General features: G+C 39.7%; 89 protein-coding genes (1 of these 89 running past the window's edge). 33 read left to right on the plus strand and 56 right to left on the minus strand.

What is annotated here, in order from left to right; translation table 11 throughout:
• A protein-coding gene (gene mtaB, locus UMU13_RS01280) for a tRNA (N(6)-L-threonylcarbamoyladenosine(37)-C(2))-methylthiotransferase MtaB (RefSeq protein WP_328216526.1) crosses the window boundary here: on the minus strand, positions 1-715 show its 5' portion. It extends 569 nt beyond the left edge of the window; 715 of the gene's 1,284 nt are visible here — the first part of the coding sequence; the start codon lies at positions 713-715; its stop codon lies beyond the left edge, outside the window.
• Positions 716-929: 214 nt separating this feature from the next.
• On the opposite strand from mtaB, the gene glnD reads away from it, so the two are divergent.
• Positions 930-3,521 (plus strand): [protein-PII] uridylyltransferase, encoded by a 2,592-nt coding sequence (glnD, locus tag UMU13_RS01285; protein WP_328216528.1) that lies wholly within the window; start codon positions 930-932, stop codon positions 3,519-3,521.
• 1 nt (position 3,522) lies between these two features.
• On the opposite strand, the gene secF is transcribed toward glnD, so the two are convergent.
• Genes secF through UMU13_RS01335 form a run of 10 tightly spaced genes read right to left on the minus strand, consistent with a single transcriptional unit; the run spans position 3,523 to position 13,041 of the window.
• Positions 3,523-4,440 (minus strand): protein translocase subunit SecF, encoded by a 918-nt coding sequence (gene secF / locus UMU13_RS01290; protein ID WP_328216529.1) that lies wholly within the window; start codon positions 4,438-4,440, stop codon positions 3,523-3,525.
• 11 nt (positions 4,441-4,451) lie between these two features.
• Positions 4,452-5,996, minus strand: a complete 1,545-nt coding sequence (gene secD, locus UMU13_RS01295) for a protein translocase subunit SecD (protein ID WP_328216530.1) — start codon at positions 5,994-5,996, stop codon at positions 4,452-4,454.
• 2 nt (positions 5,997-5,998) lie between these two features.
• The gene (gene yajC / locus UMU13_RS01300; RefSeq protein ID WP_328216532.1) at positions 5,999-6,328 is read right to left on the minus strand and encodes a preprotein translocase subunit YajC; all 330 of its coding nucleotides are present in this window, start codon (positions 6,326-6,328) and stop codon (positions 5,999-6,001) included.
• Entirely contained in the window at positions 6,321-7,442 is a 1,122-nt protein-coding gene (tgt, locus tag UMU13_RS01305; protein ID WP_328216534.1) for a tRNA guanosine(34) transglycosylase Tgt, read from the minus strand. Before tgt ends, yajC begins: the two co-directional genes overlap by 8 nt.
• Before the next feature lie 19 nt (positions 7,443-7,461).
• On the minus strand, positions 7,462-8,508 hold the full coding sequence (gene queA, locus UMU13_RS01310; protein ID WP_328216674.1) for a tRNA preQ1(34) S-adenosylmethionine ribosyltransferase-isomerase QueA: 1,047 nt from the start codon (positions 8,506-8,508) through the stop codon (positions 7,462-7,464).
• Positions 8,462-9,880 carry a threonine synthase gene (gene thrC, locus UMU13_RS01315; protein ID WP_328216535.1) on the minus strand — a complete coding sequence of 473 codons (1,419 nt, stop codon included), beginning with the start codon at positions 9,878-9,880 and terminating at the stop codon, positions 8,462-8,464. Before thrC ends, queA begins: the two co-directional genes overlap by 47 nt.
• Positions 9,881-9,897: 17 nt before the next feature.
• Complete coding sequence (gene ndk, locus UMU13_RS01320) at positions 9,898-10,311, minus strand: nucleoside-diphosphate kinase (protein WP_442902122.1); 414 nt, start codon at positions 10,309-10,311, stop codon at positions 9,898-9,900.
• Between the two features lie 40 nt (positions 10,312-10,351).
• Positions 10,352-10,696: a cupin domain-containing protein gene (locus UMU13_RS01325; protein ID WP_328216538.1), complete on the minus strand. Its 345-nt coding sequence runs from the start codon at positions 10,694-10,696 to the stop codon at positions 10,352-10,354.
• Positions 10,697-10,706: 10 nt separating this feature from the next.
• Complete coding sequence (locus UMU13_RS01330) at positions 10,707-11,942, minus strand: cation:proton antiporter (protein WP_328216541.1); 1,236 nt, start codon at positions 11,940-11,942, stop codon at positions 10,707-10,709.
• Positions 11,923-13,041 (minus strand): hypothetical protein, encoded by a 1,119-nt coding sequence (locus UMU13_RS01335; RefSeq protein WP_328216542.1) that lies wholly within the window; start codon positions 13,039-13,041, stop codon positions 11,923-11,925. Before UMU13_RS01335 ends, UMU13_RS01330 begins: the two co-directional genes overlap by 20 nt.
• Before the next feature lie 71 nt (positions 13,042-13,112).
• On the opposite strand from UMU13_RS01335, the gene UMU13_RS01340 reads away from it, so the two are divergent.
• The 8 genes from UMU13_RS01340 to UMU13_RS01375 all read left to right on the plus strand — a co-directional run bounded on the left by UMU13_RS01340 (position 13,113) and on the right by UMU13_RS01375 (position 21,610).
• A complete protein-coding gene (locus UMU13_RS01340) occupies positions 13,113-13,292 on the plus strand; it encodes a hypothetical protein (RefSeq protein ID WP_328216543.1) in 180 nt (59 codons plus the stop codon).
• The gene (ispF, locus tag UMU13_RS01345; RefSeq protein WP_328216544.1) at positions 13,270-13,761 is read left to right on the plus strand and encodes a 2-C-methyl-D-erythritol 2,4-cyclodiphosphate synthase; all 492 of its coding nucleotides are present in this window, start codon (positions 13,270-13,272) and stop codon (positions 13,759-13,761) included. The genes UMU13_RS01340 and ispF overlap by 23 nt, the downstream gene beginning before the upstream one ends.
• Positions 13,762-13,860: 99 nt before the next feature.
• Positions 13,861-15,927 (plus strand): glycine--tRNA ligase subunit beta, encoded by a 2,067-nt coding sequence (gene glyS / locus UMU13_RS01350; RefSeq protein WP_328216547.1) that lies wholly within the window; start codon positions 13,861-13,863, stop codon positions 15,925-15,927.
• A gap of 21 nt (positions 15,928-15,948) precedes the next feature.
• Positions 15,949-18,570 (plus strand): pyruvate, phosphate dikinase, encoded by a 2,622-nt coding sequence (ppdK, locus tag UMU13_RS01355; protein WP_328216549.1) that lies wholly within the window; start codon positions 15,949-15,951, stop codon positions 18,568-18,570.
• 55 nt (positions 18,571-18,625) lie between these two features.
• Positions 18,626-19,228 carry a hypothetical protein gene (locus tag UMU13_RS01360; RefSeq protein ID WP_328216550.1) on the plus strand — a complete coding sequence of 201 codons (603 nt, stop codon included), beginning with the start codon at positions 18,626-18,628 and terminating at the stop codon, positions 19,226-19,228.
• Positions 19,229-19,254: 26 nt separating this feature from the next.
• Positions 19,255-19,764: a hypothetical protein gene (locus tag UMU13_RS01365; RefSeq protein WP_273266015.1), complete on the plus strand. Its 510-nt coding sequence runs from the start codon at positions 19,255-19,257 to the stop codon at positions 19,762-19,764.
• Between the two features lie 40 nt (positions 19,765-19,804).
• Positions 19,805-21,238, plus strand: a complete 1,434-nt coding sequence (locus UMU13_RS01370; protein WP_328216554.1) for a sensor histidine kinase — start codon at positions 19,805-19,807, stop codon at positions 21,236-21,238.
• Between the two features lie 9 nt (positions 21,239-21,247).
• Positions 21,248-21,610, plus strand: a complete 363-nt coding sequence (locus tag UMU13_RS01375) for a response regulator (RefSeq protein WP_013885301.1) — start codon at positions 21,248-21,250, stop codon at positions 21,608-21,610.
• Between the two features lie 10 nt (positions 21,611-21,620).
• On the opposite strand, the gene UMU13_RS01380 is transcribed toward UMU13_RS01375, so the two are convergent.
• The gene (locus UMU13_RS01380; protein WP_328216556.1) at positions 21,621-22,229 is read right to left on the minus strand and encodes a protein-L-isoaspartate(D-aspartate) O-methyltransferase; all 609 of its coding nucleotides are present in this window, start codon (positions 22,227-22,229) and stop codon (positions 21,621-21,623) included.
• Positions 22,226-23,104 carry an acetylglutamate kinase gene (argB, locus tag UMU13_RS01385; RefSeq protein WP_328216558.1) on the minus strand — a complete coding sequence of 293 codons (879 nt, stop codon included), beginning with the start codon at positions 23,102-23,104 and terminating at the stop codon, positions 22,226-22,228. Before argB ends, UMU13_RS01380 begins: the two co-directional genes overlap by 4 nt.
• 302 nt (positions 23,105-23,406) lie before the next feature.
• Here argB and UMU13_RS01390 point away from each other — a divergent pair, with 302 nt between their 5' ends.
• Entirely contained in the window at positions 23,407-25,194 is a 1,788-nt protein-coding gene (locus UMU13_RS01390; RefSeq protein WP_328216560.1) for a hypothetical protein, read from the plus strand.
• A 95-nt stretch (positions 25,195-25,289) separates the two neighbouring features.
• Here the strand turns inward: UMU13_RS01390 and UMU13_RS01395 are convergent, their stop codons facing one another.
• From UMU13_RS01395 to UMU13_RS01545, 31 genes are all read right to left on the minus strand, one after another.
• On the minus strand, positions 25,290-25,757 hold the full coding sequence (locus tag UMU13_RS01395) for a universal stress protein (RefSeq protein WP_328216562.1): 468 nt from the start codon (positions 25,755-25,757) through the stop codon (positions 25,290-25,292).
• A gap of 37 nt (positions 25,758-25,794) precedes the next feature.
• Positions 25,795-26,262 (minus strand): universal stress protein, encoded by a 468-nt coding sequence (locus UMU13_RS01400; protein ID WP_328216563.1) that lies wholly within the window; start codon positions 26,260-26,262, stop codon positions 25,795-25,797.
• 27 nt (positions 26,263-26,289) lie between these two features.
• Positions 26,290-26,646 carry a response regulator transcription factor gene (locus UMU13_RS01405; protein WP_328216565.1) on the minus strand — a complete coding sequence of 119 codons (357 nt, stop codon included), beginning with the start codon at positions 26,644-26,646 and terminating at the stop codon, positions 26,290-26,292.
• A 3-nt stretch (positions 26,647-26,649) separates the two neighbouring features.
• Positions 26,650-27,495 carry a TatD family hydrolase gene (locus UMU13_RS01410; RefSeq protein WP_328216566.1) on the minus strand — a complete coding sequence of 282 codons (846 nt, stop codon included), beginning with the start codon at positions 27,493-27,495 and terminating at the stop codon, positions 26,650-26,652.
• An 8-nt stretch (positions 27,496-27,503) separates the two neighbouring features.
• Positions 27,504-29,426, minus strand: a complete 1,923-nt coding sequence (gene metG / locus UMU13_RS01415; protein WP_328216568.1) for a methionine--tRNA ligase — start codon at positions 29,424-29,426, stop codon at positions 27,504-27,506.
• Positions 29,423-30,139, minus strand: coding sequence for a PSP1 domain-containing protein (locus tag UMU13_RS01420; protein WP_328216571.1), 717 nt, complete (start codon positions 30,137-30,139; stop codon positions 29,423-29,425). The genes metG and UMU13_RS01420 overlap by 4 nt, the downstream gene beginning before the upstream one ends.
• Positions 30,126-30,998, minus strand: coding sequence for a DNA polymerase III subunit (locus UMU13_RS01425; protein WP_328216574.1), 873 nt, complete (start codon positions 30,996-30,998; stop codon positions 30,126-30,128). The genes UMU13_RS01420 and UMU13_RS01425 overlap by 14 nt, the downstream gene beginning before the upstream one ends.
• Positions 30,999-31,019: 21 nt before the next feature.
• Positions 31,020-31,685, minus strand: a complete 666-nt coding sequence (gene tmk, locus UMU13_RS01430) for a dTMP kinase (protein WP_328216576.1) — start codon at positions 31,683-31,685, stop codon at positions 31,020-31,022.
• On the minus strand, positions 31,672-32,601 hold the full coding sequence (locus tag UMU13_RS01435; protein WP_328216578.1) for a molybdenum cofactor synthesis domain-containing protein: 930 nt from the start codon (positions 32,599-32,601) through the stop codon (positions 31,672-31,674). The genes tmk and UMU13_RS01435 overlap by 14 nt, the downstream gene beginning before the upstream one ends.
• 82 nt (positions 32,602-32,683) lie before the next feature.
• Positions 32,684-33,295 (minus strand): phosphoribosylglycinamide formyltransferase, encoded by a 612-nt coding sequence (gene purN / locus UMU13_RS01440; RefSeq protein WP_328216579.1) that lies wholly within the window; start codon positions 33,293-33,295, stop codon positions 32,684-32,686.
• The gene (purM, locus tag UMU13_RS01445) at positions 33,292-34,326 is read right to left on the minus strand and encodes a phosphoribosylformylglycinamidine cyclo-ligase (protein ID WP_328216580.1); all 1,035 of its coding nucleotides are present in this window, start codon (positions 34,324-34,326) and stop codon (positions 33,292-33,294) included. Before purM ends, purN begins: the two co-directional genes overlap by 4 nt.
• A gap of 1 nt (position 34,327) precedes the next feature.
• On the minus strand, positions 34,328-35,686 hold the full coding sequence (locus UMU13_RS01450) for a response regulator (protein ID WP_328216582.1): 1,359 nt from the start codon (positions 35,684-35,686) through the stop codon (positions 34,328-34,330).
• Entirely contained in the window at positions 35,661-36,041 is a 381-nt protein-coding gene (locus UMU13_RS01455) for a chemotaxis protein CheW (RefSeq protein ID WP_013885318.1), read from the minus strand. Before UMU13_RS01455 ends, UMU13_RS01450 begins: the two co-directional genes overlap by 26 nt.
• Positions 36,022-38,418 (minus strand): hybrid sensor histidine kinase/response regulator, encoded by a 2,397-nt coding sequence (locus UMU13_RS01460; protein WP_328216587.1) that lies wholly within the window; start codon positions 38,416-38,418, stop codon positions 36,022-36,024. Before UMU13_RS01460 ends, UMU13_RS01455 begins: the two co-directional genes overlap by 20 nt.
• A 2-nt stretch (positions 38,419-38,420) precedes the next feature.
• Positions 38,421-40,592: a methyl-accepting chemotaxis protein gene (locus tag UMU13_RS01465; RefSeq protein WP_328216590.1), complete on the minus strand. Its 2,172-nt coding sequence runs from the start codon at positions 40,590-40,592 to the stop codon at positions 38,421-38,423.
• 13 nt (positions 40,593-40,605) lie between these two features.
• A complete protein-coding gene (locus tag UMU13_RS01470; RefSeq protein ID WP_328216592.1) occupies positions 40,606-41,082 on the minus strand; it encodes a chemotaxis protein CheW in 477 nt (158 codons plus the stop codon).
• A complete protein-coding gene (locus UMU13_RS01475) occupies positions 41,076-41,441 on the minus strand; it encodes a response regulator transcription factor (protein WP_013885322.1) in 366 nt (121 codons plus the stop codon). Before UMU13_RS01475 ends, UMU13_RS01470 begins: the two co-directional genes overlap by 7 nt.
• Positions 41,442-41,453: 12 nt before the next feature.
• Positions 41,454-42,707: a response regulator gene (locus tag UMU13_RS01480; RefSeq protein ID WP_328216595.1), complete on the minus strand. Its 1,254-nt coding sequence runs from the start codon at positions 42,705-42,707 to the stop codon at positions 41,454-41,456.
• Between the two features lie 95 nt (positions 42,708-42,802).
• Complete coding sequence (gene coaD, locus UMU13_RS01485) at positions 42,803-43,276, minus strand: pantetheine-phosphate adenylyltransferase (protein WP_328216598.1); 474 nt, start codon at positions 43,274-43,276, stop codon at positions 42,803-42,805.
• Positions 43,273-43,809 carry a 16S rRNA (guanine(966)-N(2))-methyltransferase RsmD gene (gene rsmD, locus UMU13_RS01490; RefSeq protein WP_328216600.1) on the minus strand — a complete coding sequence of 179 codons (537 nt, stop codon included), beginning with the start codon at positions 43,807-43,809 and terminating at the stop codon, positions 43,273-43,275. The genes coaD and rsmD overlap by 4 nt, the downstream gene beginning before the upstream one ends.
• Positions 43,730-44,749, minus strand: coding sequence for a radical SAM protein (locus UMU13_RS01495; protein ID WP_328216601.1), 1,020 nt, complete (start codon positions 44,747-44,749; stop codon positions 43,730-43,732). The genes rsmD and UMU13_RS01495 overlap by 80 nt, the downstream gene beginning before the upstream one ends.
• Positions 44,742-45,428: a ribonuclease III gene (gene rnc / locus UMU13_RS01500; protein WP_328216603.1), complete on the minus strand. Its 687-nt coding sequence runs from the start codon at positions 45,426-45,428 to the stop codon at positions 44,742-44,744. The genes UMU13_RS01495 and rnc overlap by 8 nt, the downstream gene beginning before the upstream one ends.
• Before the next feature lie 2 nt (positions 45,429-45,430).
• Positions 45,431-46,666, minus strand: a complete 1,236-nt coding sequence (fabF, locus tag UMU13_RS01505) for a beta-ketoacyl-ACP synthase II (RefSeq protein ID WP_328216606.1) — start codon at positions 46,664-46,666, stop codon at positions 45,431-45,433.
• A gap of 52 nt (positions 46,667-46,718) precedes the next feature.
• Positions 46,719-46,955 carry an acyl carrier protein gene (acpP, locus tag UMU13_RS01510; protein ID WP_013885329.1) on the minus strand — a complete coding sequence of 79 codons (237 nt, stop codon included), beginning with the start codon at positions 46,953-46,955 and terminating at the stop codon, positions 46,719-46,721.
• 36 nt (positions 46,956-46,991) lie between these two features.
• On the minus strand, positions 46,992-47,735 hold the full coding sequence (gene fabG / locus UMU13_RS01515; RefSeq protein ID WP_328216610.1) for a 3-oxoacyl-[acyl-carrier-protein] reductase: 744 nt from the start codon (positions 47,733-47,735) through the stop codon (positions 46,992-46,994).
• Positions 47,728-48,663 carry an ACP S-malonyltransferase gene (gene fabD, locus UMU13_RS01520; protein ID WP_328216612.1) on the minus strand — a complete coding sequence of 312 codons (936 nt, stop codon included), beginning with the start codon at positions 48,661-48,663 and terminating at the stop codon, positions 47,728-47,730. Before fabD ends, fabG begins: the two co-directional genes overlap by 8 nt.
• A gap of 20 nt (positions 48,664-48,683) precedes the next feature.
• Positions 48,684-49,661, minus strand: a complete 978-nt coding sequence (locus UMU13_RS01525) for a beta-ketoacyl-ACP synthase III (protein WP_328216614.1) — start codon at positions 49,659-49,661, stop codon at positions 48,684-48,686.
• A 40-nt stretch (positions 49,662-49,701) separates the two neighbouring features.
• Positions 49,702-50,778 carry a phosphate acyltransferase PlsX gene (gene plsX, locus UMU13_RS01530; protein ID WP_013885333.1) on the minus strand — a complete coding sequence of 359 codons (1,077 nt, stop codon included), beginning with the start codon at positions 50,776-50,778 and terminating at the stop codon, positions 49,702-49,704.
• 6 nt (positions 50,779-50,784) lie between these two features.
• Entirely contained in the window at positions 50,785-50,967 is a 183-nt protein-coding gene (rpmF, locus tag UMU13_RS01535) for a 50S ribosomal protein L32 (RefSeq protein ID WP_013885334.1), read from the minus strand.
• Between the two features lie 2 nt (positions 50,968-50,969).
• Positions 50,970-51,488: a YceD family protein gene (locus UMU13_RS01540; RefSeq protein ID WP_328216616.1), complete on the minus strand. Its 519-nt coding sequence runs from the start codon at positions 51,486-51,488 to the stop codon at positions 50,970-50,972.
• Between the two features lie 215 nt (positions 51,489-51,703).
• Complete coding sequence (locus UMU13_RS01545) at positions 51,704-53,008, minus strand: pyridoxal phosphate-dependent aminotransferase (protein WP_273264635.1); 1,305 nt, start codon at positions 53,006-53,008, stop codon at positions 51,704-51,706.
• Positions 53,009-53,213: 205 nt separating this feature from the next.
• On the opposite strand from UMU13_RS01545, the gene UMU13_RS01550 reads away from it, so the two are divergent.
• From UMU13_RS01550 to mce, 10 genes are all read left to right on the plus strand, one after another.
• Positions 53,214-53,666 carry an SRPBCC family protein gene (locus tag UMU13_RS01550; protein WP_328216618.1) on the plus strand — a complete coding sequence of 151 codons (453 nt, stop codon included), beginning with the start codon at positions 53,214-53,216 and terminating at the stop codon, positions 53,664-53,666.
• A gap of 27 nt (positions 53,667-53,693) precedes the next feature.
• Positions 53,694-55,100 carry a bifunctional UDP-N-acetylglucosamine diphosphorylase/glucosamine-1-phosphate N-acetyltransferase GlmU gene (glmU, locus tag UMU13_RS01555; RefSeq protein ID WP_328216619.1) on the plus strand — a complete coding sequence of 469 codons (1,407 nt, stop codon included), beginning with the start codon at positions 53,694-53,696 and terminating at the stop codon, positions 55,098-55,100.
• A gap of 2 nt (positions 55,101-55,102) precedes the next feature.
• Positions 55,103-56,932, plus strand: coding sequence for a glutamine--fructose-6-phosphate transaminase (isomerizing) (gene glmS, locus UMU13_RS01560; RefSeq protein ID WP_328216620.1), 1,830 nt, complete (start codon positions 55,103-55,105; stop codon positions 56,930-56,932).
• A 2-nt stretch (positions 56,933-56,934) separates the two neighbouring features.
• A complete protein-coding gene (locus tag UMU13_RS01565) occupies positions 56,935-58,677 on the plus strand; it encodes a chloride channel protein (protein WP_328216622.1) in 1,743 nt (580 codons plus the stop codon).
• Positions 58,678-58,965: 288 nt separating this feature from the next.
• Entirely contained in the window at positions 58,966-61,023 is a 2,058-nt protein-coding gene (locus UMU13_RS01570; protein WP_328216623.1) for an ATP-dependent helicase, read from the plus strand.
• 75 nt (positions 61,024-61,098) lie between these two features.
• A complete protein-coding gene (gene gatC, locus UMU13_RS01575; protein ID WP_328216624.1) occupies positions 61,099-61,395 on the plus strand; it encodes an Asp-tRNA(Asn)/Glu-tRNA(Gln) amidotransferase subunit GatC in 297 nt (98 codons plus the stop codon).
• Positions 61,396-61,416: 21 nt separating this feature from the next.
• A complete protein-coding gene (gene gatA / locus UMU13_RS01580; RefSeq protein WP_328216626.1) occupies positions 61,417-62,877 on the plus strand; it encodes an Asp-tRNA(Asn)/Glu-tRNA(Gln) amidotransferase subunit GatA in 1,461 nt (486 codons plus the stop codon).
• A gap of 29 nt (positions 62,878-62,906) precedes the next feature.
• On the plus strand, positions 62,907-63,314 hold the full coding sequence (locus UMU13_RS01585) for a gamma-glutamylcyclotransferase family protein (protein WP_328216627.1): 408 nt from the start codon (positions 62,907-62,909) through the stop codon (positions 63,312-63,314).
• A gap of 11 nt (positions 63,315-63,325) precedes the next feature.
• The gene (gene gatB / locus UMU13_RS01590; RefSeq protein ID WP_328216628.1) at positions 63,326-64,762 is read left to right on the plus strand and encodes an Asp-tRNA(Asn)/Glu-tRNA(Gln) amidotransferase subunit GatB; all 1,437 of its coding nucleotides are present in this window, start codon (positions 63,326-63,328) and stop codon (positions 64,760-64,762) included.
• Positions 64,763-64,771: 9 nt separating this feature from the next.
• Positions 64,772-65,173, plus strand: a complete 402-nt coding sequence (gene mce, locus UMU13_RS01595; RefSeq protein WP_328216629.1) for a methylmalonyl-CoA epimerase — start codon at positions 64,772-64,774, stop codon at positions 65,171-65,173.
• 955 nt (positions 65,174-66,128) lie between these two features.
• On the opposite strand, the gene UMU13_RS01600 is transcribed toward mce, so the two are convergent.
• The gene (locus tag UMU13_RS01600; protein ID WP_328216631.1) at positions 66,129-67,337 is read right to left on the minus strand and encodes a rhodanese-like domain-containing protein; all 1,209 of its coding nucleotides are present in this window, start codon (positions 67,335-67,337) and stop codon (positions 66,129-66,131) included.
• Positions 67,338-67,852: 515 nt separating this feature from the next.
• On the opposite strand from UMU13_RS01600, the gene UMU13_RS01605 reads away from it, so the two are divergent.
• Together UMU13_RS01605 and UMU13_RS01610 are read left to right on the plus strand one after the other, a co-directional pair.
• Positions 67,853-68,692 carry a substrate-binding domain-containing protein gene (locus tag UMU13_RS01605; RefSeq protein ID WP_328216633.1) on the plus strand — a complete coding sequence of 280 codons (840 nt, stop codon included), beginning with the start codon at positions 67,853-67,855 and terminating at the stop codon, positions 68,690-68,692.
• The gene (locus UMU13_RS01610; protein WP_328216634.1) at positions 68,682-70,046 is read left to right on the plus strand and encodes a sensor histidine kinase; all 1,365 of its coding nucleotides are present in this window, start codon (positions 68,682-68,684) and stop codon (positions 70,044-70,046) included. Before UMU13_RS01605 ends, UMU13_RS01610 begins: the two co-directional genes overlap by 11 nt.
• On the opposite strand, the gene UMU13_RS01615 is transcribed toward UMU13_RS01610, so the two are convergent.
• From UMU13_RS01615 to UMU13_RS01650, 8 genes are all read right to left on the minus strand, one after another.
• Positions 70,027-71,418, minus strand: coding sequence for a sigma-54-dependent transcriptional regulator (locus tag UMU13_RS01615; RefSeq protein ID WP_328216636.1), 1,392 nt, complete (start codon positions 71,416-71,418; stop codon positions 70,027-70,029). The genes UMU13_RS01610 and UMU13_RS01615 overlap by 20 nt on opposite strands.
• Positions 71,419-71,428: 10 nt before the next feature.
• A complete protein-coding gene (locus UMU13_RS01620; protein WP_328216638.1) occupies positions 71,429-72,067 on the minus strand; it encodes a TorD/DmsD family molecular chaperone in 639 nt (212 codons plus the stop codon).
• A 65-nt stretch (positions 72,068-72,132) separates the two neighbouring features.
• On the minus strand, positions 72,133-72,894 hold the full coding sequence (locus UMU13_RS01625; RefSeq protein WP_328216639.1) for a 4Fe-4S dicluster domain-containing protein: 762 nt from the start codon (positions 72,892-72,894) through the stop codon (positions 72,133-72,135).
• Positions 72,895-72,918: 24 nt separating this feature from the next.
• On the minus strand, positions 72,919-75,450 hold the full coding sequence (locus tag UMU13_RS01630; RefSeq protein WP_328216641.1) for a molybdopterin-dependent oxidoreductase: 2,532 nt from the start codon (positions 75,448-75,450) through the stop codon (positions 72,919-72,921).
• A 351-nt stretch (positions 75,451-75,801) separates the two neighbouring features.
• Positions 75,802-76,047 carry a thioredoxin family protein gene (locus UMU13_RS01635; RefSeq protein WP_328216642.1) on the minus strand — a complete coding sequence of 82 codons (246 nt, stop codon included), beginning with the start codon at positions 76,045-76,047 and terminating at the stop codon, positions 75,802-75,804.
• A 70-nt stretch (positions 76,048-76,117) separates the two neighbouring features.
• Positions 76,118-77,284 carry a permease gene (locus tag UMU13_RS01640; protein WP_328216643.1) on the minus strand — a complete coding sequence of 389 codons (1,167 nt, stop codon included), beginning with the start codon at positions 77,282-77,284 and terminating at the stop codon, positions 76,118-76,120.
• Positions 77,285-77,696: 412 nt separating this feature from the next.
• Positions 77,697-78,800, minus strand: a complete 1,104-nt coding sequence (arsB, locus tag UMU13_RS01645; RefSeq protein ID WP_328216644.1) for an ACR3 family arsenite efflux transporter — start codon at positions 78,798-78,800, stop codon at positions 77,697-77,699.
• A 12-nt stretch (positions 78,801-78,812) separates the two neighbouring features.
• Positions 78,813-79,232, minus strand: a complete 420-nt coding sequence (locus UMU13_RS01650) for an arsenate reductase ArsC (RefSeq protein WP_328216646.1) — start codon at positions 79,230-79,232, stop codon at positions 78,813-78,815.
• Between the two features lie 472 nt (positions 79,233-79,704).
• On the opposite strand from UMU13_RS01650, the gene UMU13_RS01655 reads away from it, so the two are divergent.
• Complete coding sequence (locus UMU13_RS01655) at positions 79,705-80,310, plus strand: molybdopterin-dependent oxidoreductase (RefSeq protein ID WP_328216647.1); 606 nt, start codon at positions 79,705-79,707, stop codon at positions 80,308-80,310.
• A 171-nt stretch (positions 80,311-80,481) separates the two neighbouring features.
• On the opposite strand, the gene UMU13_RS01660 is transcribed toward UMU13_RS01655, so the two are convergent.
• From UMU13_RS01660 to UMU13_RS01670, 3 genes are all read right to left on the minus strand, one after another.
• Entirely contained in the window at positions 80,482-81,012 is a 531-nt protein-coding gene (locus UMU13_RS01660; protein WP_328216649.1) for a GNAT family N-acetyltransferase, read from the minus strand.
• Between the two features lie 69 nt (positions 81,013-81,081).
• Positions 81,082-81,540 (minus strand): pyridoxamine 5'-phosphate oxidase family protein, encoded by a 459-nt coding sequence (locus UMU13_RS01665; protein WP_328216650.1) that lies wholly within the window; start codon positions 81,538-81,540, stop codon positions 81,082-81,084.
• A 17-nt stretch (positions 81,541-81,557) separates the two neighbouring features.
• On the minus strand, positions 81,558-82,976 hold the full coding sequence (locus tag UMU13_RS01670; protein ID WP_328216651.1) for an aminotransferase-like domain-containing protein: 1,419 nt from the start codon (positions 82,974-82,976) through the stop codon (positions 81,558-81,560).
• Positions 82,977-83,062: 86 nt separating this feature from the next.
• On the opposite strand from UMU13_RS01670, the gene UMU13_RS01675 reads away from it, so the two are divergent.
• From UMU13_RS01675 to UMU13_RS01720, 10 genes are all read left to right on the plus strand, one after another.
• A complete protein-coding gene (locus tag UMU13_RS01675) occupies positions 83,063-84,259 on the plus strand; it encodes a YbfB/YjiJ family MFS transporter (RefSeq protein WP_328216652.1) in 1,197 nt (398 codons plus the stop codon).
• Positions 84,256-85,008, plus strand: coding sequence for an enoyl-CoA hydratase/isomerase family protein (locus UMU13_RS01680; protein ID WP_328216654.1), 753 nt, complete (start codon positions 84,256-84,258; stop codon positions 85,006-85,008). The genes UMU13_RS01675 and UMU13_RS01680 overlap by 4 nt, the downstream gene beginning before the upstream one ends.
• On the plus strand, positions 85,001-86,248 hold the full coding sequence (locus UMU13_RS01685) for an aminotransferase-like domain-containing protein (RefSeq protein WP_328216655.1): 1,248 nt from the start codon (positions 85,001-85,003) through the stop codon (positions 86,246-86,248). The genes UMU13_RS01680 and UMU13_RS01685 overlap by 8 nt, the downstream gene beginning before the upstream one ends.
• The gene (locus UMU13_RS01690; protein ID WP_328216658.1) at positions 86,199-86,717 is read left to right on the plus strand and encodes a DinB family protein; all 519 of its coding nucleotides are present in this window, start codon (positions 86,199-86,201) and stop codon (positions 86,715-86,717) included. Before UMU13_RS01685 ends, UMU13_RS01690 begins: the two co-directional genes overlap by 50 nt.
• Positions 86,718-86,948: 231 nt before the next feature.
• Positions 86,949-87,863: a DMT family transporter gene (locus tag UMU13_RS01695; RefSeq protein WP_442902123.1), complete on the plus strand. Its 915-nt coding sequence runs from the start codon at positions 86,949-86,951 to the stop codon at positions 87,861-87,863.
• Positions 87,864-88,519: 656 nt separating this feature from the next.
• Entirely contained in the window at positions 88,520-90,307 is a 1,788-nt protein-coding gene (locus UMU13_RS01700) for a PAS domain S-box protein (protein WP_328216664.1), read from the plus strand.
• A 48-nt stretch (positions 90,308-90,355) separates the two neighbouring features.
• Positions 90,356-91,336, plus strand: coding sequence for a sensor histidine kinase (locus tag UMU13_RS01705; protein WP_328216666.1), 981 nt, complete (start codon positions 90,356-90,358; stop codon positions 91,334-91,336).
• 797 nt (positions 91,337-92,133) lie between these two features.
• On the plus strand, positions 92,134-92,343 hold the full coding sequence (locus tag UMU13_RS11775) for a type IV pilin protein (RefSeq protein WP_442902119.1): 210 nt from the start codon (positions 92,134-92,136) through the stop codon (positions 92,341-92,343).
• Between the two features lie 14 nt (positions 92,344-92,357).
• On the plus strand, positions 92,358-92,702 hold the full coding sequence (locus UMU13_RS01715) for a hypothetical protein (RefSeq protein WP_328216668.1): 345 nt from the start codon (positions 92,358-92,360) through the stop codon (positions 92,700-92,702).
• Between the two features lie 258 nt (positions 92,703-92,960).
• Positions 92,961-93,813: O-antigen ligase family protein (locus tag UMU13_RS01720; RefSeq protein WP_328216670.1), on the plus strand; the 853-nt coding region annotated here is incomplete at its 3' end.

The raw sequence follows: 93,813 nt of genomic DNA on the forward strand, positions 1-93,813 counted from the left end.
TGAGTTTATCGTCAATTTCAGTCACCTCGATTGATGATAGCCGGATACGAAAGTCTCCCTGCAGCTGAACCAGCTCTTCAACCAGTTCAGAAAAACTGACATGTGCATCTTTTCCGTAATTGCCTATGTGAATTCCCACAAGCACTACTTCTCTGTAGCCCTCTTTTAGTTTTTCTTCGAATTCGGCTTTTATACTCTTAGGATCTCTGCTTTTTAAGTTTCCTCTGGCAAAAGGGATTATACAGTATGAACAATAAGAGTCACACCCATCCTGTATTTTTATAAATGCTCTGGTTTTGCCGGCTGAGCCTGCTGTACCTTTATTTTTAATTATCGTGTTTTTAGCATTTTCCCCACTGCCTTCGTTACCGATATATTGAAAAAGATCTTCCTTATGTTTATTGGGAACTATTATGTCTGAATCTTCGAGATTGTTTTCAATCTCCGGCAGGCAGCCGGTGGTGACAATGGTAACATCAGGTTGATTCTTCTTAATTTTACGAATTAAGCTGTGGAATTTTTTATCTGCTTTATCGGTTACGGTGCATGAGTTGATAACAACTATATCGGTGTGTTTTAGATCCTCTGATACGGTATACCCTGAATTTAAAGCTTCTTCCTTCAGGTTGTCTATTTCTACTTGATTTACTTTACATCCGAATGTATAAAAGAAAATTCTTTTTGTCATTTTATCGTATTGAACTTTTGTATTCATTGACTATCTTATCTATTATCCCCTGTAGGTTCCACATAAAGAATGGAAAGAGCGCCTTTAAAAGGCGCTTTTTTCTTTTACACCGCAATATATATTAATGTATAAAAAAGTGAAGGTTTTTTTAAAAGGAAACTAAACCGTAACAGTTCATTCCTTTATTGAAAAATTTGGAATAAAAAGATAAAGAAGGTAATTGAGTTCATTTAGGAGAAATATGAAGACTAAGACGATAAATCAGCTGAAGAAGGAATATTGGGACGAATGGAATAAAATCAGGAAAAGCAGGCATAACTACACCAGCTCGTTCGAACTTTTAAACAGTCTTACTGTTATAGCTGACAGGATTGTCAGGGAAATTGCCGATTATTCCGGAGCTCCCAGCCAAAATGTATGCATTGTTGCTCTGGGCGGTTATGCACGTTGTGAGATGGCCCCATATTCGGATATAGATCTCTTAATTCTCCATAAAGGGGAATTAACACCATCGCAGGAGGAATTTCTGCAGACATTTGCCACATCAATGTGGGACCTCAAACTGCTGCCGGGGATACAGATTAAAGAATTAAATGAAATACAGCAGTCAGCGCTGGACGATGAGATAGTAAAAACTTCCTTTATGGATAACAGGCTTGTCATGGGGGATAATAACCTTTACGAAGACTTTAAAAATATACTGAAATTGAAGGTTATCGGCCGGGGAAAAAAAGAATTTTTGATTCTGAAAATCTCTGAAGTAAGGCGCCGCTCAAAAAAATACAGAGATTCCATCTACAGACTTGAGCCCAATATTAAAGAAGGCGGCGGCGGGATTAGAGATTTGAATACAATATACTGGATTACAAAAACGTTATACGGTTCCTCAGATTTGGACTATCTCATAAAACAACGGATAATATCGGTCAAAGATTATGAAAAACTGAGAAAATGTGCCGACTTTCTTTTCAGGGTGAGGTGTGAGCTTCACTATTTCCACGGACGGAAATATGATGTTTTGAACCTTGAATCCCAAAAGGCCGTGGCAAGTGAACTGGGATACAGTGACAGTGCAAATGTACTGGCAGTGGAGCAGTTTCTCAAAGATTATTATATTGCAGCACGTACGATTGCCGATATATCTGAAACCATTTTGGAATCAACAATATCAAAAATTACCCCTAAACATCCGAATGCCGTTACCAAACCGGTCTCTCTTGGGTACGGATTTTATAAGTATAACAGATATCTGAGTGTTGACAGTTCCGAAATATTTAAAAAAGATCCTTTAAAGCTGCTCAAAATTTTTAAAATTGCCACGGAAAAAGGATTGAGATTGTCCGATGCCGCCATGCATCTAATTCGCGAAAATCTGTATTTGATTGATGAAGCATATGTGAAAAAATACGGGAGGTATTTCCTGTATATTATAAGTAATTTTCCCAAGTCAGCCAAAACCGTTAATAAACTGATAAAAACAGGCGTGTTTTTTCAGTTTATTCCGGAATTTAAACACATTGTGTGCAAAGCGCAGTTTGATATGTATCATTATTATACAGTCGATGAGCATACAGTTATCGCTTTAAGGCATATTGATGATCTGGCAAGTACTCTGCCGTTCAGGTATCATGTTTACCAGGAAGTCTTTAAATCTCTGGAAAGGAGGGATCTGCTTGCTCTTGTCATCCTATTGCACGATATCGGTAAGGGGCAGGGTAAAAACCATTCGGAGCTTGGAGCCAAAATGGCTGTTGGTATTTGCAAAAGACTCGGCCTGAATATGGATGAATCGGATGTTGTATCCTCCTTGGTAAGACATCATTTGCTGATGAGTCATATTTCTCAGCGCAGAGACCTTCATGATATTGAAGTCATAAATCATTTTATCAGCTATTTTGATGATGAAGAGGATATAAAACTGCTGTATCTGCTTACTTACGCCGATATGAATGCAGTGGGCGGGCAGGTTTTTAGCGAATGGAAAAACATGCTTCTAACCGAATTGTATGAAAAATCCATTAAAGCTCTTTCAGCAGAGAGTCTCACGGCAGAATTTGATGCAGTTGTTGCCAGGAAGAAGAGAAAAATCTCCGAGCGTTATGAAAACAGAGATTTTGTCAATTATGCCCTGAATTCCATGGATGATGAATATGTTTATTCCAATAAATTGAAACATATTTACCGGCATCTTGGCATGATTTTACAGCTCAGTACGGTTAATAATGTTTTGGTGGTATCTGAAAAAAGGGACGACTTGAAGTGTGTGGAGTTTACTGTATGCACATATGATTTTATCGGTCTGCTAAGAAAGCTTGCCGGTGTATTTTCCCTGTATGATATGAATATTCTGGGAGCCCAGATTTATACCTTTGACAATAATATAGCTATCGATACCATTCAGGTTTCAAATATCAAAGAGCACACCGGAATCATTGATGAAAAATCCAGTAAAATTCAGGAAACGATTAAAAAGGTCATTAACCATGAGCTGGAGATAGAAAAGCTGCTTGAGGAGAAAACAGAGAGTTTTCTTTCAGGCGGTAAAAAGAGTGTAACAAAGCAGGCTGATAAGATTGTTTTCGACAATGATATATCAACCCTTTATACAGTTGTGGACGTTTATACGGAGGATAAAGTGGGGTTGCTGTATAATTTGCTTACCGTTTTTGAAAAGATGCATATTAACGTGGTAAAAGCCAAGATTTCAACGGATGTGGACAGAGTTGTGGATTCCTTTTACATTATAGACAAAAATAAAAACAAGGTAACAAGTGATTCGGAGATCAGCAGAATAAAAACCAGGTTAATGAAAATATTAAAAGAAACCGGGTAATTTACCCGGTTTCTTTATTTTGGCCTTTATATTCTTTATAGAAGAAAACCAGAGAGCTGGCAACACCTATAGATGAATAAGTTCCTATTATAATGCCTATGAGCAGTGCAAATGCAAATCCGTGAATAACCTCTCCTCCGAAAAGATAAAGGGACAGGACGGCCAGAAGGGTTGTAAATGAAGTCAACAATGTTCTGCTCAGTGTCTGGTTAATACTTTTGTTCATAAGTTCTTTTAAGGAGACCTTTTTCCCGCCGGAGGCTTTTATAGTTTCCCTGATTCTGTCAAAAACAACAATTGTGTCGTTAAGGGAATACCCCACAATAGTTAATACAGCGGCAATTATAGGCAGGTTTATCTCCATGCCAGCCAGGCTGAATATACCGAGAGTAATGAGCACATCGTGAAAAAGTGCTATAACGGCGGCCAGGGAATATGTGAACTCAAATCTGAGTGAAATGTAGATAAGAATTCCAATAAGAGCGTATAAAACAGCCATGGTTGCTTTATTTTTAAGCTGTGCTCCCACCTGCGGTCCAACCTGCTCAACCCGGACTATTTTGAAACTTCCTTTTTCAAATGTCTGGGTAAGTGAATTTTGGATACTATCCGAAACCTTCTGAAGATCTTTGCTGGTTTTTTCAACCCTGATCAAAACTTCTTTTTCATTGCCGAAGTTCTGAATAACTACTTCACCTATATCCAGTTTCTCCATTGAAGTTCTTATTTTTGTGAGATCCGGTGCATTGTCAAACCTTGCCTGCACCAGTGTCCCTCCGGCGAAGTCTATACCGTAATTAAATCCTTTTACAAAAATTATTCCAAGACTTGCTATTACGACAACTGCAGATATCAGCAGGAATTTCTTTGAAAAGGATAAAAAATCTATTTTTGTGTTATGCTTAATTACTTCAAACATTTACCACTCCTCTATATACTGATGCTTTTATTGGATTTGCCGGCGTAAACAGTGAGAAAAACTGTTCGTGTAACAAAAATTGCAGTGAAAAGTGACGCCAGAATACCAATGGAAAGTGTAACGGCAAAACCTTTAATGGGGCCTGTCCCGAATTGAAACAGTACTATTGCCGCAATAAAGGTTGTTATATTGGCGTCCATGATTGTGGACATGGCTTTTTCATAACCCGCTTCAAGGGCATTTAGAGGGGTTCTTCCAAAACGCAGCTCTTCCCTTACCCTTTCAAATATCAGCACGTTAGCATCCACCGACATACCAACAATAAGTATCAGACCCGCAATACCCGGCAGTGTCAGAGTGGCACCGAGAAAGTTCATAAATCCCAAAATCAGAATAAAATTTATCAACAGTGCCGCATCGGCCACAAGACCGGAAAGTCTGTAATAAAACAGAACAAAAACAGCAACAAGTATGATGCCTATTAGAGCCGATTTAAACCCTTTGTTAATTGAGATTTTACCAAGAGAAGGCCCCACTGTTCTGTTTTCAAGAATATTAACCGGAGCCGGCAGGCTTCCTGCTCTGAGAACAATAGCCAAATCGGTGGCTTCTTCCATGGTAAAATCACCTGAAATCTGAGCTTCTCCTCCCGGAATACGCTCTCTTATCACCGGAGCCGAATAAACGTTTTTATCAAGAACAATTGCAAATCGTTCTCCTATATTTTGTGCCGTGATTTGATCAAAAAGTTTACTGCCTGCGGAATCAAATTTTATCCAAACATACGGCTGGTTAAACTGGTTTGATATCCTTACTTCAGCATCAACAAGATATTCACCAGTGAGCATAGCATCTTTTTTTACAACGTAGGGTATTTTTTCCACAACCTTACCTGCATCATTCTGAACCTTCTGATAAAGAACCATGTCTCCGAAAGGTATGTTGCCCTGTCTGATATCTTCCTGAGAAACATCTTCATCCACCAGATGAAATTTTAGTTGAGCAGTTTTTCCGATTAAATCGATGGCTCTGTCAGGATTTGTAATGCCCGGAAGCTGCACAATTATATTTTTTTCCCCCTGTCTTTGTATCAGAGGTTCACTGACTCCCAACTCGTCCACCCTGTTTCTAATAACCTGGGCGGCCTGTTCCACGGCATAATCTTTTATCTGCGCCACTTCTTTTGGTTTTAAACCAACACTTATAATCTTTTTCTCTTCGCCGAGCCCTACTTCCTGTAATATCGGATAACTTTGTTGGAGTACCTGCCTCACATCATCAACAGATTTGGCGTTTTCAAGTGCTATATTAATTTTATTGTCAGCACCCTGCTGGATGTAGGTATACTTTATATTTTTAGAGCGCAGCTCTTTACGGAGCTGATTTGTAAGCGTGTCAAGTTTTGCTTCAACGGCTGCGTTGGTTTCCACACCGAGAAGCAGGTGCATTCCCCCCTGCAAATCAAGTCCGAGGTTAATCCGGCTCAGAGGAAAAGTGTAAAAAAGTGCAATTGCGAGAACTATAATTATCGTCGCCCAGCGAGCCTTGTATTTCATATTTACTTCTCCTCCTTGCCCCCGTTGTCCTGATCTGCTTTTGTTGCAACGGCGGTTCTGGATAGGGTTATTTTTACTCCGTTGGCAATTTCCACGAGGAAGGTCTTGTCATCAAGCACCTTGTCGATTTTTCCGTATATTCCGCCTGAAGTTACAATTTCATCCCCGGCCTGCAGGGCTGCAATCATTTCCTGGTGCTTTTTCTGCCTTTTCTGCTGAGGTCTGATCAGTAAAAAATAAAAGATAACAAAAATCAGTATCAAAGGTAAAAAGGCTCCTATAGGATTACCTCCTGCAGGCTGCCCTGCGGCATAAGCTATTGATTCAAACATTGTCTCCTCCTGTTTTCATTTTATTTATCATTTCTGACTTAAATTTAGCGAAACACCCTCTTTTTATAGCATTTCTTGCACCTTTTACAAGAGAAAGATAAAAATTTATATTATGGATAGTATTCAGGCGCAAAGCAAGGATTTCCCCTGCCTTGTACAGATGCCTGAGATAACCTTTTGAAAAATTTCTGCATGTGTAGCAGCTGCATTCGTTATCCAGCGGTTCATCAGAGTATATCCACTGGGCGCGTTTTATATGTAATTTACCACTGCTTGTGAACAGCATTCCGTTTCTGGCGTTTCTTGTGGGCATCACGCAGTCGAACATGTCAATCCCAAATTCAATACCGTTTAAAATATCTTCCGGTGTGCCAACACCCATCAGGTATCTTGGTGCGTTTTCGGGCATAAAATCTGTAGTGTAATCAGTGATCTCATACATATTATCTGTGGCCTCACCTACACTCAATCCGCCTATTGCGTATCCTTTAAAACCTATATTTACAATATTTTCCGCACTTTTTTTGCGTAAATCCCTGTATGTGCCCCCCTGTATAATACCGAAAAGGTTCTGATGTGATTGCAGCGGCACCTTTTTGCATCTTTCCGCCCATTTTGTTGTTAGGTCAACAGATTTTTCAAAATAACTTCTTTCCAGATTATTGTTCACGCATTCATCAAAAGCCATAACAATGTCAGAGCCTATGCTTTTCTGAATTTCCATAGATTTTTCAGGTGACATAAAAAATTTACTGCCGTCCAGGTGTGATTTAAAATAGACCCCTTCCTCAGAGATGTCTCTCAACTCCGAAAGACTGAAAACCTGAAAACCGCCGCTGTCTGTCAGGATATTCCTATCCCATGATATAAAATTGTGAATACCGTTGAAATGCTCCAGTACGTCTGTTCCTGGACGGAGATAGAGGTGATATGTATTTCCTAAAATAATTTCAGCACCGCAGTCCTTAAGTTCATCAGGAGTCAGTGTCTTTACAGAGCCTACAGTTCCCACCGGCATAAAAACAGGGGTTTCAATTGTGCCTGAGTGTGTCTTTATTTTTGCAGCCCGGGCTTTACAGGAGCTATCTTCAGCTTCTATTGTAAAATCAAACAAAAAATTACTCCTGTTTTTATTATTTTATAAACATTGCATCGCCGTAACTGAAAAATCTGTAATTTTCATTGACGGCATGTTTGTAAACGGTCTTCATCTCATCCAAACCGCACAAAGCGCACATTAGTATAAACAAGGTGGATTTAGGAAGATGAAAATTTGTTATCATTCTGTCTACGATATTAAACGAATATCCGGGTTTAATAAAAATGTTCGTGCTAAGTTCGCCATGTTTTACCAGCTGTCCGTTTTTTGAAGCGGACTCCAAAGCCCTTAATGTTGTAGTCCCCACTGCAATGAGATTTTTACCTTCGTTCTTTAAATAGTTGATTCTTTTATAAGTATTTTCCGGGATGTGGAAATACTCTTCATGCATCTGATGATCTTCAATATTTTGTGTCTTAATCGGTCTGAAAGTCCCGATCCCCACGTTGAGTGTTATCTCAAGAACCTCAACACCTTTCTGTTTTATTTTCTGCAACAGATCAGTTGTGAAATGCAGACCGGCGGTTGGTGCAGCAACAGAGCCCGGGTTGGAGGAGTATACTGTCTGGTACCTCTTTTCATCCATTTTTTCGTCCTCCCTTTTAACATAGGGAGGAAGAGGCACATGACCTTTACATTTCATTATCCGGTATATATTGTCGGAAAAAAGGATTCGGCTTCTGCCGGATGTGTCTGTATCAAGGACTTCAGCAGTGAAGTCACCCAGAAAGATTATATCACCTGTTTTAATATTCCCTTTGGTAATCCCTTCACACTCTGTGGGCGATATAACATTTAGTACAAGAATCTCAGTTTTACCGCCTGTTTTTTTTCTTCCCAGCAGCCTTGCCTTCAGTACTTTTGTATTATTGATAACCAGAAAATCGTTTTCGGTTATTTCGGATAAAATATCTTTAAAAATACGGTCTCTTATTCCCCCGCTTTTTCTCTCATAAATCAGAAGGCGGGATTCATCCCTCTTGTCCGAAGGATACTGTGCAATGTTTTTTTCGGGCAGATGAAAATCGAATTTATCAACCGGCGTTTTTATCGCCTTCCTCCAGAATGTTTTTAATAAAATATTTTACTTCATCAGTGTTATTATTAAGAACATATGATTGTTTTTCAAGGTCGTTGAGCTTACAGATGCCTTCTGGTCGTTCGGGGTATTTACCTATTGCTTTGTAAACGGCTTCGGGAAACTTTGCCGGATGAGCAGTAGCAAGACAGACGTAAATACAGTTATCTATGGCCATAAAATTCTCGGCAGCTTTTACTCCGCACGCTGTATGAGGATCAAGTATATATTGTGTGCTATTATAGAAATTTCTAATGGTGCTTAGGGTTTCTTCGTTGGAAGACTCCTGGGACAGGAAAACGTTGCGGATTTTATTAACCTCTTCTTCTGTAAAATGTATTCTTCTTTCATCATTCAGTTCTTTCATTTTTTTATTCAGGGTTTCGGAGTCTTCTTTGTAAAGGTAATATAAATACCTTTCAAGATTACTGGAAAGTTGTATATCCATAGACGGGCTGTACGTCTGTACAACATCTTTGACGCTGTAATCGCCGTGACTGATCATCCTGTGAAGTATGTTGTTTTCATTTGTTGCCAGTACCAGCTTATCGATTGGAAGACCCATCCGGCGGGCGTAAAAACCTGCAAGAATATTTCCAAAATTACCTGTGGGGACAGCGAAACGTAAATTATTGCCACCGTTTGGTTTTTCATCACAAATGCGAAAATATATATAAAAGTAGTAGACTATTTGAGCCAGTATACGCGCCCAGTTAATTGAATTAACGGCACCCAGATTGTATTTGGATTTAAACTCAAGGTCGGAAAAAAGATTTTTTACAATAGCCTGGCAGTCATCAAAAGAGCCCTTTACAGCGATGTTAAAAACGTTTTCACTTTTTACTGTGGTCATCTGAAGTTCCTGCACAGGACTAACTTTTCCGCTGGGATGAAGAATAAAAATATTTATATTGTCTTTGCCTTTAACTCCGTAAATCGCAGCACTGCCCGTATCTCCGCTTGTGGCACCCAGGATATTCATTTTTTCGCTGCGCTCTTTTAAGATATGCTCAAAAAGATTTCCCAGAAACTGCAGAGCAATATCTTTGAAAGCATATGTGGGGCCGTGAAAAAGTTCCGCCACATATATCCCGTCTTTGTGAACCACCGGTACAATTTCTCCGGAATCAAAATTGGTATAGCTTTCTTTAACGATTTCCCAGAGAGTTTTCTCTTCTATATCGTCAGCAAAGAGTTTGAATATTTCAAAAGCGAGGCTCTCGTAACTCTTACATGCACAACTGTGCAGATACCCGATGTCAGCTGCAGGTAAATTTTCAGGAACAAGGAGACCGCCGTCTTCAGCGAGCCCCATCATAACAGCATCTTTAAATGAAATTCCTTCTACACCTCCGCGGGTGCTTTTGTATTTCATTTTATATCCTCAGTAAATTATACACACTCGATATCTGCAAAGAAAAACCGTGTCTCTATGTCAGCGGTTTCAGGTGCATCTGAACCGTGAACGGCATTGTTGTCGATGTTTTTGCCAAAATCTTTTCTCAATGTGTTTTCTTCCGCGTCTTCCGGGTTTGTTGCTCCCATAAGTTCTCTCCATTCAGCAATGGCATTGTCTTTTTCCAATATCATAACAACTGCAGGCCCGCTGCTCATAAATGTTGTAAGTGCTTCAAAAAAAGGTTTTTCTTTGTGAACAGCATAAAAGGATTCGGCTGTTTTTTTATCCATTTTAATCTTTTTCATTGCACTGATTTTAAAGCCCTTTTTTTCAATTCTGCTGATTATTTCTCCTGTGTAACCTTTGGACACGGCGTCCGGCTTGATTATTGCAAATGTTTTTTCCATCATAACCTCCGTTATATTTTTCAAAACCTTCCCTTTACCACTATTCCACTATAATTGCAAGGAAAGTTAGGCCTGCTGCAGATTTGTTTTCTATGGAATGTTCTTCTCCTCTTCTGGTAATAAGCATATCGCCTGGATTCAGAAGTTCTTCCGTGCCGTTGTCATTAATAACGGCAACACCGTCCAGCATCAAATAAATTTCGGCATTGTTTTCATGTTTATGTCTGCCTATTTGAGAATCGGGCTGAAGATCAACTATGAAAAAATCCTTTATTTTACCGTTCAGCTCTGCCGCTTCCCTGTAGGCAAATCTCAGAGCGCTGCCCCTGCCGTTATGCGGATTTTTCATCTCTTCGGAGTCGATATCCTGTACCCTTTTTATCATTTTTGCCTCCTTATTTTATTTCACCTGCTTTTTGCAATGAAAACCTGAAAAGAACAGGCCCCATTATCTGATTTATTCCCACTACTGCTAAAATCAGGGTCTGAAAGATATCCCCAAAAGGAAATATTGAAGCAATGATTTTGGCAAAACCTATACTTACTCCAGCCTGACCGAGAAATCCCATAAAGGACAGTTGTTTTATTTTAAAGTCTTCCTTTATAAAGCTCCCGCTTATATAACACGATACATACAATATGACAATTCTCAAAATAACTATGAAAACGGCCAGCCCGAACATGCTCATCAGTGCTCTTAAGTCAATTACCATACCGGCTGAAAAGAAAAATATAAGCAGTATAATATTGAAATTTTTATCGATGGATTCAGTCACAATGGAACCGAAGCGTGTAAAATTGTTGAGGAAAATACCTGCAGTAATAAAAACCATGAGGTTGCTGAGGTGCATTTCCCGGCATATCCATGTGATAATTATTATTGTAAGGAAAAGAAATACACCGAGGTTTATTTTGACAAATCTCATATACACAAAGACCGCAAAGCCTGCAGCAATACCTGAGGCTGCCGAAATAAATTCTTCGGTTAATACCTTTGTTATGGAGGCCTCTTCCCCCTGACTGCCCAGCAAAGAGAGGAGTATGGAAAAGCATACGATAATGGTGAAATCCTTTAGGATTGCTGTTGAAAGAACATAGTCTGTCAGCTTCCCTTTGGAGCCGGTTTCCTTAATCACAGCAACAGTGGTTGCAGGGGAAACGGCATTTAATATCAGTGCCAGAAACAGGATAAAGGAAATGTTGGTGAACAGGCTGAAATGAAAGAATTTACCCATAATATAAAAAATTAACAAAGCTGCTAAAAATCCTATAACGAACTGCATCAGGGAAAAAGAGAGTATTTTGGAAAATTTGATGCCCCCCTTTCTAAAGTCGATATCGCTTCCTGCCACAAAGGCTATTGTACTCAGTGCAATCGAGTCGATAATACGCAAATCCGCCACCTCTTTGAGACTGAAAAAGCTGACTGCGTATGGTCCGGTAATTATACCGATAATGAGATAGGTGGAAATCCTGGGAAGCCCGGCTTTTGAAAGGATCTCTCCGGCTATAAATGACACAAGAAGAGCTATGCCCAATCTGAGAGGGAAGGCCTGAAGTGAGTTTTCAAGCAAATAAAGGGCAAGAAAGCATACAACTATAAAAGTAACGTTATAAATGTTTTGTTTCATAGACCAATATCCGGTAGTTAGTTATTTCGGTTAAAAGATATAAAACAAGGTATACAGTGACAATTTCCAGCGGAATCAGAGAAAGTCCGCTAAAGAAGGTGTCGAAAAGTAGGAAACCGGGAAGCACCCCTATTGACATTATAGATTGTATTTCCCTGTTTCTGCCGTGAAGCCGGGTGAATAAGTTTGAAAAGGCAAAATGTCTGATAACCAAAAGTGAAAAAAAGATTAAGACAGCTGTTATAAAGTGTTTTATTCCGGGATAAGGCTGGCTCATAAAAAAAAATCCCAGAATCATATAAATGAAAAGATAGAAAAACCTTTCAAATGACTGGTATATGTTTGAAAAAATATCTCCAAAAGGTGAATTTGCAGCTATAATTCCGCTGATGAATCCCATTGATATCGGGGACACATCAAAATATACACTTAAGCCTGCAAGGATGAATAGAAATATCATACTGATTGTATTGATAATTTTTCGCGTTTGCTGGGATTCATAGCTGATAATTCCCACAGTAAAAATGACCAGCCAGAAAAGAGAGAGAAACTGTTGCGGGGAGTCTGAGCCCTGAATGAAAAAATAAAGAGAGTAATGGATAAGGGCAATGGCAGGGTATATTGAAAGTACAAGCATTGAGTTAAACAGCTTGGACGGCCCTACCCGGAATAATCTGCCAAAAAGGGTAAGTGAATAAGGCATACCTGTATTTAAGATTATTGCATATAGATACGGAGTATTATAGTCTAAAAAATAAAAAATTATAAAAATTGACAGAAAAGAAAAGGTGTAGGTTGCCATAATATATCGCCAGAAGGCGCCGGGCACTTTCAGCAGCACCTTGTATTTAAACTGAGTCCCTATAAGCATACCCATAAAGCATAAAGCTATCGAAATGAATGTCATTGTGGTATTCTGAACGGAGGTTTTAAAATAATGCGTATTAATAAGATAGATGAGCATACCGATAATAATATACTCAATTTCAAGGTTGAGTACGAAGCTTAAAAAACTGGGTTTTTTTGTTTTTGCCGAAAAAACAGCAGCTCCTATAAACACTATCAGCAAAAAAATTATTGATATAACAAACTCGTTCATGTAAGAACTTGTATTATATTTTTATGTTTTAAACAAACATTTTTAGACTTTACAGTCTCGGACGGTGACATATGACGCAGAAAAAGAAGGTGACTTGTGCTGTGTGTGCCTGGAGAGCCACCTGTAACAAGAAGTACAGCATTACAGATCCTTCAAGATGTTTAGATTTCTCCTTGGATGTGACGCTTGATATTCCAAACGAAGATGAGCCGGAGGAAAAGGAAAAAGGTGACAAACAGGATAAAGATTAAAACCGGAATTGGTTTCGATGCCCACCGTTTTTCAAATGACAGACCGCTTGTTTTGGGCGGGATTGAAATCCCTTATTCAAAAGGTCTGGCAGGCCACAGCGATGCTGATGTCTTGATACATGCTATAATCGATTCTCTTGCCGGTGCTGCACTGGGAGTTGATATCGGTACACTTTTCCCTGATACTGATGAATCATATAAAGGGATTAATTCAGGAGTCCTTTTAAAAAAAGTCGTTTCTTTAATAAAAAAAGAAGGTTTTGAAATATGCAACGTTGATGCCGAAATTATTCTTGAAGAACCCCGTCTTAGAAATTATATCAACGAAATGAGAAGAAAGTTGGCTGGGATTTTGGGTATCGATTTAGAGGACGTTACCATAAAAGCTACAACAACTGAAAAAATGGGCTTCTGTGGAAGAAAAGAGGGTATAGCGGCACTTGTTGTATGTTTACTGACAAGAAATTAGAATATAATACACATTTCAGGCGGCATCAGACCGGGAAATTTATCTTGAAAATGACAATAGCAAAATATATAAAAGTTCAAATGTTTAACTGGGGGTAACATGTCTTATTATCTTTTGGAAATTGGGACGGAGGAGCTTCCGGCCTCTTTTATCAATCCTGCAGCTGAATCTCTTAAGGAAAGTTTCTCCAACCTCTTGACAAATAAAGGAATTGGTTTCGGCGGCATTCAGACTGGAGGGACACCGAGAAGGCTGTACCTTTATATAGACAATCTGAATGAAAAACAGGATGATAAAGAGGAAGAAATTATGGGACCTCCGGCAAATATTGCTTTTGATGAAAATGGCGGACTCACCAAAGCCGGCAAAGGCTTTGCCAAATCCAAATCTCTCGATGAAAAATATTTAAAAAGGGTAAAAACCGATAAAGGAGAATATCTGGCAGGAAAAAGGTTTTTTAAAGGTGTCAGAACGGATGAATTTTTACAGGACAATGTGGCTTCACTTATCAAGTCCATCCCTTTTCAAAAGTCTATGCGCTGGTCGGATAAAAATCTTAAATTCGCCCGTCCCGTGCACTGGGTTATTTCTGTTTATAACGGAAATATTCTTGACATTGAGCTGGACGGAATAAAATGCTCGGATATCACATATGGGCACAGGTTTATGAGTGAAGGGGGAGTCAGGGTAAAGGACTTTGACTCTTACTGTAAAAAACTGCTTGAAAACAACGTGGTTTATGATTTTAACAGCCGAAAGAAACTTATTGAAGACCAATTAAAGAGGATTCAGGAAGAAAATAACGACTTAATCGTTCAGATTGATGAGGAGCTTCTGGATTCAGTGGCTAACCTGGTTGAAAAACCCTTTGCAGTACTGGGAAGTTTCTCGGAAGATTTCCTAAAGCTTCCGGATGAGGTTTTAATTACATCAATGAAGAATCACCAGAAATATTTTTATGCGACAGATAAGAACGGTAAAATGAGTAATTATTTTATAGGTGTTTCCAATACAAAGCCCAAAGATGATACGATACGTTACGGCTATGAAAAAGTTTTAAAGGCCAGATTGTCTGATGCAGTATTCTTTTTCGAAAATGATAAGAAAGTATTGCTGGAAACCAGGGTGGAACAGCTGAGAGATGTTGTATATCAGGAAAAGCTGGGGACTTCTTATGAAAAAATGGAGCGTTTCTATAAAATTGCCTCTTACCTCAGCGGACAGCTGGCTTCTGACAGAATTGAGAATACTCAGAGGGTTGCCTATTTGTGTAAAGGTGATCTGATGACGGAGATGATTTACGAATTTCCTGAGCTGCAGGGGATAATGGGCAGAGAGTATGCCAGAGTTCAGGGGGAAAGCGATGTAATATGCAAAGGGATTTACGAGCATTACCTCCCTCGTTTTGCAGGGGATGATTTGCCTGAAACCAAAGAAGGCTGTTTTGTTTCCATTGCTGATAAAATTGATACTATATGCGGCTGTTTTGCGATAGGTCTGATACCAACGGGCAACAACGACCCCTATGCTCTGAGAAGAAATGCAATAGGTATTCTTAACATAATCAGAAACAAAAATTTTCGACTCAGCCTTAAACGTCTTATCGATTATTCTCTGGAGGTTTTATCGGAAAAAATCTCTTTTGACTCTAAAGAAGTATCTGAACAAATATATGATTTTATTTTATTAAGATTAAAAAATATTCTGCATGAGGAAGGAATCCCGGGAGATGTTTTTGATGCAGTGAAAGGGTATGATGATGTAGTATGTCTGCAGAGTGCCGCTGAGGCAATTGCCAGAGTAAAAGACGGAGAAGACTTTGAAGTGATAGCAACCAGTTATAAGCGCATTAGCAATATACTGAAAAAAGCCGGCTGGCAAAGAAAGGATTATGATATATCCCTTTTTCAATCAGATTTTGAATCAAAACTGGATGCGGCTATAAAAGAGAAAGAAGGCAGAATAAATGTATTGATAAATAATGAGGAATATAAATCTGCTATGGACGAGCTTCTGGGCTTGCGCCTGGTTGTGGATAATTTCTTTGACAATGTGATGGTTATGGACAAAGATGAGAAGATAAAGAATAACAGACTTTCTTTACTCAACAGTTTAAAATCTGTTTTTGATATTGCTGCAGATTTGTCCAAGGTTAAAAACGCTTAAATTAATATAAGGGGGCATTATATGGCTGAAAAATACGTTTATTTTTTCGGTGACGGAAAGGCCGAGGGAAGCGGAGATATGAAGGATCTCCTGGGCGGAAAAGGAGCCGGTCTGGCCGAAATGACAAATCTCGGCGTACCTGTACCGCCGGGATTTACCATAACAACCGAGGCCTGTGTTGAATACCAGAAGCTGGGTGATTATCCGGAAGGAATGTGGGAAGAATCACTTAAGGCTTTGGAAAAGCTTGAAAAGAGTATTAATAAGAAATTCGGAGGCAAGGAAAATCCTCTTTTGGTTTCAGTACGTTCCGGTGCCAGGGTTTCTATGCCGGGGATGATGGATACGGTTTTGAACCTCGGCCTGAACGATGAGACTGTGGAAGGTCTTGCTTCTGTTTCGGGCAGTAAGCGCTTTGCCTACGATTCTTACAGACGCTTTATACAGATGTTTTCTGATGTGGTGCTGGGGATAGAGCATAACCGGTTTGAGGAAGTTATCAAACAGGTAAAAAAAGCCAGGAATGTGGAAATCGATACTCAGCTGGATGAAAATGATATGTTCGAACTTGTGGAAAAGTTCAAGAAGCTTGTATCAGAAGAGCTTGGAAGATCATTTCCACAGGATGTATTTGAACAGCTTAAGCTGTCTGTAAACGCTGTCTTCGATTCATGGAATAATCAGAGGGCAAAAACTTACCGCCGTTTAAACAAAATACCGGATGAATGGGGAACAGCTGTTAACGTTGTGGCTATGGTGTTCGGTAATATGGGAAATGACTGCGGAACCGGTGTGGCTTTTACAAGAAATCCCTCCACAGGGGAGAAAGAGTTTTTCGGTGAGTTTCTTATCAATGCCCAGGGGGAAGATGTTGTGGCTGGTATAAGAACGCCGGAGCCTATTTCTCAGCTTAAGGATGAGATGCCGGAAGTATTTGCTCAGCTTGAAGAGGTTTACAGAAAGCTGGAGAACCATTACAAGGATATGCAGGATATTGAATTTACCGTTGAAAAAAATCAGCTGTACATGCTCCAGACGAGAAACGGCAAAAGAACGGCTAAAGCTGCAGTGAAGATTGCTTATGATATGTACGAAGAGGGATTGATAGATAAAAAGACTGCGGTGATGAGGGTTGCCCCTGCGCAGGTGGATCAGCTTTTGCACCCCATGATAGATCCGGAGGAGAAGTATAAGGCTGTTGCAAAAGGACTGCCGGCTTCACCAGGTGCCGCTGTAGGCAAAGTTGTTTTTACTGCGGATGATGCAGAAAAGATGGCTTCAAAGGGTGAAAAAGTTATCCTTGTCAGGAATGAGACATCGCCGGAAGATATAGGGGGAATGGATGCTGCTGAAGGCATTCTCACAGCTACCGGAGGTATGACAAGCCATGCTGCGGTGGTTGCCAGAGGAATGGGCAAGTGTTGCGTTGCCGGATGCGGAGCCTTGAAAATAGACGAAAAATCCAAAAAAATGGTTGTGGATAACGAAACAGTCCGTGAAAATGATATAATAACAATCAATGGCACAACGGGTGAAGTGATACTGGAAAAGGTTAAGCTGATTGAACCCGAATTATCCGGAGAGTTTGCAAAGATACTCGAGTGGGCCGATGAATTCAGAGAATTGGGTGTCAGAACTAACGCTGATACACCCAAAGATTCAGCAACTGCCAGGAAATTCGGCGCCGAAGGTATCGGCCTTTGCAGAACTGAACACATGTTTTTTGAAGGAAACCGGATTGATGCAGTAAGAGAGATGATTCTGGCAGATGACGAAGAAGGAAGGAAAAAAGCCCTTTATAAGATAAAACCTTATCAAAAGGAAGATTTCATAGGCATTTTCAAAGCTATGGAAGGTCTTCCCGTGACAATAAGGCTGCTGGATCCCCCGCTCCATGAGTTTATCCCGCATACCGATGAGGATATGGAGAAAGTTGCAAAATCTGCAGGGGTTCCTGCGGATAAACTTAAAGCCAAAGCCGAAGAGCTTAAAGAGTTTAACCCCATGCTTGGTCACCGTGGATGCAGGCTGGGAATAACATATCCGGAAATTTATGAAATGCAGGTATATGCTATTATTGAGGCGGCCTGTGAAGTGAAAAAGGAAGGCGTGGATGTTTTGCCTGAGATTATGATTCCGTTGGTGGGGCATAGTAAAGAGCTTGAAATTTTAAGAAATATCACCGAGAAAGTGGCTGATGAGGTTATAAACAGCTATAATGTGGACCTTAAATATCTTGTGGGCACCATGATTGAGCTGCCGAGAGCTGCACTTACAGCTGAAGAGATTGCCGAGTATGCAGATTTCTTTTCTTTCGGTACCAATGATCTTACTCAAACGACTTTCGGTCTTAGCAGGGATGATTCCGGCAGGTTTTTGCCGGAATATATCGATAAAAAGATTTACAGGGAGGACCCTTTTATCTCTATCGACCAGTCCGGTGTGGGGGAACTTGTTAAGATAGGTGTTGAGAAGGGCAGATCCGGAAAGAAAGACCTGAAAACGGGAATATGCGGAGAACACGGCGGTGATCCTGATTCAATATATTTCTGCCAGAAAGTGGGGCTGAATTATGTGAGCTGTTCCCCTTTCAGGGTGCCTGTTGCACGGCTTGCGGCTGCTCATGCTGTTCTTTCGGAATAAATGATATGAATGCCCGGAGACTTAACTGTTTCCGGGCTTCTTAACAGGGGTATACATGGGACTTGTTAACGGGTCACTGACGTTTTTTCGGTTATTTTACAATGAAAAGGTTGAATATTCCCTTACCGATGCAACAGAGTTGCTTAAAGAATATTCTTTTGACAGGTTTTACGACAGCAGTAAACCATTAAATTACGGTTTTGTTCCTCTGGGATACCCGGAGGTTTCAGATTTTGAGAGTGCGGAACTGCTTTTTGATAATACGTTTATTTTTACCGTGAGAATCGATGAGAAAAAAATCAGCAAAAAATTCTTTGATATAAAATTTGAAGAGATGAAGAATGATTTTTTGAAACAGAACAATAAAGAATATCTGTCGAAATCTGACAAAGACTTTATTAAAAACGCTCTGACTAACAAAATGCATTCTCAGGCCTATCCCGCCACAACATTGGTGGAGGTAATCTGGGAAATGGATAATAAAGAAATTTTTATATCAAGTCTTACAAATAAGACGTTTGAGTCGGTTGTTCATCTGTTCCGAGCAGCGTTTGAAGTAAACTTATTCAGGGACTCACTGATGGAAACGGTTAAGAGAAAAATTAGTGAGCCGTATAAAATTGATGATTTAAAAAATGTAGCACCAACGGGCTTTTAATTTTACTATTTTCAAAGGGGGGACTTTTGCCGCTTTTTGCAGATGCGTCTAAAAGAGACATTTCTTTTCTGGAATCTGAATTTCTCACTTATCTGCTGGCAAGGTTTTTTATAAGTGATAACAGTGTGGATATCGGAGAGAGAAGTTACTATTTTGTACCTGTTAAAAATATTGTTTTAAGCAGTGCTTCATCAGGTGAGAAAATATCGATAGAGACGGATAAGTTTGATGCCTGTAAGGAGCTTTATATCGCTCTTAAGTCGTCCAAATCCGTTACACTTCTTCAAATGGAGCTTAAAAATGAAAATATCAATCTGGAAATTTGTCTGAAAACCGACCCTGTAAGAATTACAAAGGTAAAAGCACCCAAGAGTCTGGCTGAAGAGCAGATGGACAAAATTGTTGAAAGAAAACTGTATGTAAGCACGGTGTTTGCTTTTTTTGACCAGATGGTGTGTGATTTTGTCAATCTGCGGATTGAGCGTGAATGGTATGACTTTGTGGAAAAATTCAGAAATTTTTTGAAATCTGTGTAATTATCTTTTTCCCTTTTAATAAGCCGTGGTATAATAAAATATGGAATTACCCAGATTGATTGAAAATATTTTTGAGTTGCGTCTAAGCTATCTGTCAGTAACATATGATCAATTTAAAGTGTTTGAATATTCCGGCAAAACTTCTCCCAACCAGTCTGTGATTTTGGAGGATGATAACTTTCATTCCAGAATGGACTTTTATAAAGACCAGGATATTTCTCATAATGATAAGGAAAACATAAAAGATCTTATTTTGGCCTTTCAGCGGGGCTCCTCCCTTGACTGTCTGTCTGAGATGTTTAACTGTACCGAACTGCTTTATTCTGTTCTGAAGCATGACCCGATAGATAAAATAATTTATAATATGATCGAAGGGCTACTTAAACCCGGTAATTTTCAAAAGGCGGGTGTTTTTTTCCTCAATGAGTCTTTAATGAAGCTTAAAGGGGCTATGTACGGCAGTAAAAGTGGTGAAATCAGTGTTGATAATTTTAATTTCAGAAGAATTTCCATTCCGCTTTACAAAAGGGACCATTTTACCGATGTGATATTTTTTGAAAAAATAGACACTGTAAATGTTGATATTTTTGAATCCAGGAGGCTACTGGAGTATTTTGACGGAGATGTCGCCTGCTGCGGTATTTATTCATCAAGAGGCCCTGTGGGGGCCATACTGGCTCAGTCGGACAATTATAATTCCCACAGAATGAACCATCTGACTCTTTACGGCAAAATATGCTCTGTTGCACTTGAGTTATCCAAGACATTGAAACGGCTTGAATTTGCAGTGCAGGATATCGACTATTTTAAAAACAATTTATACGCATCGGATAATTTTGCCCAGATTGGAAGGCTTGCGGCAACGGTCGCCCATGAACTGAAAAATCCGCTTGTCGCCATAGGAGGTTTCAGTAAACGTCTTGAGAGAATAGTTGAGGAACCTAAAGCCCAAACCTACCTGGGAATCATATATTCCGAAGTTGAAAGGTTGGAGAAGATTGTCTCTGATATTTTAAGCTATTCCCGTGAAATGGACCTTAATAAAGAAAGACACTCACTGCCGGACATCATTTTTGAGTTGACTCAGCTGCTTGATCATCAGTTACGTCTTAACGGGGTGGAAGTAAAAGTGGAAATTCCCGATGATATGAAAATATATGTGGATGCAAAAAGGATGAAGCAGGTACTGTTAAATTTATTCAATAATTCGCTTGATGCCATGCAGGAGGGTGGTATACTTAAAATAAAAGCATATGAAGACGGCTCTGCCGGCATTGTGGAAATAAGTGATACCGGCGGTGGAATTCCCGATGAAATTATGAAAAGAGTCTATGAGCCTTTTTATACGACCAAAGATAAGGGAACCGGTCTTGGTTTACCTTTGTGCAAAAGGATTATATTTTCACACGGGGGGGATCTAAAGCTGCTGAACCGGGACGGCGGAGTACATGTAACCATAAAATTACCGAATTAGGGGGGAAACTTGAAAAACAGAGTTCTTGTTGTGGATGATGAACAGGGAGTCAGAGAATTTTATAAGGATTTTTTGCTGGATCATGGTTTCGAGGTTTTAACCGCAGCTAATGCAAGGGAGGGGTTGAGGATCGCAGATGAAAATGAGCTTGATATCGTTATTATGGATATCGACATGCCAGGTTTAAGCGGGCTTGATGCCCTTAAAGAGCTCAGAGAGATTGACGATAAGATTCCTGTGTTACTGCTTACCGCTTATGAAAGGTATAAAAGGAATTTTGCATCCCTATATGCGGATGAATACATTGTAAAGGATAAAAAACCTGATTTTGTGTTGAGAAAAATCAACGAGAGGCTGAAATTCAGCGCTTAACCTGATTTAGTCAGAGGATATATTCTACAAAACTGCATTCCTTGTTTTCCTCTTTCTCTATCCCCTCAGGGGTCTTTTTAAACAGTGTGATTTTATCTTTTATAGGTGCCACGATTCTGCCGCCAACTTTTAACTGTCTGAAGTAATCCTCACCAATATTTTGGGCACCGCAGGTAAAAATAATTTTGTCAAAAGGAGCCTCATCAGGCCATCCGGCTGAATTAGATGTTAATTTAAAAAATACATTTTTAATGAAAAGACGTCGTATCCTTTCGGAAGCTTTTGCATAAAGACGGGGGATTCGCTCAACTGTGTAAACAGCTGATACAAGGCGTGACAGTACAGCCGCCTGAAAGCCGGAGCCTGTTCCAATCTCGAGTATTTTATCAGATGGTTCAGGAGCAAGCAGATATGTCATTAGTGCCACGGTTGACGGTTTTGAAATGGTCTGTCCAAAACCTATTGGCTGTGCATTGTCATCATAAGCAAACCTTGCAAGAGCATCGTCCATAAACCGGCTTCTCGGTATTATTCTGAATGCATTTATAATATGGGGGTCATTGTTACAGTGCGGAGCGATAGTGTTTTTTATAAAACTTTCAGGTACCTTGCATCTCATAAAGTTATCTGTGTCCCTATTCCAGAGTCTGTGAAAATCTCCAGCAGCACCGAGTGCAGTATCCTGCCGTCAACGATGTGAGCTTTGTTTACACCTGCCTCCAATGCCGTCACTGCAGCATCCGTTTTGGGTATCATTCCTCCCTTGATGATCTTATCATTTTTCAATCCGGGAACGTCATTCGCTTTAATCGAGGAGATAAGGTTCCCGTCATTATCCAGAACGCCACGCACATCAGTAAGCATAATGAGTTTCTCAGCTTTTACTGCAGCCGCCACAGACCCTGCGACAAGATCTGCGTTTATATTGTATGCTTCATAATCATCGCCTATCCCAACGGGGGCAATTATTGGGATAAAATCTTTCGAAACAGCCTGTATAACATCAGCGTCCACACCTTTTACCCTTCCGACGTGCCCTATATCCATTATTTCCGGTGCCTGCAGAATAGTTGAATCATTCTCCACCATCAACTTTTCTGCTGTAAGGAGGTGACCGTCTTTACCTGAAAGACCTATTGCACTTCCACCGTTTTTGTTTATGAGGTTTACAATATCTTTGTTTACCTTTCCGGCCAGCACCATTTCAACAACACTCATTGTTTCTTTATCCGTTACACGCATTCCCGAAACAAATTTAGTCTTTATACCCATCTTCCCCAGCATTTCAGCAATTTGGGGGCCTCCACCATGGACGATAATAGGATTTATCCCAACATATTTAAGCAGTACAATATCCTTTGCAAAATTATTTTTCAGTTCCGTTTCCACCATTGCACTGCCGCCGTATTTTACAACTATAGTTTTGCCGTAAAATTTTCGTATGTAGGGTAAAGATTCAACCAGTGTTGAAGCTTTTTCAATAAGTTCCTGCATTTAGTTCCCCCGGAAAGAGATAGATTCCGGATATTAACCGGATATTTTATAATATATTGTGCAACAGTCAAAGTCAATTCAGGATTGAATTGGTGAGATTGGGAGGTAGAGGCAAAGGTAGAGGTAGAGGCAAAGGAAAAGGTTGAGGTTAAAAAGATTGGACAGGTTAAGTGCTTAAGTGGTCATTCAACATTGAGCATTGAACCCATTACGGATCACAGTTTTTAAAATTTATAAATTTTCATGTGATGCCAACTGATGCCTGTTTGCCAAGCCGAAAGACATGTGTTATAAGTTTCAATATGGATGATAAAATAAGCAGCGAGATTTATGAAAAACTGGAACCGTTGGGGATTAAGTTTGGTGAACCGGATGAAAATGACCGGGAATTTTCTGCCAGATTTCATTTTGACGGAAATTGCGGCTTTTACCATATATCGGATGAGAAATGTGAGTTTTTAATCCTTAAAGGTATTTTTAAAGATAATGTCAGGCTGTTAAAGGGTAAAATCGGGATTCAGCCAAAAAAAATGTCTAAAATTGCAGACAGGTTGTCAAATATTGAAAAAAATCTGGATTTCGCACCGCTTGTTAATTTTTTTATAGATGATGATATTTATATAAGTCATATCAGCAGGGATTTGCATTCAGAGAGCGGGGATAAACAGAAATTTGACCCCCGAAAAATTCCGGCCGGCCTGTCGGAAGTGGAGTTTTCACTTCAACACAGCGATTTTGCAAGAGAAAAAAATCTTTATTTCAAAGGAATGCTTTCGGAACTTTTTCCCGAAACACTTTCTCCACTGAGCAGATCCATCCTGAACGAACTACCGGATATACTGAACCCTATTTTTGTTCATGCCGGCTTTAAAACATATTCTCCTTCAGTGAAACTTATCGCAGGTAAGCTATATACCAACCTGTCCAACTTACAGCTTGCTTTTAATACTATGGAAACAGGTGATGATTTTCTGAAAATGAACTTTGCTCCATCTCTTTATATGAAAAACCCCAAAAATAAATTCAAGAATCTCAATCTGGATTTGCTGGATATAAAAATAGACGAGATAGAGACTTACAGCCGGGAGCTTAGGGACAGTATCCAGTCAGTGAGTTTTGAAAACCTGTATAACGGCACTCTCTGTGAGCACTTGGCTCTTTTTGCCATGCTCGGTCAGATGATATTTTTCAGGTTGAGCAGCATTTTTATCAAGATTCTGAAACGGGTGAAAAATATACAGCGGGCTGCGGAATTAATTTATAAAACCAGAAATTCGAACCTGTTTGAAAAATTAAGCGGCAGAAGTATTCCGAAATATCTTGATGCTTTTGCTCCATATGCAGAATTTCCTCAAGGAATTGCTTATGGAAAGAAGTCAATAGAGGAATTGACTGCTGGGATGGGTTTCTTAAAAAAGGCTTTTCATGGTGAAAATCTAAGTCAAAGTATTAAAGCTGCTCATAGGTTTCTTGATAAACGGGACGAACTTATAATGACAGCTATAGATTATTTCAAAGCTGTTGATAATGTTCTTCGTGTAGCCGGTAACGAGCTTGTGGACAAAAGGCAGATAGCAAAACCGGATCAGCTGTATTGGCTGGAGTTAAATGAAATAAAAAATATAAAGAAAGGCGACTACTACGGCAACATACCTTTTTCCCTGTACTTCAAACGTGTACAGCATGAGCGTTACAAAGCTCAGTTCTGCCCTAATCTTATCTATGAAAAAGATATCAACAGAATTCCCGATATTTTTAACGGTTTAATTTCCAAATATAATAATAATATTGAAGTTTCCTGCCGTACACTTAATCCGGTTAAGGAAAAAACTTTTGTTTATAATGGAGAGGATATTTCTGATAGCGGAGGACTTGCAGTGTTTAGCAGAATTTCAATTGCAGACATTCCGAAGTTAAAAGATACAGACTGGATAATTTGCGACTATGCCCCGTTGTTTTCTCTGCTTTTTGAATATGCCTGTATCACTGATAAAAGTCTTTACACAGGATTAAACGGAAGTGAAGTATTCCTGAGGGGAAAAAAGGCCACTTTAAGTGGGGACCGGCTGATTATTGAAAAATCGGATTGATTTTTTCCATTTGATAAAAATACGGAGTATCATTTAAGCTGTAAATTTTCAGATATTTATTCGGCTCTACGGGAGATCTTTTCAAACAAATAAATTTACGGCATAATAAACTTTTTATCCTCAAGCCTTACGGTGAAAACGGGGCACGGAGCTTTACGGACAACGTTTTCTGCTGTTGATCCAAACAATACATGTTCTATGCCTGTTCTGCCGTGGGTTCCGATAACAATCATATCAGCCTCAAAGTTTCTGGCCTCATTTATGATTTCCAGAAAGGGAGCACCTTTTAGCAGCTTTGAAAAAAAATTTATTTCCGAAAGTTTGGGATACTTATCAAGAAAACTCTGAAGCTGTTCTTTCGCCCCTTTTTCAAGGTCGGTGCTCAGATTTCTGAAAGCGCCGTGAAGCATATGGGAGGAGACAAGTGCGGAATCATCGAAAAGAATATGCACTATTTCCAGTTCTGCATCAAATGCCTCTGCAAAGTTGACAGCATAATTCATGGCATATTCAGAAGTCTCTGAAAAGTCTGTCGGGAAAAGAATTCTATTTATAAAATCCATAGTTTCTCCTCAAAGTTTTTGTCTCTCTCATAATATATCAAGGCATCCTGAACTGCTGATCTTTATGTCTTACCGTAAATACCGGGCATGGAGCTTTACGGACAACTTTTTCTGCTGTTGAACCGAAAAGTACATGCTCAAGACCTGTTCTGCCGTGAGTCCCGATAATGATAACATCGGCGTCTGTGTCTCTGGCTTCGTTAATGATCTCCAGAAAAGGAGTTCCTTTTAAAATTTTTGTAGTATGCTTGGTTTCCGAAAGTTCAGGAAACTTGTTTATAAATTCGTCAAACTGCTTTCTGGCTGCTTCTTCCAACTCTTTATCGAGGTTCTGGAAGGTTACCTGCGGCAAATAGAAAGCTACAACCTGGGATTCATCAAAAAGCACATGCAGAATTTCCAATTCTGCATCAAAACGCTTTGCAAACTCCAGGGCGTACTTCATTGCACATTCTGATGTTGATGAAAAATCTGTTGGAAAAAGAATTTTTTTTATAAACCCCATACTGTCCTCCCTTCATTCTGTTATGACTTATTTTGTTAATTCGTTAACTAAATGAATGAGCTCATCTATATCAAACGGTTTTTCCATAATCTCAACAGCTCCCAGCTCAAAAGCTGCAAGCATATTTTCTATATTTCCGTATGCAGTGACTACAATTACCGGTGTTTCATTATCAGTCATTCTTAATCTGTTTATAAACTGCATACCGTCCATTTCCGGCATCATCAAATCTGTTATAATAATATTATAACTCTTATTCTTTAGTCTATCAAATGCAATTTTGCCGTTTTGGGCAATATCCACCTCATGACCCTCGTTACCGAGGATAGAGCTTATACCTTCAGCGGTTATTTTGTCGTCTTCAATAATCAATATGTAGGGCATGGGCTATAATGTATAAAGTTTTTTTATATTATTTTCCAAAGTGAGCAGCAGGTTTCTGTAGTCGATATCTTTTACTTTACACACTGTGTATGCTGTAAAGATAACATTTGCCGGAACATTCTGCTTCCCCCTGAAAGGCATTGGAGAAAGATATGGGCAGTCAGTTTCCACGAGAAGTCTGTCCAGGGGTATATATTTTAGAGCCTCTCTCAATTCATCGGCTTTTTTATAAGTTAAATTGCCTGCAAAAGATATAAAAAGACCGGCATCCAGAGCCCATTTCATAAGGTCTTTATCTCCGTTGAAGCAGTGAACAATCCCGCCGTGGTTTTTCCTGCCGACTATCGGATTTGCAACATCAATCAAATCCTTTGTGGCTTCTCTGTTGTGTATTATAAACGGCAGTTTTTCTGAAACGGATATGTCCAGAAAAATTGCAAAAACGTCCTTTTGGATATCTTTCGGAGAATGATTTCTGAAATAGTCCAGCCCAATCTCCCCAACAGCCACCACCTTTTCTTGTTTGAATGTGTTTATAAAGAAATCGATGTCTGAGTGATTGAATTCGGATGCATCGTGGGGGTGTATACCCGCAGAAGCAAAAATATTTTCATATTTATCAGCTAATTTTACAGCTTTTGATGAATCCTTTTTATTGATTCCTATGGTTATAAAACGTTCTACACCTACGTTTGCAGCCTCAGTAAGGTGATGTTCTATGTCTGTGACCAGCTCAGGGAAATGCAGGTGTGCATGTGTATCTGTTAAAAATACACCTTCTTCTGCACATTTTTTTACAATGCTCAGAAAAGAACTTAGCTCATCGCCGCTTCTTTTTTTAATAAACATTGTGCCCTTTATTTAACAGGACTGCCGGCTTTTACATTTTCATCAATCTCAATCAGAAAATGCCTGTCATCACCCGAAGCAGCCAGAACCATGCCCTCTGAATCGACTCCCATTAATTTGGCAGGCTTCAGATTTGCCACAACAGCAACTTTTTTGCCGATCAGATTTTCAGGTGCGTATGTTTTGGCAATACCTGCAACGATCTGCCTGTTTTCACTGCCAAGATCCACCTGAAGTTTTAAAAGTTTGTCTGATTTTTTGATTTTTTCAGCGGCGTATATCTGACCGACTTTGATTTTCATTTTGGAAAACGTTTCAAAGTCAATCAGCTCTTCAGTTTTCTGCTCCTCTTTCTCCTTATCCTGAAGGTTTTTCACATCTGCCAGTATTTCTTTCTCATCCAGTCTCGGGTACAACTGTTTTATTTCTCCTAATTTTATGCCCGATTCAAGAGTTCTTGCTTTCTTAAGCTCTTCAAAGTCGGTTTTGTAGATGTCTTTCTCCGTATTAAGCTGCTTTCTCATGTTAACGGATGTTTCCGGTATAAACGGATACAGCATGAGAGAAAGAGCTCTGAGGCCGTCCAGCACACAATAAAGGACTGAGCCTAAACGCCCCTTTTTGTCTTCATCTTTTGCCAGAAACCACGGAGTGGTTGTGTCCACATATCTGTTGAGAAATCCTACCAGCTCCCAGATACTTGAAAGTGCCTTGTTGAAAGCCAGCTCCGAAATCTGTGCATCAATCTTTTCAAAAGTTTCTTTTATTGTATCCGCCAGTTCTTCATCCAAGCTTTCGGGATCCGTATATTCCGGTATTATACCGCCAAAATATCGGTTTACCATCCCCAGTGTTCTGTTCAACAGGTTGCCCAAATCATTTGCCAAATCACTGTTTATCCTATGAATCAGGGCTTTAAATGAAAAGTCGCCGTCCAAACCGAACGGTACTTCTCTAAGGAGAAAATATCTGATTGGATCCACTCCGAATTTATCGGCCAGCCAATAAGGGTCTATTGCATTTCCAAGTGATTTGGACATCTTTTGACCCTCTACAGTCCACCACCCGTGGGCAAACACACTTTTCGGAAGATCAACCCCGATACTTAAGAGCATAGTCGGCCAGTAAACTGTATGAAAACGGAGGATATCTTTGCCAACGATATGATAATCTCCGGGCCAGTATTTATCAAACATTTCACTTCTGTCAGGATATCCGAGAGCTGAAATATAGTTTGTCAGTGCATCTATCCATACGTAGATAACATGTTTTTCATCTCCGGGTACTGGGACACCCCATTTGAATGAAACCCGGCTGACGGATAAATCCTTCAGACCTTCTTTTATGAATGATATAATTTCATTACGCCTTGAGACCGGTTTAATGAAATCGGGATTTTTTTCTATATGCTCCAGCAATTTGTCCTGATATTTCGACATTCTGAAGAAGTAGCTTGGCTCCTTTAGCTTTGTTGTTGGTCTGCGGCAGGAGGGACAGCAGTTTCCGTCAAGCAGCTGTGTTTCTGTCCAGTAGGTTTCACAGGGGGTACAGTACCATCCTTCATATTCACCAAGGTAAATATCGCCGTTTTCTTTCATTTTTGTAAAAACGGCCTGTACCGTTTTCTGGTGATATTCTTCGGTGGTTCTGATAAAGTGATCGTTGGATATATTCAGTTTTTCCCAGAGATTTTTAAACCGTGTTACCACATTATCTGCCAGTTCCTTGGGTGAAAGATTTTTATCCGATGCGGCATGTTCAATCTTTTGACCGTGCTCATCCGTTCCTGTCAGAAAAAATACATCATAACCGGCCAGACGTTTGTACCTGGCGATTGTATCTGCAGCTACTGTTGTATAGGCGTGACCGATATGAGGAACATCATTTACATAATAGATGGGTGTACTGACGTAAAAAGTTTTTTGGTTCATATTTTCCCTCCGGTATCTTCATCTACAATATCTGTTAATTCAACAAAATCTTCCGATTCGGCCTCAATCTCTTCATACAAGTCTTTTTCATACATAAGGCAGCACATAAGCCTGCCGCATACTCCGGAAATTTTACCCGGATTGAGGATAAGATTCTGATCTTTTGCCATTTTTATAGAAATATTGTCAAATTTCCGAAGAAAAGTAGAGCAGCAAAATTCTTTACCACAAATCCCGAAACCTCCAAGGATTTTTGTGGCATCCCTTACTCCCACCTGTCTGAGTTCAATACGGGTTTTAAATTCTCTGGCAAGATCTCTCACCAGCTGTCTGAAGTCAATCCGCCCTTCAGCGGTAAAGTAAAAGGTGAGCCTCGTTCTATCCAGTGTATATTCAGATTTTAATAATTTCATCTGCAGTCCGTGTGAGTTTATCATCTCTTTGCAGATTTCAAAGGTTTTCTGTTCTTCTTTCCGGTTCTCTTCCAGCCTGTTTAAATCTTCCTCAGCAGCTTTTCTGAGTATTTTTTTCATCCCCTGCTCATCGGCCACGCTCATTTCACGAGGGGGTATGATAACCGATGCTATATCCTCACCTTTCTCTGTTTCAATTACAGCAAAATCGCCCCGTTTCAGATCCACACTGTTACTGAGGAAATCATATATTTTTCCGGCTCTTTTAAAAGCCACTCCTGTTGCCTTAACGTTTTTCACTTAAAACCTCTTCTGCCTTAGTTAATAGGTACATCTTTGCCATTTCAGTGTTAATATTGTATTCCAGTCGTTTGATAACCAGTAAAAGCTCATTCATAAAGTTGAGCAAAGTATCGTCATATGTTGTTTTATAGCTTTCCAGTATACTTATGTAAAGGTTAAAAACATAGTTTTTGATTTCATCTCTGTTTTTAAGCTTCATCAGAGAAGTTAGTGTATTTTCAAAGGTCATATCCCGAAAAGTCTCCATTGATTCTGCATTCTGTTCCATCAGATAAACAGCCGTTTCCACCGAACCTGACGCCACCTGCGATATACTGTTTGCTTTTGCGGCTTCATACCCCTTTTGGGTCAAAATATAAGCTAATTCTTCACTTTTAAGACGGCCGAATTTTACTTCTATACACCTTGATTTTATTGTGGGCAGTAATGATGCCTCTTTATGAGTCACAAGGATGAATACAGTTGTAGGGGAAGGTTCTTCAAGTGTTTTGAGAAAACTGTTGGCTGCATCGCGTGTCATAAGATGAGCATTGTTTATGATAAAGAACTTATATTTTCCGAAATACGGAGAAATATGTGCATCGGCAGCAAAATCGCGCACCCGGTCAATCTTTATCGTATCATCGTCTACAACTCTGATGTCCGGATTATTTCCCTGTCTGGCAAGTGTGCACGAGCTGCATTCACAGTCTTCAAATGCTTTTTCCTCTAAACATAGTGCTGAGCGGGCGAGTTCTTCAGCGAAAAGCTTCTTGCCTATTCCGTTTTTACCGCTGAAAATGTAAGAGTTGAGCAGACTTTTGTTTTTGATAATATTTGTAAATATATCCTTTTCTCTCGAATGTCCTGTAATCAAAACCGCACCTTTTGTTTAGTTTTAAAGTATTTTATAGACCTGGCGCATAATATCTTTACTTACATCGTTAAATGATCTGTTTCCGTCTATTGTTACTGTATTTTTGTGGTTGTCTGCATACCAAAGGAAACCTTCGCGCACACGCTCAAAAAATTCCACGGGCATTTGCTCAAACTTGCCCTCCTGGTGCATACGAAAATCCCTTTCCAGCCTTTTCCTGGCTCTTGCAACGGCTGTGTCAATATCAACATCAATTATAATACTCAGATCAGGCATTCTGTTAATTGTACGGGCGGTTAAGTATTCCAGTATCCCGCCGTCCAATCTTCTGCCGAAAATCTGGTAAGCGTATGTGGACATAAGAAACCTGTCACAAATTACAATATTTTCTCTCTCAGTTTCAGGTATTACAACTTTGTCCTGGTGTTCTCTTCGGTCTGCACAATATACCAAAAGCTCCGTTATCGGGTCCAGATCGTATTCACTCGATATAAGTAAATCTCTGAATATTTTGCCGGCTTTTGTACCTCCGGGCTCTTTTGTGAGTATAATTTCTCTCTGTTCATCACTATCCGGTTTTTTAAGAGCTTTTTCCTTCAAATCTGCAGCCAGTTTCCGGGCTTGACTGGATTTGCCGCATCCGTCTATACCGTCAATTGTAATAAAAAGTCCTTTACGATTCTGCACAGTCGGTTTTATCCCCCTGTAGTTTGGATATTGCGTGTTCTATCGTGCTGATTAATACATTAAAATTTTCAACAGCTCCTTTTGGGCTGCCGGGGAGATTAATTATAAGGGAATTTTTTCTGCATCCGCATACAGCTCTTGAAATCAAAGCATGCGGGGTTTTTTTAAAACTTTCCATGCGCATGGCTTCTTCAAAGCCCGGCAGGCGTTTTTCTATAACTTCGAGAGTGGCTTCCGGGGCTATGTCTCTTGGTGAAAGGCCGGTGGAGCCGTTTGTTAATATAAGGTCAAATTCCTGTGTGTTGCAGAAGTCTTCCAGATGGCTTTTCAACTGACTTTCTTCATCGGCTATCAGAGTTTTGCGAATAAAAGACGTTTCAAAATTCTGCCTCAATAAATGTTCAAGTGCCGGCGCGGTTTCATCAATGCGTTCACCTTTGCTACCCTTGTCGCTTAATGTGATAATACCCACAGATAAGCCTTTTTTTGGCAAAACGGATATTTGATCATTTACCTGTAGAGTCCCTGAGGACAAAACTTCCGCAAATATACCTTCTCTCGGCATAATGCAGTCTCCGGCCTGAAAGTAAATGGCGCATCTGTTATGACAGATTTTTCCTTTTTGTGAGATGACGAATCTTACCTTTCCGGATTCCAATATGCTTCCAACAGGCAGCTTGCATAAATCGATACCTTCCGTTGTTATATTTTCAGCAAAATCGCCGCTTTTTACGTCAAGGCCGAGGTTTTTCATTTTTTCTATACTTTCAACCGCCAGAAAACTGACCTGTCTGTGCCACCCTCCGGCATGTACATCACCCTGTATCCCATGATTTTTTAGTATTTCCACAGAATCAACATTTTCTTTTCTTACACCTTTTTCGCTGCTTACAGACAAACTGTATATTTTTCCCATTTTAAGCCTCATCATAATTTTATGGCATTCATTCTTTTTTGTTTCGGGAGTATATTTAAGTTAGAAAATAATGGGCTGAATGTCAACTGTAGTCGATACTGACTTTTCTGTTATGTAAAGTCAGTCGGTTTTCAACAAAGAGCCGGACTGCTTCCGGATAAATTTTATGCTCTTCTTTCAAAATTCTTTCCGAGAGATCGTTTACGGTATCGTTTTTCTTTATTTCAACAGCTTTTTGGAGAATTATGGGGCCGTGATCCAATTCTTTGTCCACAAAATGAACAGTGCAGCCGGAAATCTTAACCCCGTAGTCCAATGCCTGTTTTTGTGCGTTTAGTCCGGGGAAAGAGGGCAAAAGGGAAGGGTGGATATTCATAATCCTGTTTTTAAATGTATCTACAAATTTTGCCGAAAGGAGCTTCATGTAACCGGCCAGGCATACCAGATCTGTTTTCCTGGATTTCAGGATATCGATAATTTCTGTATCATAGGCCGTTCTACTGCCATATTCTGAAGGATTTACAAAATAAGAGTTTAAACCCCTGTCTTTGGCAAACTGCAAACCGGGGGCCTCAGCTTTATTACTGACAACGGTCGTTATCCTTGCATCTGTTATATAACCGGCTTCAATTGAGCTGTATATAGCCTTGAAATTGCTGCCCCGGCCGCTCAAAAGAACTGCAATATTTTTCAAAAGTCCACTCCGCTGATCCGGACTTCTTTGTTAGCCGTGATTCTTCCTATTTCATATGCGCTTATTAGATTCTTTTTCAGAAATTGTTTGAAACTCTCATAATCAGCATAATCAACTACCATAACCATGCCTATACCCATATTAAAAACCCTGTACAGCTCTCTCTCTTCACCGCTGTATAGATTTTTGATAAATTCATAACACTGCATCTGAGGTATTTTATCTCTGTATATGTCGGCCCCTGTTCCCGGTGGAAGAATTCTCGGGATGTTTTCGTAGAATCCGCCGCCGGTTATATGGGCCATTCCTTTGATATTTATTCCGGAATTTAACATTTCCATCACATCTTTTACATATATTTTAGTGGGTTCAAGGAGCATTTCACCGACACTTGTTCCCTTTACAAATTCATCCTCAAATGTATATCCTGACTCTTTTAGCAATTTTCTTAAAAGGGAAAAGCCGTTGCTGTGGAATCCGGTTGAAGGCAGTCCGAAGACTATATCTGATTCTTTTATACCTGATCCGTCAATAATTTTTTCTTTATCCACAATTCCCACAGCAAAGCCTGCAAGATCAAAATCTTTATCACTGTACATGCCGGGCATTTCAGCCGTTTCTCCGCCGAGAAGAGCTACATCTGCCTCTCTGCAGCCTGCGGCGATACCTTTAACAACTTCAGACATATTTTCTATGTTCAGCTTTGAGGTGGCCAAATAGTCCAAAAAAAACAGGGGCTTGGCCCCCGGTACTATCAAATCATTAACACACATCGCCACAAGGTCTATACCGACAGTATCGAACTTCCCCGTTTCAATTGCAACTTTCAGCTTTGTTCCGACTCCATCTGTGCTGGAACATAGCAAAGGATTTTTAATTTTACCAACTGTTTCGGCTATATCGTAAAATCCAGCAAAGCCACCTATATTGCCGGGGACATTTGCATTTAAAGTGCTTTTTACGAAAGGTTTTATTTTATTTACAAAATCGTTTCCGGCGTCAATATCCACTCCGGAAGATTTATAATCCATATTACTGATTTTCCTGCCCGCCTTTTTTCAACCGTTCAATCTCTTCCAGAATAAGCTTTTCAGATAGATCGGGAACAACCTCCCATATTACCTTTTCAAGATTTTCCCTTAACGACTCTTTTATCACATCCTTTAGAAAATCTTCTCCAAGAGCCTCTTTTACTGCATCTTTTATCACTGCTTTATCCAAATCACCTTTGTAATCGTCCATGACACTCTTCAAAGCATCAATAAATGCTTCTTTGTTAAAGTCAGCATACCTCTTTTCGGTTGATTCCGCCGTTTCTTTTATTTGCTCTGGACTGCTTTCCGGTTCATAGGTTTCTTCCTCCGGTGATAACTCTTCAGGCTGTAATAAAGGTTCCTCCTGAATCTCTTCCTCTTCGGTTTCCGAGGTTTCCTCAACAATATCATCCAGTGCTGAGCTTAATTCTTCTTCTTTTTCAATTTCTCCACTCATTTCTATTGAAGATGTCTCTTCTGTGGGCTCCTGATCTGCTTCCTCATTTTCCAGATCATCGAAAATATCCTCAAAGGATTCCTCACCCAGCCCTTCACCGAACTCTTCCTTCTGTTCTTCATCCGGCTGTTCTGCTTTGGCATCTTCATTTATTTCCATAGAAGATGTTTCTTCTTTGGATTCCTGCTCTTCTTCTTTTTCCAGGTCATCGAAGATATCCTCAAAGGATTCATCTTTTACTTCTTTATCAAACTCTGGCTTAGGCTCTTCCGTTTGCTCTTCTGTTTGTATATCTTCGAAGATGTCCTTTTTTTCATCTTCCGTTTCCAAAAAGGACTCTTCCTCCGGTTGGCCTGTCTCGAATTCTGTATCGAAGGTTTCGGTTAAATCTTCCTCTTCTTTTTGTTCCTCTGTACTGGAATTTGCAAATGATTCCGCAGTAACGGAGAGTTCTTCTTTCTGTTCCTCTGTTTCAGTATCAGAGTATTCTTTTTTATCTTCGGTTTCAGGCTTTTCTTCCTGCTCTTCTGGCTGGGAAGGCTCTTGGGCGTATTCGTTGAGTTTTTCCTCAAGAGAGCTTGAGTTAAAAGGCTTTACAAGAAATCCGTCAGCACCTAAACGCTCGACTTCGGCTTCCCCAATCTTGTCGAAAGCGCCCACCAATAGTAATATTTTAGCCTCAGGCGTTGCATTTTTGATTTTAGCGATAAAGTCTGATGTTTTTACATTTTCCAGTTTATTGTCAAGGAGAATTATATCGGGGTGAAAGTCTCTCAGCTTGCTTTCTGCATCTTCAGCTGAAAAAACCTTGCTCACTTCGAACTGTGTACTGTCTATGGAAAGATCGATAACCCTGTGGATCGTTATGCTGTCGTCAATTAGTAATATTTTGCTGTTCATGGTCAACCCCTATAATTTTTTCTACATCTATCAAATAGCAGGTTTCATTGTTCTCAGATTTTACAGCTCCTAATATGGGTTTTACCATAAATAATTCTTTTTCAAAAGGAATTATTTTATCAGCATTTTCAATTGATTCGACCTTTTCCACATGCAGGGCAACAATATTCTCTTCATGCTCTACAAAGATTATATCACCATTTTCCGTTTTTTCATCAAAGAAAAGCGAACCAAAATTAACTACCCTGAAATCATCAAGTTCGCCCTTTATTTCCTTATAACGGGATATGTGCAAAACATTTTTTATATCAACAAGAAATTTATAATCTTTGTCTCTAAACGTTAGCCCTTTCAATCATTACTCCCTTGACTTTATTCATAATGGATTGTTCGCGTATAGGTTTTATTATAAACTCATTAGCACCGAGCTCCATTGCTTTCATCCTGTGTTTTTCTGTTGCCCGTGATGTTAATACGAAAATATGTGTCAGGTTATCCCCCTTAATTGTCCTTATATGCTCTATAAGCTCATAACCGTTCATAGAAGGCATTTCTAAATCTGTAATTACCAAATCGTAACGTTTGGTTTCGAGCTTTCTCAGCGCATCCACACCGTCCACGGCTTCGTCAACATAGTATTCGTCAGAAAGCAGCTTCTTCAGATATTTTCTAACACTGATTGAGTCATCAACAACGAGGATGCTGTTGGAGATATAATTGATTCCTTTTGTTTTTTTCTCAGATCCTGTGTCCCTTTTATAGGTAATGGTACCGCTTTTTGCTTCCATAAGTTTTATTGTATCGATGATAAATCTTACTTCACCCTGGGGACCTATATTTGCCCCTGCAAAGTAAGACAGGCCGCTGAGAAATCTGCCCATTTTTTTCGTAACGGCGGTTTCCCTGCCAATGAGCTCATCAACGGTTAATACATAACTTTTTCGGGGGCCGTCCACAAGTATTCCGATGTTTCCCTCTTTGAAACTTGCCTGCGATGTCTGCTTAATAAGTGTCCCCAGATCATGAATTTCATAGATGTCACCGCGTACTTCATAGAAAAAGTGGTTTCCTATTTTCCTGATTTCATCCGGATGAATCTCAAACGTTTCATGAACACCTATGATAGGGATTGAAAACAACTGTTTATTTTCCCTCAGAACAAGATAATCCGCTATTAAAAGTGTAATAGGGACGTTTAGTATAAATGTGGTGCCTTTACCTTTTTCACTGTTTACATAGATCGAACCGCCCAGGGATTCAATTTTCTTCTTTACGGCATCAAGCCCCACACCTCTGCCTGATACATCACCGGCACCTGCTTTTGTGGAGAAGCCGGGGTGGAATATTAAATCCATTACTTTATCGGCTCTCATATTATCTGCATCATATCTGGCCAGAATCCCCAATTCAACAGCTTTGTCTTTCAGCTTCGCCGGGTCTATACCTTCACCGTCGTCTGATATTTCAAAGACAATTATGTTACTTTCTCTGCTTGCACTCAGGTTAATGATGCCTTCTTCGTTTTTTCCGTATTTTTTCCTTGTTTTCCTGTCTTCAATACCGTGGGATACAGCATTGCGGATAATATGGATAATTACCTCATTTAGTGCGTCAATTAGGGATTTGTCAAGCTCAATACTTTCACCTGATAAGTTAATATTCACCAGCTTGTTTTCAGAGATTGAAGCTGTTCTTACCGTTCTGAGTGCTATATTAAAAAGCCTGTCCACGGGGACCATTCTGATATCTGTAAGATTTCTCTGGAGAGAATCCGTAATTTTTCCGATATAATCTGTTTCCTCCGTAAAGTAAGTGAAATTAGTGAGAATATCGTTGATGATTGTTACAATATCATTACCGATTTCAGCAAGTCTTCTGGAAAAAATGTTAAAGTCATCATATCTGTCAAACTCTGTTTCACTGAAATCGGCAAATGTTGAGTCTTCAACAGGCATTTCCCGGAGATTTTCCATAGAGTATGCATATTTTTCCTCAAACTCTTTGATGATATTCATAAGCCTGTTTTTGGTATACTCAAGGTCTACACCGAGATTCTTAAGAGCATGCACCCTGTCTGTCTGTCTGTTTTTGTTGGTAATCAGTTCTCCGACAAGATTCAGCAGGTTATCCAGTCTCTCCAGGCGAATCCGAATAAATTCATCGGAGTATGAGGTGTCTAAGGTTTTGTTGTACTTTTCATCAGCATTTTCGAGTATCGCTTTTCTGGTTGCCGATTCCACCCTTTGGGTTTTTTCCTCTGCCAGCTCGGTTTGTTCTGAGGTTTCGTACGCCTCTTCCCCGGCCGAACTTTCATCTGTTTGTTCCTTAGACTCTTGCTGTTTTTGTTCGGACGTTATGTTTTCTTCCAGTATTTTTTCAAAATCTTCCGTTTCCTGTTCGTTGAGATCCCTTTTGTTTTTGTTAATAAGACCATTAAATTTTTCAACAAAATCCAGGAGAAAAGTTACAAGTTTTTCCTCCGGAGTAATGTTTCCCTTTCTTAACTGATCCAGGGTATCTTCCAATGAGTGTGCAATATGAGCAACGTTCTTGAAGCCAACCATTGCTGCCGAGCCCTTTATCGTATGGGCACTTCTGAAAAGTTCATCGATTACAGACCAGTTCCCCGGATCCCGTTCGAGTACGAGGAGGCCATTTTGTATGGCCTCAAAGTGCTCAGCACTCTCCATCAGAAAGAAGTCTACCAGTTCTTTTTTATTTATTTTCGCCATAATTACACTTTAAATTTATTAACAGCCTCTTTGAACATATCCGCAAGCTGAGACAGTGTCGAGACTGTCATATTGGTCTTTTTAACGTCTTCAGCTGTTGTTTCGGAAATTTCTCTGACTTTTTCTATCCCTGCGGCAACTTCTTCAGCTTCATTGTACTGTTTTTCAATATCTGTATAGATGCTGTTGATTGAGTTTTTGGCATTATCCAAAGATTCATTAATTGTTTTCAGGGACTCCCCGGTATTTTCAGCCATATCCGAACTCTTTTCAACATTTACTGTACTTTCTTCAACGAGCTTAACCGTGTCGGCTGTTTCAGTCTGTATCCCTTTAATCAGATCGGCAATCTCTTTTGTAGCTGTATTACTTCTTTCGGCGAGTTTTCTGATTTCATCGGCAACAACAGCAAAACCGTGTCCGTATTCTCCAGCTCTTGCCGCCTCAATGGCTGCGTTAAGAGCCAAAAGGTTTGTCTGGTTTGAAATATCGCTAATCACATCGGTGATTTCACCGATTTCCATTGATCTTTCCCCGAGAGTTTTCACCTTTTTACTGGCCAGCTGTGAGTATCTTCTAACGCTGAACATGGACTCAATCGTTTCATCAATAACCGACTTACCTTCTCTGGCCATATTTGCTGCATTTTCTGTGACATTAACGGTATCCTGAGCTTTGTCGGCAATTTCTTTACTCAGTGCTCTGAATAGCTGCATCTTTTCATCAATGGACTCAAGTTCATTAATCTGAGTTGTTGCACCCTCACTGGTCTTTTCCGCCGACTGCAGAAGTTCCTCAGTAGCATCGACAATCGAATCACCGGCATTTTTAATGTCCTCAATGAGTTCTTTCATGCTACCGGTCATCATATTAAAGGCATCCGCAACAGAACCGAGTTCATCCGCAGTAACTTCAGCCTCTACTGTTAAGTCACCCTCGGCCGCATCCGAAACTGTATCCATCAGTCCGACAATCTGCCTCTGGACTCTCTGCCTGTCTTCTTCTGTCTGTATATATTCGGTCGTTCTGTCAAGCATTTCGTTGAAACCATGGACAAGTCCTCCCAGCTGGTCCTTTCTTTCGGCTCCTGTTTGCACCCTCACTTCATAATTGCCGTCTCTGACCTGCTGCATAGCTCCGGAGAGAGCAAAAACAGGAGAAAACAGTTTACGAAAACCGATATATGCAATAATGGTTAAAATCAGAGCGATCAAAGCGGTTGCGCCGATTGAATATGCACGCGCCTGATGAAGATTCTGGAACATATATTGTTTGTTTTTCAAAAATCCCACTACCATTCCGAAATTTCTGTAATAAACGGTTTTAAAAGACGCGAGATAGACATTTCCATTATAATTGATTTCCCTTTCAAGAGCTTTATTTTCCGGCAGTTTTTCACTGATTTTACTGTAAAGCTTGTCAAGATTATTGGTTTCTGAAGGTATGATTTCCGAATTGTTTGCCATAGGTGACATCAAAAGGTTGCCGTCGATGTCGTAAACTACTGTGAACCCGCGGTTTTCAAGGCTGCTTTCACCTTCATGGCAGTTGGAGCAGTCCTCCCTGACCGGCTCGTGAAACTTGTGTTTTGTGAATTCTCTGTTGGCGTATGAAAGCAGATAATTTCCGCTTGCCAGGATTGCAATATTACCAACCTTTTCTCCGTTATACGTTAAAGGCGTGTAGTAGACAACATAAGGCAGATTCTGTGTTAGATAGGGTTCAAAAAATATTTCACCTGGCTCAAGGGTTTCAAAGGGCATAATAACCATTTTGAAGTTAGGCATCTGCTCGGTAAATTTTTTATAACCCGTCAATATGTTGCCGTCCTCATCAAGAACGGCTGCACCTTCAATAACCTCGGATTCAGCAACAAGTTCTTCGACAAAGCGGGAGCTTTGGGTCATATCCCCTTCTCCGGCGGCCTCTTCTCCTAAAAAAGGAACAAGTGAAATTGTGTTGAGCCTTCTCTCAACACTTTCATCGTGCTCATGAAGGGCATCACCAAAGTTGCCGATCCGGGTGGTGATATCGTCATAGATGTTGTTAATGATGCTTGTTTTTGACTGGTTATAAACAATCACCGCTGAAAGGGTGGCTGCAATAAAAATAACCAGGATAAATACAACCAGAATTTTTAATTCAAGGGTTTTTTTAGTGGATTTTTCTGCCATAGGGTTCTCCTTGTTAGCTCGTTCTGAAATTAATAAATACTTTATTTATATCCAATATACCGTATAATTCATCATCTATATTAATAAAACCGGAAAAAAGACCTTCTGCCTCTTTATCGGCATAATCCTGTTCCCTGACGTTTATCATGCGAGCTGCTTCATCAGCCAAAAGGCCTATATATTCATTCTCAGTTTCCGTAATAACATATCTGCTTAAACCTGTTCTTCTTACAGTGTCAATTCCGAACTCCACTCTTATGTCGATTATAGGTACTATTTCGCTTCTCAGGTTTACCACACCCAGTACATGGTCCCCGGTACCGGGGACATTTTCAATTGTTTTGTCCAGGTCAATAATTTCCTTGATTTCGTTAACGTCAATCAAAAACGAATAGTCACTCAGTCTACATAACAGATATCTGGCAACAACCCGCTCTTCAGGATCTTCTATTTCTCCTTTTACTTTTTTAAGAAGTTGATCCTTTAGCAATTTAGCAGATCCTTAACAGTTTTTACCATTTCATCCATTTCAAAGGGTTTGACCAAATATTCGTCTGCCCCCTGCTTTTTCCCCCAGAATTTATCACTATCCTGACCTTTGGATGTAACAATGACAACCGGAATATCTTTCATACTTTCGTCTTTCTTAACCTGTCTGCATACCTGGTATCCGTTTTTACCGGGCATAATTATGTCCAGAATTATGCAGTCAAACCTATCCTTTTTAATTGCATCCAAAGCAGCATCCCCGTCCTCTACTTCGGTAACATCAAAACCGGCGCTTTTCAGAGCACTTGACATCATTTCGCGCTCTGTTGAACTGTCATCCGCTAATAATACTTTTAACATTTTACACACCCCTTATATTTTTATAAAACCTGTCAATATTAACGTGCCAAGTGAATTTTTGGCCATTTGTGTATTGTTTCCAAAAAACTTTAATATTTGTCCTACATTTCTTTTGCCATCGCAGAGAGAAAGAATTTTTCGTTCAAGTTCGCTGAAGTTGCCCTCCGTTTGCCCAGCTGCCTGAGGAATAAGGTTGTCATCATAAACGATTTTGTTAATTTCAGCCTTTTCCTCCAAATAATCACTAAAGCCGGATTTGAGATTATCCATGCTTATGCAAACACTGTCCACTATGTCTCTACTATCAATGTTTTCGTCCACAAAATACCTTGACTCTTCCAGGTTGAGGGCAGTGTTGATCATGTTGTAGGTATAGTATTCAAAAGTACTCTGTATTTGAGCATCGCTTATATCCATTGCTTTAAGCTGATCGTATATTTCAGCAAATGTATCGGTTTTGAAAAGCGACACACCGGTAACATGCTGGAAGATTTCAGATATCTGCTCAACCCCAAACTTGCTGCTTTTAGCAAAAAATAATTTTCCCTCATTGAAGCTGAAGCTGAATGTTTTTTCGAAATTAAAGATATTCAGCACTCCCGCTCCACTTTTCATAATGTTTGTTAAATCGTCCAGTTCCGGGGATTCCCCCTTTATTTCCGCTTCCTGATATCCTGTCTCTAACTGAATCATTTTTTGAATTATTTTTCTCAAATGAGGCTGGACTGACTTGATAATTTTCGACTCCAAACCAGTTGCCTCCTCTTCTAAAACGGAGGATTCGGATTCTGTTTCGGCACTTTCTTCCGGTACACTTTTGACCTCTGCCGGTGTTTCCGAAACAAGAGGTTCCTCAGGAGTCTTTGTTTCCTCCTCCGGGATATTTGCAGCCTGCTCTTCTTTTGCACCGAGCATTTCTTCCATTTTCTCCACTATTTCATCAGGCTGAAAGGGTTTGGGGATATAGTCAATGTTAGCAAATTTGGCGATAAATTTTTCTCCTACATCTTCTGCTTTGGAAGTTATTAGCAAAATAGGAATGTCCAGGTTCAGCTCGTTTCTGACTATTTTGCAAAACTGAAAGCCATTGACTTTAGGCATGATAAAGTCCAGAAGTATAATGTCAGGTTTGTAATTTTTGACAAATTCCAGGCCCTCTTCTCCGTTGTCGGAGAGTATCAGGTCGTATTCATCATCATCAAATATCATTTTAAAAAGTCTGTGCATAGTTTCGCTATCATCGATAGCTAAAATTCTGGTTGGCATGTCCGCCCTCTTGTCGTAATTTTGTTATATTTAAATAAAAAATTGTTGTATATTCACAACAATTATAGCATAGATATAAATATTTCAAATAAAAATCAATTAAATTTTTCTGCAATGAGCCTTTCGACAGAATCAGGAACGAATTTTTTAACGTCGCCTCCCAATCTTGCTATCTCGCGAATCATGCTTGAGCTCAGGAAGATATAACTCATATTGGGCATGAGGAAAACCGTTTCGCATTCTTCGTTGAGCTGTCTGTTCATCAGGGCAAGCTGAAGTTCGTACTCAAAATCAGAGACAGCTCTTAACCCCCTTAAAAGGACGTTTATTTTTTTCTTCTGCATGAAGTTGGAGAGCAGACAGCTGAACGGCTCAACGTTTACATTAGGCAGGTGTTTTGTAGCACTTATGGTGGAATCAACGCGCTCGTCAAGAGTGAAAAGTGGATTTTTACCGGGATTTTCTGCTATTGCCACAAGAAGATGGTTAAACATTTTTGCGCCGCGCTCAATAATATCGAGATGACCGTTGGTTAGAGGATCAAAAGTACCCGGGTAGATAGCGGTCATTGTTCTCCTCTGAATATACGAATCATCGTGTCTCCATATCTTCGCTCATCCGTTAATTTCATACCTGTCCCGGAGTAATCAATATCGTTGTTTATATGTTCTTCATAAATCAGAATGCCATTTTTTTCAAGTATTTCGTTATTTTTTATTAACGTCAGGATTTCTCTGGGGGAGTAAAAACCATAGGGGGGGTCTATAAAAACAATATTATACTTTCTTTTTTCGCAGCTTTTAAGGAATCTTCTGAAATCTTTCTTTATAATTCTGAAGTTTTTTATATCGATATCTGAAGTGTTTTTTTTGACTGATGAAACATTTATGTCCACAAAGTCAACCCATCCTGCACCCCTGCTTAACGCTTCCACACCGAATATTCCGGAACCGGCAAACAAATCCAGAACAAAAGCAGACTGGATTTTGTCCTGAATTATAGAAAACAAGGCTAATCTTATTTTATCGGTGGTTGGCCTTATCCTGGAGGATTTCGGCAAAGTGACTTGTCTGCCCTTTAAAAAGCCTGAAGTTACCCTCAATGAATTGCTCCCGGATGAATTTATAAACCTGGTGCATATCAAACAGATTGTTTCCATCAGCTATTTTATACAATGAAAGTTTTTTCACAAGAGATTTATATCCTGCCGCCCTGCTGCTGTCTTTTGATGAGACGAGGTTGTTGCCGCTTTCACTAAAATAGAGCATAAGAGCAAGGGTTATTATAAGATCTCCGAAAGCCGGATGAAAAGGGCCTGCTGCGATATCCGAATAGTCAAGGTTTTCAGTGGGTATACCGATTCTCAGTATTTCGGTTCCGTTGGTTATGCACGCTGCAGTACAGTACAGACAAATCTGTAACGCTTCACTGAGTGTCAGAGGAGTGTATTCACCGACTTTGTAATATTTTTCCAGAGGTGTGTTTTTAAAGATAACGGTGGGATAGAGTCTAAAGCCGCGGGGTTTAAGTGAAAGCAAAACTTCAAATCCTTCTAAAAATTCATCTGCTGAATCGCTGTACATTCCGGGCATCACCTGGGCTACTGTGTAAAAGTTTTCACAAGACATCCTTAAAGATTTGAGAGCCTTGTTTGCATCATATGGTCTTAAATTTTCAGAGAGTGCTTTATCATTCAATGTCTGGATACCCAGCTCCACTTCTGTAACGCAGTTTGCCTTTAATTCATCAATAATATCTTTGTTTATACAGTCAGGGCGGGTTGATACCCTTATTTCGTCAAATCCGTATTCCCGGCTTATTCTGTACATCGTTTGCCGTAATTCTTCCCGGAGACAGGTAAAGCTTCCGCCGAAAAAGGCAATTTTATTAAAACTGCCTGAAGAAGTAACGGTTTTTATTTGAGAAACTACGGAGTGAGTAATCTCTGATTGACTGAACCCGGTTAAACTGTTTTGATCACAATAAAGGCATCTGTTAGTACATCCTGCAAATGGGATGAATACAGGGCAAATCTTACTCATTAACAAGTTTTTTTAAGGCTGCACCGGCGGCGTTCTGTTCGGCTCTTTTTTTGCTTTTTCCCTTTCCGTATCCGAGAATTGCACCCTCTGCAGCAACGGCAATGGTGAAGACTTTGTCATGTTCCGGGCCTTCTTCACTTATCACTTCATATTCAGGCAGGCACTCGAACTTCTTTTGTGTCAGCTTCTGCAGTTCCGTTTTATTATCCACAAAAGATCTGTTGCTTATGGTATCGTCTATTTTGTTTACCATAAGCTCCAGTACAACTTTTTTTGCCTGTTCGTACCCTCCGTCCAGATAAATAGCCGCAACCAGAGATTCAAAAATATCACACAGGAGTGAAGGTTTCTCCTGTCCTCCGCTTTGGGCTTCGCCTTTGCCAAGTTTTACGTAGCTGCCCAAATTCAATGCAGCGGCAATTTTGGAGAGAAAATCCTCGCTGACAAAATAACCCCGGTACATAGAAAGAATGCCTTCATCAAAAGTTTTATACTCTTTTAACAGGTATTCGGAGACGATTAACTGTAATACGGCATCACCCAGGAACTCCAAACGCTCGTAATTTCTGTTCAGGTTCTGCTCATTTGAATAAGATCTGTGAGTTACAGCTTCAAACAAAAGACCACTGTTTGAAAAATTGTAATTGATTTTATCCTGTAGTTTACTAAGCGTACTCATTGTTAATATTTTTTGAGAATAAGTGTAGCATTGGTTCCGCCGAAACCAAGTGAATTTGATAGTGCATACTTTATGTCTTTATTCACGGCCTTTTGGGGGATATATTCAAGGTCGCATTTTTCATCCGGATTTTCCAGATTTGCAGTGGGAGGAAGTACACCGTTTTTCAAGGCCAAAGCTGAATAGATAGCCTCGACACTCCCCGCAGCGCCCAAAAGGTGGCCGGTCATTGATTTGGTGGAGCTGATTAGAAGCTTTTTTGCATGTTCTCCGAAAGCATTTTTTATAGCTCTGGTTTCGATTACATCGTTATAGGGGGTGGCAGTACCGTGAGCATTTATATAGTCTATATCTTCCGGAGATATTCCTGCGTTTTTCAGAGCCATTAATATACAGCGCCTTGCTCCGTCACCACTCTCATCCGGAGCTGTTATGTGATAGGCATCGCTGGTCAGTCCATAACCGACAACTTCAGCCAAAATATTTGCACCTCTGCTTAAAGCGTGTTCAAGTTCCTCCAATATAATAACACCCGAGCCTTCACCCATTACAAAACCGTCTCTGTCTCTGTCAAAAGGTCTGCTTGCCGCAGTCGGGTTGTCATTTCTCCTGGACAGTGCCTTCATATTGGAAAATCCACCCACTGCAAGTGGGGTAATGGCACTTTCAGAGCCGCCTGCAAACATAATATCCGCATCGCTACGCTTAATTATCTGATAGGCATCCCCAATGGCGTGAGCACCTGTGGCGCATGCAGTCACAACACTGCTGTTAGGGCCTTTCAGACCATATTTTATTGAGGTCATACCGCTTGCCATATTTATAATTGCCGAAGGTATAAAAAAAGGCGAGATTCTTTTAGGTCCCTTTGTTCTGAAGGTTTCATGAGTATCTTCAATAGTTTTAAATCCGCCGATGCCGGAGCCGATAATTGTTCCCGCACGTTCACTGTCAATACGGTTAACATCTAAACCGGAAGTTTGAACAGCCAGTTCTGCGGCAGCCAAAGATAATACTATAAATCTGTCGAATTTTCGGCAGTCCTTTTTGTCAACAAAATCTTCAGGATTAAAATTTTTTACCTCACCTGCTATTTTAACAGGAAAATCGGAAGTATCAAAATGTGTAATTTCACCGATGCCGCTTTTGCCTGAAGTTATATTTTTCCAGTTTTCTTCTATCCCAATACCAACAGGCGTTACAAGGCCTGCTCCGGTAATGACTACTCTTCTTTGCACAAAAACCTCCGTAAAAAAGGATGGAAGAAGGTTTTCCTTCTTCCTTTATTCCTTACTGTACATGTTTTTTGATATGCTCTACAGCATCCTGAACAGTTTTGATTTTTTCTGCTTCTTCATCAGGTATTTCTAAATCGAATTCCTCTTCAAATGCCATAATAAGTTCCACTGTGTCCAGTGAATCAGCTCCGAGGTCGTCAATAAATGAAGCTTCCGGTTTAACCTCTTCTTCATCAATGTTCAACTGTTCCGCAATAATCTCTTTTACTTTTGCATCTACATCAGCCATTTTGTCCTCCTAGATTTATTAGCTCTATAATTGCTTTTATCCTAAATACATTCCGCCGTTTACATGCAGAACCTGACCGGTTATATAGTCGGAATCCGAAGAAGCGAGGAATCTGACTGTACCGTTAATATCTTCCGGCTTTCCGAATTCTGCAAGCGGGATTTTGCTTTTCATATCCTGCTTTACATCATCTGTCAAGCTTTCAGTCATTTCTGTTTCTATAAAACCGGGTGCCACTGCGTTTACGCGAATACCTCTTGATGCCAGCTCCAAACTCAGTGATTTTGTGAGCCCCACCAGTCCGCTTTTGCTTGATACGTAATTAGCCTGCCCTACATTGCCTGTATAGGCTACGACACTGCTAATATTGATGATTTTGCCATAACGTTTTTTCATCATTGACTTTGCAGCCGCCCTGGAGCATAAGAACGCTCCTTTAAGATTAGTGGCAATGACATCATCAAATTCAGAAGTTTTCATCCTGATGAAAAGATTGTCTTTTGTTATTCCGGCGTTGTTAATCAAAATATCCACTTTGCCGAAATTATTTTCTATTTGTTTGAACATTTCTTTAACATCATCTTCTTTTGAGATGTCTGCTCCTGCGGTCATGCAGACTCCGCCCGAAGATGCGATAGATTCAGCAACTTTGTCAGCCTGTTCTTTGCTGGAGGAATAATTTATGCATACCCTGGCGCCGTGTGCCGCAAAATCTTCTGCTAAAGATTTTCCTATACCTTTGGATGAGCCGGTTACAAGGACAACTTTGTCTTTAAACATTTAAATCCTCCAATTTGCCAAGATCTTCAATGCCGGATATATTTACGCAGTTTATTTTTCTGTCTATTTTTTTCATTAAACCTGTAAGAACACTCCCTGCACCCACTTCAATAAAATTTTCCGTTCCGTCTGCAACCATATTTAAGACAAGATCTTCCCATAAAACAGGGCTGGCAATCTGTTTAACAAAGTTTTCACGGACGGTTTCCGCTTTCTTTTCTTTTTTTGCATCGACATTACTGTAAACGGGAATGTTTAAGTCGTTTATGGTTACATCTTTTAAATAGTTTTGCATATTTTCCGCCGCAGGTTTCATGAGGCTGCAATGGAAAGGTGCGCTTACGGGCAGCTTTACCGCTCTTTTTATACCGTACTCCCTGTACCTTTCAAGCGCCTTTTCAACAGCCTGGATATTACCGGCCAGGACTGTTTGTGCCGGAGAATTGAAGTTGGCAGGTTCAAGCACTGATTGGGTTTCTTTGGAAATATCTCCGCACATCCTCAGGATGTCTTCTCTTTTTGCCCCCATGACTGCCAGCATGCCTCCGGCTCCAACAGGGACGGCTTCCTGCATGAATTTACCGCGGTTATGAACAGCTTTGACAGCATCTTCGAAAGTCATTCCACCGGCAGTAACCACGGCAGTGTATTCGCCGAGGGAATGTCCGGCATAGCCAGTTATATCATGTATTTGTTCTTTTATTATTTCAAAAATTGCCAAGCTGGTTGTAAGCAGTGCAGGTTGAGCATTGTATGTTAATGTCAGTGTTTCCTCGGGACCGGTAAAAATGATATCGGTTAAAGAAAGGCCCAGAGCCGAGTCGGCTTTTTCAAAAACATCTTTAGCAGATTTATAATTGATGTAAAAATCTTTGCCCATTCCCACAAACTGGGATCCCTGACCGGGAAAAATTACACCTGTACTCATAGTAACCTATACCTCCGAAATTAAAGGGTAAAAGACATGGAGCCCCATGTCAGGCCGCCGCCGAAAGCCGCACTTACGATATTGTCCCCTTGTTTGATTCTGCCGTCTTTTACTGCAAGGTCCAAAGATGTGGGTATTGTTGCAGCGGAGGTGTTGCCGAATTTATTTAAAGTCACGATAACCCTTTCACTGCTCAGACCGATACGTTTTGCAGCTGCATCTATTATGCGGATATTTGCCTGATGAGGGATGAACCAGTCCACATCTTCAGATGAGAAGCCGCTCTTTTTTACTGCAGTAGCGGTAGCTTCCGCCATTGCCGTGACTGCAATTTTAAAAACTTCATTGCCTTTCATTTTAATCAGTTCTGATTCCAAATTGAGTTTGTCTCTTTGTGAAAAAAAATTGGATCCGAGTGCCGGCAATTTCAATAAATCAGCGTGCTTTCCGTTTGCATACATATTTATTGTTCTGATTCCGGGGTTATCAGACCTGGACATTACAACCGCGCCTGCTCCGTCGCCGAAAAGTATGCAGGTATTTCTGTCTTTCCAATCCACAAAAGATGAAAGTTTTTCAGCCCCAACAACAAGTATGTTGTCAGCCATGCGGTTTTTGATTAATGAATCGGCCACGCCTGCAGCATATATGAAGCCGGTACATGCTGCACTCACATCAAATGCAAATCCTTTCTTTATGCCGAGCATGTGCTGAAGTCTGCATGCTCCGGACGGCATCACCGTATCAGGAGTAAATGTTGCCATAATTATGCCGTCGATATCGGCGGCATTTATATTAGCGCTTTTTAATGCCTCTTTGGCTGCTTTTGCAGCCATTTCGCAGCATGTTTCATTCTCGGCAATTCTCCGCTCCTGGATTCCCGTACGCGTGACTATCCAGTCGCTTGATGTATCCACCATCTTTTCAAGGTCTTCGTTTGTTAAAATTTTATCGGGGAAAAAAGAGCCCGTACCGGATATGCATGAATAACTGTTCATGATTCACCTTTTTTTATATGTCTTATTTTTTTGCGGGGTGTTAATCTTCGGGTTTAATTTTGCGTATTCTTTCTTTGATATTGTTCCAAAATGAGTCCGATTTGTCAACTTTTAAAAGTTCGTAAGCTTCACTTATATTTTCCTGGATATCTCTGTTTACGTTTTTGGAAGCCAGTTCATAAGCGGTTTTAATCCCGTTTTTTATTGCATTGGAATTTGAGCTTCCGTGACCTATTATTACAACCCCGTTCACACCAAGCAATGGAGCGCCCCCGTATTCCGTATAATCAGAGCGTTTTTTTATTCTGGTAAATGCCCTTTTTGCTATGAGTGCTCCGATTCTTGATATTACTGTCCGTTTCAATTCCTCTTTCAAAAGCTTTGAAATATACCATGCTGCAGACTCGCTGGCTTTAAGGGCGATGTTACCGGCAAATCCGTCGGCAACAATGACATCTGCCGTTCCCTTGTAAATGTCTTTGCCTTCAACATTACCTTTAAAGTCAATGACTCTGCAGCTTTTTAAAAGATGAAAAACGGTTTTTGTAAGCTCATTGCCTTTCATCTCCTCTTCACCGATACTCAGCAGCCCCACCTGGGGTTTTTCTACGTTCATAACTATCTTTGCATAAGCCGAGCCCATTATGGCGAACTGTAAATAGTGCAGCGGTTTGCAGTCAACATTTGCACCTACATCCAGAAGAATGGAAGGATTTTTGGCTGTAGGCAGAACAGCGCCGATTGCGGGTCTGTCAACCCCTTCCAAAGTTCTGAGAATCAGCTTTGAAGCTCCCATTATGGCACCGGTGTTTCCTGCGCTGAAGAATGCTGATGCCTCACCATTTTTAACCATCTTCAGCCCGATATGAACGGAAGATTGCTTTTTTCTTCTGACTGCATTGGACGGGATATCTTCCATTGAAATGGTTTCGTCCGCATGAACGACAAAGATATTTTTATACTGCTGTTTGTAATCTTTGGGAAGCTCCTGTTCAACCAGACGTTTGTCGCCGACCAGTATAATGTCGGCATTGTAAAGTCGAGCGGCTTCAAGAGAGCCTTTTACCACTTCATGGGGAGCAAAATCGCCCCCCATTGCATCAACAACTATCCTCATAGCAGTCTAAAGTTCTTCTGCTTCGATTACCTGTTTTTTATCGTAATAACCGCAGGCAGGACATACATTGTGCGGCAGCTTAAGCTCTCCGCAGTTGTCACATTTTACACTTTGTCTTGTTTTTGCAGAGTGATGGCTTCTTCTTGAGCCTACTTTTGATTTTGACGTTTTACCCTTAGGTACACCCATTTTTACACCTCGTTTCTGTTTTTATTTTCCAGCAGTTTTTTTAAATCCGCCCATCTGTCATCTGTTTCCTGTTTACAGGAGCAGGTCTCCTCATTAAGATTGGTTCCGCAGATCGGACAGAGACCTTTACAATCTTGGCTGCACAGTCTTTTTACAGGTCTCAGCAAGACCGCTTCCTGCGAAATGATTTCTTCCATATCTATGTAGTCTTCCCTTACAAAATACAGACCCATATCTTCATCTTTAAGTTCAATCTCTTCTGCTTCTGCCTCAGCGCTGCTTTCTTTGACAATTTCTATGAGTATTTTTTCATCTATATCTTCTTTAAATTTTTTAAGGCACCTGTCGCAGCTGTCTTCGATGGTGATATTTAGATTGCCTGTTAATATAAAATTCTCATTAACAGCATATATTGTACCGTTGAAGCTGTTGATATTAAAAACGCTTTCACTCGTCTCAAAATTGTCTGAAAAATTAATTTCCAAACCTTCTTCGGGGATTTTTTCAAAGTAAATACGCATTATTTATCCTGTACATCTCCATTCATTGATAAATAGAAACAACCGTAAAACGGTTGTTAATTTTCCGGCAATATTTTATCACATATCAGCCGATACCATCGAAAAGTGCCAGATAATATAGAGAATGGGGAACGCCTTGTCAACTACCAAAAATTTTAACAGGGGTTGTATTTAACAGCTGCCGAAGATTTTTGGCTATTTGTTTATCATAGCTGCTATTTGCTGGATTCTATGTAGTTTACAATATTTTCAGCTAAATGTTTTACCGTCCATTCAAATCTTTCAACATCTTTCTCAAGCAGTGTCATACGGAAACCGGGCAGAGAGGTGAAAAATGATGTCATCGGTACTACACATATACCTGAAGAAGCAAGAAGATAATATGCGAATCGTTTGTCCATTTCGATATTGCCGCCGGTGAGTTTTTCTACATAACTTTTTATTTCCGGTATATTTATGGGCAGTGTCTGTTTGTTGTTCAACACGGCTTCATTAAATACAATTGACATGTAAAAAGCACCGTTTGTTCTGCTGGTAACTATATAAGGCACGTCTTTAAGGATATTGTATGCAATGTTTGAAAGTTTTTCATAATGTCTAACCCTGTCTTTCAGGTATTTGTCGTATTCAGGGTGCTCCAGAAGCTTGGGGATTGCCATTTGGGGGAATGTGGTGGAGCAGACTTCGGACATTTTCTGCTGCAGAATTGCGTCGACATATCTGCAGAATTTTTCATCTTTGTCAATATTATAAACTTCCATCCAGCCGCATCTGGCACCCGGCCACGGATATTCCTTGGAAATACCCTTCATGCTTATTCCCGGAACATCTCCTATAATATCAGATAGCTGAACAGTTTTATGTCCGTTGTATGTTATGTTGTGATATATTTCATCAAATATTAAAAACAGGTCGTATTCTTTTGCTATTCTGACTATCTCTTTTAATGTCTCTTCCGAATAAACGAAACCTGTCGGATTGTCAGGATTGATTACCAGTATTCCGACAATTGAGTTATGGCTTTTTACTTTTCTCTCAAGTTCGTTTATATCGGGTTTCCAGTTATTGTAAGGGTTAAGTCTGTATGTATTCGGAGGAAACGAAGCATGCAGAACTTCCGCCATGAAATGGGTGGAATAGGTTGGTTCCGGCATTATAATCCTTGCATCCACCCTTATGGAACTGTATGCCCTTGCAATTGCGTCGCCAAGACCGTTAAAGAAGATAATATCTTCAGGTGTTATCTTTATCTTTCCCCTTTTGTTCACCTTTTCGGCCAGGTATTCCCTTGTGCTTAGCACTCCTTTTGTCGGGGAGTAGGCGAAACTCAAATCGTCTTCCATAATTTCGGAAAGGATGCTTTTCATCCATTCAGGAATTTTTTCCCCTTTTACCACCGGATCACCGATATTCTCCCAAATTACATCCACGCCTCTTTTCTTCAGCTCATTTGCGACATTCACTATATTTCTTATTTCATAAGTGAGCCCGCTGCCGCTTTTTGCTATATCAAAACGCATTTTCCTCTCCGTCAAATTGTGTTGGTAATTGAATCTCAAACCATATTACAATTTTGTGTTAATTTCTATATATAATTTGCTTATAATAGCCTGTGGATGTGTTTTTTAACATATTTGTGTGTTAAATCAAGGAAATTGTTAAATATATTTATCTTTACCGGGTTGTTTGCTATAAGGTTTGTATGAATAATTAGACGGGGCATATGTGGCACTTTATCGGTTAAAGCGGATTCAGTATCTTAATTCAGATATTAAAACATGCTGGAATTTTTTCTCCGATCCGGGCAAACTTGCGGAAATTACACCGGCATGGCTTGGCTTCCGTGTTGTTTCTGATCTTCCGGGAAATATGTTTCCCGGCCTGATTATAGAGTATAAAATTACTCCCTTTGCTTTTTTTGAAACGTCCTGGGTTACTGAAATTACACACGTTTCAGAGCCTTTCTTCTTTGTTGATGAGCAGAGGCTGGGTCCTTATAAATTCTGGCATCACAAGCATTTTTTCGAAGAAAGCGGAGACGGTGTTATTATGACCGACGAGGTTCATTACAGTATGCCTTTTGGTATCATAGGTGATATTTTGAACAGGTTTGTTGTAAGGAAAAGACTTGAAAATATTTTTAATTACCGGTTTGAGACTCTTAAAAAGTTATTTTGAATAAAATACCTCTATCCTTGATTTATAATGCTTAATGTTTTAATAAATGATAAATTTGCAATGGGGGAAAAGATGAACGTTAAAGCTCTTGTTTTGGCTGCAGGAAAAGGGACAAGGATGAAATCAAAGAAACCGAAAGTTCTTTTTGATGTTGCAGGCAAACCTATGATAGATTATGTGATGGAAGCTGCTTCTGCGGTTTGCTCAGACGGGACTGTCGTTGTTCTGGGAGAGGCGGCTGAGGATATTCAGTCTCATCTGCAGGGTTATAATTCAGAGTTTGTTTTTCAAAAAGAGCAGAAAGGAACGGCGGATGCTGTTTTGGCTGCGAAGGACACCCTTAAAAATTATAACGGTAAGATTCTTATCCTCTGCGGGGATATGCCGTTGGTGAGCAGGGAGAGTTTAAAAGCTTTTATTGAAAGTTCGGATTCTCCTGTAAATTTTATGAGTGTAAAAAAGAAAAATCCCGAAGGTTACGGAAGAGTAGTCAGAGGAGCAGACGGATCTGTAATCAGAATAGTTGAAGAAAAGGATGCAAACTTAAATGAAAAGAAGTTGAAGGAAATTAATACAGGTATATATCTCGCCGAGTCAAAGGAACTCTTCAGGAGACTGGAATATATTAACAATAATAACGCACAGGAGGAATACTACCTGACCGATATTGTCAAAGATGGTGCCGGTATTTTTGTTGCTGAAGCAGAAGAGGAATTTCTCGGGATAAACGACAGAGCTGCGCTGGCAGAAGCTTCAAAATTAATCTGGCGTAAGCGTGCTTGTGAATATATGAAAAACGGCGTCAGTATAATAGATCCGGACAGCTTTTACTGCGATAATTCGGTTGAGATTGAAAACGATGTTACGATACATCCAAATGTAACCCTAAAAGGTGAAACCAAAATTGGAGAAGGCAGTGTTGTTTATCCGGGATGCAGGATAGCCGACAGTGTGGTGGAAGATTATTGTGAAATAAAAGATAATTGTGTTATAACAGAATCTTTTGTGGGCAGAGAATCTTCAGTGGGGCCTATGGCACATTTGAGACCGGGAAGCAAACTGTACGGGAAAAATAAAATCGGCAATTTTGTGGAAGTGAAAAAAACGGAAATACATGAAAACTCAAAAGCCAGCCACCTGACTTATCTGGGTGATGCATATATAGGGAAAGATGTGAATATTGGATGCGGCACAATTACATGTAATTATGACGGTATCAGTAAACATAAAACTATTATTAACGACGGTGTTTTTGTGGGAAGTGATGTTCAGTTTGTTGCCCCTGTGGAAATAGGTAAAAATGCTTTGATTGCAGCGGGCTCGACTGTTACAAAAGATGTCCCTGATGAATCACTCGCCATTTCCCGGAGTGAGCAGGTTAATAAAGAAGGCTGGGTGAGAAAACGCAAACAAATTTATTCAAGGGAGAAATAGATATGTGCGGTATTGTGGCTTATATAGGTGAAAAGAATGCTTACGATATCCTTTTGGAAGGGCTTGAGAGGCTTGAGTACAGAGGTTATGACTCCGCCGGGCTGGCGCTGCTTGATAAATCCGAAAATATCATAAAAACGGTAAGAAGTGTTGGTAAACTGAAGAATCTTAGAGAAAAAACCAGCAGCACTGATTTTAACAGCAAAGCAGGTATCGGTCACACCCGGTGGGCAACGCACGGGAAACCGACATCCTACAACGCCCATCCCCATGTTTCCAAAGGCCTTGCTTTGGTTCACAACGGTATTATTGAAAATTACCTTCAGCTGAAAAAAGAGCTGACTGATAAGGGGTATGTTTTTCAGTCTGAAACGGACTCGGAAGTTATCGCTCACCTGATACACAGTTATCTGAACGGCGATATTCTTGAGGCGGTAAGGAAAGCTACAAACAAGCTGAACGGAGCATTCTCCGTTGCAGTGATATCAGAAGATAACCCGGACAGGATTATAGCAGCCAGAAATGACAGCCCTCTTGTTTTGGGGGCAGGAGAGGGTGAGAATTTTGCAGCAAGTGATATTCCCGCTGTTTTGAGTCACACGAGGAATTTTATTTTTATGGAAGATGGTGATATTGCAGTTTTGCGGAAAGACTCCATAGAGATTTATGATAAAAATCACAAAAAAGTTGAAAGGGATAAAAAATATATTGACTGGAATCCGGTCATGGCTGAAAAAGCCGGATTCAGGCATTTTATGCAGAAAGAGATTTATGAGCAGCCCAGGGCAGTTACAGATACTCTGAGGGGTAAGTATTCTCTTGAAGAGTCGTTAATCAGACTGCCTGAACTGGATGAGATAAGCGGAGCACTGAAGAATGCAAGCAGAATTCACATTGTCGCCTGCGGAACAAGCTGGCACGCGGGTCTTGTGGGCAAATTCCTTCTTGAAAAATTTGCCGGTGTACCTGTGGAGGTGGATATAGCATCCGAGTACAGATACAGGGATACAATTCTGGATGAAAATGTGATTTTCCTTGCCATTACCCAGTCCGGAGAAACAGCCGATACACTGGCAGCCATGAGGATGGCAAAGAAAAAAGGGTGCAGTACTTTGGCTATTTGCAATGTTCTGGGCTCTTCAGTATCCAGGGAAGCAGACGGCGTGATATATACCCATGCCGGACCTGAGATCGGTGTTGCCTCAACAAAAGCGTTTACAACACAGATAACCTGCCTGTATATGCTTGGCATTTATTTAGGTCAGATCAGAAATACGATGAGCGATAAATCAAGAAGTGAATATATACACAGCCTTCTCGGTGTCCCCGAGCAAATGGAGTATGTGTTGAATAAAGATAGTGAAATTGAAAATATTGCAAAGGATTTTAAAGATTATAAAGATTTTCTTTTTTTAGGAAGGCACCTTAATTATCCTGTTGCACTCGAAGGGGCTCTTAAACTTAAAGAAATATCATACATACATGCAGAGGGCTATCCTGCCGGCGAAATGAAGCACGGTCCTATTGCACTTATAGATGAAAATATGCCTGTTTTTACTTTGGCAACCAAATCCCGGGTGTATGATAAGATTGTTTCTAATATCGAAGAGGTAAAGGCTCGTGACGGTATCGTTATTGCAACTGTTACGGAAAATGATACCCATCTTGCGGACAAATGTGACGCTGTTATCAGTATTCCCGGAACATCCGAAGAGGTCAGTGTCTTTTTAAATACAGTTGTTACACAATTCTTCGCCTATCATTGTGCCCGCTTACTGGGTAATGATGTTGATCAGCCGAGAAATTTGGCAAAAAGCGTGACAGTGGAGTGATAATGATACAAAAAGCCAAAGGGTGGTTGAACAGCTTTTTTGGCGAACACGAAGATATGTATATGGCCGGTGTTGCTGTACTTATCGGTGTAGCTGCCGGTTACGGTAACATTATTTTCAGGTATTTAATAGGTATTGTTCAGGATTTTTTCTACGGGACAAAAGAGGAGTTTCTTTTAGAAACGCTCATTCACACCCCTATATATAAGATTGTTCTTATTCCGGCTGTGGGCGGATTGATAGTTGGTATGGCCGGCCTAATTTTTAAATCTGCAAAGGGGCACGGTGTGCCGGATGTTATAAAGGCAATAGCCCTCAATTTAAAAATCAGTCCTTTTGTAGCTGTTGTGAAAAGTTTCACTTCTGCGATTACACTTGGCACCGGAGGTTCCGCAGGAAGAGAGGGACCCATTATACATATAGGTTCGGCACTGGGCTCCGGTGTGGGAAAAATATTCGGTTTTTCCACCAGAAGGATGAAAACGGCTGTTGCTTGCGGAGCGGCAGGCGGACTGGCGGCAACCTTTAATGCACCTATCGGCGGGGCGATGTTTGCAGCGGAAGTGTTGCTTGGCGAATTCGGTATCAGAACATTCAGTCCGATTATCATTTCTTCCGTTATTGCAACTGTCGTTTCAAGGGGACACCTGGGCAATGTGGTAACTTTTGAAGCGCCGGAATATCATCTGAGACATTTTATGGAGCTGCCCCTTTATATGGTGTTGGGTTTTGCCTGTGCCGTAGTCGGTGTTTTTTTTATACGTTTTTTTTACAAAACCGAAGAAACCTTTGACAATCTGAGCATACCTTCTTTTCTAAAGCCTGCTTTGGGCGGGCTGCTGCTCGGCATACTGGCCATATACTCACGTGAAATTATGGGTGTCGGTTACGACACAATAAACCAAATTCTTGCTTCGAATCAGGTGGGACTTTTTCTCTTAGTTATTGTGTTTCTTAAAATCCTTGCAACATCTCTGACTCTGGGATCCGGTGGATCCGGTGGTTTGTTTGTCCCTGCACTTTTTATAGGAACTGCAACAGGCGGAGCTTTGGGGGGGATTTTTAATGCTGCCTTTCCCGGTATTACGTCTTCCAGCGGTGCCTATGCTTTGGTGGCAATGAGCGCTATGCTCGGTGCAACCATAAAAGCCCCTTTAACTGCTATACTTATAATTTTTGAGATTACCCAGAGTTATGAAATCATTTTGCCGTTAATGTTTGCAACGATTATTGCAAATGTTGCTGCCAACTGGCTGGAGAAAGAATCTATTTTTTCCTGGATTCTTGCCAAGGAAGGTATCAATATCAGAAAGGGCACTGAAGAAAGAGTACTATCCGAAATAAGAGTTGAAGATGTAATGCTCAGGGATATTGTTACTTTTAAAGAAAGCTCCAATTTCAAAGAGATCACCGAGGGTATAAAGAAAGCCGATCATATTTATTATCCGGTGTTAAACGATAAAGGATATCTGACAGGCATTATGTCGTTAGATAATATAAAAAATGTGATGTTTGAAAAGGGGCTGGAGGAAATTGTTGTGGCAGGTGAGATTTGCACAAAAGATGACCTGATATACGTTTACCCTGAGGACAGTCTTGCCACAGCTCTAAAAAAGCTGGGAATTAAAGATCTGGGGGCACTGCCCGTTGTGGAAAATATAAACGGCAATTTTAAGGTAGAAGGATTGCTGAGAAGAAGTGATATAATTTTAGCCTATAATAAAGCTCTTGCAACGAGTGTTTAATGAGATTCGCAGAAATTAATAATTCAAGTTTCGCACTTAGGTCGGTCATTGCGAAACCCTGTGGAAACAGGGTTGTGGCAATCTCAAAATAATAAAAAAAGAGAGATTGCTTCGTCGTTAGCACTCCTCGCAAAGACTTACAATAGGTGCAAGTGCGAAACTTGAATTAATAATATATAAAAGGGGAGATCCCTCGACTCCACTTCGTTTCGCTCGGGATGACAATGTTGCGATAAAGCGATATATTGTGTCATTTCGGACGAAGTGAGAAATCTCTAAGGGAGATATATGCCTCACTCAAATGATAGACTGAATAAAGAACAAAAGGCTGCCGTTGAATATACGGGCTCACCCCTGCTTGTGATAGCCGGAGCCGGAACGGGGAAAACAAAGGTAATTGTCCATAAGATTGCTTATCTGATTGATAATATCGGTGTTAACCCGAACAATATCCTGTCGGTTACTTTTACCAATAAAGCAGCCTGGGAAATGAAATCCCGTCTTAAAAACCTTGTGGGAGAAAGAGCTGAAGGAGTGTGGATGGGCACATTCCATTCCATATGTTTGAGAATTCTGCGCCGGGAGACGCATAAAACTGAGTTTAAAAAAGGCTTTGGAGTTATTGATCAGGATGACAGGCTTTCAGCCCTCAGAAGTATTGTGAAAGAACTGAATATCGACAGTAAAAAATATCCCCCGAAACAGTATCTCTGGCTGATAAGCAGTTTTAAAAACACTATTGAATATGTGGAGGATAAAGAGCCGGAAGAATTCATCCACAGATTTCCTGATGTTTTTAAAGCCTACCAGCAGTATCTTTCTTTTGCAAATCTTGTGGATTTTGATGACATGCTTGCTCTTGTTATCAGGATTTTTCAGGAAAATTATGAAGTGCTCGAACTTTACAGAAATATTTTCCGGTATATCATGGTGGATGAATATCAGGATACAAACTATATACAGTTTTTCTTTTTAAAGCTGCTTTCAGGTGAATATGGCAATATTTGTGTGGTGGGGGACGATGATCAGTCCATTTACGGATGGCGCGGTGCAGAAATAAGAAATATCCTCGATTTCGAAAAACATTTCTCTGATGTTAAAACAATAAAGCTTACCGAAAATTACAGGAGTTCACCCAATATCCTGTTTACAGCCAATACACTTATTGCAAACAATAATTACAGAAAAGGCAAGAATCTTTCCCCGGTGATCCATAAGATGGGAAATATCATGGTTAAAGAATGTCATGATGAGCAGGATGAATCAAATTTTGTTATTAATGAGATTGAGCTTATGCTGGATCAGGGAATATCTCCTGCCGAAATAGCTGTTCTTTACAGAACAAATGCTCAGTCGAGGGCTTTTGAGGTGGAGCTTAACAGAAGGGGGATACCTTATAAAGTTATCGGGGGTATCAGTTTTTACTCCAGAAGGGAGATAAAAGATATTCTGGCATATTTAAAGCTTTCGGACAATCCATATGATATAGATGCTCTGAAGCGTTCTGCCAAAAATCCGCCCAAGGGAATAGGCAACGTAGTTATTCAGAGAATTATCGATTATGCAACCGGCAACGGTTCGGATCTTATATCAGCAGCAAAAGAAATTGCCTCTGTTTCAAAGGGGAAGACCGCCGCCAGTTTAAAATTTTATACCAATATCCTTGATGAGATGCAGCTGTTTGAAAATATAGCGGACAAGATTAAGGTTATTTTGAACGAAAGCTCCTATGGGAATTATCTGAAACAGTTTGAAGAACAGAATGATGCAAACAAACGCATAAACAATATCGATGAGCTTATTAATGCAGCTGCAATTTTTGATGAAAGTTATGACGAACCGGACTTGTCTGAGTTTCTTGCCACAACAACACTGACAACTTCCACAGATGAAAGTGCCGGTGATTCCGTAAGTCTCATGACCCTTCATTCGGCAAAAGGGCTGGAATTTGAATCAGTATTTCTGACGGGCCTTGAAGAGGGTTTGTTTCCCTTGTTCCGCTCCATGGATAATGAGTGGGAGCTGGAAGAGGAAAGGCGGCTCTGCTATGTGGGGATTACCAGAGCCAAAAGCAATCTTGTTTTCACTCATACCAACACCCGTATGGTCTACGGTAAAAGACAGTTTTGCAGACCTTCGATGTTTTTGGATGAGCTGAAGTCTGACATCAGTTCTCCGGGAGATTACGGAAAAAAGCTAAAAGCCAATACAAGAGTATTCCACAGCAAATACGGTGAAGGGGTTGTCCTTAATGTTAAAGGAGCGGGGGACAAGGTAAAGGCGGATGTTTTTTTCCAGAGTTCAGGGCTTAAAAAAATGCTTGCTGAAAGTCTGGAAATATTTTAGGAACTTATTGGTTTACACCCTGTAAATTTTGCGTAAAATAGATTTTCCTGATGATCAATAAAGCGGAGGATGAGGATGTCAAAAGTTATTGATAAAAAAGATGTGCTGCATATTGCGGATCTTGCCAGACTGCAATTTTCCGAAGAGGAAGCTGAGCGCTTTACCAATGAGCTCAACAATATTCTCGATTATATACATAAGCTGGACGAGCTGGATACTTCCAATGTTGAGCCCACTTCGCATGCCCTTGATATCTCGAACGTTTTCAGGGAAGATGAGCAAAAAGAGCAGCTTAACAATGAGCAGGCGCTCAAGAATGCTCCGGATAAAGAGCAGGGACACTTCAAGGTACCCAGAGTTATTGAAAATTAATAAAATCTACAGGAGTTGTTGATGAATCTACTGAATGCAGATCTGAAGACATTGAGGTCTTATCTGGAGGACGGAAGAATTTCTGCAAAGGAACTTGTACAGTTTTATCTTGATAGAATTAATAAATATGATGACAAGCTTAAATCTTTTGTTTCCATAAATGAGGATGCACTGTCCGAAGCGGAAAAAATTGACGTGAAAAGACGTAACGGTGAGAAACTGCCGCCGATGGCGGGAATTCCGATAGCTTTGAAAGACAATATGGTGACTAAGGGGCTGAGAACCACCTGTTCGTCGCATATCCTGGAAAATTTTGATCCCGTTTACGACGGAACTGTTGCAAAGCAGCTGAAAGAAAAAGGTTTTATTATACTCGGGAAACTTAATATGGATGAATTTGCCATGGGCTCATCCTGTGAAGCCTCCTATTTTGGCAAAACAAAAAATCCATGGGATATTGATAGGGTCCCCGGCGGCTCGAGCGGTGGTGCCGCAGCTGCAGTGAGCGCTCGTTTGGTTCCCGCTTCCCTGGGAAGTGATACGGGGGGCTCGATAAGACAGCCGGCTTCTTTTTGCGGTATTGCCGGATTTAAACCGACATATGGCAGAGTCTCAAGATTCGGCCTGGTTGCTTTTGCTTCAAGTCTTGATCAGATAGGTCCGATGACATGGAATGTTCAGGACAGTGTGGAACTGATGAAAATTATCGGAAAACATGACCATCACGATTCCACCTCGGCTTCCAAAAATTCGTTCGAACCTTATGATAAAAAACTTGATAATTTGAAAGGGATAAAAATCGGCGTCCCCGAGGAATATTTCAAAGAGGGGCTGAGTCCGGAAGTTGAAGCATCTGTAAAAGACGCCATAAAACATCTTGAATCCCTTGGTGCGGAAATTATCAACATACGTATGCCCCATACAGATTACGCAGTGGCTGTTTATTATATACTTGCCACGGCCGAGGCTTCGAGTAACCTGGCCCGTTATGACGGTGTCAGATACGGATACAGAGCTGAGGCTGAAAATTTGTCTGAAATGTATGTGAAAACCCGTTCAGAAGGATTCGGTGACGAGGTTAAAAGGCGGATAATGCTCGGTACATATGTGTTAAGTGCCGGCTACTATGATGCTTATTATTTGAAGGCTCAGAGAGTCAGAACACTTATCAAAAATGATTTCCTTGATGCTTTTGCAAAAGTTGATGCAATAGTTGCGCCTACTTCCCCGACAACTGCTTTCAAAATTGGCGAAAAGGTGGAGGATCCTTTGAGTATGTATTTGAGTGATATTTTTACCCTTTCACTGAACCTTTTCGGCGGATGCGGCATTTCAGTACCATGCGGTTTTGACAGCAATAATCTTCCCATAGGTCTGCAGATTCTCGGTAACTATTTTGATGAGGCTAAGATCCTCGAAATTGCAGATTGTTACCAGAAAAATACGGATTGGCACACAAAAATACCTACGGAATTTGAATAAAAAATTGATGCTCAATGGGGAATCAGCGGATGAATTTTATCGATAAGATATTCTTTTACGGTTCATTGAAATCGGACGGACCGTTTTACAGTATGTATGCAAAGAATGTTCTTTTTAAGAACAGGGCTTATACTTACGGCAGAATGGCTATGTATAAAGGAACTTTTCCGGCGCTGCTGGAGGATAAAGATTCAGTGGTATACGGTGAACTGGTTACCATTTTTAATGTGAGAGATGTTCTGCTGGTGCTGGATAATGTTGAAAAATATTTGGATAGAGTTAGTAAGACATTGTGGGTTTTGCCGTCCAACGGCGATGATTCTGTTAATCAGGAGCCCAAAGAAGTCACTGCCTGGGTGTATATTTATAAGGGAGATATGAGTTACATCTCCTATTTGGATATGCAGGAGTGGAATAACAAACAATTAAAACTGTAGTGAGGTTATAGATGAATTATGAGGCTGTGATAGGACTGGAAGTACATGTTCAGATGGGAACGAATACAAAAATATTCTGCTCATGTTCCACCAACTTTGGAGCAGAGCCGAACAGCAATGTATGTCCGGTTTGCCTGGGAATGCCGGGTGTGCTGCCGGTGCTTAACAAGAGAGCTCTGGAATATGCAATGACAGCCGGACTGGCTCTCAACTGTGAAATTCAGGAATCCAGTGTTTTCGCAAGGAAAAACTATTTTTATCCGGATTTGCCAAAAGGTTATCAGATATCACAGTATGAGCTTCCCTTATGCCTGAACGGTAAAATGAAAATCAATCTTGAGGACTATTCCAAGGAAATTGGTATCACCAGAATTCACATGGAGGAAGATGCGGGCAAATCCATTCACGGTGAAAATCTCGGCGATTATTCCGCTTCCTATGTGGATTTAAACAGAACAGGGGTTCCGCTTATTGAGATTGTTAGTGAGCCTGATATGAGAACAGGTGAGGAAGCAAAAGCTTATTTGCAGAAGCTGAAAGCTATACTGCAATATGCCGGAGTTTCCGAATGTAATATGGAAGAAGGCTCATTAAGATGCGATGCCAATATTTCCATACGTCCTGAAGGACAAAAGGAATTCGGGGTAAAAACAGAAATCAAAAATATGAATTCTTTTAAAAACGTACAAAAAGCAATAGAATATGAAATTAAGCGTCAGACCAAGGTTTTAAACGAAGGCGGTCATATCGTTCAGGAAACGAGATTGTGGAATCCTGACAAAAACATAACGGTTGCAATGAGAAGCAAGGAAGAAGCACATGATTACAGGTATTTTCCGGATCCCGACCTCATACCTGTCAAAGTTGATGATGACTGGATTGAGCGGATCAGGGAAAGCCTGCCTGAACTGCCGGATGAAAGGAAAGCCCGTTTTAAAAAGGAATACAGTCTCCCCGAATATGATGCGGATGTACTTACTTCTTTTAAAACATATGCCGATTATTTTGAGGAGTGTATAAAAAGCCACAACAATCCCAAAATAATAGCCAACTGGATTATGTCGGAAATTTTAAGAGTTGTTAACGAAAGGAACTGCGATATTTTTGATATCGGAGTAAATCCTTCCATGCTTGCCGGCCTTGTAAAGTTGATAGACGATAACACAATCAGCGGTAAAATAGCTAAAGATGTTTTTGAAATCATGCTTGAGAGCGGGAAAGCTCCCGCTGAAATTGTTAAAGAGAAAAATCTTGCCCAGATATCCGATAGTTCCGAGCTGGAAAATATTGTAAAACAGGTGTTTGAAGAAAACCCCGATGAGCTGGAGCGTTTTAAAAACGGAGAGAAAAAGCTGCAGGGTTTCTTTGTGGGGCAGGTGATGAAGAAAACAAAAGGCCAGGCAAATCCGAAGCTTGTTAATCAGCTGATAGCAAAATTAAGCAGTTAGGGGTTTGATATGCTGAAAAAGATTGATCATATCGGGATAGCAGTAAAGTCGCTGGAAGAAGCAGTTAGGTTTTATGAGACTTTGGGTGTTAATGTGGAATCTTATGAAGAAGTTCCGTCTCAAAAAGTGAAGGTCGCATTTATCAAACTGGGAGACTCCAACGTTGAGCTGCTTGAGCCCACAAGTGAAGACAGCCCTGTTGCCAAATTCCTGGATAAGAAAGGGGAAGGCATTCATCACTTATGTTATGAAGTAAACGATGTTTCTGAGTCCCTTGATATTATGAAAAAGGACGGAATGAAGCTGATAAATGAAGAGCCGATAAAAGGGGCACATGGCAAGCTGGTGGCATTTGTTCATCCGAAATCTGCCAACGGTGTCCTTACCGAACTTTCACAACCAGCAGATTAATCTTAGAAAGTCAAATTTTGTACTTGTCCCTGTTACAACTGACGTCACCCCATTTTTCGTAGTGCAAATATTTTTCAATGTAATTTGCACGCATTTCGCAGCCGAAACTCGAAACTACTGCCGCTAACCGTCTACACCCTCCCCTCATAATTGTTTTTATTTGCAAATATTTATCCACTTTACTTTCCAACACAGGGTGTGACCACTAACCGGCAGTACGTTTCTCTAGCACCAGCCGAAAGGCTGGTAAATATGTGGAACACATTCGACATCGGCTGCTTCATTTTTGCAAATTACATTGAAATCAGTTTCATATTAGCTAAGTATATGTAAAACAAAACTTTTATATAATTTTTGGGGTGATGCCAGTGTTATAAGTATTTGCGAGGATCCATTCAGGGGGTAAAATACTTGTTCAAAGATCTCCCGCGTACTTAAGGCGTTAAATGTGTGGTCGCAAGGATGCCTATGGATAGCACCAGTCTTTTAGACTGGTAAATATGTTTAACATTCTATTTATCCGCCCATAGCGAATGCTATTCAAAAAATTGTCACCTCTTGCCTGGTTAAATGCCGCAGGCAATCAGCGAAGCTGATATTTAACGGGGGCGACCGAAGCGGAGAGGTCTCTAGTCAAATAATACTATGAGAGTTTTGAATAATATGCTTTTATGCTTTTTCGGAAGGGGGTAGCACCAGCCGGAGGCTGGTAAATATGTTGTCAAACATTCAATTTAGCTATTTACATAGCTGCTAATCGGTCTTCGACCGATGCTAGTGGTATACATTACTTCAGTCCCGCAAGGTTGAAAATACGGGTTTCAATACATCTTTGCGCGGCTGAAGCCGCGCTTCCTAACTTGTGCAAAGTTCTTAAGTCTCGTATAAGTTTTTTATAATAAAAAAGGCAGCCAAATGGCTGCCTTTTTTTGGTATATAGTTTGATATAGTGTGTCTATTTGATTGTGCATTTACCGCTTTCGTAGTTAACATGTGCATCCAGATAATACAGTCTGTCCATCTTTTTGTAGCCGCACATGTCCTGCAAGGCGTAGTACAGCTCACTTGATCTGCCGCCTGCAGAACACATAAATACCACATATCCGTCTTCAGGCAGCTGATTGATTACGTAATCACAACCTTTTTTGTAAACTTCATTCACATGGATATTGATTGCTCCTTTAACGTGTCCTTGTTTGAACTCCTCGGGGCTTCTCACATCAACAATGTGAATGTTTTCAGGTCTGTCATCGATCAAAGTTTTAAAGTATTCTTTGTCAATGGTACCTTCTTCTTTTCCTTCTTTCAGAGCTTCCGCTTCATCTTCTTTTTCGGCCTTTTCAATTGTACCACCGGTTTTTGTGGTGGGGTGACCATTCTTTTTCCAGCCGGGAAGTCCTCCTGAATAATTATAAACATTTTCATATCCGTACTCACTAACCAGTATCCCTGAAACGGTGTGTGATTTTACACATTTCCAGCCGCCGCAGAAGATAACTATGGCAGTTTTCTTGTCAGTTGGAAGTTTATCAAGGTATTTTTGCCTCTGGTCTTTCATGAACTTGAATTTTGTGTCCGGAATGCTTACTGCACCGGGAATTGTTTCAGCTTCAAATTTTCTTGCAGGTCTTGCATCCACAAATACAGCGTCTTCTTTATAAAGCTTTACGGCATAGTCGTCTGAAATTTCAACATAAGATTTTTTCGACCAATCGGGCATTCCTGCCAAATATACTTTGACATTTTTGTAGCCTTTTTCCTTGAGCATTGTTGCTACGTGATAACTTTTTACACATTTAAATCCGCCGCAGTATACTATTATTTCAGTTGTTTTTGTAACGCCAGTCAAAGACTCCAGTCTCGGGTAATGATCCTTGAACTGATTGTCGTGAATGTTAATTGCCCCTGGAATATGCCCGGATTCATACTTTCTGCCGGGCCTGGCATCGATGATGACGACTTGATCAAAATCCCGGAGTCCTTTGCCTACCTTTTTGCTAACATACTCAAAATCAACCAGTTGAAATCCTGCAGCTTCAACCTTTTCCTTGACACTCATTGTTTTTGCAGGTTCTGCAGCTTTTTGGGGAACTGCACAACCAGCTATCAATAAAACAAATAGTAAGGTTGGTAAAATAAAAAGTTTCTTGAAATTCTTAAACATACATGTACCTCCCATTATTTTTGTATAATAATTATGACAAAAGAATAAAATCTGTCAATACTATTTTCGGGCTAAAAATCATTTGATATCAAAATATTATATGAATATGCATATATTTATATACAAAAAAGGCAATATTCTGAACTAATGATATAGAAAAATCCTATAGACTTGCTATGCTTTAAAGCAACAAGAATGATTATTATTAAAAAATTTTTTGACTTTCTTACCTGTTTTTTAATTTCCAGCCGATTTTACTGTGCTTTTTAAATATTATGTATTTCTCTTTCCCAGTTAATAACTATTAATAATGAAGAAGAACAATAAATAATTATTTATTTCCACTTTTACTAACCTTGAGCCTAAATAGACTTAATTATATTTAGCAACCTTCCCGATCACGCCTCATGATTTAAGTGTCACGTCTCTTTAAATGTTTGAGTTTTAAAAGGTTCCCAATTCTTTTTTATTGGCAAAAGAATTGAATATTGTATAATATTTTCAGGAGTGTAATTATGAAAAAGTTTTTTTTATTTTTATTTGTATCTTTATACTTTTTAAGTTTTAATTCTCAGGCGCAGCTGAAGTTCGGTATCGCTTCCATGATTTCTCCCGAGGAAACATTTATACTTTATAAAGACCTGAACGATTACATAGCTGAAAAACTTGATATGCGGATAGAAACGGTGCTTAAAAAGGATTACAGCGATATGAATAAACTTATTGTAGATAACAAGGTTGATTTTGCACTTGTATGTACTGGGTCTTTCTTCTTTTTACAGGATAATGAATACAAACTTATGGTAACACCGGTTATCGACGGTAAAAGTACATACAGATCATATATTATTGCTAACAGTAACAGTGGTATAGACGAACTGATCGATTTAAAAGGTAAAACATTTGCTTTTGCCGACAGGCTGTCCAATTCAGGTTCTATTTATCCTAAATATATAATAATTAAACGTTTTAATATTTCCTATGAAAATTTTTTCCAGGAGACTTTTTATACGCATTCACATGACAAATCGATATATCTGGTAAATAAAGGTGTAATAGATGGAGCAGCCGTGGACAGTTTAGTTTATGACTATTTGGCTGAGACGAAACCTGACGAGGTAAAAAACATCAGGATAATCCATAAATCCCCATATTTTCCCGCACCTTCAATAGTTGCCTCTGGTGCAATTGATAAAAAATTATTCGATGAGATTACCCGGATTCTACTGAAAATGCACAAAGATCCTAAAGGAAAAAAGATTTTGGAGGATCTGAATATTGATAAATTTGTTGTGACCAATCCGGAACGCTTTGAAGAAATAAGAAAAATGCAGAAATTAGTTGATGACTTTTAAAAAATTTTTACCGCAAAAATTTACAAATCGTATAATCCTTCTGATAGGCTTTCTTGGAGTTATTACGGCAGCCGTTAATACCAGTTTTACAATTTATACGAACTATAAAAACACTTATGAAAAGGTGTTCAACTCAATTGAGATTCAGTATGATATTTTTGCAGATGATTTTGCAGAAGCTATGCTTCTGGAAGATATATATTCGATATATTCTGAAGTAAATGAAATCAATAAATCTTTTGGTTTTATATCCAATATCTACGTTTTGGATGCCAAAGGAGAATATTTTACAGATGCCAATGCAACCAGAAAGATGCCTGATAATATTTCTGAGGATACTACGGTTAATAAGGCTATAAAAGCCGGTGAGACAACAATCGGTAAAATAATTTTTGTGCTAAATAAAAATGAAATTCAAAAAGGTATATTTTCCGATGTTTCACGACTCGTATTTGTGAATATTTTTATAGTTATTATGGGTGTTCTGCTGGGGATAGTACTTGCAAGATTTCTTTCCAATCCTTTGAAGCAGCTGAGTTATCAGATTAGCAATATAAACCCCCTGAAGATTCCTGAGGAGCTTCATACCCCTGCATTCTCTTCTTACGAGGTTGAGCAGCTGAAAAATACCCTGCATGATCTATCTTACAGACTGAAAGAATCAATCAGTCAGATTAAGCAGCAACAGCGGGAAATTAATAAGGCAGAACGACTTGCTTCAATCGGTACAATGGCTGCCGGCCTGGCTCATGAGCTGAAAAATCCCATTATGTCATTGAAGCTTATCAGTGATGCCCTCCAAAAAGAGTATGCCGATAAGGACTTTAATTTAAAAAAGGATATGGAGATGATATCCCGTCAGTCGGACAGGCTTGTGAAGCGGATTAATACATTTCTTGCTTATGCAAAGCCGATTGAAAGCAAAATAATAGAAATAAATATCCCAGAGTTTGTAAAATATTTAAAAGATCTTTTTTCAAAATATATGGATAATGTTTATATAGAGTACAATTATCACTCAACGGGAAATTTTAAAACGGATGCAGAAATGCTTGCACAGGTGCTGGAAAATCTTGTTCAAAACTCTTATGAGGCCGGGGCTGAAAATATTACTATATCTTTTTATTTTGAGAATAACAGATTTATTATTAAATATTTTGACAACGGAACAGGTTTTGAAACTTCAGACAGGGATGAAATTTTCAGGCCGTTTTTCACCACCAAAGAAAGCGGTACGGGGCTGGGACTGGCAATGTGCGAAAAGATTCTTGAAAACCTGGGCGGGAGTATTTCCGTTATAGATACAAATTACGGAGCCGGCTTTTTCATTGGGATTAATCAGAGTGGGCTTTAATGGAATATTTTTTTAGTTTATCGTATAGCGTTACTCTGCTTATGCCGAGCATTTCTGCAACCTGTGAGAGATTGCCTTTGCATTCTTTTAAAGCGTCTTCAATAAACTCTTTTTCTATATCATCAAGTGCACGGTGGAGGACTTCTCCGTAGGAGTGCTCTCTGTACTCTTTGTACAGATGTTTTTTAAGATTTTGTACGTTTTTTGCCGCTTCTTTACTTTTTGGCAGCACAATATCGTCCGGTTCAAGTGTCTGCCTACTGGAAACAATAACGGATTTTTTTATTATGTTTTTCAATTCTCTGATATTGCCAGGCCAGCTGTATGACGCAAGTATTTCAAAAACACCTTTATGTACACAGGTGATTTCTTTATCAAGATTTATACATGCTTCTTTTATGAAAAATTTGGAAAGTTCAACTATATCAGCCTTACGATCTCTTAAAGGGGGTAAATGGATGCTGAATACATTTAATCTGTAAAACAGGTCTTCCCTGAATGAGCCTGATTCAAGTTTTTCATCCAGATTTTTGTTGGTGGCTGAAATTAATCTCACATCAACTTTTTTGAGCTTATTTTCGCCAAGCTTTTCTATTGTTCCGTCCTGTAGAACATGCAAAAGTTTTGCCTGTAAACCGGACGGCAAATCCCCTATCTCATTGAGGAAAATTGTCCCCTTGTCGGCCGTTTCGAATTTCCCTTTTTTGGACTGGTAAGCTCCGCTGAAAGCTCCCTTCACATGCCCGAACATTTCACTTTCCAGAAGACTTCTGGGAATAGCTGCACTGTTTACAGGTACAAAAAAATAGTTTGAACGACTGCTGTAATCGTGAATAATCTTTGCGATATGATCCTTTCCTGTACCGCTTTCTCCAGTTATCAAAACAGGTGAATCTGTTGCTGCAACCGTGGCAACATTTTTTAGTATTTTTATCATTTGTGGGGATTTTCCTATAAATACATTTGGAGGATATTCAAACTCAGAGATATTGATATAATTATCGGAACAGATATTCTTCTTTACAACGTTTGCTTCGATAAGACGAAGGAAACCATCTGTTTCCAAAGGTTTACTGATAAAATCGGCTGCCCCCTGACTGATGGATTCCAGTATCGTTTCACTGCTGCCGTATGCCGTCATAAGGATACAAGGTAATTTTGGAAAACGTCCTTTTATTTCTTTGAGAATCTCTGTACCGCTTTCTTTGCCTAATCTTTGATCGATAAATGCAATATCAATAGGGTTGTTGGAAAGTATATTGTAAGCGGTTTCGGAATGTGTTGCAGTAAATACCTTGTGAATGTTGCGAAGGGCCCTCTCAATGCTGTAACAGAGCCCTTCGTCATCATCAATTATAAGTACATTTGCCATTACTCTCTCTTTAAAACTCTTTTAAAAGTTTATTTATATGTAATATAGCATCCCCTGTAATTTTATAAACATTTGTTTCAGCATTGTCCTTAATTTTTTCTGCAAAATTCTCAGAAAAAGGTAGATAATATTTTTTTAGAAATTCTCTGAGCTTTGTTTTATAGTTTTCGGCGTCTTCAACTTTATCTTCATTTAAACTGTTAAAAATTTCAGAAAAGAGAAAATGTATAAATTCCATTTCCACTGCAATATGATCGGGCGGATCGTTATAATCTGAAGCCACTTCCAATCCGCTGTCAAAATAAAATTGTCCCACCTCCATGGTGGTATCACCCATTATCTTTCTGTTCTTTTCAAGATAGACCGATCCGTAAGGGGGTGCTGACAACTCAAAGGGACCTACCATGAGCTGAGCGTGATCGGTAACAATGTCCTCTTCGGATTCTTCATTCAGAAACTGTTTAATTTTACTAATTTTTGAGATCAATTCATTATCTTCCAAATCTTCGGCATATTCGATGAAGTTATCGATCAGGTTCTTTTCATTTAATATCCCTTCTTTTGGTGTATACATCAGAACCGATAAAATATGCATCATATTACCAAAAATTGCAGAATGAGAGAGAGTTTTTGTATTGGAAACCATCATTCCTCCATTAATTAAAGCTACTGTTTTTTTATGAAAAAAAGGGTGGCTGAGCCACCCTTTCTCTTTTATGACCTGGCCTTGAAACTCCTGATGTAGTAAATATTGGGTTTTGTGCCTGCTTCAGGTTTTCTCACCCAATATCTGTATTTTTTAAGGAGCTTCGCGGCTTTACTGTTCGGGTTGTCAATATCACCGACTATCCTTGCCTGTGCCGGGCAGGCTGTTGCGCAGTAGGGTTCTTCACCCGCTTTCAGTCTGTGCTCACACAGTATGCATTTTTCAACGATACCGGGTCTTCTTACAGCTTCGTAGTCAGGGTGCTTGTACTCAGTTTTATAAGGAGGTATAGCACCTGTTTTTGAAGCAACTTCCGCACCTGAAGCTGTACAGCCTGCAATCAACTCTTCTTTATCGTGATACAGCTCGTGAGTCTTCTCACCATCAAAATTGAAGCTGATCACTGAAGTTGCATTGCTGTCTTCTTTCTCCAAATCCATTATGCTGTAGGGACATGCATGCTGGCATGAGCGGCAGCCTATACAGCGCTCATCATTGTGCATGGTAATACCGGCATCCGTTTTAAACATCGCTTTGGGAGTAACCGGACATACTTCAACGCATGCAGCATTGGAACAGTGATTACAAAGTACGGGTATAATTTCATAATTTACATCAGGAAACTTCCCGCTCCACTTTGTTGTAAAATCAGCCCAGTTGTAGGACTGACCGTTTTTCCTGTTATCCGTATTGTTTTCTGTTTTACACGCCATGCCGCATGCTCCGCATCCAGCACATTTGTGCAAATCTATGACCATTGCGTATTGCATAATTCACCTCTTAAGAAAATTTTATTATACTTTCTCTATACGTACACCGACAAAGCCGCCGTTTCTGGCTGTACTACCTGATAGACGGTCATAATCAGCAGGCATAAGGTCATTGTTATTCATACCAAAACCCTCTTTGCCAAACTTTTTGGATGCTATCCTGCCGTATGCTGTATGACCTTGTCCATACGTTGAAAGAACCGTTCCGGGGCGTACGCCTTCGGAAAGTTTTACTTTTATCTTTCTTGAAGTTACCACTGTCGTAATTTTTACCATATCGCCGTTTTTCAAGCCCAGTCTTTTGGCATCATCAGGGTTCATTTTCAATACATTATCCCAGCGCTCATCACCAACGTCGATTACTCTGAATTCCTGCATCCATGGGCAATTTGCACTTCGTCCTTCTTTATTCAGTTTTGACCTTGAGTCGATGAATGTAAAAGGGTATGCACTTTTGCTTCCATATCTGTAAGGTTCTTCATAGTGGGGCACAAAAGCTTTTTCATCACGGGCGGTATAGTTTGTAACCTCAAGAACTTTGTTAACATCAACATTATGTTTTTTTGCATGTTTTGCCAAAGCTTCTTTCAGAGTTTCACTGTAAAATTCGAACTGATGCGTTTTGGTTTTGAATTTACCCCAGCGTTTTCTGTAAGGATACGGATCGGAATTCCATACACCGATTTTTCTAAACTCCTCCCAGCTTTTGAAGGAATCGCCGCCTTTGTCATGTCCCTGCCACATTGGAGCGAGATAATATTTGGTTGCATATTCAGCGAACTCCCTTTCATTAGTGGGCTTTTTACCTGTATCAGGGTCCTTGAACTCATTCTTATAATATTCCAGTAAATTATCAAAGCCCCTTTCGGCAAGTTTCTCAGCTATCATATAAGGGATTTCCGATTCATCTATTTTAGCTTCCCAGATCGGTTTAACTACAGGCTGAAGAAGGGTTCCCGTTCCTATTCTGTTTGCTTTGGTTTTCAACCATGCCCACTTTTCAAACGTTGTGGTGGCAGCCGGTAACACAATGTCAGCAAACATAGAAAATTCTGAAGCATGTGTGGACAGGTGCACGGTAAAAGGCACTTTTGCCAGTGCTTTATCCCACCTCTGGCCTTCTGTTCCGGAAAAATTAAAATTGTTCATATAGCCAAGAACCATTTTGATTTCCATCGGATCTTCCTGAAGGATACCGTCAGCTGCATTATTTGTCACAACACCGCCGCCGGATTTACCTTTTTTCAGGGCGGGGAATTTCAGGTAACCTCTTTGATCTATTTTTACATGAGGTTTATTTTTAGAGATGGTATCCTGATATTTTTTTATGCTTGGTGTATGGTTGTACGGTGGAGAAATCTTAGCCATGGGACCGCCTATATTGTCAGTTGAGCCCATCAGTCCGTTTAATGCATGGATAGCCATGGAACTGTAAGTTCCCCGGATATGCATTGCAGCTCCGGGGCCAAGCCATACGGCTACTTTTGGCGCAGCTGCTCCCATTCCTCTTGCCACTCTGTATATCTGGTCTGCTTTTACACCTGTGATTCTTTCCGCCCACTCCGGTGTTTTATCTTTCAGTTCGATATTCCACCATTTTACAAGACCATGTGTATAGTTTCCTTTAAATGTGGATTCATCAACCTCTTCTCCAAGCTTGAATCTGTTTTTGCCGTCTTTAAAATCTCCGACAAATTCTTTGTACCATAAACCTTCTCTTAAAATTACATGAGCTATTGCTACAGCAAGTGCACCGTCTTCACCGGGTTTTACCGGCATCCACTCGTTAGCTTTTGCGCCTATTGTTGTAAGGGTAGGATCAACAGCAACCACAGTAGCCCGATCCATAACTTCGCCGATTTTATTGATGGCAGTGGGAACCTGTCTGTTGGACCTGAGAGGGTCAGCTCCCCAGCATACAAGATACTTGGTATTTGTCAGATCATAATCTCTGTAATCCCATAAACCTTCCGTGAAAAATGGGCCTGATTTGTCAGCCTCAGCACATATGGCTGAGTGAGAAATATTGTTTGATGAGCCGAATATTTTTGTCATTGAGGAATAAATAATGTCTCTTGTGTATGTGTAACGGCCTCTGAAACAAACATATTTATGGGCTTCACCGTTATCCCTGAGTTTCATCATGTTGTCTGCAATGGTATTCAGTGCTTCATCCCAGGAGATCGGTACAAATTTTGGATCTTCAAATCTGCCTTTTTTGGGATTGGTTCTTTTCATGGGAACCTTAACTCTGTCCGGGTCATAAACCTGCTGCAGACCTAAGTGACCTCTTGCACAGCAGTAACCGCCGTTCATTTTGCTGTACTCATTACCACGGACTTTCACCGCACGTCCGTTCTGCACATAAACCTGAATTGGATCCCATGTGGTGCATCCCTGACATGTTGTGGGAATCCATTCCCCTTTGTTTTTTCCGTAAGGGCTTACGGTTTTGTCGGTTTTTTCCAGTGCATTTAGCTTTGTGCCGCAGCCTAATGCTGTCACTGTGGCAACCGCCGCACTGGCTTTGAGAAACTCTCTCCTGCGGATTTTCATGTTACCTCCTTTTATAATTAAACGTTCACTGGTTAATTGCATATTAATTCATTGCAATATCGATGCCAACGCACTCCAAATTACCAAATGCCCGTATAACAGCTGTTTATGAAAGAAATTGTAAGCGAGATATGTAAGTATTCTTTACAGCCATGTAAGATATGTTTACAGATAAAAAAGGGGGGAAATGAACTGTTCTAAGTTTTTGCAAAGCTGTATTTTGGTCATTTTTTAGTAGTTTATCGGTTATGGTGAAATAGTGAAGTGGTGAGATAAGGAGGTAGAGAAAAGGTCTCTTTACATTTCTGTTTATTAGGAAAAAGGGCATAATATAATGCCCTTAATACAAAGTTATTTCTTAGCTTTTTGCAAGATTTCTTTAATTTTTCCTGCAGTAGGAAGCGGCTTGCCTTCATGAACAACAACTTCGTCCACCACAAGTCCCGGGGTGGCCATAATATATTTGCTTATTTCGGATATATCTTTTACATACTCCACATAAGCATCACTCATTCCAAGTTCTTCCACCGCCGCAAGTGTAGATTTATGCAGCGCTTCACAGTTTTTGCAGCCCGGACCTAATACTTTAATTTTCATAATTTGCCCCCTTTTTTAATATTTGTAAGTTTTTATCTGTGCAGCTTTTTCAGTACGCTGTTTAGAATCTTTAGCCCCAGAATGTTCCGTAAATAACACCTGCTACTGTAGACATAACCACAACAAGTATAACATATACAACCGTTTTCCGGGTTCCTATCACACTCCTTATAACAAGCATGTTGGGCAAACTGAGTGACGGTCCTGCCAACAGAAGGGCAAGAGCGGGACCTTTGCCCATACCGGCGCCGATAAGACCCTGTAGAATAGGTATTTCGGTAAGTGTGGCAAAATACATGAATGCTCCGACAATGGAAGCAAAAAAGTTGGCAAAGAGACTGTTGTCCCCGACAAGTCCTTCAACATATTGTGAGGGTATTATACCTTCGTGCCCCGGGCGCCCCAGGAGAAAACCAGCCACTATGACACCGATGAAAAGAAGGGGCAAAATCTGTTTTGAAAACCCCCACGTTTCGTCCATCCAGGTACCCCTTTTCCCTTGATCCATTCCTGTAAATGCCATTATGATGACAACAGCCAGTGAAACTGCCGTTAATGGCCATTTATAATTGAAAATCAGGGCAAAGATGCCGCCATCAGAAGCCGGATTTGCCCATGTGGCAAATATCAGCACACCTATTAGTGCTGCGAAGAATATAAATGTTTGCAGCGGGTGACCGTCTTCAGTTTCTACTTCCCGTTTTGGTGCGCTATCATATCTTTCCTTCTCATCGTTTCTGAAAATAAAAGCCATTGATAATCCTATAATTACTGCAAAAATTATAGCACCGATTGCTCTGGCAAGCCCCATCTCAAAACCTAAAACCCTTGCAGTTAAAACAATTGCCAGAATATTTATTGCAGGACCGGAATAAACAAAAGCCATTGCCGGTCCGAGCCCGGCCCCTCTGGAATATATACCTGCAAAAAGAGGTAGAATTGTACAGGAACAAACAGCCAGTATAGCTCCGGATACCGATGCCACAGAATATGAGACTATTTTTTTGGCTTCAGCTCCAAAATATTTTATTACAGATGCCTGGGAAATAGTGGCACTCATAGCTCCGGCAATAAATAGGGCAGGCACCAGACAGGTAAGCGTATGCTTCCTGACATACTCCTGCAGCATATAAAAGCCTTCCAGAATTGCCCCGGAAACTGAAGGGGTATTAAAATCCACAAAATAAACGTAGGCAAAAATGAGCAAAATAGTTAAAAATTTGTTTCTTTCTTTCATCAGTGTACCCTGCTGTTTTAATATCTGGAAAAGAATAATATGCTTTCATTGTATAGATGTCAAGTATGTTTTTATATATAACGAAATAAATAGATTGTATCTACTTGTATACATATTTGTTTATTATATCGTTTTTTATGGTAGAGATTTTCACCCACGCACTTAAAGCGTTAAGTGCGCAGAACCGGTTTCTCAACCTGTTTTAGGGGGAAATCAAGAGGGGGTACATTTATTGACAAACAACGTTAGAGATTTCTCCGCTCCACCGACCGCTATGAAATAGTGCTCGGTTCCGGTCGGAATGACAGTTTTTTGTCACCTCGACCGAAGCCGAAGGGTCTTGTCTATTATATTAATAATTTCTGTGAATCTGCTTAGTAAATTATTTCCCGGTTAAAAAAGTATGCTTAAATCAGGAAGTTGATTTGCATTTAACGTGGCAGACACCCTGTATAGTGTTTACTGCAAAGGGGAAGTATTTTTCTTTAAATCTCAAAGCCACATGTACCAAACCGATCAGCACCGGCACTTCCACAAGCGGCCCTATAACAGCTGCAAAGGCCTGCCCTGAATTTATGCCGAAAACGGATATAGCCACGGCGATAGCAAGCTCAAAATTGTTGGATGCGGCAGTAAAACTCAGAGTCGTGGTTTGCTCATATGTTGCACCGATCTTGTAGGACATGAAAAAAGAAATAAGGAACATAATCACAAAATACAATAATAACGGAATTGCAATTCTGATAACATCAAAAGGAAGTTTTATAATATACTCCCCTTTGAAAGAAAACATCACAAATATAGTAAAAAGCAGAAAGACCAGGGTTAAAGGGCTTATTTTCGGGATAAAAGTGTTTTCATAGGCTTCTTTTCCCCAGATCTTTAGTCCGGTAATTCTGGATAAAATTCCCGCAATAAAAGGAATACCAAGGTAAATAAAAACACTTTTGGCAATCTGCGGCATTGAAATATCCACAATTGTACCTTCAAAACCAAACAGGGAAGGCAGAAATGTTATGAAAACGTATGCATATACTGTGAAAAACAACACCTGAAATACCGAATTAAAAGCCACCAATCCTGCGCAGTATTCGGTATCACCTTTTGCAAGGTCGTTCCAGACAATTACCATAGCAATGCAGCGGGCAAGTCCGATAAGAATGAGGCCTGTCGTATATTCATTGTGCCCTGACAGGAAAGCCACAGCTAATAAAAACATAAGTACCGGCCCGACTATCCAGTTTTGAACAAGTGACAAAGCCAGCACCTTGACATTTTTAAAAACATGAGCCAGCTCTTCATATTTTACTTTTGCAAGTGGAGGATACATCATCAGAATGAGACCTATTGCAATAGGTATATTCGTAGTTCCCACACTCAGTTTATCTATTGTATCGGCAATCCCCGGGAAAAAATAACCGGAAGATACTCCTACTATCATCGCAAGGAATATCCACAACGTTAAAAATCTGTCCAGAACACTCATCTTTTTTGCAACGGATTCTTTAGCCACCATATCCCCCTGAAATCAAATAATTTTGCTCAATTCGTCTTTTATATAACTTTTTATTTCATCACGTACTTTTCTGAATTGACCAAGTATTTCTTCTTCGCTCCCTGCCACCTGAGCCGGGTCATTAAAACCCTTATGTATCATCTGCGCTTTTTTTAAATACATAGGGCACGTTTCATTCGCATGACCACAGACGGTAACAACCACATCAAAATCTATACCCTTAACATCATTCAGTGTCTTGGAATAATGTCCCTGCATCTCGTAACCGTCTTCCTTCATTACTTCCAGCATATAAGGGTTGAGTCCATGTTTTTCCAGCCCGGCCGAATAGACATCATAATGTTCCAGATAATTTTTTCCATACGCCTCAGCCATCTGACTCCTGCAGGAATTACCCGTGCATAGAAATAAAAGTTTTTTTGAGATTGCCATTTTACCTCTCCCCGCAAAAATTTAAACAGGTGCAAGTGCAGTTTAAACAATAAGCATACTTGCATATTTGTTTGCTGTATTGTTTCTTACAGTAGAGACCTCTCCGCTTCGGCCGCCCCCCGTTAAATATCAGCTTCGCTAATTGCCTGCGGCATTTAACCAGGCAAGAGGTGACAGCTTTCTGGCTCCTCGTCCGGGAAAAATGTCTAGCATCCGCCTTGTGCGGATAAATAGAATGTAAACATATTTACCAGTCTAAAAGACTGGTGCTAGCCGCAGGCATCATCCCGAGCGAAGCCGAGGGATCTCTATCTATGTACTAATAATTTCTGCGTATCTGCTTAACTATAAATGCTGATATAAAATTATTTTACAAAAGTCAACTATGTTTTTATTTATATCGAAACATGATTAAATTTTATCTGTTATAAATAAAAATTGACAACATTTTGCATTATCATATCTTAGCGTTATGAACAGAAGAATTTTCCTCAGATATCTTTTGGTGAGCGGGGCTTTCTTTGTATCCAGCAGGGTGAGAGCTTTAGCTGCTTTCGGTGACTTTATCAATCCATGGAGGATAAGGACTGTTGAAGGAAGTACGCCAGAAATAGATATAGACAAATTTTCGCTGTCAATCACCGGGTTGGCGGAAGAAAGGCGGAAATTCGCATATTCAGACCTGGAAAATTTGACAGATACTTCTTACCGGGAGGATTTCAACTGTGTTGAAGGGTGGAGTGTTCCGGATCTTAAATGGGAAGGTGTCAGCCTTAATAAAATTATAGAGATTGTTAAACCCTATAAAAAGGCAAAATATATTAATTTTTACTGTTATGGCAATAAATATACCGAATCCATTCCTGTTTCAGAAGTTAAAGACAGATATATACTGGCGTTAAAGGTAAACGGTGAAAAATTGGAGCCAAAGCACGGGTTCCCTGTAAGACTTTTCTACCCGGACAGGTATGGTTATAAGAGTGCAAAATGGATAAAAAAGATCGAATTTTCTGATATTAAAGTCCCCGGTTTCTGGACAAAAAGAGGATACCCTTACGACGGTAAAATTTTGGGATAGAAAGTTTTGAACAGGATAGGAAAAGGGACTTTCTTCTCCCCCTGGATTAGGGGTAGATGCAGAGGGGGTACATTTTGTTTTTAAACAAATTTTTGTACACCTGCAGGTCTAAAGCCCTGCTTCGGGAATTATTCAAAGTTTTCGGGTGAATGTTGCCACCCAAATGCCGCATTACTCCCCAACGATATTTGCGAATTTTGAAAATTCCGGTCTGTAAGTAACAGTCCCTGTAATTTCATCTGTGCGTTCTGAATCCAGCGGCAAAATCATAAAAGCTTCATCCGGTACATCCCACTGGCACCGGAGTCCATGTTTGCCTGCGGGGGTAAAGCCGAATTGCGAATAATATTCAGGATAACCGAGCACTGCGATAAAAGGGTAAGCGGCCTCAGAAAGTATTTCAATGCTCTCTTCCACCATTTTTCTGCCGATTCCTTTCTTTTGATACCCGGGGAGAACAGCCATAGGCCCCAATGCTGCTCCGGTCAATTCATTTTTATGTGAGTTTATTTTGCATGGTGTGTATAAAATATGACCAACAATGAGGTTGCTCAGAAGGGCCACAAGAGAAATTATTATTCCGTCATTTTCCCTTAATTCATTTACGAGTTCTGCCTCCTCGCTCCTTCCGAAAGCTTCATTGTTAAGTCTGTAAATTTCACCGAAATCTCTTTCCTGTTCTTCTCTGATTATCAGTTTCATGAGCCCCCCGTATCGTTTGTGGTATTTATTATATTATATCAGAAAAATTCCAATTTTTGAAATTTCTGTTTAAAAGCCGGATTTTTTCCCGGTAATTTCTTTGAGAATAATTTTTATGACTGAAGTTTTGCTGGCCGACTTATCAGTGAAAGTGAAACTATCGTCCGAGTATTGGGACATAATAACATTTAGTGCCTCAATTTTATCAGAGGAGTTTCCTATCAAATAAGCCTTTCCGAATCCGATGACACTTCGATATTTCATTGTCCAGCTGCAGGCTTCTTGTCCTTTCTGAATTTTTGATTCCGGAACAAACTCGACACATACATCATTATTTTTGTTGATAATATCAATTTTTCTACCCATCTGTGCACAGTGCAAAAAAACGGTGCTGTATCTGTATCCGAAACTCATTGGAACAATATAAGGAGTATTGTTATCTGAAAGGCCCAAATGGCAGACAGTTGAATCAGCAATTATTTTTTCAATTTCATCTTTATCGGTTATTTCTTTTTCTTTTCTGCGCATCTTTTTCTCCTTTCTGTTTAAAACATTCCATTGTATAATTCGTAGATTTTGCATAGACCCTTTTCAATACGGGCATTAATAGGGTATCCACAGTTAATCCGAAGGTAATTCCTGAATTTGTCAGGTTTACTGGAAAAGATTGCGCCCGGAGAAAAGCCGATTCCATGATCGAGCGCTTTATGGTATAATGCTAAAGTGTCGGTTTTTTCCGGCAGCTGCAGCCACAGAAGAAATCCTCCTTTGGGATTGGTCATGCGTATACTGCTGCCGAAAAGGCGGCTTAGCTCTTCTCTGTAAGCGCTGATCTGCAAAAAAAGCGTTTTGGAAAGCTTCTTTATATGGTTGTGAAATTTGCCACTCTGCAGGTACTTAGCCATAACGTGCTGAGGGAGACTTGCAGAAGACATGTTGTTTGCTAGTTTAGCTTCATAAACATCTTTGTAATATTTGTTCGGAATTATCCACCCGATTCTACTCCCCGGAGAGACTGTTTTGGAAAAGCTGGAAACATAAATTATGTGATCGGTTTTCGAAGGGTTGGCAAGAGGGGTTATTTTTTTGTATGTGTGTGAAAGTGTGCCGAAAGTATCATCTTCTATAATAATAAATTTTTCTGAAGCAAGGCTTCTCAGATAATGTTTTTTATCTTCGCACATCAAGCTGCCGGTGGGGTTGCTGAAAGCAGGCTGGGTTATAATACATTTTATATCGTATTTATCTTTGGCTTTCTGAAGATAGTCGATATCTATACCTTTCTCCGGGCAGGCGGGGATTTCAACAGGATACATGCCAAGTTTTTTTAAAACGTGCTGATAGCCGAAATAAGTTGGTGATTCAACTGCAATAGCGTCACCCTGTTCAGCAACTGAAGACAATATATAAAAAATACCTTCCATAGCTCCATTTGTTATGATAATTTCTTCAGGACTTACATAAAAATCCCTTAAAGCCATAAGCCGAGCGATTTCAACTCTGAGATCATAAAAGCCTGCTGTCGCAGTGTAATTTATATATTGATCTTCACTGCCGTTAATTACTTCTCTTGTGAAAGATTTTAACTCCTTATGAGGCATAAGCTTGGGTGATGCCACAGCGGCGCCCAGAGGTAAGATATTTTTATTCTGAGTGTCATTTAGAATACTGTTGATAATGTCAATGTTTTCCACCGGGGACTTGTTAATAATCGAATTTTTTCTTTCCGGTATTTTAACTGAATTTTGTGGTTTAAGATAATATCCCGATTTTTCAACAGAGTAAATCAGCCCTTTACTCTCCAGCTCTTCATAAGCTTTCATAGCTGTGGTCATGCTTACCTGAAATGTTTTTGAAATTGTTCTTAAAGAAGGGAGCTTTTCCCCCGGTGTCACAATCTTTTTTTCAGCTAATTTGAGTATGTAATTTTCTATGTGTTCATACAAATACGATTGGCAGATCATCTGTTATCCTTTAATTTTTATTTTTTGTATCTGTTATTGTGCTCTGGTTTCAGATATAAGTCAATGGAAAAGCACGAAGGTGAAAAATGAACTATTTACACGCTTTTCTTTCCAGCTGCTCTGTCCTAATGTTAGTTTTTGCTATTTCCAGATATGGCTTAACGGCAATGTTGCCGCTCATGAAATCAGGAGTGCCCTTAAATGCTGTTCAGGCTGGTATTTTAAGCTCTTCAAACTTCATCGGTTATCTTTCCGGGGCATTGCTGACAAGATTTATTAATCCAGGCAGAAATAAGAAAATACTGTATAATCTGTTTCTTCTGTTACTTGTTGTTATGATTTTGCTTATGGGTATGACGCATTCACTGAGATTTATGGTTTTTTTGCGTTTTACATCCGGCTTGATAAGCGCATTCGTTTTTATCAGCACATTTGCATGGATTTCATCTGTTTTGATGCAGAATAACAAAAAAGAACTGCTGCCATTATTGTATTCTTCCGTAGGTTTGGGAATATTTCTTGTTTCCGTTATTATCGGTATTATCGATGACTTTGCAACATGGGAAGTCGGCTGGATATCTCTTGGCATTTTTGCCGTACCCTTTTGTATATTTTCTTTTACAGCCCGGCCTTTTCTGCCAAGTACCGATGCCACTGATTCTGGCAGCAAGAGGGGTGTTTATAAAGAAATGCCTGCTCATATTAAGTCTTTAGTTATTTTTACCTTGATATTTTATGCAGCAGAGGGTTTTTCCAATAATATATCGGCCACATTTATCCTGTATAATTTAAAAAATCTGGATTTTATTTCCGACAATGTGTGGAAGGCATGGGCATTGGTTGGTTTTGCCGGATTTTTATCCCCTTTTCTTATCAGAAAATTACTTAAGACGTTTGATTTCCCGGTGACACTTCTGATTTTGCAGACTCTATTGTCATTGGGAATTGTTATGCCCCTTATAGAAAATAAACTTTTTATATATGCCGGTTCTGTCTTTTTCGGATTCAGCTTTTTGTCTATTCCCCCTATAACGCTGGGTTTTGTTTCTTCTTTAGTTAATGAAGGAAAAGATAAAATAATTTCTGATTTCACCATTATTTTTAGTTCAGCGCTTTTTATATCTCCAGTCTTGGGGGGAATTATTACCGATATAACAGGTCACTACAGCAACTCTGTTTTGCTTGCATTTAGCATTTCCATGGTAGGATTATTGTCTTCTTTTTTTATTAATAAGATTTACAGGACTAATAATTTTAAATCAACTGCCAGGGGGATAATATGAAAACTGTAATTTATGAAAAGGAAAACCACATAGCTTATATTTATCTTAACAGAAGCGAAAGTATGAACGCCATTAATGAAAAAATGAACAACGAGTTTGAAAAGGTATGGGATGATTTTGAACAGGATGATTCGTTATATGCAGCAATTGTAACCGGAAAGGGGAAAGCTTTTTGCGCCGGATTGGATTTAAAAACGGAACTGCCCCGTTGGAAAAATGCAAGTGCAAACGATATCAGGAGTAAAATAAACAAAGGCTTGGGAGGGGGTGTAACCAGAGGCCGTCACAGATTATCGAAACCTGTTATAGCTGCTGTAAACGGAGCAGCAGTTGCAGGAGGTTTTGAGTTGGCACTTGCTTGCGATATACGGATAGCTTCACAAGAAGCAGTTTTCGGCGTTTTCGAGATGAAGCACGGCATCCATCAGGGCGATGGGGGTATTGTGAGGTTATTATCAATTGCGGGTTTAGGTGTGACAATGGATTTGACATTAACCGGACGTAAGATCAATGCAGATGAGGCTTTACGGCTTAATCTTGTTTCGGAAGTGGTTACCCATGACATGCTTATGGGAACAGCGGAGAAATATGCCTCTATGATTATCGGGAATGATCGGGGAGCTGTAAGTTCAGCCAAAGAAACAATTCTGGATAGTATCGGGCAAAGACTTGATGATGCATTAAAGCTTGAGATGTTTAATGCATACTCCTGTTTCAGCAAACATAAAAATGGAGGAGAAGATGACTGAAATGTTTTCCAATAGAATGGCCGGTATTCCTCGATCATTTATACGGGAAATTCTTAAAACAGCCCAGGAAACTGATATAATATCTTTTGCAGGAGGCCTGCCGGATAGCAATTTATTTCCAGCCGATGAACTTGTAATTGCCACCAACAAAGCTTTTGAAACATCCGGACGTAACATCTTTCAATATGCCGCTTCAGAAGGTTGTGAGCAGCTGCGTAGTTATCTTGCTGATTTTTGCCGAAACAGAAAAGGGGTTGCAGTTAAAAAGGAAAATATCTTAATCACAAACGGCTCTCAGCAGGCTTTGGATCTTTTGGGAAAGGTTTTCTTGAATGAGGGTGATGACGTTGTTATTGAAGAGCCGGGGTATCTCGGAGTTATTCAGGCCTTATCCATGTATATGCCGGAATTTCATCCGGTACCCGTTTCGAATGAAGGAATGGATGCTGACAGGTTGAAAATATTAATTAATGAAAGACACCCCAAACTGCTATATGTAAATCCTAACTTTCAAAATCCTTCCGGTATTACCTATAGTGATAACAACAGAAAAGAAATTGCTGGATTAATAAACAGTAAAGAGACTTTTCTGATTGAAGATGATCCTTATGGAGAGCTGAGGTTTAGAGGAAACGATAAATTATCATTTAAGAAACTTTTACCGGAGAGGACTGTTTTACTGGGATCTTTTTCAAAATCTATCGTTCCGGGGTTTCGTTTAGGCTGGATGGCTGCTCCTGAGGAGGTAATTGAGAAACTTGTTATTGCAAAACAGGCTTCCGACCTACATACGTCCCATTTCACCCAAAAAATAATTTACCAGTATCTGAAAAATAATGACATGGACAAGCATATTCAGAAAATTACAAAAGTCTACGCACAAAAATGCCAAAAAATGATTGAGTGTATTAAAAAATATTTTCCAATGAGTGTTTTTCACACAATTCCGGAAGGAGGAATGTTCATCTGGGTTCAACTACCTGTAAGTTTAAAAGCTATTGAACTGTTTGATGAAGCTTATAAAAATAAGGTTATTTTTATTCCCGGAGATCCTTTTTATCTAAAACGTAAGTATATTAATACGTTTCGACTGAATTTTACCTGTGTTACCGAAGATGAAATTGAAACAGGTATCCGAAAAATCGGAAAGGCAATTAATAATTTAATAAACTTTAAAAAGGAGGACAGAGATGAAAGAAGTTTTAATTTTAATGGCTCAGTACAATTTGGAGACAGATGAAGAGATGCTGAATATTGTTTACCAAATTCCGGACAAGAAGTTTTTTGGCGAAGCAGGTGTATACTATAAGTCATTGCATGGTATTCTCAATCATATTATTTTGGTGAATTTACTCTGGATGCGCCGTATTACAAAGCAGTTTAATGAATTTTCAGAGGTGACGCATAAATACAAAGGTATAGATTTTGCCGGCTTAAAAAATATTGTGTTTACTGAAAAAGTTGACTTAAAAGCAAACCTCCTTGATACAGATAAAGATTTAAAGGAAATTTGTGACAAGATGGGCAGCAATGCACTGATTAAAAGTTTGAATTATAAAAACACGAAAGGGGAAGAACGGTCAAAAGTTATGTGGCATGTTTTTATGCACATTTTTAATCATGCTACGCATCACAGGGGTCAGATCTCGGCTCTTCTTGACCAGTTTAATGTGGATAATGATTATTCCAATCTTATCTGGAAGGTGTAAAACGGCTGCCTTCATTATATTTTCATTTGGTTGCATAACATTAGATGCAAAAATAATTTATGCTGCTTCTGATTTTTAGCAGGCAAGAAGTAGAAATCCCTCTCTGAAAAGTGGAATTGAAGTTACACTTAAGTTCCGGTAAGTATTTTATACTTCTATTGTTCTGGAATTTCTGTTATGCAATTTTATGTGCTTGCTTAGATTATTTTATTTTAATGCCCGGAGCTGATGTTGAAAACTTTTTTCTTACTAGCCTTGATAACTCTTTCTGAAGCAACTATAGGGGTTTTTGTTAAACTAACAGAAGGTTTGATACCCATACAAACGCTGAATTTCTATGCACTTACGCTTGCCGCTGTTTTTTTAATGTCAGTCATGCCCATTGCAACAGGTGATAAACTTAAATTCCCCAAAGACAATTTGAAGGACACCGCAGTTATAGGTTTTTTAATTGCAACACAGATTAGCGTCTTTAATTTCGCCATGACGCTGGTTCCCATTGCCAATGCGGTAATATTCTGGAGTGTGGCGCCGTTTTTTACCTTTATATTTTCCGCACTTTTCCTCGGTGAGAAGGCACGCAAAAGCTATGTTATTATTTTTGTGCTTGCATTAACGGGGATAATACTGGCTAAACCTTTGCAAGGTGGTAATATGCTGGGCAATTTGGTTGCGCTCGGGGATGGTGCTATTTACGCTGCAATGGTTACATACCTTCGCTATGAAGGCAAGACAGAAACAGGTAATGACATAGCCTGGTCGATGACTGCAGCCGCTTTGTTTCTCTCCCCGTCACTTTTATTTTTTGGTACCGGAGATATTTTGGCAATGATTTCCTATTCTGCAATAGGGATAAATTTACCGGTGGCTCTATGGGTCTTGGGGCTGGGTGTTGTATCAACAGGGTTTGCATATTTCGGCATTTCCATTGCGTTGAAAAAATTAAATGCAAATGTTTATTCTCTTGTGGATATTATCGTTTCACCTGTAGTTGCTTCCTTTTTGGGTTTTCTTATTTTTAATGAAGTTCCTTCCGAGGGGTTGATATACGGAGGCATACTGCTTCTTGCCTCAGGATTCTGGATTACACTGGAAATGTCCAAAACCCGGGATAAACAAGCCGTTCATCCAAGCCAGAACAAATAATTGACTTAATTGTAATCTCCTGTGAGTAACTACTGCCACCCTCTCTATTTCTTGTAAGATATATAGTTATAGCCGAACGTTATTGGCGAGATAGTGAGATGGGGAAATGGAGAAGTGGTAATTAGTTGAGTGGTTTATTGTTTATTATTCTTAAAGTAAGGCATTTGAATAATTCAGGAAGCGCGGCTTCAGCCGTGCAAAGTTTATTCCGAAACCCAGTATTATCAAGCATGCGGGATTAAAGTCCCACTTCCTAAAACGGAGAAAAAGACATTATTCAAAGCTCTCGAGGAGTGAATACGACGAAGCAATCTCTCTACTTTTCTTATTTTGAGATTGCCACAACCCTGTTTTCACAGGGTTTCGCAAGGATGCCTATGGCTAGCACCAGTCCTTTAGACTGGTAAATATGTTTAACATTCTATATATTCGCTAAAAGCGAATGCTAGACCGAATTAAGTGCGAAACTTGAATTATAAATTTTACCACTCCTTAATCCCCTCCTAACTTTTTGATAGGAGGGGATATAAAGCTCCTCCCCTAATTTAGGGGAGGTTGGGTGGGGTACTCATTCAAAGGTCTTGATCTGCTATCAGTAACTAAGTTTGACAGCGAATAAACAATAAATGTATAATAAATAAAAACGTTGATTGGATATGTCTAAAAAATTTATTTTATTTGCGGTATGCTTACTGGGTTTTCTCCTGCTGTTTTTAATTGACAGGTGGCAGGTGAGTCAATGGCGGCACGGGAAAAAATTAGAGCTTCAAAATGAGCTGTATGTATTCAAGAACAATCTGAAAGATTCTGTAGACAACCGCTTTAATGCCTTAAAATCTTTGTCAGCTTTATTTACTTTGAATCCTGATACAAATGCGGATGAATTTTCATACTTTGCGTCACTGTTGATGGAATATAATCCGCCCATCAGAGCCCTTCAGTATGCTGATGAGAACACCAAGGTGATTTATGTGTACCCTCCGAGAGGCAATGAAATCACGATAAAGAAGCCGATGGTGCTTAAATCCGATCCCAAGAGAGCTCCCTATGTGAAGAAAGCTATAGAGAGTAAGGAGGCAACAGTCCAGGGACCTTTCCGGCTTAGACAGGGAGGCAGAGGTGTCGTTGTAAGGCAGCCGGTGTTTAAAAATAAGAACTTTCTGGGACTGACAATTGGCGTTTATGATTTTCCTCTTCTTATAACTGAAGCCCTGGGTGAGACGAAGCGGAGCGAATTTGTTTTTCGGATTAAGAATGAAAACGGCAAAACCCTTTGGAAATCCGGTGAAATGAGAGGTGATCCGGCCAATACTGTTCTGACGCTTAGAAATATAACATGGAAAATTTCAGCCGGCTGGAAAAAAGCAATCGTTTTTCCTTTAAGAATAAGAGTCACAACATGGGGGCTGGGGCTGGGATTTCTCCTGTCTCTGGTTTATATCATTAAATCCTTTTATTCCAAAGAGTCAGAGCTGCAAAAACAGGTTAATGAGAAAACGAATGAATTGAGGAAAAATGAAGAGCGTTTCAGAAGTATTGTTGAAAATGCGCCGGATCCCATTTTTATTCAAACGGACGGCAAGTTTATCTACCTTAATCCGGCCGCCTACAGGCTTTTTGGGGTTGAATCCCCTTCGAAAATTATAGATGAATCGGTATTGAGTTATTTTCACCCCGATTTTCACGAGAAAGCATTGAAGAGAATGGAAGCTTTAAGTGAAAAAGGGGAGTCCGTTCATGAGCATTTTGAGCAGAAACTGCTGAGAGCCGATGGCACGCAAATATGGGTTGAGACAGCAGATGAGCCTATTGAATATGATAACAAACTGTGCGGACTCGTTTTTGTCAGGGACATTACGGACAGAAAAGAGGCGGAAAAGGCGCTGGTGGAAAGTGAAAAGCGGTTTATGAAAATTGCCAATACGATTCCCGGTGTATTGTATGATTATTACCGCCGGCCGGATGGTAATAATAAATTTTTATATATAAGCCCCCAATGCAGGGAAATTTTTGAATGTGAGGCCGAAGAGGTGATTCAAAATCCTTCATTGCTCTGGAATATGGTTCATACAAATGACATTAATTATTTGCTGGAGGAGGATAAAAAGGCTAACGCCGGTGGAAGCTATTTTCAGGCTGAAGTTCGTATTGTTCCCCCTTCCGGTGTAACCAAATGGATACAGCTGACATCACGTCCGGATCAAGCGGATGAGGATAAACCTAAAGTCTGGAGCGGGGTAATACTCGATATTACACAGAGAAAAGAGGCTGAAAAAGAGCTTTATGAAATAAAAAATAATCTTGAGAAAGAAGTGGAGGAAAAAACCAGAGAGCTTAAAGAGCGGGTGAAGGAATTGGAGCACTTCCGCGATGTGACCGTTGAAAGGGAAATGAGGATGCATGAGCTCCGGGAGGAAATTAAAAGACTGAAAAAGAATGAATAACTTGGTCAAATCTGTTATAATTAAAAATATCTTTTCTCAGGTTGAGTTATGAGAAAAATTATGCGTTTTCTTTCTGTAAAGGGCAACAATAAACCTGCTGATTACATTTTAAAGCCTATTAGAATTGCGCTTTTAATAGGCGGAACCTACATTGTTCTGGCGGGAATTTATATAATATATTCCAGTCAGTATGCTGCTGAACAAGCTCAAACAATCAAAGCTCTTGAGCTTACGGAGATGCAGAAGGGGCTTATTTTTGTAATAGTGACGGGTGTTATTTTAATAATTGCTTTGGGGTGGGTTTTTCGGGAGATTGCACACAAGGAAAAGAAAATTATCGATCAGCGTAATGCCCTTCTTAAATCCGAAAGGCATGCGGTGGCCGGAATGCTGGCTTCAAGTGTGGCACACGATATAAATAATGTACTCACCACACTGATTGGCACAGTGGATATTTTAAAAAATGAAATTGACGGATCTGAGACTTCACAAAAGCATCTGGACAGGCTTCAGGAAGCAAACGAACATCTTATATCTCTCACCAAACGTCTTTCCCGGGTGGGTAAGGCACATCTGGTTTCAGAAACCCAAAAGTTTGATTTGTGTTCTGTTTTGGAGGAAGCTGTCAGCTTTTCAAAAACGCATAAAGATGTGAAAGCCTGTCATCTCAACCTTGATTGTCAGGAAAATGTAGTGGTGACGGGTTTTCCGGATATGATTCATCAAATGATTTTTAATCTTGTACTGAATTCAGCGCAGGCTGCCGGAGAAGGTGGGCGCATTGATATTGCTGTTGATTCCGGAAGAAATCAAATCAGATTAGAACTCACCGATAACGGCCCCGGGATACCCGAGGATAAAAAAGACAATATTTTTCAGCCCTTCTATACAACAAAAGAAACAGGAACCGGCTTGGGAATGCTTTCCATACAGGCATGTGTGGAAGCTCATAACGGCAGCATTAAAGTGAGCGAGTCTGAAAGCGGCGGCGCCAGATTTACAATTATTCTCCCGCGGGAGAGCAGTTGAACAGTCTAAAAGTTAAGCAGATACGTAGAAATTGTTAGCATATAGTGGAAGATTCTTCGGTTCCACTCGGAATGATGCCTGCGGCTAGCACCAGTCTTTTAGACTGGTAAATATGTTTACATTCTATTTATCCGCACAAGGCGGATGCTAGACATTTTTCCCGGGCGAGGAGCCAGAAAACTGTCACCTCTTGCCTGTGGCATTTAACAGGGCAGGGAGTGAAAACGACGAAGCAATCTCACTATTTTTCTTGTTTTGAGATTGCCACAACCCTGTTTCCACAGGGTTTCGCAATGACAAAATGAAGTGCGAAACTTGATATATAAGTTGAATCCATCTACAATGGGTTGCTGTTGGTAACATTTAACGGGTAAGCTTAACCCTTAACCCTTAACACTTAACACTTAACACTTAATACTTACCACTTACCACTCAACACTTAACACTTAGTGCTGTTCCTTCACATTTTTGTTTGTTAAATGTTACAATTTTGTAACAGTATTGTTATTAGTCTCAAATATACTTATTGGTAAAGCACTGCTAACAGAGAATGATTATAATTTTAAAAATTCCTGCATTTCTTTTGCATACTGGCATAATTCATGCTATATTTATAAGATAGAAAGATATTTGGCTTGGTGAAAATTTTCTCACAGGAGGTGAGAAAGACAGCTTTTGATTCATTCTCAAGTCAAATATTAAAAATTGAAAACACCGTGACGGAAGATGCGTGATGCGTGATGCGTAAGGCGTAAGGCGGAAACCACGTCATGGGAAAATCTAAAGGAGGTAACACTATGGTTAGGAAATCTAACGGAAAGAAGGGTTTTACCCTTATCGAGCTGCTCGTCGTAGTAGCGATTATCGGTATACTGGCAGCTATCGCTATCCCACAGTTCGCCAAGTACAGAGAGAATGCTTTTAATTCTGCAGCTCAGAGTGACGTGAGAAATGCACGTACTGATGTTGAATCGTTTTATGCGGAAAATTTTAGTTATCCACAATAAGAGGAGGGAAAAAAATGAAAAAAATATTATTGTCAATAATTTTTGTATTTACATTTGCTTTATATGCAAGTGCTGATCCTACACCTACTGCTGCAGATACTGATGATAATGCTCTGTTTGGGGCCAGTGATCAGTACGAAGTTAATGAATCTACAAACGTAACATTAGGATATGCTGCTATTAACTCTGGTAACGGATATTACATTTATGGCTGGAATTCCAAAGGTACCAATGTATATGGCGCTACAAGCGCAACTCAAGGACTTTGGGTTCTGGAAGATGGAGTTAACGATGACGGATCAATTGATTCTGCACCTGATGCTTCAGATATTGAAGATTGGACTAAGCTTGGTGAATAACAGTTGTTAGTAAATTTTATAAAAGAGCGGTGTGATATTATTATTGCATCGCTCTTTTTTTTATTAATTGCTTCAACATTTAAATTTTCAACTATAATTGAGGATTTTAGGGGTTCTAATTACTATTTATTATTATTTTTTCTTTTTTTTATATCTATATTCTTGATTCTAAGTAATTATAAAAAAAATATTTTTTCGTTTTCGTTTTTATTTGGTTTTTTATTTATAATATTCCTAAATATATATTATTCAAACAATGTGCATATTGCTTTAAATTACAATATTTATTTTTTCATTGTTATAATTGCTGGAATCGCAATAGTAAAATTAAGTAAAAACAGTGTTTCTTCTCTATTAAGTATATTATTTGTATATACCATTTTCTTAGCTTTCTCAGGAATTGTTCAATTTATTTTTGCAAAATTTGGCCTCGTTGGTATGTATCTTTGGGGGATTCCCATATTTGATAATACACGCATAATGAGCTTTATCGGTCAACCAAATATTTTGGCTGCATACATAAATATAGGAATAGTTTTGCTAATATTTAGCAAACATAAATTTTCCAGCAGTTTTATTTATTTTTTACTTAGTTTTATGTTTGCATTTGTTTTGGTATATACAAATTCCAGAGCTGGGGAGCTAACTTTTATTTTGTTAATGACATTACTGCTATTTGCTAACTTTAAAAGTAAATTTCTGGATTATAAATGGATATTTATGTTTGTTATTATTTTTGCCGTTATAAAAATAATCAGTATTAGCGGAGTTATTAGTATTGCAGAAGGTGGAAGAAGTGTTTTTTCGGAGTCAGCAGGTGTCAGTACTTTTTCCAGAATAATTTTTTGGTTAACGGCACTAACACTTTTTTGGAAAAATCCAATAACAGGAGTAGGAGCTGGAAGCTTTAATACTTCAGATGCCACTATACAGCCGCAAATAGCAGACAAATTAAATTTAGTATACGAAAGTATTCAAAGCACATTTTGGGCACATAATGATTTTTTGCATTATTTGTCTGAATACGGAATTGTTTTTATTATTGTTTGTATAGTCATTTTTTATAAGTTATATAAAAAATTTTCATCTGATAAAATTCAACATTATTTGA

The organism is Flexistipes sp. (genome assembly GCF_036172515.1).
Lineage (GTDB): Bacteria > Chrysiogenota > Deferribacteres > Deferribacterales > Flexistipitaceae > Flexistipes.

Coding starts and splice junctions, on each gene's coding strand:
- UMU13_RS01540 (WP_328216616.1), bottom strand. CDS start 51,488: ATGCGTATTTACTTTGAAAAAATCCCCGAAGAAGGTTTGGAAATTAAT.
- UMU13_RS11775 (WP_442902119.1), top strand. CDS start 92,134: ATGGTTAGGAAATCTAACGGAAAGAAGGGTTTTACCCTTATCGAGCTG.
- glyS (WP_328216547.1), top strand. CDS start 13,861: ATGTCTTATTATCTTTTGGAAATTGGGACGGAGGAGCTTCCGGCCTCT.
- UMU13_RS01400 (WP_328216563.1), bottom strand. CDS start 26,262: ATGGGGTTTATAAAAAAAATTCTTTTTCCAACAGATTTTTCATCAACA.
- UMU13_RS01330 (WP_328216541.1), bottom strand. CDS start 11,942: ATGAAACAAAACATTTATAACGTTACTTTTATAGTTGTATGCTTTCTT.
- secD (WP_328216530.1), bottom strand. CDS start 5,996: ATGAAATACAAGGCTCGCTGGGCGACGATAATTATAGTTCTCGCAATT.
- glmS (WP_328216620.1), top strand. CDS start 55,103: ATGTGCGGTATTGTGGCTTATATAGGTGAAAAGAATGCTTACGATATC.
- yajC (WP_328216532.1), bottom strand. CDS start 6,328: ATGTTTGAATCAATAGCTTATGCCGCAGGGCAGCCTGCAGGAGGTAAT.
- ppdK (WP_328216549.1), top strand. CDS start 15,949: ATGGCTGAAAAATACGTTTATTTTTTCGGTGACGGAAAGGCCGAGGGA.
- UMU13_RS01610 (WP_328216634.1), top strand. CDS start 68,682: ATGACTTTTAAAAAATTTTTACCGCAAAAATTTACAAATCGTATAATC.
- UMU13_RS01625 (WP_328216639.1), bottom strand. CDS start 72,894: ATGCAATACGCAATGGTCATAGATTTGCACAAATGTGCTGGATGCGGA.
- UMU13_RS01450 (WP_328216582.1), bottom strand. CDS start 35,686: ATGAACAGCAAAATATTACTAATTGACGACAGCATAACGATCCACAGG.
- UMU13_RS01465 (WP_328216590.1), bottom strand. CDS start 40,592: ATGGCAGAAAAATCCACTAAAAAAACCCTTGAATTAAAAATTCTGGTT.
- UMU13_RS01390 (WP_328216560.1), top strand. CDS start 23,407: ATGGATGATAAAATAAGCAGCGAGATTTATGAAAAACTGGAACCGTTG.
- UMU13_RS01680 (WP_328216654.1), top strand. CDS start 84,256: ATGAAAACTGTAATTTATGAAAAGGAAAACCACATAGCTTATATTTAT.
- UMU13_RS01480 (WP_328216595.1), bottom strand. CDS start 42,707: ATGCCAACCAGAATTTTAGCTATCGATGATAGCGAAACTATGCACAGA.
- fabD (WP_328216612.1), bottom strand. CDS start 48,663: ATGAGTACAGGTGTAATTTTTCCCGGTCAGGGATCCCAGTTTGTGGGA.
- coaD (WP_328216598.1), bottom strand. CDS start 43,276: ATGACCGCTATCTACCCGGGTACTTTTGATCCTCTAACCAACGGTCAT.
- UMU13_RS01410 (WP_328216566.1), bottom strand. CDS start 27,495: ATGTTTATTAAAAAAAGAAGCGGCGATGAGCTAAGTTCTTTTCTGAGC.
- gatC (WP_328216624.1), top strand. CDS start 61,099: ATGTCAAAAGTTATTGATAAAAAAGATGTGCTGCATATTGCGGATCTT.
- rpmF (WP_013885334.1), bottom strand. CDS start 50,967: ATGGGTGTACCTAAGGGTAAAACGTCAAAATCAAAAGTAGGCTCAAGA.
- mce (WP_328216629.1), top strand. CDS start 64,772: ATGCTGAAAAAGATTGATCATATCGGGATAGCAGTAAAGTCGCTGGAA.
- UMU13_RS01405 (WP_328216565.1), bottom strand. CDS start 26,646: ATGCCCTACATATTGATTATTGAAGACGACAAAATAACCGCTGAAGGT.
- thrC (WP_328216535.1), bottom strand. CDS start 9,880: ATGAAATACAAAAGCACCCGCGGAGGTGTAGAAGGAATTTCATTTAAA.
- arsB (WP_328216644.1), bottom strand. CDS start 78,800: ATGGTGGCTAAAGAATCCGTTGCAAAAAAGATGAGTGTTCTGGACAGA.
- secF (WP_328216529.1), bottom strand. CDS start 4,440: ATGTTTGAAGTAATTAAGCATAACACAAAAATAGATTTTTTATCCTTT.
- UMU13_RS01675 (WP_328216652.1), top strand. CDS start 83,063: ATGAACTATTTACACGCTTTTCTTTCCAGCTGCTCTGTCCTAATGTTA.
- UMU13_RS01360 (WP_328216550.1), top strand. CDS start 18,626: ATGGGACTTGTTAACGGGTCACTGACGTTTTTTCGGTTATTTTACAAT.
- UMU13_RS01380 (WP_328216556.1), bottom strand. CDS start 22,229: ATGAGATGCAAGGTACCTGAAAGTTTTATAAAAAACACTATCGCTCCG.
- UMU13_RS01325 (WP_328216538.1), bottom strand. CDS start 10,696: ATGATAAAAAGGGTACAGGATATCGACTCCGAAGAGATGAAAAATCCG.
- UMU13_RS01395 (WP_328216562.1), bottom strand. CDS start 25,757: ATGGATTTTATAAATAGAATTCTTTTCCCGACAGACTTTTCAGAGACT.
- UMU13_RS01335 (WP_328216542.1), bottom strand. CDS start 13,041: ATGAACGAGTTTGTTATATCAATAATTTTTTTGCTGATAGTGTTTATA.
- UMU13_RS01370 (WP_328216554.1), top strand. CDS start 19,805: ATGGAATTACCCAGATTGATTGAAAATATTTTTGAGTTGCGTCTAAGC.
- gatB (WP_328216628.1), top strand. CDS start 63,326: ATGAATTATGAGGCTGTGATAGGACTGGAAGTACATGTTCAGATGGGA.
- argB (WP_328216558.1), bottom strand. CDS start 23,104: ATGCAGGAACTTATTGAAAAAGCTTCAACACTGGTTGAATCTTTACCC.
- UMU13_RS01615 (WP_328216636.1), bottom strand. CDS start 71,418: ATGGCAAATGTACTTATAATTGATGATGACGAAGGGCTCTGTTACAGC.
- UMU13_RS01600 (WP_328216631.1), bottom strand. CDS start 67,337: ATGTTTAAGAATTTCAAGAAACTTTTTATTTTACCAACCTTACTATTT.
- UMU13_RS01620 (WP_328216638.1), bottom strand. CDS start 72,067: ATGATGGTTTCCAATACAAAAACTCTCTCTCATTCTGCAATTTTTGGT.
- ndk (WP_442902122.1), bottom strand. CDS start 10,311: ATGGAAAAAACATTTGCAATAATCAAGCCGGACGCCGTGTCCAAAGGT.
- UMU13_RS01670 (WP_328216651.1), bottom strand. CDS start 82,976: ATGATCTGCCAATCGTATTTGTATGAACACATAGAAAATTACATACTC.
- UMU13_RS01655 (WP_328216647.1), top strand. CDS start 79,705: ATGAACAGAAGAATTTTCCTCAGATATCTTTTGGTGAGCGGGGCTTTC.
- glmU (WP_328216619.1), top strand. CDS start 53,694: ATGCTTAATGTTTTAATAAATGATAAATTTGCAATGGGGGAAAAGATG.
- UMU13_RS01685 (WP_328216655.1), top strand. CDS start 85,001: ATGACTGAAATGTTTTCCAATAGAATGGCCGGTATTCCTCGATCATTT.
- fabG (WP_328216610.1), bottom strand. CDS start 47,735: ATGTTTAAAGACAAAGTTGTCCTTGTAACCGGCTCATCCAAAGGTATA.
- acpP (WP_013885329.1), bottom strand. CDS start 46,955: ATGGCTGATGTAGATGCAAAAGTAAAAGAGATTATTGCGGAACAGTTG.
- gatA (WP_328216626.1), top strand. CDS start 61,417: ATGAATCTACTGAATGCAGATCTGAAGACATTGAGGTCTTATCTGGAG.
- UMU13_RS01635 (WP_328216642.1), bottom strand. CDS start 76,047: ATGAAAATTAAAGTATTAGGTCCGGGCTGCAAAAACTGTGAAGCGCTG.
- glnD (WP_328216528.1), top strand. CDS start 930: ATGAAGACTAAGACGATAAATCAGCTGAAGAAGGAATATTGGGACGAA.
- plsX (WP_013885333.1), bottom strand. CDS start 50,778: ATGAGGATAGTTGTTGATGCAATGGGGGGCGATTTTGCTCCCCATGAA.
- metG (WP_328216568.1), bottom strand. CDS start 29,426: ATGAACCAAAAAACTTTTTACGTCAGTACACCCATCTATTATGTAAAT.
- UMU13_RS01705 (WP_328216666.1), top strand. CDS start 90,356: ATGAGAAAAATTATGCGTTTTCTTTCTGTAAAGGGCAACAATAAACCT.
- UMU13_RS01565 (WP_328216622.1), top strand. CDS start 56,935: ATGATACAAAAAGCCAAAGGGTGGTTGAACAGCTTTTTTGGCGAACAC.
- UMU13_RS01715 (WP_328216668.1), top strand. CDS start 92,358: ATGAAAAAAATATTATTGTCAATAATTTTTGTATTTACATTTGCTTTA.
- UMU13_RS01700 (WP_328216664.1), top strand. CDS start 88,520: ATGTCTAAAAAATTTATTTTATTTGCGGTATGCTTACTGGGTTTTCTC.
- UMU13_RS01650 (WP_328216646.1), bottom strand. CDS start 79,232: ATGGCAATCTCAAAAAAACTTTTATTTCTATGCACGGGTAATTCCTGC.
- UMU13_RS01605 (WP_328216633.1), top strand. CDS start 67,853: ATGAAAAAGTTTTTTTTATTTTTATTTGTATCTTTATACTTTTTAAGT.
- UMU13_RS01630 (WP_328216641.1), bottom strand. CDS start 75,450: ATGAAAATCCGCAGGAGAGAGTTTCTCAAAGCCAGTGCGGCGGTTGCC.
- UMU13_RS01640 (WP_328216643.1), bottom strand. CDS start 77,284: ATGAAAGAAAGAAACAAATTTTTAACTATTTTGCTCATTTTTGCCTAC.
- rnc (WP_328216603.1), bottom strand. CDS start 45,428: ATGAGTACGCTTAGTAAACTACAGGATAAAATCAATTACAATTTTTCA.
- UMU13_RS01340 (WP_328216543.1), top strand. CDS start 13,113: ATGACGCAGAAAAAGAAGGTGACTTGTGCTGTGTGTGCCTGGAGAGCC.
- purM (WP_328216580.1), bottom strand. CDS start 34,326: ATGGATTATAAATCTTCCGGAGTGGATATTGACGCCGGAAACGATTTT.
- UMU13_RS01660 (WP_328216649.1), bottom strand. CDS start 81,012: ATGAAACTGATAATCAGAGAAGAACAGGAAAGAGATTTCGGTGAAATT.
- UMU13_RS01690 (WP_328216658.1), top strand. CDS start 86,199: ATGAAAGAAGTTTTAATTTTAATGGCTCAGTACAATTTGGAGACAGAT.
- UMU13_RS01475 (WP_013885322.1), bottom strand. CDS start 41,441: ATGTTAAAAGTATTATTAGCGGATGACAGTTCAACAGAGCGCGAAATG.
- UMU13_RS01460 (WP_328216587.1), bottom strand. CDS start 38,418: ATGGCGAAAATAAATAAAAAAGAACTGGTAGACTTCTTTCTGATGGAG.
- UMU13_RS01665 (WP_328216650.1), bottom strand. CDS start 81,540: ATGCGCAGAAAAGAAAAAGAAATAACCGATAAAGATGAAATTGAAAAA.
- UMU13_RS01495 (WP_328216601.1), bottom strand. CDS start 44,749: ATGAGTAAGATTTGCCCTGTATTCATCCCATTTGCAGGATGTACTAAC.
- UMU13_RS01570 (WP_328216623.1), top strand. CDS start 58,966: ATGCCTCACTCAAATGATAGACTGAATAAAGAACAAAAGGCTGCCGTT.
- UMU13_RS01545 (WP_273264635.1), bottom strand. CDS start 53,008: ATGCGTTTTGATATAGCAAAAAGCGGCAGCGGGCTCACTTATGAAATA.
- UMU13_RS01585 (WP_328216627.1), top strand. CDS start 62,907: ATGAATTTTATCGATAAGATATTCTTTTACGGTTCATTGAAATCGGAC.
- UMU13_RS01525 (WP_328216614.1), bottom strand. CDS start 49,661: ATGAACAGTTATTCATGCATATCCGGTACGGGCTCTTTTTTCCCCGAT.
- UMU13_RS01435 (WP_328216578.1), bottom strand. CDS start 32,601: ATGGGAAAAATATACAGTTTGTCTGTAAGCAGCGAAAAAGGTGTAAGA.